A 112287-nucleotide genomic window follows, 5' to 3' on the forward strand; every position below is an offset into this window, starting at 1 on the left:
GGGCCCGGCGATGAGCAACTACAACGTGGCCAAGGCCGGTGTGGTGGCGCTGTCCGAGAGCCTGCTGATCGAGCTCAAGCCCGAGGGCGTGGCGGTGCATGTGGTCTGCCCGTCGTTCTTCCAGACCAACCTGCTGGACTCTTTCCGCGGCCCCACCCCGGAGATGAAGCAGCAGGTCGGCAAGCTGCTGGAAGGCAGCCCGATCAGCGCTGCGGATATCGCGGGCTACATCTACGACGAGGTGGCCAAGGGCGAATTCATGATCCTGCCGCACGAGCAGGGCCGCATGGCCTGGGCGATCAAGCGGCAGAACCCGCAGATCATCTACGACGAGATGACCGTCATGTGCGAGAAGATGCGTGCCAAGCTGGGCGTGAGCTGATTCGCGCGGGTATGAAAAAGGGCAGCCGAGGCTGCCCTTTTTGTTGCTGGCTGAAGTAGGGCGGGTAAAACCCGCGCCTCTGTCTCAGCCCGCCACCAGCACGCGGATCGCCTCCAGGCGCAGGGCCGCCTTGTCGAGGAAGGCCAGGCCGCTTTCGCGCTGCCTGCGCAGGGCCTCGATCTCGGCCGGGCGCACGCTCGGGTTGACCGCCTGCAATGCGCTCATGCGGGCGATTTCCTCGTCCAGGGTGGCGGTGAAGCGCTGCCGCGCCTCTTCCACGCGGCTGCTGTGGCGCGGCGCGATCTTCGCCTCGGCGGCGTTGATCTGCTTGGCCAGTACGTCACGCTGGGCCTGCACGAACTTGTTGGCGCTGGCGCGTGGCACGGTTTCCAACTGGTCGTTGAGGGTGTCGAAGGCGACCTTGCTGGCCAGGTCGTTGCCGTTCGGGTCGAGCAGGCTGCGCAGTGCCACCGGTGGCAGGAAACGGCCCAGCTGCAGCGCCTTGGGCGCCACCACCTCGCTGACATAGAGCAGTTCCAGCAGTACGGTGCCAGGCTTGAGCGCCTTGTTCTTGATCAGCGCCACCGCGGTGTTGCCCATCGAGCCGGACAGCACCAGGTCCATGCCGCCCTGCACCATGGGGTGTTCCCAGGTGAGGAACTGCATGTCCTCGCGGGCCAGGGCCTGGTTGCGGTCGTAGGTGACGGTGACTGCCTCGTCGTCGCCGAGCGGGAAGCTGGCGTCCAGCATCTTCTCGCTGGGGCGCAGCACCAGGGCGTTTTCCGAGTGGTCCTCGCTGTCGATACCGAAGGCGTCGAACAGCTCTTCCATGTAGATCGGCAGGGCGAACTGATCGTCCTGTTCGAGGATTTCCTCGACCAGCCGCTCGCCCTCGCCGGCGCCGCCGGAGTTGAGCTCCAGCAGACGGTCGCGGCCGCTGTGCAGCTCGCCCTCGAGGCGCTCGCGTTCGGCCTTGGCCTCGCTGAGCAGGGCGTTCCAGGCACCTTCGGCGTGGTCTTCCAGCAGTGGCAGCAGGCGCGGACCGAACTGGTGCTGCAGAGCGTTACCGGTCGGGCAGGTGTTGAGGAAGGCGTTCAGCGCCTGGTGGTACCACTGGAACAGGCGCTCCTGCGGGCTGTCCTCCAGGTAGGGCACGTGCAGCTGGATGGTGTGCTTCTGGCCGATCCGGTCGAGACGACCGATGCGCTGTTCCAGCAGGTCCGGGTGGGCCGGCAGATCGAACAGCACCAGATGATGGCTGAACTGGAAGTTGCGGCCTTCGGAGCCGATCTCGGAGCAGATCAGCACCTGGGCGCCGAATTCCTCGTCGGCGAAGTAAGCCGCGGCGCGGTCGCGCTCAAGGATGCTCATGCCCTCGTGGAATACCGTGGCCGGGATGCCGGAGCGCACACGCAGGGCGTCTTCCAGGTCAAGCGCAGTCTCGGCATGGGCGCAGATCACCAGCACCTTGAACTTCTTGAGCATCTTCAGGGTGTCGATCAGCCAGTCGACGCGCGGATCGAAACGCCACCAGGCCTCGTCATCAGCCTGCGACTGGTAGCGTACCTCGGGGTACAGCTCGGCGTGCTCGCCGGGTTCCAGCTCGGCGTACTGCTCGGGGTTGGGCAGCGGGTAGGGGTGCAGCTGGCGCTCCGGGAAGCCTTGCACGGCGGCGCGGGTGTTACGCAGCAGCACGCGGCCGGTGCCGTGGCGATCGAGCAGCTCGCGGATCAGCCGGGCGGCGGCCTCGCTGTCGCCGTCGCTGACGGCGCCCAGCAGGGCCTCACCCTCGGCGCCGAGGAAGCGCGCAATGGTGGCGTGGGCTTTATCGGACAGGCGGCCCTCGTCGAGCAGCTCCTGTACCGCTTCGGCCACCGGGCGGTAGTTGGCGCTCTCGGCGCGGAAGGCGTCGAGGTCGTGGAAACGGTCCGGGTCGAGCAGACGCAGGCGTGCGAAATGGCTTTCCAGACCCAGCTGCTCGGGGGTGGCAGTGAGCAGCAAAACGCCGGGGATGACGTTGGCCAGTTGCTCAACCAGACGATATTCGTCGCTGGCCTTCTCCGGGTGCCAGACCAGGTGGTGCGCCTCGTCGACCACCAGCAGGTCCCAGCTGGCAGCGAAGGCGGCGTCCTGAGCCTTGTCGCTGTCCTTCAGCCACTCCAGGGAGACCAGCGCCAGCTGGGTGTCCTCGAAGGGGTTGTCGGCATCGCTTTCGGCGAAGCGTTCGGCATCGAACAGCGCCACCTGCAGGTTGAAGCGCCGGCGCATCTCTACCAGCCACTGGTGCTGCAGGTTCTCCGGGACCAGGATCAATACGCGGCTGGCACGGCCGGAGAGCAGTTGGCGGTGGATCACCAGACCGGCCTCGATGGTCTTGCCCAGGCCCACTTCGTCGGCCAGCAGCACGCGCGGGGCGATGCGGTCGGCGACCATGCGCGCGATGTGCAGCTGGTGGGCGATCGGCTGGGCGCGGGCGCCGCCCAGGCCCCACAGGCTGGACTGCAGGAGGCGGCTCTGGTGCTCCAGGGTGTGGTAGCGCAGGGCGAACCAGTTCAGCGGGTCGATCTGCCCGGCGAACAGGCGGTCGCTGGCCAGGCGGAACTGGATGAAGTTGGACAGCTGGGTTTCCGGCATGCTGACCGGGCGGTGTTCGGCGTCGAAGCCGTGATAGACCAGCAGACCGTCGATGTCCTCGACTTCCTGCACGGTCAGCTTCCAGCCCTCGAAGTGGGTGATCTCGTCGCCCGGGGCGAAGCGCACGCGCGTCAGCGGAGCGTTGCGCAGCGAGTACTGGCGGGTCTCGCCAGTGGCCGGGTAGAGCACGGTGAGCAGGCGGCCGTCGGAAGTGAGGATGGTGCCCAGGCCGAGTTCCGCCTCGCTGTCGCTGATCCAGCGTTGCCCCGGTTGGTACTGCACAGTGCCACTACTTGCCATGAAATGCCCCAGCTGCGAAAAAAGCCGCGTATGTTAGCGGAACGCTGCGTCGAGGGCGACGGTCTACGGAATCAACGCAGGCGTCCCGAGTCGAAAGTGTAGCCGGTTCAAGTTGGGTACTGTCCGGCCGACAGCTGGGTTAACCACGGAGAAAAGTCGATGCTGCCGCCCATTCCACAGAGTTTGGTCCCGGTCACCTCCCAGCAGGACGTACCCAAGCCACGTCCCGATATTCCTCCGGTGACGCCGTCCAGTGAAAGCGCCAAGGAAAGCGCCATCGAGCTGGACCGGCGCCACCCGCAGGAGACCGAGATGCTCCTGCGCGAGGAGCAGCGCCGGCGCCAGCGGCGTGGCTACAGTGCCGAGGAGCTGGCCGAAGGTGAGGTCGAGGAGGGCGACGAGAAGCTGCTGGAAGAGTTGCCACGCCAGGGCCTGTGGGTGGATGTGGAGGTCTGATCGTCGGACAATGCACGCTCACTCTCGTATTTCGACCGCCGTGGACCTGTTCTCCGCTTCCCCCATCGACCTGCCCGGTGCCGAGCTGGACTTGCGGCCACATTGGCTGGATGCCGCCACCGCCGCCGCCTGGTTCACCGAGCTGGCCCACGATACGCCCTGGGAGCAGCCGCAGCTGTTCATCCATGGCCGCCATCTCGCCGTGCCGCGCCTGGTGGCCTGGTATGGCGACCCCGAGGCCAGGTACCGCTATTCCGGCCTGGAGCACCGGCCGTTGCCCTGGACGCCGCGGCTGGCGGAGATTCGCACACGGGTGCAGGAAGCCTGCGGGCGGCCATTCAATGCCGTGCTGCTCAACTATTACCGCAACGGCAACGACTCCATGGGCTGGCACAGTGACGACGAGCCGGAGCTGGGCCGCGACCCGCTGATCGCCTCGCTGAACCTCGGGGGTACCCGGCGTTTCGACCTGCGCCGCAAGGGCACCACGCGCATCGGGCATTCGCTGGAACTGGGCGACGGATCGCTGCTGGTCATGGGCGGGCAGACGCAGCATCATTGGCAGCATCAGGTGGCCAAGACCCGCAAGCCGGTGGCGCCACGCATCAACCTCACCTTTCGTCTGATCCGGGGCCGAGCATGAGCGACGACAAGCTGATCGACTTCACTGCCGAGCGCGGCAAGCGCATCCATGACCTGCACGACAAGAAGCTCGACGAGATGCGCCAGGCCTTCGCGCAAGCCCTGCCGCTGCCCAAGGGCAAGAGCAAGTCCAAGCCCAAGAAGAAGCGCTGAGCCTGCCTGCGGCGCCCTGTCGCGGCGCCCACCTCACCGGACATTGATCCGGATCAATTCCCGCCGCCGTGCCTCCTCTACTCTGAAGCCATGCAAGACAAGGCTCAGCTCAAGGAGGCAGCCATGTTCATCGACACAGTAGTTCTCGCCGGTATCGGTACGGTCGCGCTGATGGTCGCCTTCTTCGGCGGCGTCGGTCTCTTCATCTGGAAGGACTCGCACAAGAAGGCCAAGGTGACCACCAAGGCCGAGTGATCTTTCCGCAACAGTGCACGCAAGGCATTTAGGGCGACTTCGGTCGCCCGTTTTTTTGCCGCCGTTTTTACCTCTCAGTCGTGGGCGCCGGCGCGCTTGAGCAGCTGCTTGCAGCGCTCGGAGAGGTGCACCACGCGCAGCTGCTTGCCGGCGCGGGTGTAGCGCTCGCGCAGGGTCTTCAGCGCGGCGATGGCCGAGTAGTCGACGAAACTCAGGTGACGGCAGTCTAGGGTCACCTGCTGCGGGTCGTCGGTCACCTCGAACAGGTTGAGGAAAGGCGTGGTGCTGGCGAAAAACAGCGTGCCGTGGACGCGGTACAGCTTGCCGCCATCGGCCAGGGTGTCGCAGTCGGCGTACAGCTCGCGGGCATGGTGCCAGGCGAAGTTCAGCGCGGCGATGACGATGCCGCAGAGCACGGCGGTGGCCAGGTCGGTGAACACGGTGATGATGGTCACCGCAGCGATCACCAGCACATCGTTGGCCGGCACCTTGCCAAGCACGCGCAGCGAACCCCAGGCGAAGGTCTGCTGCGATACCACGAACATCACGCCGACCAGCGCGGCCAGCGGGATCAGCTCGATCACTGGGGCCAGGAACAGTACGAACAGCAGGATCATCACTCCGCTGACCACGCCGGACAGGCGGCCGCGGCCACCGGAGCTGAGGTTGATCACGGTCTGCCCGATCATCGCGCAGCCGCCCATGCCGCCGAACGCGCCGGACACCACGTTGGCGGCGCCGAGGGCCACGCATTCGCGGTTGGTGTGGCCGCGGCTCTGGGTGATCTCGTCGGTGAGGTTCAGCGTGAGCAGGGTTTCCAGCAGGCCGACCAGGGCCATCAGCGCCGCATAGGGGGCGATGATGCGCAGGGTCTCCAGGTTCCATGGAATGTCCGGCAGGGCGAACTGCGGCAGGCCGCCGGCGATCTGCGCCATGTCGCCGAGGGTGCGCGTGGGCAGGTCGAGCAGGTACACCAGCAGGCCGACGCCGAGGATCGCCACCAGCGCCGGCGGCACCGCACGGGTCAGTTTCGGCAGCAGGTAGACCACCGCCATGGTCAGGGCTACCAGGCCAAGCATCCAGTACAGCTGCGTGCCCCTGAGCCAGCCACCGTCTGCGTGGAAGTGCTCCAGCTGCGACAGGGCAATGACGATGGCCAGGCCGTTGACGAAGCCGAGCATCACCGGGTGCGGCACCATGCGCACCAGCTTGCCCAGGCGCAGCACACCGAACAGGATCATCAGCAGGCCGCCGAGCAGCACGGTGGCCAGCAGGTACTGCACGCCGTGCTGTACCACCAGGGCGACGATGACCACCGCCATCGAGCCGGCGGCACCGGAAATCATCCCCGGGCGGCCGCCGAACAGGGCTGTGATCGTGCAGATGATGAAGGCGCCGTACAGGCCCATCAGCGGGTTGAGCTGGGCGACCAGGGCGAAGGCGATGCACTCGGGCACCAGCGCGAAGGACGAGGTGAGGCCGGCCAGGATGTCGGCGCGCAGACGGGCGATTTTCATGGGTATACCCAGGTCAGCCGGCGGGCGCCGGCCAGGTGAGGCGGATGCGCAGGGGGCTGAATGTTACGCAATCGACAGTGCCCCGGCCAGTCTGCGGGCTCCGTGCAGCGCATCATGCCCGTCGCCAGCATCGTTTCAACCACTGCTCAGGCGGCCTGCGGCCAGTGGTGCAGTCACTGCAATCGGTAGCGTCTCAGCTCGTCCGTGCTGAGCACCTTCATCCGTTGTGGCTCGATGGCCTGCATGTCAACGGCCAGGCTGGGGGCCACACCCATGTCACGGAAGTAGCCAGCGCTGTTGTAGGGCATGCCTGCGCGGCTGGATTGGGCGGATTCGCCAGCAGGGAAGTAGGGGCGATGCAGGCCGACGTGGCCACGCACGGTCTTCTTGCGGCCGGCGGCCAGCAGGTAGATGCAGCTGCCCTGGCATACGCCCTTGGCGGGCACCAGGGTTTCGAAACCGGTCTCGCGCAGCAGGCGGCCCATGCGCATGGCTTCGGCGGCGCTGCCGCCGATGCTGTCGAGCAGGAGGATTTTGCGCGCGAACTTGCCGGGGTGGGCGCGCAGGGCCTTGAGCATGGCGTCGTAGTCACCCGGAGCGATTTCCTCGGATACCTTGAGGATCAGGATGCGGCCGAGGTTGTTCTGCTGGGCGGATTCGACCTCTACCTTGGCAAGGGCAACATTGGTGGCGAGTGCTGCGAGGCACAGCAGGGCGATGCGAAGGGTACGGCTCATGGTGTTGCGATTCAGGCTGATACGACAGGGCGCAGAAGATACCCGGAGCGGCGTCTGCATGCACCTGCCGATGCTCAGGGCGTGACGCCCGGAGCGGCTTCCGGGCAGCTGGCTTCGGCGCGGATGAGTGCGCGCGTGGCCCAGTTTTCGGCACGCACATACCAGGGTTCGGCGTGGTCATCGAGCTGGGCGGTGGCATCCGGGTGCCCGCTGGCGGCGGCTTTTTCCAGCCACAGACGGTTCTGGTCCTGATCCAGCGGCACTATGTGGCCGAAGCTGTAAGCTTCGGCCAGGGCATACTGGGCCTGTGGCAGCCCGCCCTGGGCGGCCTTGCACAGCCACTGCGCGGCCTTGGCGTTATCGCGGGCGTAGTGAAGGGCGAGATCGTCGCCACTGACAGCATCCAGATCGCTTTCCTCGACCAGGTCGCTGCGGTACTGCTCGCTGAGTAGGTACTGGGCCTCCAGGTGGCCCTGTTTGGCGGCTGTTTCGAGCCAGAACATGGCGCCGATTCTGTCCTGGCTACTCGACTTCCAGGCCAGCAGGTAGCGGCCCAGTTCGGCCTGCACTTCGACCAGGCCGCGCTCGGCCGCGTCGGCCAGCCACTTTTCGTAGAGTGCCTGTTGCACGAGGTTCTCGGACTGCCGGTAGAGCTCCAGCAGGCGCTGGTCGGAGCTGGTGTCGCCCTGGCTGGCGGCCAGCAGATAGTAGAAACGTGCGGTCATGTAGCGCTGGCCGCTGTCGGCATAGCGCGCCACAGCCAGGCTGGAGCAGAGATCGCCTTGCCTGGCGCGTGCCGCCAGGGCGTCGAGTTCCGCCTGGTCGATATCGGGGTTGGCGACGCAACTGTCGGTGGCCGCCTGGGCGGTCAGGCCGTGGAGCAGGGCGAGGGTGCAGGCGAGAACGCGGGCGTGGCGCATGAGGATTCCTTCCATGGAACGGGCGCCGGGCTGTGCTTTTCGCGCGGCATGCGGGCGACCTTAGCTAAGCCGGAGGCGCCCGACAAGCCTTGGCCAGTGGCCGTCAGCCTCGCGCCGGAATATTCAGGCCACGCTGCACGGCCGGGCGCGCGAGGAAGGCGTCGAGCACGCGGCGCACATTGGCGAAGCGCTCGAACTGCACCAGTTCGCCGGCCTCGTAGAATCCGACCAGGTTGCGTACCCAGGGGAATAGGGCGATATCGGCGATGCTGTAGCCGTGGCCCATCATCCAGTCGCGGTCCTGCAGATGCTGGTCGAGTACGCCGAGCAGGCGGGCGGACTCGGTTGCGTAGCGATCACGCGGGCGCTTGTCCTCGTACTCGCGGCCGGCGAATTTATGGAAGAAACCAAGTTGGCCGAACATCGGCCCGATGCCCCCCATCTGGAACATCAGCCATTGCAGGGTCTGATAGCGCTGGGCGGGGGCCTGCGGCAGCAGCTGACCGGTCTTCTCCGCCAGATAGACGAGAATGGCGCCGGACTCGAACAGCGCTAGTGGTTCGCCGCCGGGTCCGTTGGGGTCGAGGATGGCGGGGATCTTGTTGTTCGGGTTGAGCGAGAGGAACTCCGGGCTGAACTGATCGTTGCTGTCGAAGCTGACCAGGTGCGGCTCGTAGGCCAGGCCGGTTTCCTCCAGCATGATCGACACCTTGACCCCGTTAGGCGTGGGCAGCGAGTACAGCTGCAGAAGGTCGGGATGCCGGGCGGGCCATTTGCGGGTGATGGCGAAGGCGGACAGGTCGGTCATGGAATTCCCTGCGAAGGCTTGAATGGTGCCGCCATCAGAGCATCCGCTGCGGAGGCAGTGAAATCGAACCTTGTGCTAGTGGTCATCGATCCGGCTGATTCGGACCCGGTTCCCTGCGCGTGGCGGAGCCGGTATGGTGCGGGCTTTCCTCAACCGGGTCACGGAGCCTTCAGCATGAGCCTGCACGGTCAATACGATGAGCAGAACATCTTCGCCAAGATCATTCGCGGTGAGGCGCCCTGCTACAAGCTGTACGAGGACGAGGACGTGCTCGCCTTCCTCGACTTGTTCCCGCAGTCCTACGGTCACTGCCTGGTGATTCCGAAGAACGCGCCGGCGCGCAACATTCTGGAGATCGATGACGCCAACCTGGCCAAGGTGATGGCGGTGGTGCGCAAGCTGACCCGGGCGGTGGTGGACGAGCTGGAACCGGCCGGTGTGCAGGTGGCGCAGTTCAACGGCGCCCCGGCCGGGCAGACGGTGTTCCATATCCATGTGCACATCGTGCCGCGCTACGAGGGCGACACGCTGGGCATGCATGCCAGCCAGCAGGCCGACGCGGGTCAGCTGCAGGCCTTGCAGGCACGGCTGGTAAAACGCCTCCAGGGCTGACATCCGGCTTAGTCATGTGCCCCGGCAACACCGGCATCTATACTCGCCAAACATGATGGCAGTCGGAGCTGTCGATGTTTCGCATCCTGATCCTGAGCCTGCTTCTCGGCGTGCCACTGAGTGTCGCGCATGCCGAAGAGCACCTGACCCTGTGCCACGAAGACCGCGATTCCTACCCCTGGGTGTTGCGCGACGGCGGCGGGCTTAACCCGGAGTTGCTGGCGCAGGTGGCCGAGGCGCTGCACTTGCGCCTGAAACTGGTTGCCGTGCCCTGGAAGCGTTGTCTCGCCGGTCTCCAGAATGGCCAGTACGATGGCGCCTTCGCGGCCAGCTTCAAGCTAGAGCGGCAGGCGATGGGGCGCTACCCGACCACTGCGGAGGGCGATGTGGACGCGCGCAAGCGCATGCACATGTCGCTGTATGCACTGTACCGGCGTCGTGGCGATGGTCTCGACTGGGATGGACAGCGTCTGCTCGGGCTGCAGGACCGCATCGGCTCGCTGAGCGGATTCTCCATTGTCGATTTTCTCCAGCAGCAGGGCGCCGAGGTCGATGAAACCAGCCGCGATCCGCTGGAGCTACTGCACATGCTGCGTGTCGGCCGGGTGCAGGGCGTTGCGTTGCAGGCGCCGCGGGCTGACCAGTTGCTCAGCCAGCACGCCGACCTGGCGGCGGCTGTGGAAAAGATTGCCTTGCCGCTGGAGCAGAAGCCTTATTTCCTCATGCTGTCACATGCGTTGGTCACCGAGCGGCCTTTGCTGGCGGCGGCACTCTGGTCGGAAATCGAGCGTCAGCGCGATTCCGCGCGCTACCAGATGCGTGAGATGGAGTTCTTCCGACAGCGTTGAAAGCCCTGTTTGCCATGGCTGTTGCTCGGCACTTGAGTGTGGGCGCGCGCGCGGTCAATACTGCGCCGACACAACGCTCGCCCAAGGAGGGCATCCATGCGCCGTATTCTCGCCGTTCTACCTCTGGTTCTGCTGGCCGGCTGTTCGTCGTTCCGCCCCGACGCCGAGAACATCACGCCGGTGCCAGGTGATCGCCTGCTGGCTTATCAGGAGGCGTTCCAGAACGGCGGACGCCTGGTGATCAACCGTGACATGGGCCTGATGGGTGGCGGTTGCTACGTGGCCATCGAGGTTGACCGCAAACTGGCGGCACGCATCGGCATGGCCGAGGTGGCCAGCTTCGAGGTGCCGGCCGGTACCCGCGTGCTGGGGCTGACAATCGACCCTCTGGATGACACCCTCTGCGGCATGGGCCGTCTGCACAAGGAGCTGGCGGTCAAGGTGGCGCCGGGGAGTACCCAGTACTTCCATATCGTCAGCGAGAATCGGGGCGGCTTTGATCTGCGGCCGGACGCCAACCCGCCGCGGCCCTGATCGCGCCAGCCCTGCGAGGACACCCGCATGCGGTCTCTCCCGTGTATCGCCGTGATCGTGTTGCTGCTCGGCGGCCCGTCGGCGCTGGCAGCCGAATGGCCGCCGGGAGTTCGCGACAGCTTTCTCAACGGTTGCGTGGAAAGCGCCGGGGAGCCACTGGGGCAGGAGCGCGCCACACGCTACTGCGCCTGCACGGTGGCCCGTATCGACCGGGATTTCAGCGCTCGCGAGGTGGCCGCGCTGGAGCGCGCCGAACTCCCCGAGCCGCTGATCCGGCGTCTGCAGCAGGTGTCTCAGCAGTGCCTGCAGATGCTTGGCGGCTAGTCAATATTCGCGCTTCAGGCTGTATTGCGGCCGCTCCCGCCAATGACACAGCTCCGTCCCCGGCTGGTTCAAGGCTCGCAGGCTGAGGGTTTCGCCACGCCAGTTCAGGCGTGCCAGCAGGTAGGCACGCCGTTCGATCCGGAAAATGCTCACATTCCGTTTGTCCGAGTCACTCAATGGCCCCCAGCTGCGCTCCAGCAGCTCTGCGTTTAGCCCGTCGCGAGGTAGGACCTGATTTTCTTTGTCCACTAGCAACAGATGCTGGCTACTACTGCCGCAACCGGCCCCCGAATCGAAGTCATAGCGAGCGAGCAGTTCCTCGTTGCCATCGCCATCGAGATCCAGGGCCAGGATGGGATGAGGATTCGATTCTAGGTAGAGCAGCTGGCTTTGCTGCTGTGGGTCAGCAAGCAGCTGTGGCTCGCCCCAAGGCAACGCCTCGGCCATGCCGTCACGCACCACCTGGCAGAGTTCCGGTCGAGTTCCTCGGGGGGCTTCGCTCTGGGTGTGGGGCAGCCGTTCGAGCAGGCAAAGAGGCTTTTTGGCACCGTCTTCCCCCAGGCGCGAGACCAGCGTGGCCTGGCTGTGCTCGGCATCCAGTCGTCCGCTGATTATCAGCAGCTCGCCGCCTAGCTTCAGCAGGTAGTCGCGCGTGCCCCAGGTAGACCAGCGCAGTTCGTCGTCGTCGCTTTCCGGATAGCTTTCCGGGTTGTGCCGGCCGATCACTTCGATCTGCTCATCGACGCAACTGCCACCTCCCATCACCTCGCCAAGCTGTATTGCATGGCCATGCAGCGAGACGCGCAGACTGCCGCGCAGTTCATAAAGCGCGGCTCGTTCGGGATTAAGCCGTCGCCAATGTTCACGCTCGGCATCGCTGGGCTGTTCGTTCAAGGGTTGCAGGCGACTGGGGAGGCCACCCTCGTTAAGCCAGCCGAGCACCTGGCTGCAAATGGGCGAGGCGTCGCTCGCAATAGCCATTGCGGGAGTGGCGAGCAGGCAGGCAAGGGGCAGTAAAGTGATTTTCATCGAGCGCGATTCCATTCGGCAATGCTCTTAGGCTAGGGGCTGCCGCTGGTCCTGACCAGTCAGCGGTAACGCTCGAGGATGGCGTCGAACTCGCCGTCCTGCTTCATGCGCACCATGGCGCGCAGCAGTGCCATGGTGGGCACATCCGGCTCATTGCGCACCATGCAGGCAACCGGGTCTGCGGAGACTTCACTGATCGGTTGCAAGCGCCGCCCGGCTGGTTGATGGCGGTTGAACCAGTCCAATGTCAGTTGATTGCTGACCGCGAAGCGGTAGCGCCCGGCTTCCAGCTTCTCCAAGGCCAGTTCCTGGGTCCGAGCATCGTCGCGGCGGAGTTGGCCGCTGGCGAACATCGCTTCCAGCTGGGGATAGGAGAACCCCAGTACGGTTCCGACACGTTCCCCGCCGCGTTGCCCTGGTCGAGCGGTTTCGCCGGGGCGGCCGACCAGTAGGTCGCGCTGCACCATGAAGGGCACGCTCCAGATGTATTGATGATGCGACTCCGTCAGCCAGTCAGGGCTGACGTAGCAGCGCACGTCTATTTCACCGCGCACCAGCATCTGTTGAACGCGCAGGCGCGGGAGCACCAGCATTTCGGCGCGACGGCCGACCTTCTGCGCCAGGCGTTTCTGCAAGTCGAAGATAATGCCGCCGGCAGCCTGGCCATTGTCGTCGTAGCGCATCATGGGCATGGCCCAGCTCTCCGTTACCGAGAAGCGAATCGGTCGCTCCTCGGCAAGAGCCGCAGCGGGGTACAGCAGCAACAGGGCGAGCAGAATGCGCATCAAGTGTCGGGCCTGAGGTGTCTGTCAGTGGGACAGCTTAACGGCAAACTGGCCGGCTGCGCCCCCCCTTGACGGCCGTTGCTCGCAGGTTTCGCCGCGGGCGTCCTGCCGGCCCTGCTGCGAGTTCTGGTCTGTGCGCCTCGGTCGAGGTGTCGTGCACGGGCAAAACCGGGGCGCTCGCCTTTGGCTTTAGGCTCACCGGCTCAGCGGCAGGGCCAGCCCCATGACGGCGAACAGGCCGCCGCAGCAGCGGTTGAAACCGCTCCCGGCCCGCTCCAGCCAGGGGCGGGTGCGCTGGGCGGTGCGCGCCAGCAGGTATTCGACGATGCCTTCGACGATGGCGAAGGTGCCCGCCATCACGGCGAACTGCAGCCACAGGCTGCGCGTCGGGTCGAGGAACTGTGGCAGGAAGGCGCCGAAGAACAGGATCACCTTGGGGTTGGACAGCGCCGACAGCAGGCCCTGACGGAATAGCTGTACGCCAGGGCGCGGCGCGGTCGACTGCAGTGGCGTGAGGTGCAGCGCCGGCGCTCGCCACAGCTGGATGCCGAGCCAGATCAGGTAGGCGGCGCCCAGCCACTTGAGTACCAGCAGGGCATGCGCGGAGGCTTTGAGCAGCGCGGCCAGGCCGAACATCGACAGCGCCATCAACAGGACGAAGCCGAGCATGCCGCCGCTGATCGTCCAGAGGGCGCGGCGGTGGCCGTAGAGCGCGCCGTGGGTGAGGGCCAGCAGGCCGTTGGGGCCTGGCGTCAGCGACAGGCCGAAGACGGCGGTGAGGTAGATCAGCCAGGTATGCAGGGCCATGTGTGGTTCAGCCCCTGTCGGCCAGCGCCAGCTTTACCCCCAGCAGGGCGAATAGCCCGCCGGTACCGCGCTGCAGCCACAGGCCGAGGCGCTGGCCGATGCGCAGACGTTGTTGGGCAAAGGCGGTACTCAGGGCCAGGAAATGGCACCAGAGCATGCCGTTTATGTTGAAGATGGCGCCCAGGAGGAGGAAGGCCAGCGCCTTGTGCTCGGCGTCCGGGCTGATGAATTGCGGCACGAAGGCGAGAAAGAACAGCGCGACCTTGGGGTTGAGCACATTGGTCAGGAAGCCCTGGGCGAAGATGCGGCCATAGGGCAGCGCCGGCAGCTCGGCGGCAGGTGCCTGAGGCTCCTGGCGGCGGGCCAGCAGCATGCTGATGCCGATGTACAGCAGATAGGCGGCGCCGATCAGCTTGACCACCATGAAGGCCGTGGCGGAGGTGGCGAGCAGGGCGGACATGCCCAGCGCGGCAGCGAGGATGTGCACGCAGGTGCCGGCGCCGATACCCAGTGCCGCCGCCGAGCCGGCACGCCAGCCCTGGGTGGCGCTGCGCGCCATGATCAGCAATGAGTCGGGGCCGGGCGCCATGTTCAGGAGCAGGCCGGAGACGACGAACAAGGCGAGGTCATGAGTGCCGAGCATGGCGGGCTCCTTGGGTAGCGAAAAGCGATTCTGCGCCTTTCCTGAGACAGCGGTCAAAACACTAGAGCCGGTCGAGAGTGACTCGATAGCGACGTTTTTGCCGACAATCACCTTATATCCACTGTGTCTTTCCAGCTCGATCGTGCATCTCTCTTTCATCGAGCGGCGTGCCGCCAGTCGGTGCCGCTTCGCCGCGGCAGCGCCGCAGGGCCCGGCTATGGCACACTCCGCGTTTTGCAGCGCTACGTGCCACTGCCTGGTTCGGGCCATCGCTGCAACCGAATTCGCGCCATCGGCCGTTGCCGTGGTGCCGCCGACAAGCCAGCCGCTCCGGGCGGCCACAGAAGAAGAGGAATGTCCCGTGCACAAAGCCGTAATCAGTGGCACTGGCCTGTATACCCCTGCCAACAGCATCTCCAACGACGAGCTGGTGGCTTCCTTCAATGCCTATGTTCAGCAGTTCAATGCCGACAATGCCGCCGCCATCGAGCGCGGTGAAGTCGAGGCGCTGAGTGAATCGAGCAGCGCCTTCATCGAAAAGGCTTCCGGCATCAAGAGCCGCTTCGTCATCGACAAGGACGGCATCCTCGACCCGCAGCGCATGGTGCCGCGCATCCCCGAACGTTCCAATGAAGAGTGGGGCATTCTCTGCGAAATGGCCGTGGGCGCCGCCAGGGAAGCCCTCGAGCGCGCCGGCCGCAGCGTGGCCGACATCGATGGCGTGATCGTCGCCTGCTCCAACCTGCAGCGCGCCTACCCGGCGGTCGCCATCGAAGTGCAGGCCGCCCTCGGCATCAACGGCTGGGGCTATGACATGAATGTGGCCTGTTCCTCCGCCACCTTCGGCATCCAGGCCGCCACCAATGCCATTGCTACCGGCCAGGCCCGCGCCGTGCTGATGGTCAACCCGGAAATCTGCACCGGCCACCTGAACTTCCGCGACCGCGACAGCCATTTCATCTTCGGTGACGCCGCCACCGCGGTGATCATCGAGCGTGCCGACCAGGCCACCTCGAAGCATCAGTGGGACATCCTCGGCACCAAGCTGCTGACTCAGTTCTCCAACAACATCCGCAACAACTTCGGCTTCCTCAACCGCGCGGCGGAAGAGGGCATTGGTGCCAAGGACAAGCTGTTCGTCCAGGAAGGCCGCAAGGTGTTCAAGGACGTCTGCCCGATGGTGGCCGAGCTGATCGGCGCCCACCTGGCGGAGAACCAGCTCAACGTCGGCGACGTGAAGCGTTTCTGGCTGCACCAGGCCAACCTCAACATGAACCTGCTGATTGCGCGCAAGCTGCTCGGTCGTGACGCCGAAGCCCACGAGGCGCCGGTGATCCTCGACACCTATGCCAACACCAGCTCCGCCGGCTCGGTGATCGCCTTCCACAAGCATCACGACGATCTGCCGGTCGGTAGTCTGGGGGTGCTCAGCTCCTTCGGCGCCGGTTACTCCATCGGTAGCGTGATTCTGCGCAAGAAGGGCTGATCACTCCGGTATGTCGGGGACCGATGCCGAACTGCTCGCCCGCTTGTTGGCCGGTGAGCAGCGGGCCTTCCGTGAACTGGTCTCGACTTACCAGGGCGCGATGCGCGCGGTGGCCTATGCCATCGCCGGCAGTCGCAACGCCGACGAGGTGGTGCAGGATGCCTGGCTGGCGGTGGTGCGCAATCTGGACGGCTTCCAGCAGCGCGCCAGCCTGAAGACCTGGCTGCTGACCATTACCGCCAACACCGCCAAGAGCCGTCTCAAGCAGCAGCGCCGCGAGCCGCTGCTCGATGACCTGCCGGCGCCGCATGGCAGCGTAGGCACCGAGCGCTTCGCCGAGGATGGCCATTGGCAGACGCCACCCAGTCAGTGGGAGCTGGACACGCCTGAGGCCCTGCTGGCGGAAGCCGAGCTGCGCGAGTGCCTGGACAAGACCATCGCCAGCCTGTCCGAAATGCAGTCCAGTGTCCTGCTGCTGCGCGAGCGACAGGGCCTGGAGCCCGAGGAGATCTGTAATCTTCTCGATCTCTCGCTCTCCAATGTGCGTGTTTTGTTGCACCGTGCCCGGCTCAAGGTGTTCGCCACGCTTGAGCATTTCGAGGAGACCGGCCAATGCTGAGTTGCAAGGACCTGGTGGAGCGCTCCAGCGATTATCTCGACGGCCAGTTGCGCCTGCGCGAGCGCCTCGGCGTGCGTGTGCACCTGGCGATGTGCGTACATTGCCGGCGCTTCATCCGGCAGCTGAAGCTGAGCCAGGCCGTGCTGCGCCAGCTGCCGGAAAAGCCCGTTGCCGAACTGGACTCGCTGGCGGAAAAGCTCGCTCGGCAACGCCGCGAACCCTGATTCAGAGCGGGTCACTACCGTTCGGCGGGCTTCATCAAATTGTCATCGAACTGTGGCAGCGCGCGTCGATGATCATCCGCAGACTCGCGTTCTACTGGGGTTCTGCGTTCCGGATGTTGCCATGCGAGTTCTACTTTTTCTTGCCGCGCTCGCGTGCGGCCTGCCTGCCTTTGCTGCCAACCGTTGCGACACCGCCGTGCTGACCGGTCAGGTCGATGTCGGTGACGTGCGCCTGGCCTACCAGAGTGTCGGTCGCGACAGCGATCCGGCCTTGCTGCTGGTCATGGGGCTGGGTGGGCAACTGATCCACTGGCCTGACGACGTGGTCGAGCGCCTGTGTCGGCAGGGTTTTCGGGTCATCCGTTTCGATAACCGCGATGTCGGCCTGTCCACCTGGGCGCGGCCGGCACCGGAGGCCAGCCTGGGCTTTGCCGCGCTGCGTTATCGCCTGGGTTTTTCGGTGCAGGCGCCCTACACGCTGCGGGACATGGCCGGGGATTCGTTGCGGCTGATGGATGCCCTCGGCATTCAGCGCTTCCATCTGCTGGGGGCAAGCATGGGCGGGATGATTGCCCAGCACATGGCCGACCTGGCGCCGCAGCGGGTCGAGAGCCTGACCCTGCTGATGACCAGCTCCGGTGCGCCCGGTCTGCCGGCACCCAGCCCGCAGCTGCTGGAGCAACTGGCCCGGCGCGAGGCGCCGGATCGGGCCGCGGCCATCGCACAGCAGGCCGATCTGCTGGCGGCGCTGGGCAGCCCGCAATTGCCTAGCGATCGCGCACAGCTGCTGCGCGAGGCCGAGCGCAGCTACGACCGTGCCTTCAATCCGCAGGGGGTAGAGCGACAGATCCTGGCGATTCTTGCCGAGCCGAGCCGGGTGGCGCTGCTCGAGCGCCTGCGCGTGCCGACGCTGGTGGTGCATGGCACCGCCGACCCGCTGCTGCCGGTGATGCACGGCGTCCATGTGGCCGCGCATATCCGGGGTAGCGAGCTGAAACTGATTCCCGGCCTGGCCCATCGCTTCCAGGCGGCCTTCCGCGAGCCCCTGCTGGCCGCCGTGCTGCCCTACCTGCGCGAGCGCCGGATGGAAGAGGTACAGCTGGCGCAGAGCGCGGAGCAGTCGTCCACGCGCTCGCCGTTGTGATCGTCGCTCAGAGTCCCTGGGCGCGCGGCAGGGCCTGGCGGCTCAGCAGGTAGTCCTGCAGACGGGCCTGCTGGCCCGGCGTCATGAACAGGCCCAGCTTGGTCCGGCGCCAGAGGATATCCTCGGTCTGCATCGCCCATTCTTCGCGGCACAGGTACTCCACTTCGCGGGTGTACAGGCCGGCGCCCAGGTGCTCGCCGAGTTCGCTCTGGCGTTGCACGCCATCCAGCAGGCGCCAGGTGCGGCTGCCATAGGTGCTCACCCAGCGCTCTGCCAGTTCGCGGTCGAGCCAGCCGAAGCGGGCGATCAGCTGCTCGGCCAGCTTCTCGCGGCTGTCCATGTTTTCGCCGCCGGGCAGCGGCGCCTTGGCGGTCCAGGCTGGGCACAGGTGCGGGAAGTTCGGCGCCAGCAGCTCCATGGCCGACTCGGCGAGTTTGCGGTAGGTGGTCAGCTTGCCGCCGAACACCGACAGCAGCGGCGCCTCGCCCGGGGCACCGGCCAGCGACAGGGTGTAGTCGCGGGTGATCGCCGAGGGCTGGTCGGACTCGTCGTCACACAGCGGGCGTACGCCGGAGTAGCTGTGCAGGATGTCGCCAGGCGTCAGCTGCTTGCGGAAGTGGGCATTGACCACCTTGAGCAGGTAAGCGGTTTCCTCTTCGCTGATGCGCACCTTGGCCGGATCGCCCTGGTATTCGCGGTCGGTGGTGCCGATCAGGCTGAAGCGCTCCAGCCAGGGAATGACGAAGACGATGCGCTGGTCCTCGTTCTGCAGGATATAGGCCTGCTCCTGGTCATGCAGGCGCGGCACCACGATATGGCTGCCCTGGATCAGGCGGATGCCGTAGGGCGACTTCTGCTTGAGGTCGTCCTGCAGGAACTTCGCGACCCAGGGCCCGGCGGCATTGGCCAAGGCGCGGGCGCGGGTGGAAAACAGGCTGCCATCGGCACGTTCCAGGTGCAGGTGCCACAGGCCCTTGCTACGCCGCGCGCTGACGCAGCGGGTGCGGGTGTGGATGTGCGCATGGCGCTCGCGGGCGGCCATGGCGTTGAGCAGCACCAGGCGGGCATCGTCCACCCAGCAGTCGGAGTATTCGAAGCCGCGCAGCATCTCTGCCCGCAGCGGGCTGCCGGCGCCAAAACGCACGCCGTGCGAGCCCGGCAGCTTCTCTCGCTTGCCCAGGTGGTCATAGAGGAACAGCCCGGCGCGGATCATCCAGGCCGGACGCAGGTGGGGACGGTGCGGAAGGATGAAACGCATCGGCTTGACGATGTGCGGCGCCTTGGCCAGCAATACCTCGCGCTCGGCCAGCGCTTCGCGCACCAGGCGGAACTCGTAGTGTTCGAGATAACGCAGGCCGCCATGGATCAGTTTGCTACTGGCCGAGGAGGTGTGCTGGGCCAGGTCGTCGCGTTCGCACAGGAATACCGACAGCCCGCGCCCGGCCGCATCGGCGGCGATGCCGACACCATTGATGCCGCCACCGATCACGGCGAGATCGTAGATTTCAGCGATAGGGGGTGTCGGCATGGCAAGGCACTCGGAGTTGTAATGTGAACGTAATAATGTTCGATAATGAAAATATGCTAGCGAAGCGTGTGCGCTTTCGCTAGTCCGAAAGCACGCCGGGTATCGGAAGGGTGACGGGTGTCCGGGCCTGCTCGGGCTCAGACGAGGTGCAGCTGAATCTTCTGCTCGTGCAGCAGGCGGCTTAGGCTGGCGGTGGGAGGGGCGTCGGTGTAGAGGTGGTCGATCAGGGCGATCGAGCCCAGGCGCACCACCGCGTTGCGCCCGAACTTGCTGGAGTCGGCGGCCAGCAGGACCTGGCGGGCGTTGTCGATGATGGCCTGCGAGACCCGTACCTCCTGGTAGTCGAAGTCGAGCAGGCTGCCGTCCTCGTCGATACCGCTGATGCCGACGACGGCGAAGTCGACCTTGAACTGCTGAATGAAATCCGCCGCCGCCTGGCCCACCACGCCGCCGTCGCTGCGCACGCTGCCACCGGCCACCAGCACTTCGAAATCAGCCTTGTCGGCCAGGGTGGCGGCCACGTGCAGGTTGTTGGTGATCACCTTGAGGTGGCGGTGGCCGAGCAGGGCGCGGGCCACCGCCTCGGTGGTGGTGCCGATGCTGATGAACAGCGAGGCATGATCGGGGATGCTCGCCGCGATGGCCTCGGCAATGCGCTGCTTCTCGTCGCGCATCTGCCCTGCGCGCATGGCGTAGGCGGTGTTCTGGATGCTCGATGCCTCGCTCGCCGCGCCACCGTGGGTGCGCCGCAGCAGGCCCTGCTCGGCCAGCTGGTTGATGTCGCGGCGGATGGTCTGCGGGGTCACCGCAAAGGCCTGGGCCAGCTCGTCGATGCTGACATAGCCGCGCTCGCGGGCACGTTCGAGGATGCTTTGCTGGCGGGGAGGGAGGCTCATGGGCTTTCCTTTTTTATCGGCCGGCGGATTATAACGAGGCGTGGCGGTTGTGCGACGCTGGGGGTAGGCCCCGCTGTGATGCGCGGAACTGCTTCCCGCTGTTTTTTCCGTTAATGTACGCGCCTTCGTCGGAAATTTTCGAATTCGAACATGACTCCCGCCATCGATCTGTTGAAGAAAGCCAAGGCTGAACACCGGGTACATAGCTACCAGCACGACCCCAAGGCGCCGTCCTATGGTCTGGAAGCGGCCGAGAAACTGGGCCTGGACCCGGCCCGGGTGTTCAAGACGCTGCTCGCGGCGACCGAGAAGGGCGAGTTGCTGGTGGCCGTGGTGCCGGTGGCCGGTACCCTCGACCTCAAGGCCCTCGCGCATGCCGCGGGGGCCAAGAAAGCCGACATGGCCGACCCGCAGCTGGCGCAACGCAGCACCGGCTACCTGGTGGGCGGCATCAGCCCGCTGGGGCAGAAGAAGCGCCTGCGCACTTTCATCGACGAGAGTGCCCGGCAGCACCCGACCATCCACGTCAGCGCCGGGCGGCGCGGACTGGAGGTCGAGCTGGCGGCCGAGGTGCTGGCGCAGCATACCCAGGGTAGTTTCGCTGCTATCGGGCGGGAGTGATCGGCTCCCTCACCCTCTGGCCCCTCTTCGGGTGGAAGAGGGGTGTGTATGAATAACAACAAGGAAACCCGCATGTCCCACTACCTGCTGGCCATCGACCAGGGTACCACCAGTTCCCGCGCCATTGTCTTCAGTGCCCAGGGTCTGCCCCTGGCCAGTGCCCAGCGCGAGTTCAAGCAGTACTTCCCCAAGGATGGCTGGGTCGAGCACGACGCCGAAGAGATCTGGCTGAGCACCCTCCAGGTCTGTCGCGAGGTGCTGGCCAGCAAGGGGCTCAGGGCCGAGGAGGTGCTGGCCATCGGCATCACCAACCAGCGCGAGACCACCATTGTCTGGGATGCCGCGACCGGCACGCCGATCCATCCGGCCATCGTCTGGCAGGACCGCCGCACCGCCGACTACTGTGCCGGGCTGAAAGCCGCCGGTCACGAAGCGCGGGTGGCGGAGAAGACCGGCCTGCTGATCGACCCCTACTTTTCCGCCACCAAGCTGCGCTGGATTCTCGACAGCGTGCCCGGCGCCCGCGAGCGCGCCGAGCGCGGCGAACTGCGCTTCGGCACCGTCGACTGCTTCCTGCTCTGGCGTCTGAGCGGCGGCAAGTCACATCGCACCGACGCCAGCAACGCCTCGCGCACCCTGTTGTTCAACATCCACAGCCAGCAGTGGGACGAGGAGCTGCTGGCGCTGTTTGACATCCCGCGCAGCCTGCTGCCGGAGGTGCTCGACTGCGCCGCCGACTTCGGCAGTACCCAGCCCGAATTGCTTGGCGCCGCCATCCCGGTGCTGGGCATGGCCGGCGACCAGCAGGCCGCGCTGATCGGCCAGGCCTGCTTCCAGCCCGGCATGGTCAAGAGCACCTATGGCACCGGTTGCTTCATGATCCAGAACACCGGCGCCACCCCGGTGGTGTCGCAGAACCGCCTGCTCACCACGGTCGGCTATCGCCTGAATGGCCAGGTCAGCTATGCGGTGGAGGGCAGCATCTTCGTCGCCGGTGCGGCGGTGCAGTGGCTGCGCGACGGCATCAAGCTGATCGGTCATGCGCGCGACACCGAGGCCCTGGCCGAGCAGACCGGCGATGCCTGTGGTGTTTACCTGGTGCCGGCCTTCACCGGCCTGGGCGCCCCCTATTGGGACCCCAAGGCGCGCGGTGCCATTTTCGGCCTGACCCGCGACACCGGGATCAAGGAGATTGTCACCGCCGGCCTGCAGTCGGTCTGCTACCAGACCCGCGACCTGCTGGAAGCCATGCACCGCGACGGCGCCGCCGAGCCCAGCGCCCTGCGCGTGGATGGCGGCATGGTGGTGAACAACTGGGTCATGCAGTTCCTCGCCGACATCCTTGGCGTACCGGTGGAGCGCCCGGAGGTGACCGAGACCACGGCCCTTGGCGTGGCTTACCTGGCCGGCCTGCAGGCTGGGCTATACCGTGACCTGGAGGAGATCGCCAGCCACTGGCACCGCCAGCAGCGCTTCGCCCCGCGCATGGCCGGCGAACACCGCGACAAGCTGTATGCCGGCTGGCTGGATGCGGTGAAGCGGGTGCGCAGCGAGGCGTGAAGGTGGTACAAGGAAATCATTGCCCCTCTTGAGGTCGCCGCATGCAGCTGCGTCATCGCCTGCCGATCCTTTCGCTGCTCGCCTGCCTGTCGCTGAGTGCGGCGGGCGTGGCGCGTGGCGAGACGCTGGTGATTGCCGCTGATCTCTGGTGCCCGATCAACTGTGCGGCGGATTCGCCCAGGCCTGGCATCTTCGTCGAGCTGGCGCGCGACATCTTCGCCGAGGCCGGTATCCAGGTGCGCTATGAGACGCGCAACTGGGCGCGGGTGTTGCAGGAGGTGCGCCGCGGCGACATCAACGCGGCGATCGGCGCCGGCTATGACGATGCGCCCGACTTTCTGTTCGGCGAGACGCCGGTGGCGCTGTCGCGGAACTGCTTCTACACGCTGCAGGATTCGAGTTGGCGTTATGTCGGTGTCGAGTCGCTGCCGGCCGTGCGCATCGGCGTGATCAACGATTACAGCTATGGCGAGCCAATCAACGGCTACATCGCCGGGCCTCACGCCCAGGGCGACCGGGTCCAGGTGGCTGCCGGCAACAAGGCCCTCGATCTCAACCTGACCAAACTGAGGCACGGCCGGCTGGATGCCGTACTGGAGAACAGCTGGGTGATCCAGTCGCGGCTGGCCGAGCTCGGTCGTAGCGGCGAGCTGCGCGAGGCCGGCTGCCGCGAGCCGGATATGCCGATCTTCCTGGCCTTTTCGCCGGCGCGCGCGGACAGCGGCCGCTATGTCGATCTGTTCGAGCAGGGGCTGCGGCGCTACCGGGCTGACGGTCGCCTGCAGGCGCTGCTCGGCCGGTACGGCGTCAGCGAGCGCTAGGCGTCAGGATCTTTCCTGCATCACCGCTGCATAGGCGCTGGTCAGCTCGTTCATCTGCCAAAGCAGGGTCTCGGTGGTGGTGGTGATCACCGTGGGAACATAACGTGCGTCGGCGGAGAGTTGAAAACCGGCGCGGGCGAAGCGCCACTGGGCCTCGACTTTCTTCAGTGCCGCGGCGATCTGCGGCGTGTTCTGCTCGGCCCCCAGCAACTCCTGCTGGGCGGCTTCGAATTCGCTGGTGGCCTGCTGCAGTTGCTGCTCCAGGCCCTCGACCGGCAGTTGCCAGCTGAGTGCCAGATAGAGCTTGGCGATACGCTGGCTGAGCATGCGCTGGCGCCCGCTGCGGTTGACCAGGCGCGCCCCGGCGCCGCCGGTGTGGGCTTCGATCAGCTGCACCAGCGCCTCGCTCTGCACCAGCAGCTGGTCGCTGAGTTGCAGGAGCCGCGGCGCCTGCTCGCGTGTCGGGCGCGACAGGGCCAGCTCACGGTAGCGTTGCCAGCTCTCTCCGACCTGCTCCAGGGCGGCGCGAATCCCCGCGCTGGGCGCGTACTCGGCCAGCGCCTGATAGTTGTTTTCGAAGCGCGCCACGCTCTGGTCCAGCTGTTGCAGCGCCTGGTCGCTGCGCACTTCGGCGCCGATCATCAGGTAACTCTTGGCGATGCGCTGGCTGAGCATGCGCTGCATGCCGGACAGGTTCATCGCCTCGGCATCATCGATTGCCGCCCACGCCGGTGGGCAGAGCAGCGTCCAGGCCAGGCCGAGCAGCAGAACAACACGACTCATCATGGAAACCTCCAGAGGCACGTGGTCGTGCCACGTGCCGCAGACGAGAGATGGCCGCACGGCTCACGCCGTACGGCCGGTTCGTTGGGGATCAGTAGGTGTACTGCAGCTGCAGCCAGACCTTGTCGGTATCCACGGTGCGCGCCTTGTCGTCGGAGTCGTAGGTGGCGTACTTGACCAGACCCACCAGGCCCTTCACCCCGGGAATCGGGTGGGCGTAGGACAGGTCGATTTCGTTGCCATAATCGTCACTGCCCTGCTCGGTGGAGAAGTCGTGGTACCAGGCCTGCAGGGTGCCGCCCAGCAGCGGGGCGGTGACGCCGACATAGGCGTCCTCGATGCCGTCGGCCGGGGTGGTGAGGAACTGGTCGGCCCAGCCCTGGAAGGCATGCTTGGTTGCCAGCGGGGTCTGGAAGGCGCGGTTGCCGCTGCCGTTGTCGCCGCCGAGCACTTCGTAGCCGGCCTTCAGCTGCACGCCCTTGATGGTGTAACCCAGCTCGGCGAGGTAGTACTCGCTGTCCAGCTCCAGCGGGTTGTCTCCATAGTCCTTCTGCTGGGCGTATTCGAGGGCATAGCTGACCCCGGCGACAACCCCGTTCAGGCGCAGACCGCTGGTCTGGCTGGACAGCGTGCCCTCTGCGGCGGTGAGGGCCACGGCGATGTTGTCCAGGTCCAGCAGGTAGCTGTAGGCGGTGGCGGTCAGCTCCGGCATGAGCACGTACTGGGCATTGATCAGGTGGCTGTGGCCGTCAATGTTGGCCGGGTTGGTGACATTGTCGTAGCGGCCGTTGTCCGGGCCGAACACGGTGTTGACCTGGTCAAGGTAGGCGTAGCTCAGGGTCAGGCCATCGAGCGGCTTGAGCTGGGTGAGGGCGCCGTCGAAGGTCTGCTCGTTCTGGCGCCAGGCCACGCTGCCGATGAAGCGCTGGTTGTCCAGGTTGATGCGCTGGCGGCCGAGCACGGCGCTGCCGAGTTTGTGGTCGTAGCGCAGCAGGGCCTGGTTGACCTCGGTGCCGTCAGGGTCGGCGACCACCGCGTATTCCTTCTGGCCGTTGCGCGTGCTGTTGTAGGCGTCGTCGCCGATGCGGCTGACATTATCGACCTCGAGCAGGCCGGACAGGCCATACCACTTGCCGCTCTGGAAGCCGGCGCGGGTGCGCAGGGTCTGGGCGTTGGCGTCGCGCAGATCATTGTTCTGGTCGACGTTCTCGAAGCGGTAGCGAGCGTCGAGGATCGGCTTGCCCTGGGTGAACAGGTTGCTCAGTTCCTCGGCGGCGAAGGCGCCCTGAGCAGCGGCGGCGGAGGCGATGGCGAGCGACAGCAGGGTCGGTTTCATGCACATAGGTGGTCTTTCCTGTTGGCCAAAAAACGCAAAAAAAAACGCCACAGCGCCGCGCTCCCGAATCGGGAAGGGCTCCTGTGACGTCGTTGTCGGTTGAGTGGCAGACACGCCGTTGTGCTGACCGGGGTCGGCCATAGCAGACGGCGTGCCAGGATTGCCAAGTGACTGATTTATGATGGTTTAATGACTTTCTAGAACCTTTCGCGATTAATCGCTTGCACCGCACTTGTTCGCAGTGCCTCCGGACAGTGCAGCTGTAGTGGCGCAATCGGGCGCGACTGTACCGGACTGGCGGCTACGCCCTGCGGCATGCTGGCGGGCCACCACCGACTGTCAGGGAGCTCGGCATGCAACTCGAATTTCATCAGATCGACGCCTTCACCGATCGGCCGTTTCGTGGCAACCCGGCCGTGGTCTACCGGCTCGATGCCTGGCTGGAAGATGAGCTGATGCAGCGCATCGCCGCCGAGCACAACCAGGCTGAAACGGCCTTCACCGTGCGCGAGGGTGAGGGTTGGCGCATCCGCTGGTTTACTCCGTCCTGCGAGGTGCCGCTGTGCGGTCACGCCACTCTGGCCACCGCCCACGCGCTATTCGAACTGTATGGCGAGACCGCCGAGCGCCTGCAGTTCAGCTGCCTGTCCGGTGACTTGTCGGTGGGGCGTGAGGCGGGTCGCCTGGTGCTGGATTTCCCGGCCATGGGGCTGCAGCCGGCCGACATGGCCGCCGAGGTTGCCGTCATCCTCGGTCAGCCGGTGCAGGCCGTCCAGGTCGGCAAGGAGCTGCTGGCGGTGCTCGAATCGGAACAGGCGGTGCGCGACTGCCAGCCGGATCTGGCCGCGCTGGCGAAGCTGCCGGGCCTTGGGGTGATCATCACGGCGGCGGGGCGCGAGCATGACTTCGTCTCGCGCTACTTCGCGCCGGGCATCGGCATCGATGAGGATCCGGTCACCGGTTCGACCCATTGCATCCTGGCGCCCTACTGGGCAGAACGTCTCGGCAAGGCTGAGCTGAGCGCCTACCAGTGTTCGGCGCGCGGCGGCGAGTTGCACTGCCGGCTGCAGGGCGAGCGGGTGAAGATCGCCGGCCAGGCCGTGCTGGTGGCTAGCGGCAAACTGTTCATCTGATCTGCCCGAGCGGCGGGCGCGGGATCAGCTGCTGCTGTAGCGGCGCACGCCGGACTCCGGCAGGTTGACCTGTGCAGCCACGCTGCCGGGGGCCGGGAATACCACCAGGTGGTCGGCGGCAACGCGTATCCCCACCTGCTGACCGGGCTGGTGGTCGGCATGGCTGGGGAAGATCGCTTCCAGCTGGCTGCCGGTGGGCAGCTGCAGGCGGTACAGGGTGGCGGCGCCGAGGAAGGTCTTGCCGACGATCTGCGCCTGCAGGGCGCTGTCGGCGTCGGGGACGATGTCGTCCGGGCGCAGCAGCACGTCCACCGAACTGCCCGGCGCCATGGTATAGGCGCGGTTGCCATGGATGACGCCCAGTTCGGTCTGCACCGTATCCGGGCTCAGCAGCTGGCCGCGGATGAAATAGCCCTGGCCGACGAAGCTGGCGACGAAGGGCGAGGCCGGCTCGTGATAGAGGTTGAAGGGGGTGTCCCACTGCTCCAGGCGGCCCTGGTTGAACACGCCGACCTGGTCGCTGACGGCGAACGCTTCTTCCTGGTCGTGGGTGACCAGGATGGCGCTGGTGCCACGGGCCTTGAGGATATCGCGGACCTCGTGGCTGAGACGCCGGCGCAGCTCGCCGTCGAGGTTGGAGAAGGGTTCGTCGAGCAGCAGCAATTGCGGTTCGGGGGCCAGCGCGCGGGCCAATGCCACGCGTTGCTGCTGGCCGCCGGACAGCTCATGGGGAAAGCGTTTTCCCAGTGGGCCGAGCTTGACCAGCTCCAGCAGTTCGGCGGTGATACGTGCGCATTCGGGATGCTTGCGAATGCCGAAGGCCACGTTGTCCGCCACCGAGAGGTGGGGGAACAGGGCGTAGTCCTGGAACACCATGCCGATGCGGCGCTTCTCCGGTGCCAGGGTGAAGCCGGGGCGAGAAATCACCGCGCCACCCAGCTCGATCTCACCTTCCTGTACCGACTCGAAACCGGCGATGGCGCGCAGGGTAGTGGTCTTGCCGCAGCCGGAGGGGCCGAGCAGGCAGCCGATGTCGCCGGCGTTCAGGTGCAGTTCGAGCGACTGCACGATGCGGTGCCCCTGATAGCCGCAGGCCAGGCCGCGCAGGGACAGCAGCAGCTGGCTCATGCGCGCTGCAGGCCCGGTGCCACCAGCAGCTCCAGCAGCGCCTTTTGCGCGTGCAGGCGGTTTTCCGCCTGCTGCCAGGCCAGTGAGCGCGGGTCGTCCAGCAGATCGCTGCTGATTTCCTCGCCGCGGTGGGCGGGCAGGCAGTGCAGGAAGATCACCTGCGGGTCGGCTGCATCCAGCAGGGCGCGGTTGACCTGGTAGGGCGCGAACAGCTTGAGGCGCTTGGCGCTTTCCTCTTCCTGGCCCATCGAGGTCCACACGTCGGTACTGACCAGATGGGCACCGGCCACCGCTTCGCGCGGGTCGCGAAAGATGCGCGCACGGTCGCCGGCCAGGGCGAGGAACTCGGCCTTCGGCTCGTAGCCTTCGGGGCAGGCGATGCGCAGCTGGAAGTCGAACTGCACGGCCGCTTCCAGGTAGCTGTTGCACATGTTGTTGCCGTCGCCGATCCAGGCCACGGTCTTGCCGGCAATGCTGCCGCGCGCCTCCTGGAAGGTCTGCATGTCGGCCAGCAGCTGGCAGGGGTGCAGGTCGTCGGACAGGCCGTTGATCACCGGCACGGTGCTGTGCGCCGCGAACTCGGTGAGGTTGCTGTGGGCGAAGGTACGGATCATCACCGCGTCGAGCATGCTCGACATGACGATGGCGGTATCGCCGATCGGCTCGCCGCGGCCCAGCTGGGTATCGCGCGGGGAGAGGAAGATGGCCTGGCCGCCGAGCTGGATCATGCCGGCCTCGAAGGACAGGCGGGTGCGGGTGGAGGCCTTCTCGAAGATCATCCCCAGCACCCGGCCCTGCAGCGGCTCATGGGCGATGCTTCGCTTGCGCAGGTCCTTCAGCTCGATGGCTCGACGGATCAGCCCTCCCAGTTCCTGGGGGCTGTAATCCATCAACGAGAGAAAGTGCCTGGCGCTCATCTTCTTCACTACCTTAATTCGACAGCTGTCGCGGCCCGTTTTTTCCGGGAAAAAGCAGCCCACACGGCGGCTGGAGCCGCTTGGGGGCGACAAATGGGGGAGGCGCGATCTTATAAGGAAATGTCGCAGCGTGCCAACCGGGCATCAGATTGTCCTGGTTGCCAGGGATGGAAGCCTGGCGACGCGGGTTTCAGGGCAAGTACTTCATCATGTTGGACTGTTGTCGGCATTGGCCAGGAGGATGGCGACCAGCGTGCCGCCCAGACAGAGTGCGATGCCTACGGCGAGGGCTGACATGTCAGTGACTCCAGGGAAATGGCAGCTGGCGATCCTCCCTGCCCAGCGACCTTCGATCTCGGGAATGGCGCCTGTCCGATCGCCATTTATTGAGATAAATTATCATTTGAGAGTTATTTTGTATATCGCCAGCTACCCGACCGGCTGCCCTCCCGGAGTGAATCCAGCTGCGTCCCCATGCTTGCATCGGCGGCCCTGATAGCCGCCGATTCACGCGGTAAAGGCCGCTGGCCAACCCCGCATGCAGCCGCCATAGTCCTGTTTTCACGACCCGACCGGTCGTCTCGAACAGAACAATGAGGCTAGGCCATGACCAAGACCCTCCATCACCGTGCCTGTCACCTGTGTGAAGCCATCTGCGGCCTGACCATCGAAACCGAGGACCGCGACGACGGCCGCCATATCCTGTCGATCAAGGGCGATGCCCAGGACACCTTCAGCCGTGGCCATATCTGCCCGAAAGCGGTGGCCCTGCAGGACATCCAGAACGACCCGGACCGCGTGCGCCAGCCGCTGCGCAAGGTTGATGGGCAGTGGCAGCCGATCGCCTGGGACGAGGCCTTCGCGCTGGTCGCCGAGCGCCTGAGTGCGATCCAGGCCGAGCACGGCCGGAACGCCGTGGCCGTGTACCAGGGCAACCCCAGCGTGCACAACTACGGGCTGATGACCCACAGCAACTACTTTCTCGGCCAGCTGAAGACGCGCAACCGCTTCTCCGCCACCTCGGTGGACCAGCTGCCGCACCATCTGACCAGCTACCTGATGTACGGCCACGGCCTGCTGCTGCCGATTCCGGACATCGACCACACCCAGTTCATGCTGATCCTCGGCGGCAACCCGCTGGCCTCCAACGGCAGCATCATGACCGTGCCGGACGTGGAGAAGCGCCTCAAGGCACTCAAGGCGCGTGGTGGCAGGCTGGTGGTGGTCGATCCGCGGCGCAGCGAGACGGCGGCCATGGCCGACCAGCATATCTTCGTGCGCCCGGGCAACGACGCCGCGCTGCTGCTCGGCCTGCTCAATACCCTGTTCGACGAGGACCTGACCCGCGCCAGCCACCTGCCGGTCAACGGCCTGGAGCAGGTGCGCGAGGCCATCGCGCCGTTCACCGCCGAGGCCATGAGCGCACGCTGCGGCGTGCCGGCGCAGGACCTTCGCCAGCTGGCCCGCGACTTCGCCGCGGCCGATTCGGCGGTGTGCTACGGGCGCATGGGGGTATCCACCCAGGCCTACGGCAGCCTGTGCCACTGGCTGATCCAGCTGATCAACCTGGTCACCGGCAATCTTGACCGCGTCGGCGGCGCCCTGTGCACCAGCCCGGCCCTCGATCTGGTGGCGAGCACCTCGGGCGGCCACTTCAACGTCTGGCAGAGCCGCGTCTCCGGCCTGCCGGAATACGGCGGCGAGCTGCCGGTGGCGGCCCTGGCCGAGGAGATGCTCACCCCCGGCGAGGGGCAGATCCGCGCGCTGATCACGGTGGCCGGCAACCCGGTGCTGTCCACCCCCAACGGCCGTCAGCTGGAGCAGGCCCTGGACGGGCTGGACTTCATGGTCTCGGTGGACCTCTACATCAACGAGACCACCCGCCACGCCGACCTGATCCTGCCGCCCACCGCGCCGCTGGAGCACGACCACTACGACACCACCTTCAATATGTTCGCCGTGCGCAACGTCACCCGCTTCAACGAGCCGGTGCTGGCCAAGCCTGAAGGTGCGCTGGACGACTGGGAGATCTTCGTCGGCCTGGCCCAGGCCTTCGCCGCGAAGAACGGCACCGAGCTGAAGCCGACCATGCCGCCGCAGCAGATGATCGACATGGGCCTGCGCTTCGGCCCCTACGGCGACAAGTCCGAGCACAAGCTGAGCCTGGCGGCGCTGCGCGACGCGCCTCACGGCATCGACCTGGGTCCGCTCAAGCCGAACCTGGCGGCGCGGCTGAAGACCGAGTCGAAGGCCATCGAGGCGGCCCCGCCGCTGCTGGTGGCGGACCTCGCGCGCTTCGCCGCCGAGCCGCAACCGGCGGCCGGCGAGCTGCTGCTGATCGGCCGGCGCCACGTGCGCAGCAACAACTCCTGGATGCACAACTACCAGCGCCTGGTGAAGGGCAAGCCGCGCCACCAGCTGCTGATGCACCCCGACGATATGGCCGGCAGAGGCCTGAGTGACGGCCAGCGCGTGCGCGTGCAGTCGCGGGTCGGGGTGATCGAGGTGGAGGCCCTGGCCAGCGACGAGATGATGCCCGGCGTGGTCAGCCTGCCGCACGGCTGGGGCCATGCCCGGCCAGGGGTGCAGATGGCGATTGCCAGCGCCCAGCCCGGCGCCAGTGCCAACGACCTGACCGACGAGCGCCAGCTCGACGCGGTGTCCGGCAACGCGGCGCTCAATGGCGTTCCGGTGCGCGTCGAGGCGGCGTGACACGGCGGCTGCCCGGGCTTGAGGGAGGTGTGCTCAAGCCCGAGCCCGCCGCTGGGTCTTTCGTGTACAATCGCGCCACCGCGCCCGGCACAGGTCCGGGAAAGTTCAGACGAGGTGAGTCGTGGATATTATCGATACCATCAAAGAGCAGATCGCCAACAACACCATCCTGCTGTACATGAAAGGCTCGCCGAACGCGCCGCAGTGCGGCTTTTCCGCCCGCGCCGCGCAGGTGGTGATGGCCTGCGGCGAGAAGTTCGCCTACGTGGACATCCTGCAGAACCCGGAAATCCGCGCCAACCTGCCCAAGTACGCCAACTGGCCGACCTTCCCGCAGCTGTGGGTGGCCGGCGAGCTGGTCGGCGGTAGCGACATCATGACCGAGATGTTCGAGAAGGGTGAGCTGCAGACCCTGATCAAGGACGCCGCCGAGAAGGCCAAGGCCGAGTAAGCCTGCGCGCTTCTTCCGAAAGCCGATGCCTGTGCATCGGCTTTTTTGTGCCTGCAATTCCCGCTTGTTGCGCTTAGCGCAGGCGTGCCCGTGCGGCTGGGGGCAGCAGGCTGCATCCGGTCAAGCTGGCTGGCGTCAGGTGTGGGGTCAGGATCGGTGCCATGCCCTTGAGCACCTGCACCGGCAGCGCCGAGGTGAAGCGGAACTTCTCGGCTGCCTGGCCAGGGACGAAGGCCGTGAGGGTGCCGAAGTGACGCGGCCCCAGGTAGAAGACGAAAGTGGCGGTGCGGTTCATTGCCCGTGAACTCAGCACGTGGCCACCGCGGGTGGTGCTTTCGATGCGGTTGTCGCCGGTGCCGGTCTTGCCGCCGAGCGCCAGCGGCGTGCCGTCGGCCAGCTGGAAGCTGCCGTGCAGGCGCCGCGCGGTGCCCGCCTCGACCACCTGCGAGAGCGCGCCGCGCAGGGCCGCCGCCACCTCCGAGGGCATGACCCTCTCGCCGCGCTGGCCGTCCAGGGTCAGCCGCGTCTCATAAGGCGTTGCGGTCGCGAAGTGCAGTGTGTCGATACGCACGCTGGGCTGGCGGATGCCGTCGTTCTGGATGATGCCCATCAGTTCGGCCAGCGCCGCCGGGCGGTCGCCGGAGCTGCCAATGGCGGTGGCCAGCGACGGCACCAGGTGCTCGAAGGGGTAGCCCAGGCGCTTCCAGCGCTGGTGGATGTCGAGGAACGCCTCAACCTCCAGCAGGGTGCGGATACGGCTGTCGCGGGCGCTCTTGTGGCGGGTCTTGAACAGCCAGCCGTAGACCTCCTGGCGTTCCTCGGCGCTGGCCGCCACGGCGTCGTTGAAGGTCGCCTGCGGATTTTCGATCAGGTAGCCCAGCAGCCACAGTTCCAGCGGGTGCACGCGGGCGATGTAGCCCTGGTCCGGCAGGCTCCAGGCGCCGGGGCCGTAGTCCAGGTAGAGGGCCTGGAGTTTCTTGTCGGTGAGTTTCTCGGCCTTGTCGTTGGCGTGGGCGCGGATGAAGGCGGCAAAGGTCGCCTGGTCCACCTCCGGCATCAGGTAGCGGTGCACGGCGGCCAGGCGTGTGGCGGTGGGGCGCAGGCCTTCGAGGAAGGTGTTCAGGCGCTGCTGGGCACTCTGCCCCTGGTACTTGCGCCAGAAACGCAGGAGGAAGGTGGTGCCCTCGCGGTCGGCGAAGCGCTTGAGGTAGCCCTCGCGCAGTGGATGACGGTCGTCCTGCAGCAGCGCCGCGCTGTTGCTGGCGCCGTGGTAGGTGCTGTAGCGCACCAGGTCGCGCAGCAGGCGGATGAAGGGCAGGTTGATCGACTCCTGCAGGGCCACGCGCAGGGTGGGGATGCGCGCGTTGTCCTCGCGCTTGAAGTTGCTGAAGGTATGGGCGCCGCCGCCGGTGAAGAAGGTCTCATAGGGGCTGGCCGAGTACTGGCGCTCCAGCGCCGCCTCCAGGGTGGTGCGCAGGTCCTGTGCGGGGCTGGCGATCAGCTGGTCGAGCACCCAGCGGCTCAGGTGGTCCTGCGCCGCTACCTCGACCTGGCCCAGCGCCTCGGGGCTCTGCCCGGCGTAGCGACCGTGCAGCTCGGCAATCACCTCCAGGTAGGTGGTCAGCACCCGCAGCTTGGCCGTTGAGCCCAGCTCCAGCTTGCTGCCCTCGTTGAGGTCGAACGGCTGGTCGGTGCTGTCGGTTTGCACCCGTACCCGCGCGCCGTCGGGGCTGCGCTCGAACAGGGTGAAGCTGTAGCGCACCTCGGCGGTCTTCTCAGGAGACAGCAGGCGCTCGCCATACAGCCCGACCTGGCCGGCGAACTCGGGGTTCGCCAGCTGGCGCAGGTAGGCACTGATCTGCTGCTGCAACTCACTGTTGAGGGTGCTGGTGGCGGCCAGGTCAAGGCGGTCGAGGTCGTACAGCGGCAGGTTGAGCAGGCTGGACAGACGCGAACGGGCCACGCTGATGCCCTTGTTGCCCTGCACGGGCTGGATCGCCGGATGCTGCTGCAGGTCACGAAACTTCAGGCGCTGCGCCAGCGCCGCGTCGCGCAGGGCCCAGTCGATCACCCCGCCGCCGGCCAGCACGCGGATATGGCTGTCGGTCAGCGCCTCCAGCTCCCTGCGCCCCTGAGCCAGGTAATAGGAAGGGCGGCGCTGGGCGATCATCAGCGCCAGCACCTGGCGCAGCGCCAGGCCGCGCTCGGCGCGGTTGGCCAGCGGCGTGCGGCTGGGGTCGAGCAGGGCGTTGACCCGCGCGAAGTCGGCGCCGAACCACACCCGCAGGCCATCGGCCAGGCCGTGTACTTCGCCATGCCCCGGCGCGGCGGAGAGCGGCACGCTGTTGAGGTAGTCACGCACGATGCGTTGCCGCGCCGCCAGGGTTTGCTGTCCCTGCTGGTAGGCGCGCACGCTGGCGGAGACCATCTGCCGCAGCTTCTCCATGGCCGACAGGGTCAGGCCGTCCGGCGAGTGACGGTATTTCTCCAGCTGGGTGGCCAGGGTGCTGCCGCCGGCCGACTGTTCCTGCAACTCGAAACTCCTGCCCACCTGCGACAGCGCCGCCTTGGCGAAGCGCGGCCAGTCCACCGCCGGGTTGGCCAGCGGCTGGCTCTCATCGAGCAGGCGGCGGTTCTCGATGAACAGCAGGCTGTTCACGACCAGTGGCGGAATGTCGGTGAACTGCGGGTAGAGCTGCTGCGGGTAGCGGAACAGATAGAGCGGCTCGCCACGGCAGTCGGCGATGCTCAGGCCGGCCTGCGGCTTCTCGGCGAAGGGCGGGAAGAAACCATGGGTGCCGTAGGTGAGCAGGGCAGGGGACTGGCGCGCCTGGGCGGTGATCAGGAAATGCCGCTCGCGCAGACGTTCCAGCAACAGCGGCAGGTGGGCGTAACCCAGGCGCTTGTCGAAGGGGCCGTCGCTGGGAAACAGGATGGCGTTGCTGGGGCCGGGCTCCACCCGGTAGCTCAGGGTGGCGGCGTAGCGACTGAACTCGCGGGCCTGCAGGCGCGCGCTGGTCATTTCCCGGTAGGCGGCGATGCCGAGGGCGATCAGCCCGAGTATCAGCAGCGGCCAGAACAGGCGACGCCAGCGCCGGGGCGGCTTTTCCGGCGATAAAGCCGGCTCCGGATCGCTCACAGGGAGCGCAGTCTGGTGTGCTTCAGCGTGCCATGGAACGCCCATGATCGACTGGCCTGGCTGCTGGAAAAGCCTGCTCTACCTGCAAGCTTAGCCCGTGCCAGGCTGGTGATGGGGCTCTGTGGTCAGCCGCGTGCCGCGCTGACGCCTTCGAGGGTGGCGAACGAGGTGTCTTTGGCGGTCAGCAGGAAGTCGCGCATGAACGGCGCGTCGAGCATGTCGGCGCGGATGGCGGCGAACAGGGTGCAGTACAGGCCCTTGTCGCCCAGACGCTTGGCGGTGACGTAGCCGCGCGAGCTGTATTCGTGCAGTGCCCAGTTGGGCAGGCAGCACACGCCGCGGCCGCTGGCCACCAGCTGCATCATCATCACGGTCAGCTCCGAGGTGCGCACCTGCGCCGGTTCGATGTCGGCTGGCTCGAGGAAGCGGGTAAAGATGTCCAGGCGGTCGCGGTCGACCGGGTAGGTGATCAGCGTCTCGCGCTCCAGGTCCTCGGGCTGCACGTAGGGGCGGCTGGCCAGGGCGTGCTGGTTGGCCACGGCCAGCAGCGCCTCGTAGGTGAACAGCGGCACATAAGTGATGCCGCTCATTTCCACCGGGTCGGAGGTCACCACCAGGTCCAGGTCGCCGCGCGACAGCGCCGGCAGCGGGGCGAAGGAGAAGCCCGAGGCCAGGTCCAGCTCCACCTCCGGCCAGGCATCGCGGAACTGGTCGATGGTCGGCATCAGCCACTGGAAGCAGCTGTGGCACTCGATGGCCATGTGCAGGCGGCCGGCGGTCCCTCCCGCCAGCCGGGCCAGGTCACGCTCGGCGGCACGCAGCTGCGGCAGCAGGCTGTCGGCCAGCTGCAGCAGGCGCAGGCCGGCGCTGGTGAAGCGCACCGGCTTGGTCTTGCGCACGAACAGCTGCATGCCCAGGCGCTCCTCCAGCTCCTTGAACTGGTGGGACAGCGCGGACTGGGTCAGGTGCAGGCGCTCGGCGGCCTCCACCAGACTGTCGGTTTCGCGCAGGGCGTGCAGGGTCTTGAGGTGGCGCAATTCCAACATGAGCGAATCTCAATGAATGAAACTTGTGATCATCACGAATAGGTTGAGTTTGTCTCATGATGCGGCCGGTGTCGAGAATGTGCGCCATTCACGAACACAGGAGATAGACAGATGGCACTGGCACACAACCTCGGCTTCCCGCGCATCGGCCGCGACCGCGAACTGAAGAAGGCCCTTGAGGCCTACTGGAAGGGCGAGCTGGACGAGGCCGGCCTGCGCACCGTCGGCCGCGAGCTGCGCGCCGCGCACTGGCAGCTGCAGAAGGATGCCGGCATCGAGCTGCTGCCGGTCGGCGATTTCGCCTGGTACGACCAGGTGCTGACTCACTCGCTGATGTTCGGCGTGATTCCCGAGCGCTTTCACGCCCACGGCGGCCAGCCGACCCTGGATACCCTGTTCGGCATGGCGCGGGGCGTGAGCAAGAACACCTGCTGCGGTGGCGCGCATGCACAAGAGCTAACCAAGTGGTTCGACACCAACTACCACTACCTGGTACCCGAGTTCACCGCCGACCAGCAGTTCGCCCTGAGCTGGGAACAGCTGTTCGAGGAAGTGGAGGAGGGCAAGGCGCTCGGTCACCCTCTCAAGCCGGTGCTGATCGGCCCGCTGACCTACCTGTGGCTGGGCAAGTGCAAGGGCCAGGCGTTCGACAAGCTCGACCTGCTCGAACGCCTGCTGCCGGTCTATGGCGAGATCCTCCAGCGCCTGGCCGCCCAGGGCATCGACTGGGTACAGATCGACGAGCCGATCCTCGCCCTCGACCTGCCGCAGGCCTGGAAGAACGCCTTTGAGCGCGGCTATAACCTGCTGCAGAAGGAGCCGGGCAAGAAGCTGATCGCCACCTACTTCGCCGGCCTGGAGGACAACCTCGGTCTGGCCGCCGGCCTGCCGGTGGACGGCTTGCACATCGACCTGGTGCGCGCGCCGGAACAGTTCCCGGCCATCCTTGATCGCCTGCCGGCCTACAAGGTGCTTTCGCTCGGCGTGGTCAACGGCCGCAATGTTTGGCGTACCGACCTGGACCAGGCCCTGGCCGTGCTGCGTGAGGCGCAGGAGCGGCTGGGCTCGCGCCTGTGGGTCGCGCCCAGTTGCTCGCTGCTGCACAGCCCGGTGGACCTGAGCCGCGAAGACAAGCTGGATGCCGAGCTGAAAAGCTGGCTGGCCTTTGCCGTGCAGAAGTGCGCCGAAGTCGCCCTGCTGGCCCGCGTACTGAACCAGCCGGATGCCCCCGAGGTCTCCCAGGCCCTGGCGCACAGCCGAGCCGTGCAAGCCAGCCGGACCGCCTCCTCGCGCATTCACAAGCCGGCCGTGCAGGCGCGCCTGGCGGCGATCACGGCGGCCGATAGCCAGCGCCAGTCGCCGTTCGCCGAGCGCATCGAGCAGCAGCGGGCGCGGCTGAACCTGCCGTTGTTCCCCACCACCACCATCGGCTCCTTCCCGCAGACTTCGGCCATCCGTCTGGCGCGCCAGTCCTTCAAGGCCGGCAAGCTGACGGCGGCCGAGTACACCGAGGCCATGCACGCCGAGATCCGCCATGCGGTGACCGTGCAGGAACAGCTGGGCCTGGACGTGCTGGTGCATGGCGAGGCGGAGCGCAACGACATGGTCGAGTACTTCGCCGAACAGCTGGACGGCTATGCCTTTACCCGCTTCGGCTGGGTGCAGAGCTACGGCTCGCGCTGCGTCAAGCCGGCGATCATCTACGGCGATCTGTCCCGTCCGCAGGCGATGACGGTGTCCTGGATCGAGTACGCGCAGCGCTGCACCGACAAGCTGATGAAGGGCATGCTGACCGGCCCGGTGACCATGCTGATGTGGTCCTTCCCGCGTGACGACATCCCGCGCGAGCAGCAGGCGCGCCAGTTGGCCCTGGCCATCCGCGATGAGGTGGTGGACCTGGAGGCGGCCGGCATCCGCATCATCCAGATCGACGAGGCGGCGTTCCGCGAGGGCCTGCCGCTGCGCAAGGCGGGCTGGCAGCACTACCTGGATTGGGCTACCGAGGCCTTCCGCTTGTGTGCCTCGGGCGTGCGCGACGAGACGCAGATCCACACCCACATGTGCTACAGCGAGTTCAACGACGTGATCGAATCCATCGCCGCCATGGACGCCGACGTGATCACCATCGAGACCTCGCGCTCGGACATGGAGTTGCTGGAGGCCTTCGAGCGCTTCGACTACCCCAACGAGATCGGCCCAGGCGTGTACGACATCCACTCGCCGCGCGTGCCGGACAGCAGCGAGATGGTGCGCCTGCTGAAAAAGGCCGCCCAGCGGGTGCCGGCCGAGCGCCTGTGGGTCAACCCGGACTGCGGCCTGAAGACCCGTGGCTGGGCGGAGACCGAAGCGGCGCTGGTCAACATGGTGGCCGCGGCACGGCAGCTGCGGGCGGAGCTGGCCTGACCTGATTGCCACCATCCCGGATTTTATCCGGGCTACGGTTGGCCTGACGGCTGCGCCAATCTTCCCCTCTCCCTCTGGGAGAGGGGCGGGGGTGAGGGTTTCCCAGGCGACTCGTGGTTCCTCCCTCTCCCCAGCCCTCTCCCGTAAACGGGAGAGAGGGCGCTGGCGTAGCCCGGATGCAATCCGGGAGCGTGGCTCGGTTGTGCTGCCATCCCGGATTTCATCCGGGCCACGGTTGGGCTGAAGGCTGCGCCGATCTTCCCCTCTCCCTCTGGGAGAGGGGCGGGGGTGAGGGTTTCCTGGGCGACTCGCGGTATTTCCCTCACCCCAACCCCAACCCCTCTCCCGAGGGGAGAGGTGCTATACCGCCACCACGCTCAGCAGATAGCCGTCGAATTCCACGCAGCGGCCGTCCAGCTCGCTGCCGCGCGGCCAGTCGGCGTGCAGGTCGAGCAGCAGGCGCAGGCGGGCCTGTTCACCCTGCACCTCCAGCAGTTCCGCGTCGTGGAAGTAGAAGCGGGTCAGCACCAGCGGGTAGAGCGCCTTGAACAGGCTCTCCTTGAGCGAGAAGGTCAGGGTCACCCGTCGGGCGAAGGCCTCCGGGTCCAGCCCGGTGGCGCGTTGCAGTTCGGCCGGGGTGAGGATTTCGCCGGCCAGCCTGGCGGCGCGCTCGGTGCTCAGGTGCTTCTCCAGGTCGATGCCCAGGCCGCGCCAGTCGCGCGCCAGGGCGACCATGGCGGCGGCCCGGCCGGCGCCGTGGGTGATGGAGCCGACGGTGCCGGCGGGCCACAGCGGCACGCCGTCCTCGTCACGCCCCGGCACCAACGCCTGGCCACACAGCTGGTGCAGGGCTTCGCGGGCGCACAGGCGGCCGGCCAGGTATTCGGCCTGGCGCTTGGCCACGCCGCGCACCGGTGGGATGCCGCTATCGGGGAAGTCCTCGGGCCTGAGCTGCGCCGCGTCGAAACGCGCGCTCACCAGCCGGATGGCGGGCAGCGGCAACGGCGCGGGGGAGGGCAGCAGTTGGCAAAAAGGCGGGGTAGGCAGGCTCATGCCCGGCATTCTGCCGTGGCTGGGGTGTGCAGGCCAGGCGTTTACATTTCTTTGCACAGCGACAACGAAGCACTACAGAGCAAACGCTTGTTTCTGGTCAGAATGGGACACGCGTTCCAAGTGAACGCTGGTGAGGTTGTAGCCGGAGCGGCGAATCGCCCATCCGGTTTTACTCTGCTGATACGAGTGCGGGAGTCCCCAGGGACTCCCGTTTTTTTGCCCGCGATTCCGAGTGCCCTGTCTGGGAAATACGCTCAAGAACGGGTGAGCGTTTTTTCTGCCAGCCAAGGCGCCGCGACGCCAGCAGAATCGAACAGATACTTCTCGGGACAGGGCACTAGAACACCTCCTTGAACAGCGCCTGCATGTCGGCCCAGGAACGCTCGTCGGCTTCCTTCTGGTAGCCCAGGTCCAGGCCGTGGCCCTTGTGCGCATCGGCATCCGGGTTGCTGAAGCCGTGCTTGGCGCCGGGCAGCTCGACGAAGCGGTAGTCGGCGCCGGCCTGGTCCATCTCGGCCTTGAACGCGGCGATCTGCTCCGGGGTGATGAAGCTGTCGGCGGCGCCATGCTCGACCAGCACCCTGGCCTTGACGCTGCCGGGCGTGGCCGGCGTGGCGGTCACCAGGGCACCGTGGAAGCTCACCACGGCTGCCAGCGGCAGGCCCTGGCGGGCCATGTCCAGCACCACCTTGCCACCGAAGCAATAGCCGATGGCGGCCAGCCTGGCCGGGTCGGTCTGCGGCTGCGCCTTGAGCAGGTCAAGGCCGGCCTGGAAGCGTGCCTTGGGGATGGCGGGGTCGGCCAGGGCGGCATTCATGAAGGCCTTGGCGTCGTCCGGGTGCTGGGTGTTGCGGCCATCGCCGTACATGTCCACGGCCAGGGCGCTGTAGCCGAGGGCGGCGAGGTCGCGGGCGCGGCGTTTGGCGTAATCGTTCAGGCCCCACCACTCATGCACCACGATCACGCCGGGGCGTGGGCCGCTGATGGCGTCGTCCCAGGCGTGATAGCCGACCAGGCGGGTGCCGTCGGCGGCGGTGTAGGGAATCTCACGGGTCTGGATCTGCGCCTGGGCGGTGCCGGCAAGGCATAGCAGGGCGAGCAGCAGGTGACGCATGGCAGGTCTCCTCGGGGCGGGCATCGGAACGGACAGAATAGCGTGAGGCGCCCGCTAGCGCGGGTTACCGGGCGGCGTGATGCCCATCGACACGTAGATGCTGGTGAACCTGTCCATGCCCATTTCCGCCGGTTTGACCCATTCCACCGGCACATAGAGCAAGCCGCCACCCACCGGTACCGGCGCGGTGGGTACCAGGATGGCGTGGTAGGCGCGGCCGTCGATCTCGATTGGCTCGGGGTTGGGCAGCAGCGCCAGCACGGCGGTGCCGTCGCCGCCGAAGAAGCACCATACCGGGCGCATGGCGGCCAGGTCGGCGTTGTCTTTCTGGTCGAGCAGACCAACGAAGCGGTCGGCCAGGCCGTACAGGTTGCCGAGCAGCGGGATGCGCCGCAGGGTGCGGTCGAACAGCCGGCGCAGCGGCCCCTTGAGACCCAGCTGCACGGCCAGGCCGAGCGGATAGAGCGCCACCACCAGGGCCAGAGTGCCGAGCAGCCAGGCCAGCTCCGGGCTGCTGACGAAAGGCTGGCCGAGCCCGGCGAACAGCTTGCCGATGAAGCTGGTCGGGCCGATCAACTGGTTCAGCAGGCTCACCAGCCAGCCCAGCAGGGCCAGCGACAGCGCCAGTGGCAGCAGGGCGATCAGGCCGGCCAGCCAGGTGGCGAGCAGGGAGTGGAAGCTGCGTTTGAACATGGGCGTAAAAGTCCTTGTGCGGGAGGCGTGCCAAGGCTAGAGCAAAAGCCCGGCGCGGCCATGCATTTTCGTTCAGCGTTGGTTCAGCAAGGGTTCAGGGGCGGTTCAGGGCCGCGTTGGCAACATGGTTCCCGAGTTCAGCCACTGTCCCAACGCGGAGAAAACATCATGAAAACCACCCTGAACAAACTCGCCCTGGCCACCACCCTGACCTGCGCCGCCGTCGGCGCCAATGCCGCCGATAACTTCGTCGGCCTGACCTGGGGCCAGACCGACAACAACATCCAGAAGTCCCATGCACTCAACCAGAGCCTGGACAACCCCAAGCTGGATAAAGTCATCAACGGCAGCGGTACCTGGGGCGTGCGCGCCGGCCAGGTGGACCAGTACAGCCGCTATTACATGACCTACGAGAACGTCTCCGACAGCTACCAGGGCTACAAGCACCGCCAGCAGAACCTGCTAGGCAGCTACGACGTCTTCGTGCCGCTGGGCGACAACGGCACCAAGCTGTTCGGCGGCGCCACCCTCGGCCTGGTCAAGCTGGAGCAGGAATCCAGCGGCTTCAAGCGCGACAGCGACATCGGCTACGCGGCCGGCCTGCAGGCGGGTATTCTGCAGGATCTGAATCAGAACGCGTCGATCGAAGCCGGTTACCGCTACCTGCGCACCAACGCCAGCACCGAGATGGCCCCGCACGGCGGCGACAAGGTCGGCTCGCTGGACCTGCACAGCAGCGGCCAGCTGTACCTCGGCGCCAGCTACAAGTTTTGACCTGCCAGGGAAAAGGCCGGGCGCACAGCCCGGCCTGTCGTGAGGGAGAGCCAACATGAAGATTCTTGTGGTCGAGGACGAGGCGCTGCTGCGCCACCACCTGCACACCCGCCTGGGTGAGCGCGCATTCGTGGTCGATGCCGTCGCCGACGCCGAGGAGGCGCTGTACCGCGCCCAGGAATTCAACCACGACATCGCCATCGTCGACCTTGGCCTGCCCGGCATGAGCGGTCTGGACCTGATCCGCCAGCTGCGCGGCCAGGGCCGCAGTCTGCCGATCCTGATCCTCACCGCCCGCGGCAACTGGCAGGACAAGGTCGAGGGTCTGGCCGCCGGCGCCGACGATTACCTGGTCAAGCCGTTCCAGTTCGAGGAGCTGGAAGCGCGCCTGCATGCGTTGCTGCGCCGTTCGGTCGGCCTGGTGCAGTCCAGCGTCGAGGCCGGCCCGCTCAAGCTCGACCTCAACCGCAAACAGGCGCTGGTAGCGGAGCAGCCGCTGGCGCTCACTGCCTTCGAGTACCGCATCCTCGAATACCTCATGCTGCACCCGCAGCAGGTGGTCTCCAAGGACCGCCTGATGGAACAGCTGTACGAGGGCGACGACGAGCGCGACCCGAACGTCATCGAGGTGCTGGTCGGGCGCCTGCGCCGCAAGCTGGAAGGCGCCTGTGCGCTCAAGCCGATCGACACCGTTCGCGGCCAGGGCTACCTGTTTACCGAGCGCTGCCGATGATCCGCTCGCTGCGTGTGCGTCTGATGCTCGGTGCCGCCGCCCTGGCGGTGCTGTTCATGGCGGCCCTGCTGCCGCTGGTGCAGGGCGCGTTCCGCAACGCCCTGGAGAACGTCATCGAGCAGCGCCTGGCGGCCGATGCCGCCACCCTGATCTCATCTGCGCGCATCGACGGCGGTCGCCTGAGCATGCCGGCGCGCCTGCCGGATGAAGAATTCAACCTGCTCGAATCACGCCTGCTCGGCTTCATCTACGACCGCGAAGGCCGCGAGCTGTGGCGCTCGCCCTCCACGGCCGACGAGCAGATCGACTACCGCCCGCGCTACGACGGCGAGGGCCACGACTTCGTGCGCCAGCGCGATGCGCGCGGCGAGGAGTTCTTCGTCTACGACCTGGAAGTCGACCTGCTGCGCGGTGAAACCGCCGCCTACAGCATCGTCACCATGCAGCCGGCCAGCGAATACCAGGCCATGCTCGACAGCCTCGGCCGCCAGTTGCGCCTGTGGCTGGGCGGCGCGCTGCTGGTGCTGCTCGGCCTGCTCTGGCTGGGCCTGACCTGGGGCTTCGGCACCCTGCGTGGGCTGAGCCGCGAGCTGGACGAAGTGGAGGGCGGCAACCGCGAGCACCTGAGCCGCGAACACCCCAGCGAGCTGCTGCGCCTGACCGACTCGCTGAACCGCCTGCTCGACGGCGAGCGACGCCAGCGCGAACGCTACCGCGACTCGCTCGGCGACCTCGCGCACAGCCTGAAAACCCCGCTGGCGGTGCTGCAGGGCGTGGCCGAAGGGCTGCGCGAGCGCGAGCCGGCGCAGGTGCTGCAGACCCAGGTGGAGCGCATGAGCCAGCAGGTGGACTACCAGCTGCAGCGCGCCAGCCTGCGCAAGAGCGGCCTGGTGCGCCACCGCGAACCGCTCGCGCAGGTGCTCGATACCCTGTGCGGCGCGCTGGACAAGGTCTACCGCGACAAGCGCGTGCAGGTGCAGCGTGATTTCCCCACCGAGCTGCGCATACCGATGGAGCGCGGCGCGCTGTTCGAGCTGCTCGGCAACCTGCTGGAGAACGCCTACCGCCTGTGTCTGGGGCAGATTCGCGTCAGTGCGCGGATCGGCGTTGACGGCTGCGAGCTGGTGGTCGAAGACGATGGTCCCGGCATACCCGCCGACCAGCGTGCGCGCATCCTTAAGCGTGGCGAGCGCCTGGATAGCCAGCACCCGGGGCAGGGTATCGGTACCGCCGTGGTGGTGGACATCCTAGACAGCTACGACGGCCAGCTGCAGCTGGAAGACTCCAGCCTGGGCGGCGCCTGCTTCAGGATGCGCCTGCCGGGCTGAGCTGTAGCGCGTCAGCCAGGGGCGAGCCTCGCGCCTCGGTTGCCAGAGCCGCGCGCAGCTCCTCAGCCGCTGACCGGGCGTTCCAACCGTTCGAAGCCTTGGCGGATGGCGTCCCGGCTTGCGGCGGATAGCTGCTTGCCCGAGGCTTCGATCTGCTCCTGGCAGTTGCGCAGGATGACAAGTTAGCGATCCCGACGATGAAATATCCAATTCACAACAATGCACTCAGGAGGGCCACTGTGAACATCAGTGAACTGCGCATGAAATCTCCTGGTGTCTGACGGTTAAACACCTGGGCGAACCAAAGCGCAGCTTTTGGGTGCCCAGCCTAAGCAGTGAGCGGAGGCGAAGGTTACTCCTGTATGGAGAAGTGTTTCTTAGCGAGTTCCTTGGCTAGCTGCAAACCTTCGTCTGTCAAATAAACGGACTCTGATCTGCTTCTGGGATTGGTGATATAGCCTTTGTCAAACAGGTCATTCATGACGCTGAAATCAATCCTCGGGATCGTTTGAACGCTTGGCCCCCGCTGCGCGAACTACAGAATGGCCCGGGCATCTGCCCACGCAAGGCCGGATATGCGATTGCAACCGCGCTGACGACAGGATCGAAAAAAGCTTTCCTCACTGCTTGTGGGAAGAGTCCATATGCCATTTGTTAGCATTACTGAGCACGATTTACGCCCGTGACTATAAACCCAAAAAATGATTCTTTAGTGTGTATTTTTACTTGGAAATTTTCTTTTGGGCTGTGCTCATAAAATACTGAGTTAGTGCAAGCTTTAAAAAGAAAGCTTTCTGTCATGCGGAGTCTTATTGAGAAATCACAGGCCTTGCGCCTGCCAAGGTTTTTCTGCGCTCTGGCAGAGTCTAACTTAAAACTGTATTCTCCCGTAAAACTGGTTATGGCTCTTGGGGCTAGGTAGTAAAGGTTCAGCCATGTGGAAAAGAATAAAGACAGTGGTAGTGCTAGGTATGTAGTGGCTTTTTTAATAGGGCCATAGTTTGAGAACCCCTTTGCAGGAATCCATGTCTTATTTTTCAGGCCCTTTGCCATAAAGGCACCCAAGAAAAGAGAGACGCCTAGGCTGATGATTAGTGATGGCCAGAATATGAGTTTACTTGGCACGAAATCGTGATATGCAAAAACATAGACCCCGGCCGACAGAAAAAAATACAGGACAAGGGTGCCAACTATTTTTTGGCCTAGATGACTACCTTTTGACTGTTGTAGAGGCATAGAGCTTTATGAGTAATGCTAACGTTTGGTTAAGGGGCCGGCTTTGCCGGTCCCAGCGAGCGGAGCGAGCGATTTGAACCAATTGTTAGGTTCTACCACTCGCCGGATGCAGGTGATTGGATACGGGTTTTTAAGAACTCAAAGTACTTAGGTGATTCGGAAGCAAATATCTCTTTGCCTTGAAGCATGTATGCACTGCAGAGATTTTCTGTTGCTGCAGCGTACTCGTTTTTTTCAAATTGACACTGACCTAGACGCAAGAAGATAAATGGATTATCTGCACCTCCAGGGCACGTGAGACTGTACTGTAGCGCCTCTATCCCTGATGTGTAGTAGCCAGAAAAGAAACAGGCGTCACCTATTGCAGCCAAAAGCCAGGTACTTGCCTCCCATTCGTTCTTGGGGTCAGGCAACAGGCTCCAAGCCTCATTATATTTTTCGATGGCTTTCTCGTAGGTTGTAGATTCAGCAAGAGAATCACCCTCCGCCGAAAGCGCCTGAATACGGTTGTGCAATTCGTCTGGGAGTACAAGCTGCATAGTGGAACCTAACGATTAAGCTAACGGGCGCCAAAAAGCGTAGCTTTTGGGCGTCCAGCGAACGAAGTGAGCGATAGTTGAGCGCATTGTTAGGCTACTGGGCCTCGGTGTTTGATACGTGATTTCAAGAGCAAAGTAGCGCGAGCAATGAGCCAGTAAATTATTACTAACGCAAGCCCAGGTATCCAGCCAAATAGTGCTGCGAATGCGTTCTTCGCGCCATCTCCATTGTATATTTCTTGCAGCATTTCGGGAGAGTTTGCAAGCATTACATCGACTTTTACTACGATGATTCGGATGGCGATTACCCATGCCCATGTTAAACCTACCGCTGTTAGTGCTCTGATTGCTGTCTGCAGTCTAGACTCGAATTTGTTTCCTGCGACCAAAACTATGAGTGGAATAGCCAGCATTACTAGAAAGAGGCCGAGCTTATAGTGGTGATACATGGTTAGCCTAACGTTTGGCTAAGGGGCGGCCGGAAGCACAGCTTACGGACGTCCCGAGTGAGCGAAGCGAACGACTTGAGCCAATTGTTAGACAGCCCAGCCGCGCGCCGGAAATGATGCCAGCGCCGAGCTTAACCGGCGGAGTGCACGGCGTGTCGGTTCTGGCCCGGAAGGTTATTTGTGACGTGCGCATTGTGTGAAAGCAACTCCTTTGCTGAGCACAAATAACGGCCTTTACTGTCAGGCGACCATTCGATTCAGGAGCACCGCGACGATGCGGTGATTGTGTTTCATGGCTCGGTACTGAATCCACTATTTCTCTTGCGTCTAACGATTAAGCTAAGGGGCCGGCTTCGCCGGTCCCAGCGAACGAAGTGAGCGCTTTGAGCGACTTGTTAGAGGTCACAGCTCGTACTCCGGGTTGTAAACAACGAAGTGTGGCGAGTTTTCAAAGCTCTTGTCTTGGTCGGATAAGTGCTCATGAGTCCAAGACTTTCCGCGCTCCTCGATTCCGCTCGCACAATTTTCAAGAAACTTAGCAATGCGCCGTAGCTCATTAGGAGATGCAACTAGCGTGATTTCTGCTAGTTCGGCCGGAATTAGATCCTCTGCATCCTGCTCTTCCTTGGAATATCCGTGAATTTCCACTGCGACCTCTAACGATTAAGCTAACGGGCGGCCAAAAGCGTAGCTTTTGGGCGTCCAGCGAACGAAGTGAGCGAAGTTGAGCGCATTGTTATATGCCGCTCACGGAACATGACAATGGTTAAATTTGCTGCACCAGAAGACAGCGTTTTCATATCGCACACGGGTTATGACTCCGCGCTCACCTGACCAAGCGGCTAAAGGTGCATAAATGGCACTGTTGACGTTATATGCGGCGTTGGTTAACCAAAACCATCTCAAGCTAACCCCACCTAGACTCACTGGCACCCAAAGGAAAAAGCCCAGAGTATATAGAAATGAAAGGTACATCAGCAGCTTTATGGGTTTGGTCATTTCGAGCATATAACGTTTGGTTAAGGGGCGGGCTTTAGCCCGTCCCAGTGAGCGAAGCGAACGGTTTGAACCACTAGTTAGGCTCGCTGCAGAGTTTATTTTTGACCACTAAGTTTTAGCTCTTCCGGATACATTGCTGCGAGCCAAATAGTGCGCCCATTACTACCAGAGCACTCAACCTCAAATGCCGGCTCTGGATTTGAGTACACCTCAATAATTGTTCCAACGTCCCCGATGCAAGGGTTGCGTTCGTAATCTGCACTTGACTTTGAAAAGCGCTCGTCTCGAAGTGCAATAACTTGGACAACATCGTATTGCTTCATTTCGGGGCCTAACGTTTGGCTAAGGGGCGGCCGGAAGCGCAGCTTACGGACGTCCCGAGTGAGCGAAGCGAACGACTTGAGCCAATTGTTAGACAGCCCAGCCGGACGCCGGAAATGATGCCAGCGCCGAGCATGACCGGCGGAGCGCACGGCGTGTCGGTTTTGGCCCCGAAGGTTATTTGTGACGTGCACATTGTGTGAAAGCAACTCCTTTGCTGAGCACAAATAACGGCCTCTACTGTCAGGCGACCATTCGATTCAGGAAAACCGCGCAGATACGGTGATTCTGTTTCCTGGCTCGGTGCTGAAACCTTATATTGCCCTTGCGCCTAACGTTTGGTTAAGGGGCCGGCTTTAGCCGGTCCCGAGTGAGCGAAGCGAGCGACTTGAACCATTTGTTAGAGGGCATGACGCCGCGACCTCAGTAGGTGGATGCAAATTAGCATTGGAATGACTACGCCAATAGCGGTGTTGACGCTCATTATGCCGATTGCGCCTGCAATACTTGTGGTGATGGGCTGCCCGACTACTCCGATGTATAGGTAGTACCACAAGCTTGTTATTGGGTATGCCGTGACACACATAGCGCCAGCCGCTGGGGCAAAGCAAAGCCAAATGAGCTTGTTCCCGAGTTTATAGTTTGTAACTGCGAGTGCAAAATACAGTGTTGTCACTGCCAGTGCTATTAGTGCTCTGCTTATATATCCTTGATAAAGCCAGCTACCTGACGCCAGTAACAATGCCGCACACCAGAAGGCCTGATGGTAAAGCGCGGTCTTTGCTCTTTTTGTGCGGACATCCGATGTCAAGAGAATGACCTCTAACGTTTGGTTAAGGGGCCGGCTTTAGCCGGTCCCGAGTGAGCGAAGCGAACGACTTGAACCAGTAGTTAGGCGGCTGACAGCACATATGTAGCCTTTACCTGACCCTCGTACAAGATTACGACTTGGAGACTGCTCTGTTCGCGAGAGATATGAAGTTCGATTGGTGGTTCCATGCCTATGAGCTTTAGTTGATTCTCTGACGTCTTGTCGCCTACTAACCGAATTACGTTCGGAAGCCCAATTTGAGCAAAGCATTCGACCTCTTGGCGGAGTGCTCCCGCAACCGCACAAAGGACAGATTTACCTTTGACAGTTAGATCCATTGCGATGCCATATCCACAAGCCCATACACGCAACTTAACTACATTAGTTGAGTCTTCGTACAGGCCGCATATTTTACGCAGGAATTCAAGTGCCGGAATGCAGGAGATCATTCAGTTGCCTAACGTTTGGCTAAGGGGCCGGCTATGCCGGTCCCGAGTGAGCGAAGCGAACGACTTGAGCCAATTGTTAGCATTTGCTCGCTCGCTGAATAGTGTCTTTTATTAATCTAACGAGGAAGGTGGCTGCCATAGGCCAGCTTAATACAAAGATTATTGAGTAGGCATAGTGAAAGAAGCTATTTGCAAAGACTCCTAATAAGTTATCCCCATAGCTTATATGCCTTGAGATTCCTGCAGGAAAAATCGCGACTGCGCTAGTTATGAAATAAAATTTCATAAGTTGAGATTTGGTTTTTGAGAAAATTGCAATAGGCAGGAGTGCGATCAATGCTAGATATGCACCTGCGTAAATTTTATATGGAACAGAATCTGCCCAGGCTGGGACGTGGATGGTTTTGCTGAAAAGGAAAAGCTGGGGGTAAGTAAAGACAGCTATGCATAGCAATATGCAAGATGCAATTAGAGCCCGCGATTCGTTTGATTTGGTGATGTTCATGGTTGCTAACGTTTGGCTAAGGGGCGGCCGGAAGCACAGCTTACGGACGTCCCGAGTGAGCGAAGCGAACGACTTGAGCCAATTGTTAGACAGCCCAGCCGCGCGCCGGAAATGATGCCAGCGCCGAGCTTAACCGGCGGAGTGCACGGCGTGTCGGTTCTGGCCCGGAAGGTTATTTGTGACGTGCGCATTGTGTGAAAGCAACTCCTTTGCTGAGCACAAATAACGGCCTTTACTGTCAGGCGACCATTCGATTCAGGAGCACCGCGACGATGCGGTGATTGTGTTTCATGGCTCGGTACTGAATCCACTATTTCTCTTGCGTCTAACGTTGTGCTAACAGGCGAGTAAAAGCGCAGCTTTTACGAGTCCAGTGAGCGTAGCGAACGGTGTTGAGCACATTGTTAGAGCCGTTACTCGCCGCTTAGTGTTTTGTAGCCAACATGAAGAGATACACCATTTATGAGTGTTCTGGCAAAAGACTCTGCGTGCTCAAAAATAGGTAGCGTTTTGGCGCCGGTAACAATGTATTCAAGCTGCTTCGTGGAATAGAGTTGGTTCAGTAACTCCATTGCTACTTCCTCTTCTGGCTTAAGTTTTGCGTGCGATAGCAAGTCTAACTCTTTAGCTTTTCTAAGACATGCATGCAGGTCGTGGCCATATTTTTTTGAGCGAAGCTCGCGAAGCTGTAAGCCTTTATTGAGTAGATATGATTTAAGACCTAGCTCAATAGAGTGGCCTATCAAATATAGGCTTGGGATAGACGGGATTATTTTTTTGGGGTTTTCAGTTGCCGATTGCGCTTCAACTACTTTTGCTGCGCCATAAAATTCATGAGCATAGCGAGCAAGACCAATCGGTGTTGTTCTCTCAGGGTTCTCATGCATGGATAGTAGGCTCTAACTATAAGTAGACGACACAAATGGCGTAATTTTTTCCGCCACTTGTGTCGCATAACATTCCTTGTCGTCCAGCAAGCCCTTGTTTTTCCTTACAGGTGATTCGGCAAAAGCGACTCTTCTGCGATCGGTAAAAGGACAGGCGGATCGGGCAAGACCGGTGGTGCATGTTCCTGCGACGCTACTGGTTGGTTTTTCGGCTGTCCACTGCCGCTTCGTTCAGCATCGGCGTGGGGTCGAGGTAGAACATTTTCTTCCAGCCCTGAGTGCTGGTGTCCCAGCGCCAGGGATAGGGCAACAGGGTGACGATCGAGTAGTGCAGGTGAGGCGGTTTGCCCTGGGCGTTGCCGGTGCTGCCTACCGTGCCGAGTGGGGCGCCGGGAAGTACGGGTTGGCCGGCCAGGGCGCTGTAGCTGTCGAGGTGGGCGAAGTAGTGTAGGCGCCATTTGGGGCCGAGCATTAGCAGCACCTTGCCGCCCATGTCCAGTTCGCCGCGAAACACCACGATGCCGTAGCTGGGGGCGAGCACCGGGGTGCCCTGGCGGGCGAAGATGTCGATGCCCTTGTGCGTACCGGAGCGCCCCCAGGGTTCGTACCAGAAACTTTGCGGATGCCAGTCCCGGTTGCTGGCGCCCTGCACGGGCACGCGCAGCCATTGCGGTGCGAGCAGCCCGAGCAGCAGGAGGGCGAGCAGTAGGTGGCGTGGACGCGGGCGTTTCATGGCACACCGGCGCTGCGCAGGCGACGGATCAGCCGGCTCAGGCCGTCGGCGTGCAGGCAGAGGAACAGGCCGATGCACAGTTCGACCAGCGTGATCAGCTCCTGGATGACGTAGGCCGCCAGGTTCTGCTGGTCGGCCGGCGTGCCGCGCAGCATGTAGATGATCCAGGTGGCGTTGAACAGCAGGTCCGCCAGGCCGCGCGCCAGCAGGTAGACCCCGAGCACGCAGAAGGCCACCGACTGCAGTTCCGCCGCGCTGATGCCGCTGCTCGCTTCGGCGGCAGGCGCCGGGGCCAGGCGGCGGGCAAGGGTCAGGGGGAACTTCAGCAGGAGAGTGGCGGCCAGCAGCAGGCCACCGACCTGGATGATGCCCAGCACCAGCAGCGCGCCGATGTCGTCGCTGGCGCCGGTGTGGGCGGCCTGGTGGATGTACTGGTAGTGCTGGATGCCCATGACGAAGGCGCTGTACAGCAGAAACAGCGCAAACAGGCGCAGGGCGATGGCAAGCAGGTCCGTGGTGTTCATGTTCTTCCTTGAGAGTATTGAGTGTGGCTGCGCTAGCTCTCCTGCGCGCGGTAGGCGCCGGGGGTGAGCCCGGTCCATTTCTTGAAGGCGCGGTGGAAGGCCGAGGGCTCGGAGAAGCCCAGCTGCTCGGCCAGCGCGTTGATGGTCAGCTCGTCACGGCCCAGGTGGTAGATGGCCAGGTCGCGGCGCAGGTGGTCCTTGATTTCCTGGAAGCTGGTGTCTTCCTCGCGCAGGTGGCGGCGCAGGGTCTGTGGGCTGACATGCAGTTGCTCGGCCACGCTTTCCAGGTCCGGCCAGTGCGCGCAGTCGCGGCCGAGCAGGCGGCGGATGCGGCTGGTCAGGCTGTCGCCGCCGTCCGGGCGGGCCAGCAGGTCGGCGGGGGAGTGTTTGAGGAACTGCTTGAGCGTGCGTTCGTCCTGCAGCAGCGGCATGCCCAGGTAGCGGGTGCTGAACAGCAGGCTGGTGCTCTCCGCGTCGAAGCGCCGCGGGCAGGGGAAGAGCAGGTCGTACTCGCCGCTGTGCGCCGGTTCGGGGTAGGCGAAGCTGGCTTCCTCGAGGCGGATGCGCTGGCCGATCAGCCAGCTGCCGAGGCGGTGCCAGATCACCAGCAGGCTTTCGGTGAGGAAGTGGTCGGGGTCCCAAAGGGCCGAGCTGTCCAGGCTCAGGCGCACCCGCTCGCCTTCACGCTGCAGGGCCACGCGCGGCGCTTCGGGGAACAGGCCGTAGAACAGCATGCCGCGCACCAGCGCCTTTTCCAGGCTGTGGCAGTGGATGATGGCGTGGCACATCATGGCGAAGGTGCCGCGGCGGCTGGGAATGGCGCCGAAGCCCATGTATTCGTCGTCGAGCAGCTGCCACAGGCCCTGCACCAGGCGCGCGAACTGCTCGGGGTCGAGGCGCGCGCGCGGTTCGTCGAGCAGTGCCGGTTGGATGCCGACCTCGCGCAGCAGGCCGCTGACGTCGCACTGCTGACGCTCGGCGCCACGCAGGGCGGCGCGGATGAAGTGGCTGGCGATGGTGCGTTCGCGCATGGGCGGGCTCGTGACAAGGCTGGGCGGATGTTAGGCGCTGGGCTTCATCGCCGACAAGCCGCGCGCTCAGCCGAGCAGCGCCACCGCCTTGATCTGCGCCCAGAGCATCTGCCCCGGTTGCACGCCGAGCTGGTCGCACGAATAGCGGGTGATGCGCGCCAGCAGCGGCTGGCCGGCCAGGTCCAGGCGTACCAGCACCTGGGCGGCGTGCCCGGCGTCGGCCAGCTCCAGCACCCTTACCGGCAGGCGGTTGATGATGCTGCTCGGGCCCGGCGGCTCCAGGCTCAGGCTGACGTCGCGTGCCTGCACCTTGACCCGCAGCCTCTGGTTGAGCGGCAGTGCCGCGTGGGGCAGGCGCAGGGTCTGCGGCGTATCGGGCAGCGCCAGCGTGAGCAGCTGGTAACGCTCATCGTGGCCGCAGACCTGGGCCTGCAGCACCACGCCGGCATCGTCGTTCTGGGCCAGCGGCAGATCGAGGCGTGGCAGCAGTTCGCCGAGTGGGCCGCAGGCCAGGGCGCGGCCGCTGTCCAGCAGCACCAGGTGATCGGCCAGGCGTGCCACTTCATCGGCTGCATGGCTGACGTAGAGCATGGGGATGTCCAGCTCGTCGTGCAGGCGTTCCAGGTAGGGCAGGATCTCCTGCTTGCGCTTGCCATCGAGGGCCGCCAGCGGTTCGTCGAGCAGCAGCAGCTGCGGGCTGGTGAGCAGCGCCCGGGCGATGCCCACGCGCTGGCGTTCGCCGCCGGACAGGGTGGCAGGCGGCCGCTCCAGCAGGTGGCCGATGCCCAGTAGCTGCACGGCCTGGTCCAGCGCGATGCGCCGTGCAGCGGGGGCGATGCGCTTCTGTCCGTAGTCCAGGTTGCCGCGCACCGACAGGTGCGGGAACAGGCTGGCCTCCTGGAACACATAGCCCAGCGCGCGTTTGTGCGGGGCGAGGAAGTGCCGGCGCGTGCTGTCCTGCCAGCACTCGCCGTTGATGGTGATCTGCCCGCGCGGAGCCCGCTCCAGGCCCGCCACGCAGCGCAGCAGGCTGGTCTTGCCCGAGCCGGAGGGGCCGAACAGGGCGGTGATGCCGCGCCCCGGCAGCTGCAGGTCGACTTGCAGGCGGAAGTCGGCGAACGGCAGATCAAGGGAGATATCCAGGCTCATGGCTCAGGCACTCCTCAGGGTCGGGCGGCCCTTGAGGTGCAGCACCAGCAGGATCAGGAAGGCGAACAGCAGCATGCCACCGGCCAGCCAGTGCGCCTTGGCGTACTCCATGGCCTCCACGTGGTTGAAGATCTGTACCGAGACCACGCGGGTCTTGTCCGGGATGTTGCCGCCGATCATCAGCACCACGCCGAACTCGCCGAGGGTATGGGCGAAGCCCAGCACGCTGGCGGTGAGAAAGCCCGGCCTGGCCAGCGGCAGCACCACGCTAAAGAAGCAGTCCCAGGGGCTGGCGCGCAGGGTGGCGGCGACTTCCAGCGGGCGCCGGCCGATGGCCTCGAAGGCGTTCTGGATGGGTTGCACGACGAAGGGCAGCGAGTAGAACAGCGAGCCGACCAGCAGCCCAGCAAAGCTGAAGGGCAGGGTGCCCAGGCCCAGGCTCTGGGTCAGCTGGCCGACCGGACCTTGCGGCCCCATGGCCACCAGCAGGTAAAAGCCGATCACGGTGGGCGGTAGCACCAGTGGTAGTGCGACCAGTGCGCCTACCGGTGCCTTCAGCCAGGAACGGGTATGTGCCAGCCACCAGGCGATGGGGGTGCCGATCAGCAGCAGCAGAACGGTGGTCAGCGAGGCCAGTTGCAGGGTCAGCCAGATCGCGGCGAAATCGGCGCTGGTAAGGGGCATCGCTGGCAGCGTCCTCTTCGTGTGCAGTGGATGGGCGCAGCGCCCTGCGGAGTGAGCAGGCTGCACCCTACAAGAAGATGGCTAGCGCTGGTAGCCGTAAGCCCGGATCAGCGTTGCCGCCTGCTCGCCGCGCAGGTACTCCAGCAGCGCCCTGGCCGCTGGATTGTCCTGGCCCTTGGTGAGCAGCACGGCGTCCTGGCGGATCGGCTCATGCAGCTGCGCTGGGACCTGCCAGGCCGAGCCTCGGGTGATCTGCCCGTCCTTGTACACCTGCGAGAGGGCGACGAAGCCGAGTTCGGCATTGCCGCTGGCGACGAACTGGTAGGCCTGGGCGATGTTCTGGCCCTCGACCAGCCTGGGCTCGATGGCCTCGGTGAGACCGAGCTGGTCCAGCACCTGGGTGGCGGCCAGGCCGTAGGGTGCGGTCTGCGGGTTGGCGATGGCCAGGTGGCGGAACGTGTCGCTCTTGAGCACGGCGCCGGCGTCATCGACATAGCCGGGCCGTGCCGACCACAGCGCCAGGGCGCCGACCGCATAGGTAAAACGCGAGCCGGGTACGCCAGCGCCTTCGTTTTCCAGTTTGGCCGGGGTGCTGTCGTCGGCGGCCAGCAGCACCTCGAAGGGCGCGCCGTGGTTGATCTGCGCGTAGAACTGGCCGGTGGCGCCATAGGCAGCGACGACCCGGTGTCCGCTGCTCTGCCCGAAGGCGCGGGCGATGGCCTGCATCGGCGCGCTGAAGTTGGCGGCCACGGCCACCTGCACTTCGCCTGCCAGGGTCTGGCCGCTAAGGGCCAGTGCGGCAAGCAGGCCGCAGATGAGCCGAGAAGAATGAGGTGCCATGTGTCGCTCCTGGGACGAGATTCTCGTTCGTCTTTATATAGCGATCGGCACAAAAAAGCCTGGCCCCGCGTGCAAGGCTGTTCACCTGGTGAGCGCTCGATTAGCTCCCCTCTCCCATTCATGGGAGAGGGGCAGGGGGAGAGGGCCGGAAGCACAGCGAAGCGGCTGCTCCTTCCTCTCCCCGCTGATGAGAGGGGACTGGAGCGCGCAGGCCACGGCTTAGGTGAACAGCATTGCGGCCCCGGCTGGCTGAGGCGGTTTCAGCTCAGGGCGACTTCGACCTGCTCGCCGTTGAGTCGCACCGGCCAAACCGGCAGGTTCAGCTCGGGGTACTCCAGGCAGCCGCCATCGCGCAGGCGGTAGTGCTGTTTGTACAGCGGCGAGGCAATCACCAGTTCACCCTGCAGGTGGCCGACGATACCGCGGCCGATGACGTTGGCCCCGGACTTGGGGTCGCAGTTGCCGATGGCGAATACCTGTTGCTCGGTCTCCGGCAGGTAGAACAGCGCCACCTGTTGGTCTCCCAGCAGGGCGACCACGCCAGAGTTGGCGACCAGATCGGCGGTGGCACACAGCGCTTGCCAGGTGTTCTCGCTATGGGTGACGGTGCTCATCAGACGACCTCCTCGGTGACGGGGATCAGGTGCAGTTCATCGGCGCGCGCCGGGCGGCGCTGGCCGCGTTCGCGGACAAAATGGATGGCCGGGTCGCCGCCGTGCTCGTTGACGAAGGTGCGGAAGCGCTTGAGCTTCTCCTCGTCCTGCAGGGCGTTGGCCCATTCGCATTCGTAGCGGTCGACCACCAGCTGCATCTGTGCTTCCAGTTCGGCGGCCAGGCCCAGGCTGTCGTCGATCACCACGGCCTTGAGGTAGTCCAGCCCGCCTTCCAGCGACTCGCGCCACACCGAGGTGCGCTGCAGCTTGTCGGCGGTGCGGATGTAGAACATCAGCAGGCGGTCGATGTAGCGGATCAGGGTGGCGTCATCCAGGTCGGTGGCGAACAGCTCGGCGTGGCGCGGGCGCATGCCGCCGTTGCCGCACACGTAGAGGTTCCAGCCGTTCTCGGTGGCAATCACGCCGATGTCCTTGCTCTGCGCCTCGGCGCACTCGCGGGTGCAGCCGCTGACCGCGAACTTGAGCTTGTGCGGCGCGCGCAGGCCCTTGTAGCGGTGCTCGATGTCCAGGGCCATCTTCACGCTGTCCTGCACGCCGTAGCGGCACCAGGTGCTGCCGACGCAGCTCTTCACGGTACGGGTGGACTTGCCGTAGGCGTGGCCGGTCTCGAAGCCAGCGGCGATCAGCTCGGCCCAGATGTCCGGCAGCTCGTGCAGCTGGGCGCCGAACAGGTCGATGCGCTGGCCGCCGGTGATCTTGGTGTAGAGGTCGTATTTTTTCGCCACCGCGCCGATGGCGATCAGCCCGTCCGGAGTGATTTCGCCGCCGGGGATGCGCGGCACCACCGAGTAGGTACCGTTCTTCTGCATGTTGGCCATGAAGGTGTCGTTGGTGTCCTGCAGCGGCACCAGGCTCGGGTTCATGATCGGCTGGTTCCAGCAGGAGGCGAGGATCGAGCCCACCGCCGGCTTGCAGATGTCGCAGCCGACGTGGCCCTTGCCGTGCCTGGCCAGCAGTTCCTCGAAGCTCTCGATGCCTTCGACGCGGACGAAGTGGTAGAGCTCCTGGCGGGTGTAGGCGAAGTGTTCGCACAGGCTCTTGTCCACTTCCACGCCGCGGGCAGTGAGTTCGTGCTCGACTACCTGCTTGAGCAGCGCGGCGCAGCCACCGCAACCGGTGGCCGCCTTGGTGCAGGCCTTGACCCCGGCAATGTCGCTGCAGCCGCCGTCGATGGCTGCGCAGATCGCACCCTTGCTGACGTTGTGGCAGGAGCAGATGGTGGCGCTGTCCGGCAGTGCGTCGGCGCCGAGGGCCGGGGCGCCTTCACCGGCGGGCATGATCAGGCTGGCCGGATCTTCCGGCAGCTGGATGCCGTTCTGTGCGTATTGCAGCAGGGTGTCGTAGTAGCTGTTGTCGCCGACCAGCACGGCGCCGAGCACCTGCTTGCCGTCGGCGGACACGACCAGGCGGCGGTAGCTGGCCGTGGCTTCGTCGATGTAGCGGTAGCTCTTGGCGCCTGGCATGACGCCGTGGGCGTCGCCGATGGAGCCGACATCGACACCGAGCAGCTTGAGCTTGGTTGACATGTCCGCGCCGAGGAAGGGCTGGCCTTCCTGGCCGCACAGCTGGGCGGCGACCAGGCGCGCCATCTGGTAGCCAGGGGCGACCAGGCCGAAGATGCTGCCGTTCCATGCCGCGCACTCGCCGATGGCGAAGATGTGCGTGTCGCTGGTCAGGCACTGGTCGTTGATGGCGATGCCGCCGCGCTGGCCCAGCTCCAGGCCGCAGGCGCGGGCCAGGGCGTCCTGCGGACGGATGCCGGCGGAGAACACGATCAGGTCGGTTTCCAGGAAGTCATCACCGGCGAAGTTCATCCGGTAGCGGTATGCGCTGCCGGCGCTGATGCTCTGGGTGGCTTTGGACAGGTGCACGCCGACGCCCAGGTCCTCGATGCGCTGCTTCAGCGCCGCGCCGCCGAAGTCGTCCAGCTGCACCGGCATCAGGCGTGGGGCGAATTCCACCACGTGGGCTTCCAGGCCCAGCGACTTCAGGGCGTTGGCCGCTTCCAGGCCGAGCAGGCCGCCGCCGACCACCACGCCGCGGCGCTTGCCCTGGGCGGCGGCGCGGATGCCGTCGAGGTCATCGAGGGTGCGGTAGACCAGGCGCGATTCGCCCTCGGCACCTTCGATCGGTGGTACGAAGGGGTAGGAGCCGGTGGCCAGCACCAGCTTGTCGTAGCCGAAGCGGCCGTTGGCGGTGACCACCTCGCGCGCCTCGCGGTCGATGCCCAGCACCGGGCAGGCCAGGTGTAGGGTCAGGCCCTCGGCCTCATAGAGGGACGCGGCGCTCATGGCCAGGGACTCGGCGTCGCGGCCACCGAAGTATTCGGACAGGTGAACACGGTCGTAGGCGCGCTGCGCCTCCTCGCCGAACACTTCGATGCGGTAGTGCGCCAGGGCACCGCCCGCGAGCAGTTGCTCGACGCAGTGGTGGCCGACCATGCCGTTGCCGACGACGATCAGTCGTTGCTTGTCAGTGGAGGCGTCTGTGCTGTTCATAGCGTTTCCCGGCCAAAGCTCATCAGGTTTTTCCGCGGCAAATAAAAAGGCGCCTGAAACCTTGCGGTCTCAGGCGCCTTTGCCTGTTCTGTGCGGTGCCTACGTGGGCGCCTCGTGTCCATCGCCTTGATCGCCATTGATCGGCGGGACGGCCCATGTGGGTTGGGCTTGCTGTGGGTTATGCAGCGCCTGTGCCAGTTTTCTCGGAGAGGGCTGGGTCCCTTGTGTTGCGCGGATTTCAGGCGATTTGGCGGGCTCGGATGAGCGTGGCTGATGGACCCAAAAGGAGGCGCCTGTCTCTTGCCTTGCGCCATTGTGGTCCGTGTTGGTGCATTGGCGACGGCGTCCCGCGATGCCCAGGCGCGGGCGAAATCCCGCCATGTGCCTGGCGAAAATCCGCCAATTTCATCGCCGTCGGATGCCTGATATTTTCGTAAGTGTATGTATTTTAAGGATATTTATTTATAAAAGGCTCTGGCACAGCGCTTGCCATAGGTGCTACAGCCCCGCAGTCGGGGGCTCCCAACAACAAATCCCTCCAGAGCAGGAGGGTTAGCACTTTGAGCAGTCGCACGGTCATCCAGGGAGGGCGGTCGGGCGGCGGCGAGCGAGGAACTGCCATGACCCGCAAACCCTTCTACAAGAGCCTGTACGTTCAGGTGCTGGTGGCCATCGCCATCGGTATCCTGCTCGGCCACTTCTACCCCGAGACCGGCGTGGCGCTCAAGCCGCTGGGCGACGGCTTCGTCAAGCTGATCAAGATGGCCATCGCGCCCATCATCTTCTGCACCGTGGTCAGCGGCATTGCCGGCATGCAGGACATGAAGGCCGTGGGCAAGACCGGCGGCTACGCGCTGCTGTACTTCGAGATTGTCTCCACCCTGGCCCTGGTCATCGGCCTGGTGGTGGTCAACATCGCGCAGCCGGGCGTCGGCATGCATGTCGATCCAGCCACGCTGGATACCAAGGGTATCGCCGCCTTCGCCGCTGCCGGCGAGCAGCAGAGCACCGTGGCCTTCCTGCTCAATGTGATCCCCTCGACCATCGTCGGCGCCTTCGCCAGCGGCGATATTCTGCAGGTGCTGTTCTTCTCGGTGATCTTCGCCTTCGCCCTGCAGCGCATGGGTGACTATGGCAAGCCGGTGCTGGAGTTCATCGACCGCATCGCCCACGTCATGTTCGGCATCATCAACATGATCATGAAGGTCGCTCCCATCGGTGCCTTCGGCGCCATGGCCTTCACCATCGGCCAGTATGGGGTCGGCTCGCTGGTGCAGCTGGGCCAGCTGATGCTGTGCTTCTACATCACGTGCCTGTTCTTCATCCTCGTGGTGCTCGGCGGTATCGCGCGCGCCCACGGTTTCAGCATCCTCAAGTTCATCAAGTACATCCGCGAGGAACTGCTGATCGTGCTCGGCACTTCGTCTTCGGAGTCCGCGCTGCCGCGCATGCTGAACAAGATGGAGAAGCTCGGTGCCAACAAGTCGGTGGTCGGCCTGGTCATTCCAACCGGCTATTCGTTCAACCTCGATGGCACCTCGATCTACCTGACCATGGCCGCCGTGTTCATCGCCCAGGCGACCGACACCACCATGGACATCACCCACCAGCTGACCCTGCTGGCCGTGCTGCTGATTGCTTCCAAAGGTGCCGCTGGCGTCACCGGCTCGGGCTTCATCGTGCTGGCCGCGACCCTGTCCGCCGTGGGCCATCTGCCGGTGGCCGGCCTGGCGCTGATCCTCGGCATCGACCGCTTCATGTCCGAAGCGCGTGCCCTGACCAACCTGATCGGCAATGGCGTGGCCACCCTGGTGGTCGCCAAGTGGTGCAAGCAACTCGACGAGAGCACCCTGCAGCGTGAGCTGGCCGAGGGCGGCAGTTCGACCTCGCTGGAGGGCGTGCGCGAAGCGGCCTGAATCTGATTCTGCGCCGCCCTTACAGCGGGGCGGCACCCTCCTGGCCCGTCCTTTGTGACGGGCTTTTTTTATCCGTCGCAACGTGACCGGCGAGACCGCGTCTTTTCCTCGGCGCCGGCTCTGGCTAAGCTCGCGTTTCCGCCCATGTAGCAGAGGCTCTTCCATGTCGCAGCAACGCCCGGCCGCCGATATCGCCCGCACGATTCTCGAAGGTTTCGACGACTATCGCGCGCACTTCCGCGAGATCACTAACGGTGCCCGTGCCCGCTTCGAGCAGGCCCTGTGGCAGGAGGCGCAGCGGGCCTCGGCGGCGCGGATCAACCTGTACGAGGAAAAGGTTGGCGAGGTGGTCGAGCGCCTGCGCCAGGCATTCAGCAGCGAGCAGCTGCTGGATATCGACCTGTGGCCGGTGGTGAAGAGCGCCTACATCCGGCTGATCGACCTGCGCAACGACGATGAGCTGGCCGAGACCTGGTACAACTCGATCTTCTGCGGGCTGTTCAGCCACGACAAGATCAGCGATGGCTGCATGTTCATCCACACCACCCGGCCTTCGCTGCGCTCGCATGAGCGCACGCCGCAGACCCGCAGCTACCAGCCGCGCGGCGATCTCAACCAGGCGCTGCGGCAGATCTTCACCGACTACAGCTACAGCGCGCCCTTCGAAGACCTGGAGCGCGACCTGGCCAAGCTGGAGCACCAACTGCGTGCCAACCTGCCGGACTGGGTGTGCAAGGACCAGGCGCTGACCATCGAGCTGTTCTCCTCGACCCTGTACCGCAACAAGGGCGCCTACCTGGTCGGTCGCATCTTCACCCCGGATGAGCAATGGCCGCTGGTGCTGCCACTGCTGCATCAGGAGGGCAAAGGCATCCAGATCGATACGCTGATCACCGATGAGGCGGAGGTCTCGATCATCTTCTCCTTCACCCGTTCCTATTTCATGGTGCGGGTGGACATCCCGGCGGAGTTCATCGGCTTTCTCAAGCGCATCCTGCCGGGCAAGCACATCGCCGAGCTGTACACCTCGATCGGCTTCTACAAGCACGGCAAGTCGGAGTTCTACCGCGCGCTGATCAACCACCTGGCCAGCACCGACGACAAGTTCGTCATGGCCCCCGGCGTGCGTGGCATGGTGATGAGCGTATTCACCCTGCCGGGCTTCAACACCGTGTTCAAGATCATCAAGGACCGCTTCTCGCCGTCCAAGACCATCGACCATGCCACGGTGATCGACCGCTATCGACTGGTCAAAAGCGTCGACCGGGTCGGGCGCATGGCTGACACCCAGGAGTTCTCGGACTTCCGTTTCCCGCTGGCCAAGTTCGACCCCGAGTGCCTGGCCGAACTGCTGGAGGTGGCGCCTTCGACGGTGCAGATCGAGAACGGCGATACCGTGCTGATCCGCCACTGCTGGACCGAGCGGCGGATGATCCCGCTGAACATCTACCTGGAGCATGCCAACGAGGTGCAGGTGAGGGAGGCGCTGGAGGACTACGGCCTGGCCATCAAGCAGCTGGCCGCCGCCAACATCTTCCCCGGTGACATGCTGCTGAAGAACTTCGGCGTCACCCGTCACGGCCGCGTGGTGTTCTATGACTACGACGAGATCAGCTACCTCACCGAGGTGAACTTCCGGCGCATCCCGCCGCCCCGTTACCCGGAAGACGAGATGGCCAGCGAACCCTGGTATTCGGTGGGGCCGAACGACGTGTTCCCCGAGGAGTTCCCGCGCTTCCTGTTCGGCGATGTCGCCCAGCGCCGCCTGTTCAACCAGCTGCACGGCGATCTCTACGACGCCGACTACTGGAAAGGGCTGCAGGAGGCGATCCGCGCGGGCAAGGTGATCGATGTATTTCCCTACCGGCGTAAGGCCGACCTGATCGTCTAAGGCGCTCTGACCGCCTGTCGGGTGGGTTGAGTGGTGGTGATGGCCTTGTGCTGTTTTGGCACGGATGTGCTAGACAGAATAAGTGTAAGGCCTGGAAGTCATAACCACCTTTCAACCTCCCCAAGGACGGTCTGTCTATGCGTCAGAACCTGCCCGTTACACAGCGTGAGCGCACTTTTACCGATGCCGAACGCCTGATTTCCACTACCGACCTCAACAGCACCATCACCTATGCCAACGATGCGTTCGTGGCCATCAGCGGCTTCTCGCGTGAAGAGCTAATTGGCCAACCGCATAACATCGTGCGCCATCCGGACATGCCTCCCGGTGTGTTTGCGCACATGTGGGAGACGGTCAAGCAGGGCAAGCCGTGGATGGGGATCGTCAAGAACCGTTGCAAGAATGGTGATCACTATTGGGTCAGCGCCTATGTCACGCCCATCTATGAGAATGGCAGGCTGGTGGGCTACGAGTCGGTGCGCTCGGTGCCGAGCGAGGCACAGAAGCGCCGTGCCGAGGCACTCTATGCGCGCTTGCGCGCAGGCAAGCCGCCGGTGCCGATGATCGAGTACTGGACCCATGACATCCTCGGTTCATGGCCGCTGATACTGGCTGGCCTGGTCATCCTTGCCGGGCATTGGGTGCTGAGCGGGCCGTGGCTGCTGGCATTCATCTTTGCCGTGTTGTTCGCGCTGGGCTCCTATCAGCTGTACAGCAAGCGTCAGCTCATCCGGCGTACGCTGGCGGAGCATCCCAAGGCTTTTACCAGCGCGCTGGTGGCCCTGACCTACAGCGACAACCGCGGTGCTCAGGCGCTGCTGGACATGGCCATGATCAGCGAAGAAGCGCGCCTGCAGACCGCATTGACGCGTCTCGAGGACGCCGGCGAGAACGTGCGCCAGCGCGCTGCCCAGTCTGCCGAGCTGTCGCGCTCCGGTGCGGAGTTGCTGGAGCAGCAGCGCAACGAAACGGACCAGTCGGCCACCGCCATCAACCAGATGGCGGCGACCATTCAGGAGGTGGCGCACAACGTGCAGAACACTTCCCATGCGGCCGAGGAGGCGGATCGCCTCGCCCTGCAGGGGCGTGACCTGGCCGGTGGCAGTCTGAACGCCATGCAGCAGATGGCCGATGCGGTGCATGAGATTGGCCAGGCGGTGAACGAGCTGGCGGTTTCGACCCAGTCCATCGGCAGTGTCGCCGATGTGATCACCTCCATCGCCGAGCAGACCAACCTGCTGGCGCTCAACGCCGCCATCGAGGCAGCGCGTGCCGGCGAGCAGGGCAGGGGGTTCGCCGTGGTGGCCGATGAGGTGCGGGCCCTGGCTGGGCGCACCCGTGAATCCACGGAGCAGATTCATCAGATCATCTCCTCGCTGCGCAGCGGTGCGGACAAGGCCGTGCTTACAGCCAGCCGTGGCGAGGATATCTCCAGGGACAGCGTGGGCAGTGTCGAGGCGGTGCGTGAGGCTCTGGACGGTATCAGTCAGGCGGTCAGTCGCATCACCGGCATGAGCCAGCAGATGGCCGCGGCGTCCGAGCAACAGGCGCATGTCGCCGAGGACATCAGTCGGCAGATCACCCGCATCGCCCAGCTCTCCGACCACAGTGCCATGCAGGCGCAGCAGGGGGTGGGTATCAGCCAGGAACTGGAACAGATGGCGGAGTACCTGCACAGCCTGGCGGAGCGCTTCAACCGCTGAACCGGGCGCTGTGGCACACTGCGCGCCCGGAGGAATGCCGTCATGTCCCGAGCGCGCTGCGAGCGCTGCGCCCGCCCGCTAAGCCACTGTCTTTGTCATCTGATTCCATGCCTGCCCAGCCGCACCCGGGTGCTGATCCTGCAGCACCCGGATGAGGTGGGGCACGCGCTGAACACTGCGCGCCTGGCGGCGCTGGGTCTGATTAATGCCGAATTGCGGACGGGTGAAGTGTTCGCCGATCTGTCGTTCGATCCCGCCTACCGTGCCTGCCTGCTATTTCCGGGCGAGGCGGCACAACCCCTGCCGCTGATACAACCGCCGGATGATGAGCGCCCCTTGCTGCTGGTGGTGCCTGATGGCACCTGGCGCAAGGCGCGCAAGCTGTTGCACCTCAACCCTGTGCTGGCGTCTTTGCCGCGAGTCTGCCTGCCTTCGGGCCTCCGCTCGCGCTACCGCCTGCGCAAGGCTCCCGCCGAGGGTGCGCTGGCGACCATCGAGGCCATAGCCGTGGCGCTGGAGCTGCAGGAAGGGAGGTGCTTTGCCGAGCTGTTACGCCCCTTCGAGGCACTGATCGAAGGGCAGATAGCGGCGATGGGGGCGGAGATCTACCAGCGCAATCATGGTGACTAGCGTTCGCGCATGGCCTCGGAGCGGGCCTTGAGTACTGGCTTGAGCAGGTAGTCGAGCACGCTCTTCTCGCCGGTGACGATATCCACCGTAGCGACCATGCCCGGGATGATCAGCAGTGGATGCTCGTCACTGCCCAGGTGGCTTTTGTCCGTGCGCACCTGGATCAGATAGAAGCTGTTGCCTTCCTCGTCGGTGATGGTGTCGGCGCTGATTACCTCCAGCTTGGCCTTGAGTCCGCCGTAGATGGTGTAGTCGTAGGCGGTGAACTTGACCATGGCTTTCTGGCCGGGGTGCAGGAAGGCCACGTCCTGTGGGCGGATGCGGGCCTCGATCAGCAGGTTGTCTTCCAGCGGGACCACCTCGACCATGGGGTCGCCGGGCTGGACCACACCGCCGATGGTGTTGACCTTCAGCAGCTTGATCACGCCATACACCGGCGAGCTGATCGTGGTGCGGCTGACCCGGTCCTCGATGGCGACGCTGGTGGAGGTGATTTTGGTCAGCTCGGTACGAACTTCGTTGAGCTCCTTCAGCGCCTCGGTGCGGAAGATCAGATTCGACTCGTTGAGCTTGCTTTCGATCTCCTGCATGGCCGACTCGGCCCTTGGGATGGCCAGATTGGTGGCCTCCAGCGAGCCGCGCATTTCTACCGCGCTGCGGCGCAGGCGCAGGATTTCCACCTCGGAAATGGCGCCGGAGCCCACCAGCGGCTGCGACATGTTCAGTTCCTGCTGGATCAGCCCCAGGCTGGAGCGGTACTGCTGGGCCTTGGCACGGAACTCGGCGAGCTCCTGGGTTTTCTGCCGCAACTGCTCCTTGAGGGTGTTCTGCTCACTGTCGAGCCGCTGCTGGCGTGAGCGGTACAGAGCCATCTCGTCTTCGGCCAGCTGTGGTGCCTGCTTCACCAGGTCATCCGGCAGGGCCAGGGGGCGGCCTTCGGCCTCGGCGCTCAGGCGTTCGACGCGGGCCAGCAGGGCTAGACGATCGGCTTCGGTCTCGCCCTTGTTGGAGATGAAGCGGGTCGCATCCAGGCGCAGCAGTACATCGCCCTTGTTCACCACCTGTCCCTCGCGCACGAAGATCTCGGTGACGATGCCGCCTTCCAGGTTCTGGATGACCTGTATCTTGCTGGAGGGAATCGCCTTGCCCTCGCCGGTGGTGACCTCCTCCAGCACGGCGAACTTGGCCCAGACCAACGCGGCAATGAGGCAGGCGCTGACCGACCATACGGTGGCGCGGGCCAGCCAGGGTGAATCTTCGAGGATGGCGCCGTCCACCTCGGGCATGAACTCGGTGTCCTGCTTCTCGCGCTTCAGGCTGCTGAAGTAGTCACGCAGGGATTGGGCTAGCTCCATGAGGCACCTCCGCTACACGGCCGCCGGGCCGACACGCCCGCGCCGCAGGGCGTCGATCACCGCTTCCTTGGGGCCATCGGCGACCACATGGCCGTAGTCCAGTACGATCAGGCGGTCGACCAGGCTGAGCATCGAGGAGCGATGGGTGATCAGCAGCAGGGTCTTGCCCTGGGACCAGCTCTGCAGGCGGTTGCGCAGGATGTCCTCGCTGGTGTTGTCCATGGCGCTGGTGGGCTCGTCCAGCAGCAGGATGGGCGGGTCGAGCAGCAGTGCGCGGGCCAGCAGAACCGCCTGCCGCTGGCCGCCAGAGAGCAGCTGGCCGCGCTCGCCGACGGGGCGATCGAAGCCCTGCGGGTGTTGGCGGGCGAGGTCGGTCACGCCGGTCAGCTCGGCCACTTCCAGCATGCGCGAGTCGCTGACATAGCGCGCGCCTAGCGTGAGGTTGTCGCGCAGGCTGCCGGACAGCAGGGGCAGGTCGTGGGCGACGTAACCGATCTGGTGGCGCAGATCGGCAACGTCCAGTTGGCGCAGATCGAGGTTGTCGAGCAGGATCTGGCCCTCGCTCGGCGTGTAGAAGTTCATCAGCAGGCGGGCCAGGGTGCTCTTGCCCGAACCGCTGCGGCCGATGATCCCGACCCGCTCGCCAGCAGCCAGGCGCAGGTTGACCTTGTTCAGCGCCGGAGCGCTTTGGCCTGGGTAGCTGAAGCTGACCTGGCGAATATCCAGCGCGCCTTTCAGATGCGTGCGCTCCAGCGGCCGCTGATTGGCCTGGCGCTCCTGTGGCAATGCCATCAGAGCGTCGGTACTGGTCATGGTCAGTTGTGCCTGCTGGTAGCGGGTGATGAGCCCGGCGATCTGCCCCAGCGGCGCCAGCACCCGGCTACCAAGCATGTAGCAGGCCACCAGGGCGCCAACGCTGAGGTGACCGGCGATGATGATGTAGACCCCCGAGACGATGGTGGCCATGCCGGCGAACTGCTGCAGGAACATGGTGCCGTTGGTGGCCAGGGCGGCGAGGAAGCGTGCATGGCTGTCCAGGCGGGTGAGGGCGCCGTGGGTCTTTTCCCAGCGATGCTGGCGCTCGCTTTCGGCGCTGCACGCCTTGAGCGTCTCCAGGCCGCCGAGCGTTTCGATCAGCAGGGCCTGGCGTTCGGCACCAAGCGCCAGGCTTTTCTGCACCGTATCGCGCAGGCGTGCCTGGATGATCAGGGCGAAGATGGCGGTGATGGGGAAGGCCAGCAGCGGAATGATCACCAGCCAGCCGCCGAGCAGCCCGATGACCACGATCATCAGCAAGGAGAAGGGCAGGTCGATCAGGCTGGTCAGGGTCACTGCGGTGAGAAACTCGCGTAGCCCCTGGAAGTCGTGGATGCTCTGCGCGAAGCCGCCGATGGTGGCCGGGCGAGAGGACATCGCCATGCCGGTGATGCGCTCGAATAGGGTGGCCGACAGCACCACGTCGGTCTTCTTGCCGGCAACATCCAGCAGGTAGGCGCGGAGCACGCGCAGCAGCAGCTCGAAGGCGGTACCGATGAACAGCCCGATGGCCAGCACCCAGAGCGTGGCGGTGGCCTGGTTGGGCACCACCCGATCGTAGGTCTGCATCACGAATAGCGGCACCATCAGGCCCAGCAGGTTGATCAGCAGGCTGGCCAGCACCGCATCGGTATACAGCCAGCGCGACAGCTTGAGGGTGTCGCGGAACCAGGCCTCGACCCTGGGCACCAGCGGCGTGCGGGCCTCTTCGAGTTCATGCTGCGGCTTGGCGAAGAAGGCCTGGCCGCTGTACTCGATATCGAGGTGCTCGCGATTGACCCACTGTTCGCCGCCATCGGCCTCGCACGGCAGGATCAGCAGCTGGTTCTTCGGTCCGATCTTGCGCAGCACTGCGCTGCGGCCGTCCTTGAGCAGGAGCAGCACGGGCAGGTTGAGCGGCGAGATGGCTTCCAGTGTGCGCCGCAGGACGCGACCTTGCAGGCCTGCCCTGGCAGCGGCGCGTGGCAACAGGTCTGCACTCAGTCGCTGCTCGGGCAGTGGCAGCCCTGCCGTCAGGCTGGCGCGGCTGGCGGAGCAATCGTGCAGGTTGCAAAGAATGAGCAGTCCGTCCAGCAGCGGGTCGTCGTGACTCTGCCGCTGGTCGTCGGAAGGTCTCCGTTCCATGGTGGTCAAGGGTCACTACTCCTGAGAGTTGCCCGGCCAGGCCGGGCAACGTCTTCGCCGGTACTACCTCATTTCCGGCAGGCGAGCCTCGCTCTTCACTTCGGTGAGGGCTACAGCTTCGGCCGGTACTACGACGTTCTGTTTCCTCAACAGCTCGCCCATGGCGGAGATGACGCGATACATGGAGAACTCTTCGGTGTAGCGCACTTCGGTGTAGCGGCGGTTGGCGGTGAAGAGTTCGTTTTCGCTGTCCAGCAGGTCCAGCAGGGTGCGCTGGCCGAGGCTGAACTGCTGTTGGTAGGCCTCACGCGAGCGCGCGGTGTAGTCGGCGTAGTCGCGCGCCTTGGGTGTCTGCATGCGCGCGTTTTCCATCGCGTTCCAGGCCAGCGCGAGGTTCTCGTTGAGGACTCGCAGGGCGTTGTTACGGATGTCCATCGACTGGTTGATCTTGTGCGCGGCGCCCTGCAGGCGGGCCTTGTCGCGCATGCCGTTGAACAGGTTGTAGTTCATCACCACGGCGGCGCGCCAGGTGTTGTAGTGGCCCTCATCGCCTTGCACGTTATTGTCGGCGCTGGTGGCCAGTTCGAGGTCGAAGCGCGGATAGAAGGGGGCCTTGGCCACTTCATACTGCTTCTCGGCGGCATACACATCGGCCTGGGCGGACTTCAGATAGGGGTTGTTATCCATCACCGTCTGCCGGGCCAGTTCGATGTTTTCGGGCACTTCGCCCTTTACCGATGCCGGCTGTTCCAGTTCGTCCGGCAGGCGCCCGGTGGCACTGAAGAAGTTGGCCTCGGCATCGGCCAGGTTGACCTCTTCGGTGTACAGGTTGTTGGCTGCCAGGGCCAGGCGGGCTTCGGATTGGTCGAGGTCGGCTGTGCTGCCAACACCGCGCTCGCTACGCAGCTTGATCTGGTCGTTGACGCGCTCGTGGGCCTGCAGGTTGTTCCTGGCCAGGGCCACCATTTCGCGCCGCTTGAGTACTTCCAGGTAAACCTCGACGGTACGCAGAGCGAGGCTCTCAGCAGTGCCTTGGATGTAGTAAGCGCGTGAGTTCACGGTGGCCTCGGTGCGGGCCACCTCGTTAGGGGTATTGAAGCCATCGAACAGCATCTGCCGCAGCCGCAGTTCGGCGTCGCTGTAGTTGAGGGTTTCCTTGTTGTGGTCGCCCAGTGCGCGGGTGCTTGGGCTGTCGGTCTGCTCGCGGCCATAGCCGGCAATCAGATCGACGGTGGGCAGGTAGCCACCTTTAGCCACTTTCACATCCTCGTCCGCCGAAAGACGGTCGTTCACGCTGGCATGCAGTTCGGGATGGTTGTCGACGGTGCTTTGGATGGCCTCGGACAGTGTCATTGCCTGCGCCTGGGAGCAGGCGACAGCTAGCACAATGGCGCTGTAGAGCGGTTTGAGAACGCGCATGAGGTTTTCTCCTTATTTGTATGCTCGGTTCCTGTCGCCAATTTTTTGTCGATTTTTGCCTGGTCAGGCGTTTCAGGCCTTTACCATCACAGCTAAGAACATCCTTCAGCGTAGCTAAGAAAAAATCGGCACAAGATTTATGAGAAAAAAGTCTTATGCACTCTGTGAGATCGGGCACATTGTTTCCTCCGTAAGCCGCGAAAAACGGGGCTTCTAGGCGTTTTTGCAGATAAGACGGTCGGTCAATCGCAGTTTTGAGAATAAGGGGCGGGGATGTTTCTGATGGAGTAGGTCGGTGCGGTCAGGGCGACATTTTTTTGTCGCGGTACGAGTTTTGCGCATGTGCACCGTTCGTTTCACCAGTTCTTTCTTCGCATGAAATCCCGGATTCGAAAGGTGAGTTGGCCCTTTTGAAACGTGTCGGCGGTGGTCGGCAGCTGTAGTGCGGAGGAAGGAATCATGGCTACTTTGATTGGTGTCGTCAGTCAGGTTGTCGGCGAGGTCTTTGCGGTAGCTGGCGATGGAACGCGTCGACCGCTAGTCGAAGGCGATCGTGTCTATGCCGGTGAGCAACTGGTCACTGGTGCGGGAGGCGCGGTCGCGGTAACCCTCAGCAACGGCGAGGTCCTCACCCTCGGGCGTGACAGTAACCTGAGCCTCAATGAGCAGATGCTGGCGGGGGCGGATGGGCAGCCTGTCCAGGATCAGGCCGAGGACCAACAGACTGCACCCACTGACGGTGATCTGACCGACGTCGAGCAACTGCAGGCGGCAATCGAGGCGGGTGTCGACCCGACTGTTGAAGGTGAAGCGACCGCCGCGGGCCCCGGAGCTGGAGGGGCTGGCGGCGCCGGTGGTGCCGGCGGCGTGGGGGGCGGGCACAGCTTCGTGCTGCTCAGTGAGGTGGGCGGCGCGCTGGACCCGATTATTGGGTTCCCCACCGAAGGCCTGAATACCGGGCCGGAATTCCCTGACCCGGAACCGATTGTCACCGACGACCCGGTAGCGGACTTCACTCCTGAAATCGAGGTCGAGTACGAAGACGCCAGCGGCGCCATCATCACCGGCCCGGCCGTGGTCGACGAGGAAGGCCTGACCGATGGGACCAACCCCGGCAGCAATGCCGAGCAGGCCTCCGGCGCTCTGATCATTAGCTCCCCCGATGGCGTGTCCGCCATCCAGATCCAGGACGTCAACGGCAACTGGATCGACGTCACCAGCGGGGGCGTGGTGCAGGGCCAGTACGGCGTTCTCGTGGTGAATGCCGCGGGTAACTGGACCTACACCCTGACCGACAACACCCTGAATCACGGCAATCCCAACGCCACAGGTGCTGCCGACCAGGTAGGCGAGAGCTTCGGCGTACGCATGTTCGATCTGGACGGCGATGTTTCGCCGACCGTGCAGCTGAATGTGCTGGTGAACGATGACGGCCCCATCCTGACGGAGGGCGAGGGTTCTCAGGTATCTGCCGCCGTCGACGAAGACGAAACTTCCGATGGCATCACCGACGGAGACTTCGTCACCAATGTCGCCAGCGGCGCTCCCGGTGCGCTGGGGGCGCTGGTCAACTTTGGCGCCGATGGCATTGGCAGCTTCGGTTTGTCAGGCAGCCCGGTGGCGATTGCCAGCCTGGAGGCCCAGGGGCTGACCTCTGGCGGCACAGCGCTGAGCTACAGCGTGGCGGGTAACGTGCTCACCGCATCGGCGGGCGGCGAAACCATTTTCACCCTGCAGGTGGGCGGCGACGGCAGCTTCACCTTTACTCTGGTTGGGCAGCTGGATCACCCGACTCCGGATGGCAACGATGATGAGTTTCTTGAGTTGCCGATCGACTTCTCCGGTGTCCTGACTGCAGTCGACGGTGATGGCGACTCGGTCGGCACCTTTAACGGCGGCAGCTTCGTTATCGATGTCGAGGATGATGTGCCGCAATGGGCGGGTAGTCGTGACGAAGGCGAATTTGCGCGGCAGGATTTCCCGCAAGTCACGGGCATCGTCCACGAGGATGCGCTCAGCAGTGGCGATGGTGCGCCCCATGATGGCAATCCGGAGGGTGGTCAGACTACAACGGCCACCGGACTGGCGGGCTCGCTTTCAGCCTTGGTCAACTTCGGTGCCGATGGTCCTGGCGACTTTGGGTTGTCTACGGATGTCAGCTCCCTCGACTTGCAAGGGCTCACCTCCAGCGGCGATCCGCTGACCTACGAGGTGGTTGGCAATGTACTGACTGCCAGCGCCGGCGGCGAAACCATCTTCACCCTGACCGTCAACGGCGACGGTAGTTGGGAGTTTGTACTGCAGGGTCCGATAGACCATCCGATTGCCGATGGCGGCTTTGACTCGGAAGACCTGCCCGGTCTGGGTATCGATTTCTCGGGCATCCTCACTGCGACCGACGGTGATGGAGACCCATTGGTAGGCGGCTTCCCCTCCGGTAGCTTTACCGTCGACATCGAGGATGACGTGCCGGTGCTGGCGGGAGGCGAAGAGGGTAGCTCCGTCTCCGGTGTGGTTCATGAGGATGCGTTGAGCGTGGGCAGCGGTGCTCCCTACCAGGGGAACCCGGAGGGCAGTCAGACCACGACCGTGGGCAGTGCTACCACGGGTTCGCTCAGTGGCTTGGTCAGTTTCGGTGCCGATGGGCCCGGCGAATTCGGGCTGTCTATTGATGTCAGCTCCCTGGAGGCCCAAGACCTCAAGTCCGGCGGTGATCCGCTGACCTACGAGGTGGTTGGCAATGTGCTGACGGCTACAGCTGGCGGCGAAACCATCTTCACCCTTACGGTGAATACCGATGGCAGCTGGGAGTTCGTGCTCGAAGGCCCTCTGGATCATCCGGTTCCCGATGGCAGTTTTGACAGTGAACTGCTGCCGGCATTGGGCGTCGACTTCTCCGGCGTGCTGACCGTTACGGATGGCGATGGCGACCCGCTGGCCGGTGGCTTCCCGGCCGGCAGTTTCACCGTCAATGTCGAGGACGATGTGCCACGTCCGGATGGTGGCGAGAAGACGGTCATTCATCAGGAGGTTCAGGAAGACGCTCTGACCCTGCTCGACGGTGCCCCCTACGAGGGCAACGAGGAGGGTGGCCAGACCACCATTGCCGCCGGTGATCCGGGCGACCTGTTTGCGCTGATCGACTTCGGTGCCGACGGTCCCGGCAGCGTAGGGCTCTCCAGCGACACCAGTTCGCTGGATGCGCAGGACCTCAAGTCCGAGGGCACCGAGCTGACCTACAGCGTGGTCGGCAACGTGCTGACCGCGATTGCCAACGGCAATACCATTTTCACCCTCACCGTGGATGCCAATGGCAGCTACGAGTTCGTGCTGAGCGGCCCGCTCGATCACCCGATCGCGGACAGCGCGCTGGATGGTGAGACGCTGGCCGGTCTGGGCATCGACTTCTCGCAGATGATCACTGCCACCGATGGCGACGGTGACCCGATGGCCGTGAATCTGCCGAACGGCAGCTTCGCCATTGATGTCGAGGATGATGTTCCGGTAGCCCGCGAGATCGGTCAGCGCCCATGGGTCAGCAACCAGGTCGATGAGGATGAGTTGCCCGGCGGTATCACCGATGGCGACACCACCGGAACGGTGGCTACAGGCGCCGAGGGTGCGCTGTTTGCGGCCATCAACTTCGGGGCCGATGGCCCTGGCACGGTTGGCCTGACTGGCAGCCCAGCTGCGATCGGCGCTCTGCAGGCGCAAGGCCTGACCTCCGGAGGTGTGGCGCTGAGCTTCACCGTGGTCGGCAATCTGCTGACTGCCACCGCTGGCGGCAATACCATCTTCACCCTGCAGGTGGAGGGTGACGGCAGTTACACCTTCACCCTGTCCGGTCCGCTGGATCATCCGGTGGCTGACGGCACGCCGGCCGGCGACAGCGAGCTGTTGGCGTCGGGCATCGACTTCTCGTCGGTGATCACCGCCACCGACGGCGACGGCGACCCGCTGAGTGGCCTGAATCCGGGCAGCTTCGTGATTCGTGTGGAAGATGATATTCCGGTGGCTGTCGAGCTGAAGTATGACAGCGAGCAGAACCCCATCCCGGTGGTCACGGCCAATGTCGACGAGGACGAACTGGCGGGTGGCATCGGTGATGGCGATGGTGACGGTACCTCGGTATCCGGTCCTATCGGTTCACTCAATGCACTGGTCAACTTCGGCGCTGATGGTGCGGGTGATTTCGGCCTGAGTGACGATCCGCTCGATATTGCGACCCTGGAGGCACAGGGCCTGACCTCGGATTCCATTGCGCTGAGTTATTCGGTGGTTGGCAATGTGCTGACTGCCACTGCCGGTGGCAATCCGGTCTTCACCCTCACGGTCAATCCCGACGGCAGCTACAGCTTCGAGCTGCAGGGGCCGCTGGATCATCCGCTGCCTGGCAGCACCGATGATGACCAGTTGCTCGGGCTGCCGATCGACTTCTCCGGTGTGCTGACCGCCACCGATGGTGACGGTGACCCGGTCGATGGTTTTGCCGATGGCAGCTTCGTGATCAATGTCGAGGACGATGTGCCGGAGGCCCAGGACGATCAGGCCACCGTACTGGCCGGCCAGACCCAGGATGTCAATCTGGTGTTCGTGCTGGATTTCAGCGGCAGCATCAGCGGCACTGAGCTGAATCAGATGCTTGATGCCGTGCGCACGGCTGGTCAGCAGCTGTTCAATACGGCCACTGGAGCCGTGCAGGTTCAACTGGTGGTGTTCTCGGAGAGTGCTCTGTCGTTCGGGCCTTTTGACAGCGCTGCCGCTTTCACTGCGCAGGTCAACGCCCTCAATCCGTCCGAGCCGGGAGGCGTGCGTCCCAATACCATCGGCAATGGCACCGATTTCACCGATGCCATTGAAGAGACCATGGATACGTTCACGCCGCTGCCGGGCTGGAACAACCAGGTGGTGTTCATCAGCGACGGCAACCCCAACCAGCAGACCGGCACCGGTGGTAATTCGCTGGCCGACAGCACGGCGGCCGCCTGGAACACCTTCGTCGACAGCAATGGCGTCACCGTGACCACCATCGGCATCGGTAACGGCATTATCGATGAGCGTCTGGAGGACGTGGACCTGGACGCCGGTCCGAACAACGACCCGCTGCGGGTGGATGACTTCGACGATCTGGTCGATACCCTTGTCGATCAGGTCATCGGTGGCCTGGTCAGCGGCAATGTCCTGCAGGGCAACGACAATGCCGTAGGCGGTGGCGATGACGATGCCTACGGCGCAGATGGCCCCGGCCGCATCCTGTCCATCGAGATTAATGGTTTCAACTATACCTGGGACGGCGTGCTGGATGGCGATGAGCAACTGAGCAATGTGCTCACCGCCAACGGCGGCAAGCTGAGCTTCAATTTCAATACCGGCGCCTGGAGCTACCAGGCCCCGGCCGCGCCGAATGGCGACAAGACGGAGACCTTCGATTACGTCATCGTCGACAACGACGGTGATCCGTCCGAGGCGACCCTGACCATCCACGTCGAGGATCTGGCCCCGGTAGTGGGTTATGTCGACGAGGACAATCTGCCAACCGGCATTGACGATCTGGACTCGGTGAGTGACGTGGCCACCGGGAGTGTTGCCCCGCTGGTGGTGGGGCCCGACGCCGGAGCGCACTTCACGCTGTCGTCGGATACCAGTGGCATCACGGCTGCCACCTCCGGAGGTGTGGCGCTGGTCTACAGCGTACTGGGCAATACCCTTACCGCGACCGCTGGTCCTGCCGGCCCCGTGGTATTCACCCTGCAGGTGATGGATAACGGCGACTACACCTTCAATCTGGAGAAGGCGCTGGATCATCCTGCCGATGGCAGCAATGACAACCAGCTGCTGACGCTGGATTTCTCAAGCATCCTGCAGGCCAACGACGGCAGTGCGCCGTTGACCCTGGCTGGCAACTTCCTGATCCATGTCGAAGACGACATTCCGCTCGTCGACGCGGTGCTCAGCGGCCAGCAGCCCGTAGCCCTCAACACCCAGGATGCCGAAACGATCGGGGGCAATTTCGATTCGGCCAGCAGCAACTTCAGCGGTGCCTTCTCGGCCACCGCCAACCACGGTGCCGATGGTCCCGGCGCGGTGACCTGGAGCTATTCCATGGTCCTGCTGGTTGCCGAAGGGACGCTCTCCGGCCTCAGCAGCGATGGTGCCGCCATTCGCCTTTATCAGACACCGGGTGGCACCATCATCGGCTCCACGGCTGGTAGCGAGGGAGCCATCAGCGGCAGCAATACCATCTTCACCCTGTCGGTCAACGGCTCGGGCGTCGTCACCCTGAACCAGTATCAGGAGATCGACCATGAGCTGCCGGGTGCCAATGGCAACTACGACAGTCAGGAGGCCCTGCTGGGCGCGAATCTGGTTGGCTTGCAGGGCACGGCAACCATTCGCGATTACGACCAGGATACCCACTCCGACAGTGTGACCCTGGACCTCGGCGGCAAGGTTGCCTTCGATGACCATGGCCCCAGCATCAGCCTGGGCTTCGGCCAGCATTCGGAGGTGCTCAATACCCAGGATGCGCAGACGATTGGCGGTGCTTCAGACAGTGACTCCGGCTCCTTCTCCGGTGCGTTCACCATCACCAGTCAGAATTACGGTGCCGATGGTGCGGGAGGTGTCAGTTCCAGCTATGCATTGACCATGATCGCCGCGGAGGGCACTTCGTCTGGGCTCAGCAGCGACGGCGCTACCGTCTATCTCTACGAGAGCGGAGGAGTGATCTACGGATCGACCTCGGCCAGCGAGGCGGGCGTCGACCCGAGCAATACCATCTTCACCCTCTCGGTGAACTCGGCGACCGGCCAGGTCACCCTGACCCAGTTCGAGGAGATTGACCACAGCGCCCCGGGTGTCGGCAGCAATTACGGCAACCAGGAAGCCGTGCTGGGCAGCGGCCTCGTAGGCCTCAAGGGCACAGTGGTGATCACTGACGGTGACGGCGATACCGCCAGTGCCGACAAGACCCTCGACCTCGGTGGCAAGGTGGCTTTCGACGACGACGGCCCCCGCATCACGCTGGGCTTTGGAACCGCGCCGGTGCCGACCCTGAATACCCAGGATGCCCAGACCATAGGTGCCAGCTCCGATACCGATACCGGCAACTTCGGCGGAGCCTTGGTCGTCTCTTCATCCAGTCATGGCGCGGATGGTCCCGGCAACATTGTCCAGTCTTACAGCCTCAACCTGCTGTCTGGCGGCAATGGTCCACTGGCCTCTGGCATGAACAGCGCCGCAGGCCCCATCTACCTGTACAAGATCGGTGGTGAGATTGTTGGCTCCTCCTCGGCAACCCTTGTCGGGGTGGCGGCTGGCAACACCGTCTTCTCACTGGCGGTGAACTCGGGCACTGGCCAGGTCACCCTGACCCAGTTCCAGGAAATCTTCCACGATGCCCCCGGTTCCGCCAGTAACTACAGCAGCCAGGAGGAAGTGCTGCTCGCCGGCAAGATCGGCCTGACCCTGACGGCCACCATCACCGATGGTGACGGTGACTTCGCCACCGCCGACAAGACCCTGGATCTGGGTGGCAAGATCGCCTTTGACGATGACGGTCCCTCCACCAGTGCCAATGCTGTTGTGCAACTGGATGACGATGCCCTGGCAGGCGGTATAGCCGGTGGCCCTGCTGGTAGCGATGATGCCGACGCGCTGAATGTGAGCGGCACGCTGCAGCACAACTTCGGTGCTGATGGCGCGGGTGCGTTGAAGTGGCTGGAGTCCGGTGCGCCGGGTGGATTCACCTATCAGGCCAGCCCGGATGGCTCGCAGTTGCTGGTCAAGCAGGGTGGCACGACGGTGCTGACCTTGACGCTGAACAGCGCGACCGGTGCCTATACCATCACCCAGAATGCGCCCATCCAACATGCCAATGCCGATCTGGAGAACAACCAGCCGTTCACCCTGACCTATCAGGTCACCGATAAGGATGGTGACACCACCACCGGATCGCTGACCGTCAATGTCGACGACGACACACCGGTAGCCCAGGACGACGTGGCTTACGTCTCCACGGGGCAGACCGAGGACATCAACATGGTGTTCGTCCTCGACTTCAGCGGCAGCATCAGCACCAGCGAGCTGAACCTGATGCTGGACGCCGTGCGCACGGCCGGTCAGGAACTGTTCGCCAGCGCCGGTGGCGCCGTGCAGGTGCAGCTGGTGGTGTTCTCGGAAAGTGCACTGTCGTTCGGGCCGTTCGACAGTGCGGCCGCCTTCGCTGCCCAGGTCAACGCCCTCAATCCGTCCGAGCCGGGGGGCGTGCGGCCCAACACCATCGGCAATGGCACCGACTTCACCGATGCCATCGAAGAGACCATGGATACGTTCACGCCGCTGCCGGGCTGGAACAACCAGGTGGTGTTCATCAGCGACGGTAACCCCAACCAGCAGACCGGCACCGGCGGTAATTCGCTGGCCGACAGCACGGCGACTGCCTGGAACAACTTTATCGACAGCAACGGCATCACCGTGACCACCATCGGCATCGGTAACGGCATCGTCGACCAGCGTCTGGAGGATGTGGACCTGGATGCCGGCCCGAACAACGATCCGCTGCGGGTGGATGATTTCGACGATCTGGTCGACACCCTGCTCGACGATGTGGTGGGTGGTCTGGTCAACGGCAACGTGCTGCATGGCAGCGACGGCGTCAACAATGGCGGTAGCGGTGACGACGACGGCTATGGCGCCGACGGCCCGGGCCGGATTCTGTCCATCGAGATCAACGGCATCACCTACGTATGGAATGGCGCCGGGGTGATCGACCCGAGCAGCGGGCCGAATATCCTGGGTAATCAGCTGACCGACATTGCCACTGCGGGCGGCGGTGAGCTGGACTTCAACTTCGCCACCGGTGCCTGGACCTACCGTGCACCCAGCACCAGCAGCGGCGATAAGGTCGAGACCTTCGACTATGTCATCGTCGACAAGGATGGCGATCCTTCCGAGGCTACCCTCACGGTCTATGTCGAGGACATCAGCCCGGTCATCGCCAAGGTTGACGAGGATGAGCTGCCCGGCGGTATTACTGATAACGACACGGTGACTACTGTTGCAACCGGCAACCTCAGCGATCTGGCGGTTGGTCCCTCTGCCGGTGTGCAGTTTGGCCTTTCCACCAATACCGCGGGTCTTGCTCCAGCGACATCTGGTGGCGTGGCTCTCGTGTACAGCGTGTCTGGGGGTACGCTGACCGCCAAGGCTGGAGTCGCAGGCCCAACCGTGTTCACCCTGACGGTGGAGACGGATGGGGACTACACCTTCACCCTTAGCCGGCCGGTCGACCACCCGCTGGGCAATGGCGACGATAACGAGCTGCTGGTGATGAACTTTGCCAGCATCCTGCAGGCCAGTAATGGCGCGACCCCCGTGGCCCTGGCCGGTGATTTCCTGGTACAGATCGAGGATGACGTGCCGGCCATTGCGGCGGGCTCTGCTCCGGCAGATTCGCTGCAGGTGGACGAAACCAACCTGAGCGTGAATGCCAGTACCAACTTCGCCGGCGCCTTCACTGGCGGTTACGGTGGCGATGGCAGCGGAACCACCACCTACAACCTCAGCGTTAGTGCCCCCGGCGTGGACAGTGGTCTGGATGACTCTGCCACCGGCAGCAACATCCTGCTGTACAACGAGGCTGGAGTAATCGTGGGGCGGGTTGGTGGCGCGGGTGGGCAGATTGCTTTCACCGTTTCGGTGAATGGCTCGGGCGTCGTCTCGCTCGACCAACAGCGTGCGATCGTGCATACCCCCAATAGCGGAGCCGATCAGGAAAGCAGCCTGGGTGCTGCCAACCTGATTCGGTTGACTGCCACCATCACTGACAAGGATGGTGACAGTACTTCAGCCACGCTCAATCTGGGCGAGGCCATCAGCTTCCGCGATGATGGCCCGAGCATCAGTGCCGGTGTTGCGACGGCTGATAGCTTGCAGGTGGATGAAACCAGCCTCAGTACCAATGCCAGCACCAGCTTCGCGGGTGCCTTCACGGGTAGCTACGGTGCCGACGGTGCGGGCACCACCACATATGCGCTGGGCGTCAGTTCGGCCGGTGTGGACAGCGGTCTGGATGACTCCGCCACCGGCAGTAACATCCTGCTGTACAACGAAGCGGGTGTGATTGTCGGCCGGGTTGGTGGTGCGGGTGGGCAGATTGCTTTCACCGTCACGGTGAATGGCTCGGGTCTGGTCACGCTTGATCAACAACGCGCGATCATCCATACCCCCAATACCGGAGTTGATCAGGAAAGCAGCCTGGGTGCGGCCAATCTGGTCCAGCTGACCGCGACTATCACCGACAAGGATGGCGACAGTACTTCAGCCACGCTCAATCTGGGCGAGGCCATCAGCTTCCGTGACGATGGTCCGAGCATCAGTGCAGGCTTGGCCGGTATCGACACATTGCAGGTGGACGAAAGCAATCTGCTCGGGGATGCCAGCACCAACTTTGCTGGTGCGTTCAGCGGCAATTACGGTGCAGATGGCGCGGGCAGCACCACCTACAGCCTCAGTGTCAGCGCATCCGGAGTGGACAGCGGTCTGGATGACTCCGCCACCGGCAGCAATATCCTGCTGTACAACGAGGCTGGAGTGATAGTCGGCAGGGTTGGTGGTCTAGGTGGGCAGATTGCCTTCACGGTCACGGTAAACGGCTCCGGCCAGGTTACCCTGGATCAGCAGCGGGCGATCATCCACACCCCCAACTCCGGCGTCGACCAGGAATCGAGCCTGGGTGCGGCCAATATGGTTCAGCTCAGCGCCACCATCACCGACAAGGACGGCGACAGCAGCACGGCCACGCTCAATCTGGGCAATGCCATCAGCTTCCGCGACGACGGTCCGAGTATCTCCGCGGGTGCGGTGACCGCCGATAGCCTGCAGGTGGACGAAAGCGATCTGACGGTCAACGCCACGACCAACTTCGCCGGCGTGTTCACCAGCAGCTATGGTGCCGATGGCGCGGGTAGCATCACCTACGCCCTTGGCGTCAGCTCGGCCGGTGTAGACAGTGGTCTGGATGATTCCGTCACGGGTAGCAATATCCTGCTCTACAACGAGAGCGGCACCATCGTGGGCCGTGTTGGCGGTGTGGGTGGGCAGATTGCCTTCACCGTCACGGTCAACGGCTCCGGTCAGGTCACGCTGGATCAGCAGCGGGCGATCATTCACACCCCCAACTCCGGCGTCGATCAGGAGTCGAGCCTGGGGGCGGCCAACATGGTTCAGCTTAGCGCCACCATCACCGACAAGGATGGCGATAGCAACACAGCCACGGTGAATCTGGGCAATGCCATCAGCTTCCGTGATGACGGCCCCAGCATCAGCGCTGGCCCGGTGACCGCCGATAGTCTGCAGGTGGATGAGAGCAACCTGGCAACCAATGCCACGACCAGTTTCGCCGGCGTCTTCACCAGCAGCTATGGTGCCGATGGCGCGGGTAGCATCACCTATGCCCTTGGCGTCAGCTCGGCCGGCGTAGACAGTGGTTTGGATGACTCGGCCACGGGCAGCAATATCCTGCTCTACAACGAGAGCGGAACCATCGTGGGCCGGGTTGGCGGTGTGGGAGGGCAGGTTGCCTTTACGGTCACGGTCAATGGTTCTGGCCAGGTGACCCTGGATCAGCAGCGTGCAGTCGTGCACACACCCAATAGTGGGCCCGATCAGGAAACCAGCCTCGGTGCACCTAATCTGGTGCAGCTGACAGCGACCATCACCGACAAGGATGGTGATACGAGCACTGCCACCATCAACCTCGGCAATGCCATCAGCTTCCGCGATGATGCGCCGAGTGCAGCCAATCAGACCCAGTCCGGCCAGGCGGCGGTCAGTCTGAACAGCAACCTGCTGATCGTGCTGGATGTCTCCGGCAGCATGGATGATCCTTCAGGGGTTGGCAGCATGGACCGCCTGGAAGTGGCGAAGAATGCGCTGCTGGAATTGCTGGAGCAGTACGATGCGCTGGGCGATGTGCGGGTCAGTTTCGTGACCTTCTCTGATGGTGCCGATGTCGTCAGCACCTGGGTAACGGTCGCTGCCGCGAAGGCTGCCATTCTGGGTGTCAATCCGGGTGGCTATACCAACTACGACGAAGCGTTGATAGACGCCATCAACGTCTACGACGACGCGGGCAAGCTGGCCACCGGCAACGTGCAGAATGTTGCCTACTTCCTGTCGGACGGCTTCCCCAACAGACCCTCCGGTGACGCGGGTATCTCCAATACGCCGGGCTCCGCTGCGGGCTGGCCAACGCCGTTTTCCAACGGCGGCGTATCGGAGGAGCAGGCATGGATCAACTTCCTCACCGCCAATAATATCCGCGCCTATGCGTTGGGTATGGGAACGGATGTAGATGCTGCAGCACTCAATCCGATTGCCTACAACGGTACCGCTGGCGGTGGCAACACCAATGCCATTGAGGTCGATGACCTGAATGACCTCACGGCAACCCTGGTGGCTACCGCTCAGGCTTCACCGATTCCTGGCAACCTTACGAGCGGTGGCAGCTTTGGTGCTGATGGCGGTTTCGTGGGCAGCCTGGTGATTGCCGGCAAGACCTACACCTACGACAAACTCACCAACAACTTTGTTGCCTCTGGTCCCGGTGCCAACAATGGCAGCATGAGTGGCAACGTGCTGACGGTGACCATGGGCGGCGGCTCGAGCATCGCTGTGAACATGCTCACCGGGTCTTATACCTATACACCGCCGAGCGCCATCAACTCGATTGTGGTGGCGACCATCGCCTTCACGCTCATCGACAATGACGGCGATGCCGCATCGGCCAACCTCAATATCAACATCACCCCCGGCCAGGGCGCGATGGTCATCCGCGATGATCTGGTGTTGACCAACGTGAACGCTCAGTCGGGCGACGATGTCATCAACATCCCAACCTGGGCGCTCTTGGCCAATGACACAGGGTCGAGTAGTGGCCTGCTGTCGGTGTTCAATGTCTCGGGGGCAGTGGATGGTGACGCCAGTCTTGGGGCTGGTACCGTGGCCTTCACTGAGGACGGTAACAGTGCGACTGATGGTGGCCGTTTCAACTACGGGGCCTCCATCAATGGCAGCTCGGTGTTGGACAGTGGAGTCGTTGATATCACCCGCAGCGCCGGCTCCAACACGCTGAACGGCACCTTCCGCAATGAGATTCTGCTTGGTCGGGATGGCTCCGCAGATACGCTCAACGGTGGTGATGGCGACGATGTGCTGATCGGCCTGGGCGGCAACGATACCCTGGACGGAGGCACTGGTAACGACATCCTGGCGGGTGGGCTGGGTAACGACACGCTGATAGGCGGTGCTGGTGTCGATACTGCGACCTACATTGACATCGGTGCCAGCGTGGTCGTCAGTCTGAATACCGGGCTTCAGCAAAACACGGGCGGTGCGGGCTTCGATACCATCAGCGGAATCGAGAACCTGGTTGGCTCCAACTTTGGCGATACCCTTGCGGGTAACGGCAGTGCCAACGTGCTGTTCGGGGCAGGTGGCAATGACACCCTGGCTGGCCTGGCTGGCGATGACTTCCTGATCGGTGGGGTTGGGGGAGACACCATGTCGGGTGGCTCTGGCAAGGACACTTATGTCTGGCAGAAAGGCGGACTGGGTGGTGGTTTGGACCACATCACCGACTTCAATCTCGATGCCAGTGGCGTCAACTCCGACAAGTTGGATTTGTCGCAGCTGCTCTCAGGTGTTGGAAGCAACCCGACTGACCTGCAGAACTATCTGGACTTCGCCTTCGCGGGCTCGACGACCACTATCGATATCCGTACCGAAGCGGCAGGCCCGGTGGTTCAGCAGGTGATGTTGGACAACATCAATCTCTCTACCTTCTATGGAACCAGCAACGAGGCTACGATCATCACCAACCTGTTGGATGACAATGCGCTGAAGACCGCATAACTGTTGGAGGTCCCGTTCTCTGGAACGGGGCCAGGCAGGCCGACATGATTTGAGCGTCACTTTTATCATCGGCCCGCTACCCTTGTGGGGTAGCGGGCCTTTTCATGCCTGGAGGAAACCACATGGTGTACGTGCAAAGGGATGCCGAAGGGCGGTTGCTGCGGGTGGAGCATGATCCGTTCGAGGGGATGACGGAAACGCTGGCGGTCGAGAGCGACGAGCTGCACAACTGGCTGGCGGCCCGCGAGGAGGTCAAGGAACGTCTGGCCAGCCTGAAAGAGTCCGACCTGGAGCTGGTGCGGGTGCTGGAGGACGTGGTCGGCGTGCTGGTGGCGAAGGGCGTTATCCGCTACACCGATTTGCCGGAAGCCGCGCGGCGCAAGCTGGACAGGCGGGCGGTGACCCGTGCCGAGATCGAGGGGCTCAGCGGCCTCTTAGGTGATGATCACCAACTGATCTGACCGATACGCAAAGCCCGCCGTCATGGCGGGCTTTCTTTGCGCGGTGACGCAGCCCGGTCAGCCCTGCCAGGGGGAGGGGGCGCCGATCAGGCGGCCCATGGCGCCGTGGATGCCCAGCTCCTTGAGCACGTTGAGTTCGCCTTCGGTCTCCACCATCTCGGCGATCAGCGGCAGGTCGATGCTGTTGGTGGCGCGGAAGATCGCCTCGATGAATGCGCGCTTGTCGTTTTCCCGGTCGATGGCGCGGATGTAGCTGCCGTCGATCTTCAGGTAGGCCAGGCCCAGGTGGGTCAGGTTGCCGATCAGGCTGAAACGACCGCCGAAGTGCTGCAGGCCCAGGTGGTAGCCGGCTTCGCGCACCTGCTGGCTGAGTTTCTCCAGCTCTGCCGGCGGTGGCAGGTAGCGTTCATCCAGCTCCAGGGTCATCAGTTCGGCCTGTTGCGGGTTGGCTCTGAGCACATCGAGTAGCTGGTTCAGGCTGGCGGCATCACGCAGGGTGGCGGCGGAGAGGCTGAGCGCCAGCGGCTGCGGGTACTTGGCCAGGTGGGCCAGGCTGTGTTCGAGCATGGCCAGGTCAAAGCGCGCCGCCCAGCCCAGGCGTTCGATCCAGGGCAGGAAGCGGCCGGCGGCCACGGCTTCGCCCTGCGGATCGAGCAGGCGCGCCAGTACCTTCTGGTGCAACACGCGGCCGGTATCGGCACAGGTGGCCACCGGCTGGAAGTACAGCTGCAGCATGCCTTGATTGAGCGCATCGTCGATCCAGCGTCGCCAATCGTGCAGGCCCTGGCCAGCACTGGTATTGAAATCGTCCAGACGCTCCCAGGGCTTCTCGGGATGGCTCTGCGCCTGGGCCAGGGCCTGGTCGGCGCGACCGATGACATTGGCCATTTCCTCGCCCGGCCTGAAGGCGGCGATGCCCAGGTGGGCCACCGGTATGCAGTCGCTGGCGCCGGTCTGGCGCAGGCTCTCCAGACCTTCAACCAGTTCCTCGGCCAGGCGGTCGGCATCCTCGCCGACCAGCCCGGGGGCGAGCAGGGTGAATTCGCCGCCGCGGCTGCGCGAGGCCAGCCACTCCGGCGTACCGCGCTGTTCCAGCAGGCGCTTGAGTAGCTCGCCGATGCTGAAGATCAGTGCGTCGGTTTTTTGTCCGCCCATGCGCTGGTTGAGGCCGCCAAGGTCGTGCACGCGCAGGAACATCAGGTAGCCTGCGGCGTTCTGCTCGGTGACGGCGAGCTGGTTGGCCAGCTTGATTTCGAACAGGCGGCGGTTGGCCAGCCCGGTGAGGCTGTCCTGGTAGGCTTCCTCGCGCAGTTTCTCGCTGCGTGCGGCTTCTTCGGCAAATAGCTGCTTGAGCTTCTCGACCATCTGGTTCATCGCCAGTACCACGCGCTTGAGCTCGGGGGTGCGTGGCACGCGGGGCAGGGTGAGGAACTCGCGGCGGCTGATGGCCTGGGCCTGGTTGACCATGTTGTCCAGCGGGCGCAGCTGGGTGCGCAGCAGCCAGCCACCGAGAATGGCGCTGACCACCCCGCAGAACAGCAGCCACAGTGCGCTGCCGATGGCGCTGTCCCAAAGCTTGGCCAGGGCGAATTGCGGGTGGCTGAGCACCTCGACCCGGGCGGCCTGTTCCCAGCCACGCATGATCAGGGCGTCGCCACCTTCGGGCTCGAGGTCCACCAGGTCGACGAACCACTGCGGCACGCGGTCCGAGGTAGTGGTGGTGCGCCGTTCGACTATCACTTCATCACTGGGAATGCGCACCACGCGAATGGTGGCAAAGTAGCCGCTGTCGAAGATCGAGCTGACCATCAGCTCGATCATCGCCGGGTCGTCCACATGCGGCGTCATCGACAGCCCCAGCGCGGTGGCGGCGTCCTGGGCGTGGGAGCGCAGCTGGCTGAGCAGTTGCTCTCGCGAGGTTTCGACACTGGCGATGAAGCTGCCGGTGAACGCCACCACGAGGAACAGGCAGATGGCGAGAAACAGCTGTTTCAACAGGGACATAGGCCTCTCCTAACCTTCTCCGATGTCGAAGCCTTCGGCTCGCATCTTCTTCAACAGATCCTGCCAGCGCGACAGTTTCTTGGTATCGCTCTTCTTGCCGGTCTGCCCCGGCAGATAGAGGCCCTCGGCATTGAAGGCATAGACCGGCAGCAGATCCTTGCGCTGGGACGCCGGACGGATTTCGCCGATCAGGTTGTCCAGCACCAGAGGTTCCGCGCCGGGACTGGCGTAGTAGGTCAGCACCATGTGCGCCTGGTTATAGCGCAGCGCCTTGACGTAGGTGATGCGCAGCTTGTCGGAGGGCACGCCGAGGCGGCGCAGGGTGAAGTATTTGGCGATGGAGTAGTCCTCGCAGTCGCCGGCGCCCTTGACCAGTGCCTCGACGGGGGTGGCCCAGTAGTCGTTCTGACGCCAGTTGCGAATGTCGTCGGAGAAGCGGTATTGGCGGTTGAAGAAGCGATTGACCGCTGCCAGCTGCTCGCTCTCGGGCAGCCCCTCGCTGGCACGGATCAGTTCGTCCCAGGCCTCGATCCGGCCCTTGGCGACGCCCAGATTGCCGTAGCGCTGCTCGGCGTTCTGCAGGATCAGGCCGAAGTCCCAGCTGGCCTTCGCCGTCAGTGCCAGCAGCAGACCGAGCAGGGCGCCGAGCAGCAGCCGGCCTGCCGGCAGACTCCTGGCTCGTCCCTGAATATGCGGCCGCAACGGCATGAAGGTGCTCTCCACGGGAGGTGGAGAAAGTGTAGGCAGTCGCTGGGTTTTTTGCCGTCGCGCGCCGCGCTCAGTCGCGCGCCGGCAGGGTCTTCTGGCGCAGGATGTAGAGGGTCACCAGCACCGCACTGGTGAGCATGAACGCGCGCGCCCAGGGCATCGGTACCAGGTAGCAGGACAGGCCGATGCTCAGCCACATCAGGCCGATGGCGTAGACCTTGCCCTTGAGCGGTATGCCGTTGCCTTCCAGGTAGTCGCGAATCCATGGGCCCAGGTGCTTGTGGTGGACCAGCCATAGGTAGAAGCGCCGCGAGCTGCGCACGAAACAGGCGGCCGCCAGCAGCAGGAAGGGCGTGGTCGGCAGCACCGGGACGAAGATGCCGATCACCCCGAGCAGCACGCTCAGCCAGCCGATGGCCAGCAGCGCGTAGCGCACGCTGCGATGGCGGCTCTGCGGGATGTCGCTGTGCGCCATGGGCGCGGCTTAGTGGTGACGGGGCTTGAGCAGCGCGGGTTTCTCTTCCGGCGCCTGGCACAGCAGGAACAGGGCGGTGAGCAGTTCGGGAATCTGCTCGACCATGCTGTCCACCAGCTGGCGGTCACGGGCGATCTCGGCGAACTCGGGCTGCTCGTCGAACAGGCCGGAGGCGACCATGATCGGCAGCAGCAGTTCGCTGACTTCGTCTTCGGCGTCCTCGAACCACACGGCTTCGCGCAGGAACACGCCCTCCATGAAGCCGATGCACCAGCCACGCAGGTCGGAGTCGTCCGGCTCGTCGCCGAGGTCCAGCTCGCAGGGAATCTCCGGCTCGTCGTCGCTAGCCAGCTGGCGGGCGATGTGGGCCTTGAGCAGCTGCAGGGTGATCTCCACTTCCTCGCGCTCGATGTCGCTGCGGTAATGCGGCGGCTCGGCGAACAGGGCGTCGATCCATTCGCGCTCCGGCACCTGGTCGGGGCAGATGCACAGGGCGGTCAGGTAGCCATGGGCGGCCACGTAGTCCAGCGCTTCCTCATGCAGGTCATCGGCATCGAGGAAGGCTTGCAGGCGGGACAATTGCTCGGCGAAGGACATCGTGGAACTACCTTGAGTGAGTAATCCTCGGGATTCTAGCCGCCTGTGCCGGCAAAAGCACGGCCGACAGGCGATGGCCTGCCGCTAGCCTGGCTCGCGTATACTGCGCGGCCGTTTCTTCACTCTCCGGATGATCCCGTCGCCCATGTCCGCCGCGCTGCGCATTCTCAAAGATGTCTTCGGTTACGACGCCTTCCGGGGCAACCAGGCGGCGATCATCGACCGCGTGGCGGGTGGTGGCGATGCCCTGGTACTGATGCCCACCGGCGGCGGCAAGTCGCTGTGCTATCAGGTGCCCGGCCTGCTGCGCGAGGGTCTGGCGGTGATCGTCTCGCCGCTGATCGCGCTGATGGACGACCAGGTCGCCACCCTCGACGAACTCGGCGTGGCCGCGGTGGCGCTCAACTCCACCCTGAGCGCCGAGGAGCAGCGCGGCATTGCCGAGCGCATTCGCCGTGGCGAGATCAAGTTCCTCTACCTGGCGCCCGAACGCCTGGTACAGCCGCGCATGCTGGATTTCCTCCAGCGCCTGCCGCAGCTGGCGCTGTTCGCCATCGACGAGGCGCACTGCGTGTCGCAATGGGGCCATGACTTCCGCCCTGAATATCTGCAGCTGGGCCAGCTCGCCGAGCTGTTCCCCGGCGTGCCGCGCATCGCCCTGACCGCCACGGCAGACATGCGCACCCGCGAGGAAATCGCCCAGCGCCTGCACCTGCAGCAAGCCGAGCGCTTCCTCTCCAGCTTCGACCGGCCGAACATCTTCTACCGCATCCAGCCCAAGGATCAGCCGCGCAAGCAGCTGCTGGCCTTCCTCGCCGCGCGCAAGGGCGATGCCGGCATCGTCTACTGTCTGTCGCGCAAGAAGGTCGAGGAGGTGGCCGAGTTCCTCAGTGCCCAGGGCTTCCCCGCACTGCCATACCACGCCGGCCTGCCCAACGAACTGCGCGCCTATAACCAGAAGCGCTTCCTCAACGAGGAAGGGCTGATCATGGTGGCGACCATCGCCTTCGGCATGGGCATCGACAAGCCCAACGTGCGCTTCGTCTGTCACATGGACCTGCCCAAGAGCCTGGAAGCCTATTACCAGGAAACCGGCCGTGCCGGGCGCGACGGCCTGCCGGCGGATGCCTGGATGGCCTACGGCCTGCAGGACGTGGTGTTCCTCAAGCAGATGCTGGCCAACTCCGAGGGCGACGAACGGCACAAGCGCATCGAACAGCACAAGCTCGACGCCATGCTGGCGCTGTGCGAGGAAACGCGCTGCCGCCGCCAGGCGCTGCTGGCCTACTTCGACGAAGTGCTGGAAAAACCCTGCGGCCATTGCGACACCTGCGTCGACAACGTGCAGACCTGGGACGCCACCGAACCGGCGCGCCAGGCCCTGTCGGCCATCTACCGCAGCGGCCAGCGCTATGGCGTCGGCCACCTGGTGGACATCCTGCTGGGGCGCGAGAACGACAAGATCCGCGCCTCCGGCCACCAGCACCTGCCGGTGTTCGGTATCGGCAAGGCACTGGCTGAAGGCGACTGGCGCACCCTGTTCCGCCAACTGGTGGCGCGTGGCCTGGCTGATGTCGACCTGGAGGGCTACGGCGGCCTGCGCCTGACCGATGCCTGCCGGCCGCTGCTGCGCGGTGAAGTCACCCTGGAACTGCGCCGCGATCTCAAGCCTCAGCAGGCGGCCAAGGCCAGCGGCAGCAGTGCCAGCCAGCTGGTGCGTGGCGAGGAACGCGAACAGTGGGAAGCGCTGCGCGCCCTGCGCCGCAAACTGGCCGAAGAGCACAGCGTGCCGCCCTACGTCATCTTCCCCGATTCCACCTTGCTGGAAATGCTGCGCAGCCAGCCGCGCAGCCTCAGCGAAATGGCCCAGGTCAGTGGCGTCGGTGCGCGCAAGCTGGAGCGCTACGGCGAGGCCTTCCTCGACGTTCTCAATGGCGGCGCGTCCGCCGAGGCGCCCAGGGCGGTCACTGACCTGCGTCACGAGCTGGTCAGCCTGGCCCGTGCCGGGATGACACCGGCGCAGATCGCCGGCCAGCTCAATTGCGGCGAAAAGAGCGTGTACAACCTGCTGGCCGAAGCCATCGCCAGCCAGCAGCTGTCGCTGGAGCAGGCGCTGGACCTGCCCGAGGAGCTGCTCGGCGAGATCCAGGATGCCTTCCTCGATGGCGAGGGTGAGCTGCCGCCGGTGGCTGCGGTGGCCGCACAGTTCGCCGGGCAGGTGCCGGAGGGGGTGCTGCACTGCGTGCGTGCGGCCCTGCAGGCCGAGTTCGAGGCCTGATGCCACGGCCACCCCTCCTGCTGTTCCGGAGGGCGGGCTGGCCAGCGCTGGCGTGTGGCACCCGGATGATGTGCATTCCCGCCGTCCGCGTGACAGAGACCTGCGACGGTGGTTGACCTGAAGCGCCACAGACGCTGGCGCCAACGGTCCCTCACCGGCGCGGCGGCGGCTGCTAGCATCGGGACTTTCCACAGCCGACGCTTCTCATGGAACGACTGATCCAGACCAATGGCCAACCGCACTACGGCATCTTCCCGGCTGCGCCGGGCGAGGTGAACTGGCGTGACTTCGATTTCCGCTCGCCCATGGGCCGGCGCCTGGGCGCGCTGGCCAAATGGCGGCGTTTCCACCAGTTCCAGTACTTCGGCCTGGTCAGCGACGAACTGATCGGCGGCTGCGCGCTGGCCGACGTCAGCCTGCTCACTGCCGGTTTCGTCTACCTGTTCCACCCGGCCAGCGGGCGCATGATCGAGCGCGAATTCAAGCGACCGCTGGGCCATGCCACGCGCTTTTCGCAGCGACCCAACAGCGGACTGTGCGAGTTGCGCAGCGGTGCCAATCTGCTGCGCCTGGACAACCGCGGCAGCGACAAGCACCTGCTGGTCGAGCTGGATGACGGCACGCGCATCGAGGCGAGTTTCAGCGAGCAGCAGTTCCAGCCCATGTGCATCTGCACGCCAACGGCGGTCAATGGCTGGGTCTATGCGCAGAAAGTGGCCGGCGTGCGCTGTCGCGGCAGCGTGAGCAGCGCACTCGGGGACTTCGACCTGACGGCGCTGAATGCCTTCGCCCACCATGACTGGTCGGCCGGCTACATGCGCCCGGAAACCTTCTGGAACTGGGCCTGCCTGTCAGGCGAGGTGAAAGGCATGCGGGTCGGCCTGAACCTGTCCTGCGGGGTCAACGAGACCAGCTTCAGCGAGAACTGCTACTGGCTGGATGGCGAACTGCTGCAGGTCGGCGGCGTGCATTTCCAGTTCAACCGCGACGAGCCCCTGCAACCGTGGCGCATCGTTTCCGGCGATGGCCAGGTGGAGCTGACATTCCGTGGCCATGGCCTGCACCGCGAACAGCTGAACCTGGGCTTGCTGGCCAGCAACTTCAAGCAGGTGTTCGGCTGCTTTCAGGGCATTCTGCGTCCGCCGGGGCGCGCGCCGGTGCTGATCGACAACCTCTGGGGCTTCGTCGAAGACCAGTATGTCAAATGGTAACGGCGGGCTTGGCGGCGGGCTTTTCTGGAGTTATGGTTAGTTGACTAATAATTAGGTTTTTCTGCTGTCCGTTCGAAACAGGGGATGCGGGCAGCGGCGAGGACCAGCGAGAGTCAACTATGCAGAACTTTGCGCAACACAGTTTTGGTATGCAACTCGCCCAGCTTTCCCGCGCCTGGCGCGCCGAGCTGGATCGTCGTCTGTCCGGCCTGGGCCTGTCTCAGGCGCGCTGGCTGGTATTGCTGCACCTGGCACTGCTCAAGGAGGCGCCGACCCAGCGCGAGCTGGCGCAGACGGTCGGCGTCGAGGGCCCGACCCTGGCCCGCCTGCTCGACGGCCTAGAGGCGCAGGAGCTGGTACGCCGCATCGCCGTGCCGGAAGACCGCCGCGCCAAGAAGGTGGTGCTCAGCCCCAAGGCGCGCCCGCTGATCGAGCGCATCGAGAGCATCGCCGTGCAGCTGCGCAAGGAGCTGTTCGCCGGCGTCAGCGAGGAAGAACAGCGCCTGTGCCAGGACATCCACGCCCGCATCCTGGCTAATCTGGAGAAAGGCTGATCCGGCGGCGCTATCATGGCGCCTCCTTTAGTCGCGGAGTGCGCCATGTCCAGCAAACCCGAGGTCGTCATCACCTACTGCACCCAGTGCCAGTGGCTCCTGCGTGCGGCGTGGCTGGCCCAGGAGCTGCTCAGCACCTTCGCCGACGAGTTGGGCATGGTCAGCCTGCAGCCGGGCACCGGCGGGGTTTTTCGCATCGTCTGCGACGGCGTGCAGCTGTGGGAACGCAAGGCCGACGGTGGTTTCCCCGAGGCCAAGGAACTCAAGCAGCGCCTGCGCGACCTGATCGACCCCGAGCGCAATCTGGGGCATATCGACCGTTAAGCCTTAGCCGATGTCCTTCACGTCGGCCGCATGCCGGCTCAGGCGTGCCGAGACCAGCGTGGCCAGCAGGATCAGCGCGCCGCCGAAGAGCATGCGCAGGGTGGGCTGCTCGCTGAACAGCCACCAGGCGAAGAGGATGCCGTAGACCGGCTCCAGGGCGAACACCACCGAGGCGCTGCGCGCGTTGAGCACGCGCAGGCTGGCGACGAACAGGCTGTGCGCCAGTGCGGTGCAGAGCAGGCCAAGCAGAGCGATCCACAGCCAATCCAGCGCGCGTACTGTGGGCAATGCCGACCAGGCCAGAGGGAGGCAGGCCAGCAGTATCGCCAGGTTCTGCCAGAGCGCGGCTTGCGCGGGCTTGACCCCGGCGGTGGTAGCGCGGTTGGTCACCGAGACCATGGCGAACAGCAGCCCGGAGAACACCGCCCAGGCCAGGCCGAGGGTGGCATCGCTGCCCAGGTCGAAGTTCGGCGTGACCAGTACCAGGCCCAGGCTGACCAGGGCCACCACGCCCCACTCGGCGCGGCGCACCTTCTCGCGGAACAGCAACCCTTCGAGCAGTACGGTGAAGGCCGGAAAGCTGGCGAAGCCGAGAGTGGCGACCGCCACGCCGGAGACCTTCACCGCGATGAAGAACGCCCACCAGTGCCCACCCAGCAGCAGGCCGGCGCCGGCCAGGGCCAGGCGCCGCCGCCAGCTCAGCGGCGCCCGTGGTTCGCCGATGCGGGCGAATACCGCCAGGGCGCCGACGGCGAACAGCGCGCGGCCGAACACGATGACCAGCGGCGCGGCCAGCGCCAGCTTGCCGAAGATGCCGGAGAGGCCGAAGAACAGCGCGCCCAGGTGCAGGGCGAAGAGGGCAGTACGGTGCTGCATGAGGATTCCAGATCGAGAGAGCGTGAGGGCGGCGCAGATTCAGGCCAGGCGGGCGCCATTGGGCAGGGGACGGTCGAAGCTGGCCAGCACCACCTTGCCATCCTGGTCGTAGACACCGGTCACCAGCACTTCCGAGCGCACCCCGGCCACCCGCTTGGGCGCGAAGTTGCACACGCACAGCACCTGGCGGCCGACCAGTTCGGCGGCGCTGTAGTGCGCGGTGAGCTGGGCGCTAGAAGTCTTCACCCCGAGTTCACCGAGGTCCACTTCCAGCACATAGGCCGGCTTGATCGCCTTGTCGTTGGGGCGGGCGCTGAGCAGGGTGCCGACGCGCAGCTCGACGCGTTCGAAGTCCTGCCATTCGATGGTCTGCATACGCTGACTCCTGATTGATCGGCACAGTCTAGGCGGCCGTGGCCGGCAAATCTGTCGCGCGGCTCGCGGGCTTTGTTGCGCGTCTCGCGTCAGGCGCCTGCGCGCAGCTGGCGTGGGGTGAGGCCGAACTCGCGGGCCAGGGCGGCGGTGAAGGCGCTCTGCGAGCCATAACCGACCCGCGCGGCCACCTCGCCAACCGCCAGGCGGCTGGACAGCAGCAGCTCGCGGCCCAGCTGCAGACGTCGCAGGCGCACGTGTTCCATCGGCGTGCGCCCGGTCTCGGCGAGGAAACGGGCGTGGAAGCGCGCACTGGAAAGCCCGCACAGGCGCGCCAGGTCGGCTACCTGCAGCGGGTGCGCACAATGCCGGTCGATATGCGCATCAATGCTCGCCAGTGGCAGCCCCGGCGCCGCCAGCGGCTGCGCGCCGGCATTGCCGAGGCTGGCCAGGAGTAGGGCGGCGCCCTGCTGGGCGATCACTTCGTCGTTGATCGGACTGGCCGCCAGCCAGTTGACCAGCTGGCTCTGGGCCTGTGTCAGCTGCACCCGGCCCGGGCGATCGAGCAGGCGCCGGCTGCAGTCGGCATGGTGGCCGAGGCGCTGCTGCAGCCAGCCGTCGAACGGCACGTCGAGCACCAGGCAGCGGCTACCCAGGGGGCTGGCGCAGGCATGGTGGGTAGCCGGTGGGACCACCGCGAAGCTCATGCTCGACACCTGGCAACCGTGCCCGGCCACCTCGAAATCGAGCAGCCCGGACAGACCGAACACCAGCTGGGCGTGTTCGTGGCTGTGGGCGATCTGTTCGTGGTGGTAGTGGCGCAGGGAGAGCAGCTGGGACATGGCGAACTCCTGATCGAGCGGTCAGTGTACATGGCGCGGCAGCCCGATTGGGCGTCATGCAATCGTCACGAGGTCGTCATGGACGCTTCATTGCACCGGCGCACGCTTGGCCAAACCCAGCCGGAGGCCGCCCATGAGCATCGCCGAGCGCAGCAAGCCCAGCCGCAAGCAGCACGTCCGCACCCTGTGGATTTCCGATGTCCACCTGGGAACCCGCGATTGCCAGGCCGAGCGCCTGGCCGCCTTCCTCAAACGCTACCAGGCCGACCGCGTGTACCTGGTCGGCGATATCATCGACGGCTGGAAACTGCGCGGCGGCATCTACTGGCCGCAGGCCCACACCAACGTGATCCGCCGCCTGCTGACCATGAGCAAGCGCGGTACCGAGGTGATCTACGTGACCGGCAACCACGACGAGTTCCTGCGCCGTTACTCGACGCTGATCCTCGGCAATATCCAGCTGGTCGACGAGGCGGTGCACACCACCGCCGACGGTCGCCAGCTGCTGGTGATCCACGGCGACCAGTTCGACGTGATCACCCGTTACCACCGCTGGCTGGCCTTCCTCGGCGACTCCGCCTACGAGTTCACCCTGACCCTCAACCGCTGGCTCAACCACTGGCGCGAGCGCTGGGGCTACGGTTACTGGTCGCTGTCGGCCTACCTCAAGCACAAGGTCAAGACGGCGGTGAACTTCATCAGCGACTTCGAGGAGGCCATCGCCCACGAATGCGTGCGGCGCGGCCTGGATGGCGTGGTCTGCGGTCACATTCATCACGCCGAGATTCGCCCGGTGGGCGGCGTGGAGTACATGAACTGTGGCGACTGGGTGGAGTCCTGCTCGGCGCTGATCGAACATCTGGACGGCAGCATCCAGCTCTACCGGCTGGCCGAGGACCAGACGCAGGCCGCCGAAGTGGCGGTGATCGGGCAGGCCGCATGAGGATTCTCATCGTCAGCGATGCCTGGGCGCCGCAGGTCAACGGCGTGGTCACCAGCCTGCAGGCACTGGTGAGCGAACTGCGGGCCATGGGGCACCTGGTCAAGCTGCTGTCGCCGCAGGACTTCAGGTACCTGCCATGCCCGAGCTACCCGGAAATTCCGCTGGCGTGGGACCTGTGGCGTGTCGGTCCGGCCATTCGCGACTTCCGCCCGGACTGTGTGCACCTGGCCACCGAGGGCCCGCTGGGCTGGGCCGCGCGGCGCTGGCTGAAGCGTCGCGGCCTGGCCTTTTCCAGCGCGATCCACACGCGTTTCCCCGAATATGTGCATACCCGCTGGCCGCGCATTCCGCTGCGCTGGGGCTATGCCTACCTGCGTCGCTTCCACCGGCCGAGCCAGGCGGTGCTGGTGAGCACCGAGCGCCTGCGCGAGGAGTTCGCCAGTCATGGCCTACGCCACCTGCGCCTGTGGCACAAAGGGGTGGATACTGGGTTGTTCCGCGCGCGTCCGCGCGAGGCCGGCGAGCCGGTATTTCTCTATGTGGGCCGGCTGGCGGCGGAGAAGAATCTGCGGGCCTTTCTCGAGCTGGAGCTGCCCGGACGCAAACGCCTGGTCGGTGACGGTCCGCAGCGCGCCGAGCTGCAGCGCGACTACCCGCAGGCGCAGTTTCTCGGTTACCTGAGTGGCGAAGCCCTGGCGGCGCAGTTCGCTGCGGCCAGCGTGCTGGTGTTTCCTTCGCGTACCGACACCCTGGGCCTGGTGATGCTCGAGGCCCTGGCCTGCGGCACGCCGGTGGCGGCCTTCCCGGTCGCCGGGCCGCTGGATGTGCTGCAGGCGGGCGTGACCGGAGTGATGGACGAGGACCTGGCACAGGCGTGCCGGGCGGCGCTGCAGCTGGATCGCGCAACCTGCGCCGAGCAGGCTGCTCGGCAGTCCTGGCGGGCCTCGGCCCTGGCGTTCCTGGCCAGCCAGGCGTTGCTCGATGGCGAGCCACTGGCGCAGGAAGACTGGCTGCCGGCGCAGGCCTGAGCCTGACAGCGCGTATGAAAAAGCCGCCCGGGGGCGGCTTTGGCGTTACAGGATGACCTTGTCGCGCAGCTTCTCGGCAGCCTGGCTGAGCGCCTGGATGACCTTCTCCTTGTCGTAGTTCTGGATGCCGTTGGTATCCAGGTACATGGAGAAGCCGGGCAGCTCGTGTTCGACATAGCTGGAACGGGCGCCGAGGTCGCGACGGTGGTCGACCACCTGGTAGATCTGCACCGGCCGGCTGAAGCCCTTGACCGTGATCTGGCCCTTGTCGCGGCACATGATCAGGTCCTTGATCAGCGAGTAGGTCTCGTGGGAAATCAGGATCTCACCGGCTTCCGAGGAGCTTTCCAGGCGGCTGGCCAGGTTCACCTCGCGGCCGATGATGGTGTAGTCCATGCGCGTGTCGGCGCCGAAGTTGCCCACCGTGCAGTAGCCGGTGTTAAGCCCCATGCGGATCTCCAGCGGCTTGGTGATGCCCTGGGCGCGCCACTGCTGGCGCAGCACCTTCATGTGCTTGCGCATGGCGATGGCCATCGACACGGCGTTGTGCGCGTCCTTCTTGGCGCCCTGGCTGGTCGGGTCGCCGAAGAACACCAGCACGCTGTCGCCGACGAACTTGTCGATGGTGCCGCCGTACTTGAGGGCGATCTTCGACATTTCGTTGAGGTAGGTGTTGAGCAGGTCGGTAAGCTGTTCGGCTTCCAGTTCCTCGGACAGCTCGGTGAAGCCCTTGATGTCGGAGAAGAACACGGTGAGCTTCTTGCGCTGGGTTTCCAGGCGCACGTGCTTCTTGCCGCTGAAGATCATTTCCCAGACCTGCGGCGAGAGGTATTTGGCGAGGTTACGCGCCAGCCGCGCGGCCTTCTCCTGCTCGCGCTTGATCTCGCTGCGCGCCAGGGTCAGGCGCATGCCCTGCTCGTGGACGAAGTAGGCAGCGATGCAGATGTACAGGGTGGTCAGCAGGATGCTGGTGAGGGCCACCAGGCTGGGCGTGGCGACGCGTAGTTCCGGCTGGATCAGGGCAAAGCTCAAGGCCATGCTGCCGGTCGCCACCAGCAGCGCCAGGCCCATCCGGCGCAAGCCGCCGGCAATCAGCGAGCTGAAGGCCAGGGTCAGCAGGAACATCAGCGTGGGGACTACCGAGAAGCCCATCAGCACCGCGGCAGCGCCGGCATGCAGGGCGTCGATGAACGTCAGCACCAGAGTGGTTTGCTGCGGGTAGTCGCGTTTGAAACGGTTACCCAGGTGATAGGCCAGGTGCGGATAGAGCAGCGCATAGGGCACCAGCCACAGGATGTCGTAACCGAAATGGTTGACATAGGTTCCGGCGGCCACGGCTGCGGCCGGGGCGATGTAAGCCAGGACCCGCGAGTAGTATTCACGGAGCAAGGGGGCAGGCTGCGCCCGGGGCACGGCATTTTTATTCAATTGCGACTATCCCTGCTGAAATTCTGACGCCTCTTTCGGGCGCTTGGCGGCTCTGCAAGAGGCGAGCCAGGCGGGGATCATAACGGCGCGCCGATCACAGGACCAGCGTCGGGTGCCGAATGGCGCGGGCCGGACGACGGACGCCATCCGGCTCGTCACTCAGAAGCGGATGCGCCCGGTGAAGGCATCCTTGAGCATCACCCAGTCGCCCATGAAGCTGTACAGGGGATATTTGAAGGTCGCAGGTTTGTTCTTCTCGAACACGAAGTGGCCGACCCAGGCGAAGCCGTAACCGGCAAAGGGCAGGGCCAGCAGCCACAGCCATTGCTGGGTGAACAGCGCGTAGCCGAGGATGCTGAGTACCAGCAGGCTGCCGACATAGTGCAGGCGGCGGCACACGTCGTTGCTGTGCTCTTGCAGGTAGTAGGGGTAGAACTCGGCAAAGCTGGTGAAGCGTGCGGTGGTTTCAGCGCTCATGGCGTACCTCCTGTCATTGTTGACCGGCAGTCTAGGCGAGCTGTCTTCTGTGGCCAGTGACATACAGTGCCAGTTTAGTATCCTCTCGGCGCCAGACCGTGCATCAGCCACTACAAGAAGAATCATGAGCGAACGTACCACTTCCTCCAGCTGGGCTTCCGGCATCGTCCAGGCATTGGAGTTGGGCGGCGTCGACTGCCGCCAGCTGTTCGCCCGCCTGGGCCTGGATTACGCCGCCCTGAGCGATCCGGACGCGCGTTTTCCGCAGGATGGCATGACCCGCCTCTGGCACCTGGCGGTGGAAACCTCCGGCAACCCGGCGATCGGCCTGAACATGGCCAGCGTGGTGCGCCCCTCGTCCTTCCATGTGGTGGGCTATGCGCTGATGTCCAGCCGCAACCTGCTGGAGGGGTTCAACCGCCTGGTGCGTTACCAGCGGATCATCGCCGAAGGCTCTGACCTCAGCCTGCGCGCGCTGCCGGAGGGCTTCGAGCTGATCCAGGCGATCCACGGTGATCGCCTGCCGCCGGCCCGGCAAAGCTCCGAGGCGTCGCTGGCCTACTCGCTGGCCTTCTGCCGCTGGCTCACCGGCAAGCCAATCACCCCGTTGCGGGTCAGCTTCCAGGGGCCGCCGCCAGCCAATGTCGAACTGTACCGACAGGTGTTCCAGGCGCCGCTGCAATTCAATGCCGAGCACTATTCACTGCTCTACGCCCGCGCCGACCTGGAGGCGCCGCTGCCCAGTGCCAACGAGGCGCTGGCGCAGTTGCACGACCGCTTTGCCGGTGAGTACCTGGCGCGCTTCTCGGAGAGCCGGGTGACCCATCAGGTGCGCCAGGTGCTGTGCCGTCTGTTGCCCCAGGGCGAGCCCAAGCGCGAGGCAGTGGCCCAGGCGCTGCTGTTGTCCGAGCGCACCCTGCAGCGGCGTCTGCAGGAGGAGGGCACCAGCTACCAGCAACTGCTCGACGACACCCGCCGCGAGCTGGCCGAGCAGTATCTGGCGCAGCCCAACCTGCCGCTGCTGGAGATCGCCTACCTGCTTGGCTTCGCCGATCCCAGCAACTTCTTCCGCGCTTTTCGCCGCTGGTTCGATGCGACGCCGGGCGAGTACCGCGCGCGGCTGTGAGTGTCGCCATAGCCCGGATGCCATCCGGGACAGCGGCCTTCCCGGATTGCATCCGGGCTACATGGCTGCGTATTCGAGGGAGCTTCAGGCTGGCCGAAAAATCCGGTCCGACCGTCGCGAGCGCGCCTCAGCCGTGGGCGGCCAGCGCGCAGCAAGCGCAATGGACTGCATGTCCATGAGCATTGCGAGCACTGCCCGCACGCGGATCAGGCGGGCGCAGCAGGCTCGGGTGGATTTTTCTCAGTGGCGCCAGAAGGCGGGGAACAGCAGGACCAGTACGGTGAGGATCTCCAGGCGCCCCAGCAGCATGCCGATGGTCAGCAGCCACTTGGCCAGGTCCGGCAGGCTGGCGTAGTTGCCCGCCGGGCCGACTACCTCGCCCATGCCTGGGCCTACGCCGGAAACCATGGCCGCCGCGCCGGTCAGGGCGGTGATCCAGTCGACCCCGCACATGGCCACCGCCAGCGCCAGGCTGGCGATGGTGATGGTATAGAAGAAGGCGAAGGCGAGGATCGAGCGGACGATATCCTCGTCCAGGCGGTGGCGGTTGTACTGTTGCTTGATCACCGCGCGCGGATGCACCAGTTGTTTCAGGTTGGCTTTGAGCAGTATGTAGGCGACCTGGAAACGGAAGATCTTCAGGCCTCCTGCCGTGGAGCCGGAACAGCCACCGACGAAGCCCAGGTAGAAGAAGATCATGCTGGCGAAGGGGCCCCACAGGTGGTAGTCGCCGACGGCGAAGCCGGTGGTGGTCATCACCGAGGTGATGTTCACCGCCACCAGGCGCAGCGTATCCAGCCAGTGCAGTTCGCTGGTGCTCCACTTCCAGCAGGCCAGCATCAGCCAGCTGGCCAGCAGCAGCATGAAGAAGCCACGCACCTGCTGGTCGCGCAGCAGGGCCCTGTAGTTGCCGCGCAGGGTGGCGACGTAGAGCACGAAGGGCAGGCTGCCGAGGATCATCACCAGCACCGCGACCCAGTGCACCGCCGGCTGGTCCCAGTGACCGAGGGAAGCGTCGGAGGTGGAGAAGCCGCCGGTGGCGATGGCCGACATGGCATGGTTGATGGCATCGAATAGGTTCATGCCGGCCAGCCAGAAGGCCAGCACGGCCAGGGCGCTGAGGCCGACATAGGCCAGCACCATGTATTTGGCGACCATGTGCGAGCGGGGCATGACCTTGTCCGAGCGGTCCGAGGACTCGGTCTGGAACAGGCGCATGCCGCCGATGCGCAGCATCGGCAGGATCGCCACGGCCATGGCGATAAAGCCGATACCGCCCAGCCAGTGCAGCAGCGAGCGCCAGATCAGGGTGCCCGGCGACATGCTGTCCAGGCCGCTGAATACGGTGGCGCCAGTGGCGGTGATGCCGGACATGCTCTCGAAGTAGGCATCGGTGATGCTGGCGCGCTCCGCGAAAATGAACGGCAATGCCGCAAAGATCGACACCATCACCCAGCTCGACACGGTCAGCATGTACATGTCGCGTGGGCGCAGTTGGCCTTCCTGCGGGCGTCCTTGGGCGACCAGCACGATGCCGGCGACGAAGGTAATCAGGCTGGACCAGAGGAAGGCATTGATGCCGTGGGGCTGCTCGAACATCAGCAACGTGCCCACCGGCACCAGCATGCTCACCGCCAGGGTGATCAGGAAGATGCCGTTGATAAAGGCGAGGATGCGCAGGCTGGACAGGGACATCGGCTTAGTGCTTCCAGAAGCTGCGGGTGACCAGCACCAGCACGGTGAGGATTTCCAGGCGACCGAGCAGCATGCCGATGGTCAGCAGCCATTTCGCGGCATCCGGCAGGCTGGCGAAGTTGCCCGCCGGACCGATGATCGGCCCCAGGCCCGGGCCAACGTTGCATACCGCCGTGGCGGCGCCGGTCAGCGCGGTCACCCAGTCCAGCCCGACCAGGGTCAGGGCCAGGGCGAGCACGCCGATGGTGATGGTGAAGAAGAAGGAGAAGGTGATCAGCGAGCGGACGATGTCCTCGTCCAGGTTGTGGTTGTTGTACTGCTGCTTGATCACCGCGCGCGGGTGCACCAGCTGCATCAGGTTGGCTTTGAGCAGCACATAGGCGACCTGGAAACGGAAGATCTTCAGGCCGCCGGCGGTGGAACCGGAGCAGCCGCCGATAAAGGTCAGGTAGAAGAACAGCAGTACGGCGAAGCTGCCCCACAGGGTGTAGTCGCCCAGGGCCACGCCGGTGGTGGTGACCACCGAGGTGACGTTGAGCGCGACGATGCGGAAGGCGTCCAGCCAGGCGTGTTCCGAGTTGGCCCACAGCCAGGTGCCGAATACCAGCCAGGTGAGCACCAGGAAACCGAGGAATCCTCGCACCTGATGATCCCGAAGCAGTGCCTTGCGGTGGCCGCGCAGGCTGGCGACATAAAGGGTGAAGGGCAGGCTGCCGAGGATCATCACCACCACCGCCACCCAGTGCACCGCTGGCTGCTGCCAGTTGGCCATGGAGGCATCGGAGGTGGAGAAGCCACCTGTGGAAATCAGCGACATGGCGTGGTTGATCGCCTCGAATGGCGTCATGCCGGCCCACCAGAAAGCCAGGAAGCCCAGGCCTGTGAGACCTACGTAGACCAGCAGGATGTACTTGGCGGCCATGTGCGAGCGCGGCATGACTTTCTCGCCCCAGTCCGAGGATTCGGTCTGGAACAGGCGCATGCCGCCGACTCGCAGCAACGGCAGAATGGCCACCGCCATGCCGATGAAGCCGATGCCGCCCAGCCAGTGCAGCATCGAACGCCAGATCAGGATCCCTGGCGACATCCTGTCCAGGCCTACCAGCACGGTGGAGCCGGTAGTGGTGACGCCGGACATGGTTTCGAAGAAGGCATCGGTATAGCTGATGTGGGCGATGATCACCATCGGCAGGGCGGCGAAGCAGCACACCACCACCCAGCTGGCGGTGGTCAGCAGGTACATGTCGCGCGGGCGCAGCTGGACGTGCTTGGGCTTGCCGGGCAGCACCAGGGCCATGCCGGCGCCGAAGGTGATCAGGCTGGACCAGAGGAAGGCCGTGAGGTCGTCGGTGCGCTCATAGGCCAGCAGAGTCAGCATGGGGATGACCATGCTGGCAGCCAGGGTAATGAGGAAGATGCCGATGATGAAACCGATGATACGGAGAGTCGGCAGGGCCATTGGGCGCGCTCTGACGGGAACGAGGGCGCCATTCTACCCGCGCCGGCTGGGCTGTAAATCCGTCGGCGGGGGCTTCACAGCGTCCTGCCGATTCATAGAATAGCGCCTCGGTTGCCGGCCTTCCCCGGCTCTTTCAGTCGCCCGTCCATGTCCGAAAGCCATCCTTGCCTCCGTTGTGGTGCCTGCTGCGCCTATTTTCGCGTGTCCTTCTATTGGGGCGAATGCCAGTCCGCCGGTGGCACCGTGCCCGATCAGCTGGTGGAGCAGATCGCTCCCCACCATGTGGCCATGCGCGGTACCACGGGTAAGCCGACACGTTGCATCGCGCTGCAAGGTGAAGTCGGTTGTGGTACGCGCTGCAGCATGTATGAGCAGCGCTCCAGTACCTGCCGCGAGTTCACTGCCAGCTGGGAAGATGGCCAGCACAACCCGCATTGTGATGCGGCACGCGCTGCCCACGGGTTGCCGCCGCTGACGCCGCAGCACTTCGGCTAGAATGCCGGTCTGCATTCTCTGGAGGTGGTCATGCAAGCCGTCGATCTGCTGCTCAACCGTGTATCCGTTGGCCGCCTGCTGGAGCCGGCGCCCGATGCTGCCCAGCGTGAGCTGATGTTCCGTGCCGCCCTGCGCGCGCCGGACCATGGCCAGCTGCGGCCCTGGCGCTTCATCACGGTGGAAGGCGAGGCGCGCGCGCGCCTGGGTGAGCTGTTCGCCGAGGCCCAGGCACAGGACCCGACCAGCAAGCCGGAAGCCCTGGACAAGGCGCGCGCCATGCCACTGCGCGCGCCGCTGCTGATCGTGGTGGTCGCGCGTATCGCCGAGCATCCCAAGGTGCCCCAGGAGGAGCAGGTGCTGTCGGCCGGTTGCGCCGCTCACAGCCTGTTACTGGCCACCCAGGCACTGGGCTTCGGCGCCATCTGGCGTACCGGCGCGCTGGCGCAGCATCCGCATGTGCTGGCCGGGCTCGGCCTGGAGGCCGGGGAAAAGATCGTCGGTTTCCTCTATGTCGGCAGCTTCGAGGGCGAGCGGCGCAGTCCGCCGGCCCTGCAGCCGCTCGACTTCGTCAGCGCCTGGCAGGGCTGACACGCGTCATCCCGCCAACGGCAACTCCAGGGTAGCGATGAAGCCGCCTTGCGGGTGATTGGCCAGCAGCAGCCGGCCGCCGTGCCGTTCCGCCGCGCGCCGGGCGATGGCCAGGCCCAGGCCGTGCCCTGCTGCCTGCTGGTGTGGGGCGCGGAAGAAGGGTTCGCCAAGCCGCTGGAGAAGTTCCTCGGGCGCGCCGGGCCCGTGATCGCGAACCGCGATGTGCAGCTTGCCGGTCTGGCGAGTGACCGTCACCTCGATCGGTTTTCCCTCCGGGTTGAAGCGCAGCGCGTTGCGTAGCAGATTGTCCAGCGCGCGCGCCAGCATGTCCGGCCAGCCCTGCAGGGGGGGCGGGCCATCGTCCATGTGCAGCTCCACCCGCTGTTCCGGTGCCGCCAGCGCCGCATCGGCGAGCAGGCCGTCGAGCAGCGGGCGCAGCTCGATGCTGTGGGCGCTGCCGGGGTCGGCGTCCAGGCGGGCGAGGGCGAGAATCTCGCCGATCAGTGCCTCCAGGCGGTCGCACTCCTGGGTCAGGCGTCCCCACAACTGCTCACGTTCCGCCGGCCCGGCCCGTTCGGCCAGGGCCAGCGCCACGCGTAGGCGCGCCAGCGGCGAACGCAGTTCGTGGGAAACGTCGCGCAGTAGCTGGCGCTGGCTGCCGATCAAACCCTGCAGGCGCGCGCCCATGCGGTTGAAGTCGCGGGCCAGCACGCCGAGTTCGTCGCGCCGTGCGGCCAGACGGGCCAGGCTGTGCTGCTGATAGGCGGTCTGCCCGAGGTCATGCACGGCGCCGCGCAGGCGGCCGAGCGGACGAGTAATGGAGAGGGTCAGTAGCAGGCTGAGCAGGGTCAGCACGATCAGGGCAATGGCCAGGGCGCTGAGCGGCCAGAACAGGCTCTGGCGATGCCAGTCCATCAGCTCCGGGTGGGGAATGCGGTAGATGAACAGGTAGGTCTGGCCACTGCTGGGGCTGACGTATTCCTCGGTCAGGCGGCGCCAGGGTAGCCGTTTCGGGTTGTCCTGGCGTGCCTCGAAGGCGGCGGCGCGTGGCGGGAAGGTGCCGTACACCAGGGACCGGCCGCTGTCGTCCAGTACCTGGGTGTCCACCCGGTAGCGTTTCTTGCGCTTCTCCAGGAAGTTCTGCGCGGTCTGCGGCCCCTCTTGCTCGTAGAGCTGGGTCCAGAGCTCCGCCAGGTCACTGACGGCCGGGTGATGGCCGATGACCCAGGCATCCTGATTGAGCGCGCGTCCCAGCAGCATGGACAGCCCGGCGACCAGGGCGATGGCCAGCCAGAAACTGGCGAAGATGCGCCAGAACAGTGAGCGCATGGGGGCTCCTCAAAACAGGAAGCCCGGCTGGGTGAGCCGGGCGGGAGTGGGGGGCTGGTGGTTACTGCGCCTGCTGGTCCTTCTCGGCCTTCCAGGCCTCGAATTCGGCGCGCTCGGCGCGACGCTTGTCCATTTCGGCCTTGCGGCTGTCGAAGGTCTTCTGCTGCTCGGCGGTGAGAATGCCACGGATGGCCTTGTCATGCTCCAGGCGGGCGGTTTCCAGCTCCTTCTTCAAGGCGTCCTGTTCGGCCTGAGGCAGCTTGCCCAGGTACTTCTGGGTGATCTCGCGCGGGTCGTCCTTGCGCTCGCGCATCAGCTTGCCCAGCTGTTCGCGTTGTTCGGCGCTGAGGTCGAGGTCCTTGAGCGGGCCGCCGCCACGGTGTTCACCGTGCATCGACTTGTGGCAGGGGGCGGGGCCGTCTTGCTGCGTGGCCAGGGCGAGGGTCGGCAGGCTGGCGGCCAGGATCAGGGCGGTGAGGGTCTTGCGCATGCTGTATCTCCTTGTCTCTGAACCGGTGGGTTACCGGATGAGCCCAGTCTAGGGCGGGCAAGGTCAAGCGCAGTCAGGCCTGGGTAAAGGCTGGGTAAAGCCGAACCTGCCCAGAGGCCCGCTGCGCGTCGGGCCTGCTGCGTTAAAACTGTGCTCAGAAGGCCGCTTGCGGCCAACGCACGCCAGTGCGGCCCCATGGGGTGAGCGCAGCGAGTCATGCTCATTTACTCTCGTAAATTGCGCTTCTTCACCCAGCTTTGCCTGGCATGCCTCTAGCTCGCGGTGCTTCTGAGCAGTTTCTCAGGGCGCGTAGTAATAGCCGCGGCTGCGCAGGGCGACGATGCGCGGACGCCCATCGGGGTGCGGGCCGAGCTTCTTGCGCAGGTTGCTGACGTGCATGTCCAGGCTGCGGTCGTAGAGGGTCAGCTTGCGGCCCAGCGCCAGCTGCGCCAGGGCCTGCTTGTCCAGCGGCTCGCCGGGTTGCTGCAGCAGGGCTTCGAGGATGCGTCCCTCGGAGAGGGTCAGGGGGATATCCTGTTCGCCCAGGCTGGCCACGCCTCGCTGCGGGCTGTAACTGATGTCGCCGAGCTCCAGGCGCGACGGCGTGGCCGGCGGCTGGCTGCGGCGCAGCACGGCGCGCAGGCGGGCGGTCAGCTCGCGCGGGTCGCAGGGCTTGGCCAGGTAGTCGTCGGCGCCCAGCTCCAGGCCGAGGATGCGGTCCAGCGGCTCGCCGCGTGCCGAAAGCATCAGCACTGGCAGTTCGGCATGCTCGCTACGCAGCTGCTTGAGCAGTTCCAGGCCGCTGCCGTCCGGCAGCATCACATCGAGGATCACCGCCGCCGGTGCCGGTTCGGCCAGGGCGGTGCGGGCGCTGGCGCCGTCATGGCAGGCGCGTACGCTGAAGCCTTCCTGCTGCAGCCAGCTGGCCAGCAGCTCGCACAGTTCGCGGTCGTCGTCGATCAGCAGCAGGTCGGTCATGGTGATGGTGTCTGGTTGGGGCGCGGGTCAGACCCACTCGCTGCGGCGTTTGTTCCGTCTACCGGCACTCAGGCGGCCGATGATGAAGGCAATTAGCGCGGTGCCGGCACCGATGGCGTACCACAACTGCTGTTCGCTGAGCAGACGCGGTGGTTGCTCGGCCTGGGCCTGCTTGAGTTGCAGCTTGAGGCGCTGGTTGTCCTGGCGCAGGCGGCTGATCTGCGCGGTCTCGCGTTCGCCGGATTGCAACTCACCAAGCTGGCGCTGGCTTTCGGCCAGTTGCTGCTGCAGGGCGGCGATCTGGCTGGCGCTGTCGGTGGCCGGAGCCGGCGTGGCGGTTTGGGCTGCCGGCACCGGGTTCAGCGCCAGTGGCTGCGACTCTTCGGCATGCACCGCGGGGGTGACGCAGAGCATGGTGAGCAACAGGTAGAGCGGGCCTTGGCGCATGGGGAACTCCAGTTTCCTAGTTATTGTTATGGGCCTGCGTCGTGGATCAGATCAGGGCAGCACCTGCTTGAACGGCTTGACCAGCACGCTGGCATAGACGCCGGCGGCCCGGTAGGGATCGGCGTCGGCCCACTGCTGGGCGGCGGCCAGGGATTCGAACTCGGCGACGATCAGGCTGCCGGAGAAGCCCGCAGGGCCCGGGTCATTGCTGTCGATGGCCGGGTGCGGGCCGGCCAGTACCAGGCGGCCCTCGTTCTTCAGCTGTTCCAGGCGAGCCAGGTGGGCCGGGCGGGTGGCCAGGCGCTTGTCCAGGGACTCGGGGGCATCGCTGGCGATGATGGCGTAGAGCATGTCAGTCCTTGCTTTGCTGGGGGGCGTCGTCTTGGATATGGCGCGCTAGGTAGACGCCCTGGGCGACCAGGAACAGCACCGTCATGCCGAGGCTACCGAAGACTTTGAAGTCGACCCAGATGTCGTGGAAGGTGAAGGCGACGAACAGGTTGGCGCAGCCGCTGAAGACGAAAAAAGCGATCCAGGCCAGGTTCAGGCGAACCCAGACCGGCTGTGGCAACTGGATGGCGTGGCCCATGACGCGCTGGATCAGCACCTTGTCGCCGATGAAGTGGCTGCCGGCGAAGCCCAGGGCGAACAGCCAGTTCACCACCGGCGCCTTCCACTTGAGGAAGGTCTCGCTGTGGAAGGCCAGGGTCATGCCGCCGAATACCAGGCAGGCCAGCAGGGTCAGCCACTGGCCTTTCTCCAGCTTGCGCTGAACCAGGAACAAGGTGCCGTAGACCAGGATGGAGCTGAGGATCAGCACCGCGGTGGCGCTGAAGATCCCCCCAAGCTCGAAGGCTTGCCCGGCCAGTTCGACATTACGGGGATCGAGCTTGTAGACGATGAAGAACAGGATAAGCGGGATGAAATCGATGAATTGTTTCACGGCGGCAGCCAGAAGCGGGATGTGGCGGCATAATAACAAACAACCTTATTAACGAAAGACGCACCATGAAGGTCGATCTGCACTGCCACAGCACCGCATCCGACGGCGTGCTCGCACCCGCCGAGGTGGTCGCGCGCGCCCACGGGCGCGGCGTCGAGCTGCTGGCCCTGACCGATCACGACACCCTGGAGGGGCTGGACGAGGCACGCCACGCCGCAGACGGGCTGGGGCTGCGCCTGGTCAACGGCGTGGAGCTGTCCTGCACCTGGGGCGGGGCGACCATCCATGTACTCGGCTATGCCTTTGCCTCCGATGCACCGGCGTTGCGCCAGGCCATTGCCGAGCTGCATCAGGGGCGCTGGCTGCGCGCCGAGGAGATCGATCGGCGCCTGGCGGCCAAGGGCATGCCCGGTGCGCTGGAGGGGGCCCGCGAAGTGCAACAGGGCCTGGGCGACAGCGGTAATGCACCGGCGCGGCCGCACTTCGCCGAGTTCCTGGTGCGGGCCGGGCATGTGCGCGACCATGCCGAGGCGTTCCGCAAATGGCTGGGTTCGGGCAAGCTCGGTGACGTCAAACAGCACTGGCCGACGCTGGAGCAGGCCGTCGGCACCTTGAAGTCGGCTGGCGCCTGGATCAGCCTGGCGCACCCCTGGCAATACGATTTCACCCGCAGCAAGCGGCGGCGCCTGGTGGCCGACTTCATCGCTGCCGGTGGTCACGCGCTGGAGGTTGTCAACGGTCTGCAGCCGGCCGAGCAGGTCGGTGGCCTTGCCATCCTGGCCCGCGAGTTCGGCATGCTGGCCAGTGTGGGCAGTGATTTTCATGCCCCGGGAGACTGGTCGGAGCTGGGCATGTACCGTCCGTTGCCGGAAGATCTGTCTCCTCTATGGGAGCGCTTCGACCATGCACGCGCTCCTACCGCCTGAGCAGGGAGAGTTCATGAGCCAGTTCTTCCAGATTCATCCGGAAAATCCGCAGCCGCGCCTGATCAAGCAGGCCGTGGAAATCCTCCGCAGCGGTGGGGTGATCGTTTATCCGACCGATTCTTCCTACGCCATCGGTTGCCTGATCGGCGACAAGGGTGCGGTGGAGCGTATCCGCCGCCTGCGCCAGCTGGATGACAAGCACAACTTCACCCTGGTGTGCAGCGATCTGTCGCAGATCGGCCTGTTCGCCAAGGTTGATACCGGCGCCTTCCGTCTGCTCAAGGCACACACGCCTGGGCCCTACACCTTCATTCTCAGCGCTACCCGTGAAGTGCCGCGCATGTTGCTGCACCCCAAGCGCCGGACCATCGGCCTGCGCGTGCCGGCGCACCCGATTGCCCTGGCTCTGGCCGAGCAGTTGGGCGAGCCGCTGATGAGTGTGAGCCTGATCCTGCCCGGTGATGACCTGCCGATGAGCGACCCTTACGAGATGCGCCAGATCCTCGAGCATCAGGTCGACCTGATCATCGATGGTGGTTACGGCGGCCTGGAGGCTTCCACGGTGATCAACCTGGCCGAGGGTGAGCCGGAGGTGATCCGCGTGGGCTGTGGTGACCCGACGCCCTTCCAGGAGCAAGAGGCGTGAGCGAGCAGGTCGACAGCCAGGCCGGCGCGCAGCAGGAACTGCCGTTCGCACTCGTCTACGGCCAGGCGGTCACCGAGCTGCCGATCGATCTCTATATCCCGCCGGATGCTCTGGAGGTCTTCCTCGAAGCCTTCGAGGGGCCGCTCGACCTGCTGCTGTACCTGATCCGCAAGCAGAACATCGACATCCTCGACATCCCGGTGGCCGAGATCACCAAGCAGTACATGGGCTACGTCGAGCTGATGAAGTCGGTGCGCCTGGAGCTGGCCGCCGAGTACCTGGTGATGGCCGCCATGCTGGCTGAGATCAAGTCGCGCATGCTGCTGCCGCGCTCCGCCGAGGCGGAGGAAGAGGAAGACGACCCGCGCGCCGAGCTGATCCGCCGACTGCAGGAATACGAGCGCTACAAGGCCGCCGCCGAGGGCCTGGACGAACTGCCGCGGGTCGGCCGCGACCTCAGCGTACCGCGTCTGGAGGCCCCCGAGGCGCGGGCGCGCAAGTTGCTGCCGGATGTCAGCCTGGAGGAAGTGCTGTTGTCCATGGCCGAGGTGCTGCGCCGCGCCGACATGTTCGAGAGCCACCAGGTGACGCGCGAGGCACTGTCCACCCGCGAGCGCATGAGCGAGGTGCTGGAGCGCCTCAAGGGCAATGGTTTCGTGCCTTTTGTCACGCTGTTTACCGTGGATGAGGGGCGCCTGGGGGTAGTCGTCACCTTCATGGCGGTGCTCGAACTGATCAAGGAACAACTGGTGGAACTGGTGCAGAATGAGCCCTTCGCGCCTATCCACGTCCGTGCCCGAGCCGAATAGATGAACCTGAACGACCCCAAGGAACTCGCCTCCCTGCTCGAAGCCTGGCTGCTGGCCCTGGGCCGGCCGCTGTCGCTGGAGCGCCTGGGCGAGCTGTTCGAGGAAGGTGAGCGGCCGGAGCCGGCGCAGATTCGCGAGGCACTGGAGGTGTTGCGCCAATCCTGCGAAGGGCGCGCCTTCGAGCTCAAGGAAGTGGCCAGCGGTTACCGCCTGCAGGTACGCGAGCAGTTCGCCCCCTGGGTCGGTCGCCTCTGGGAGGAACGCCCACAGCGTTACTCGCGCGCCATGCTGGAGACCCTGGCGCTGATCGCCTACCGCCAGCCGATCACCCGCGGCGAGATCGAGGACATCCGCGGCGTGGCGGTCAACAGCCAGATCATCAAGACCCTGCAGGAGCGCGACTGGATTCGCGTGGTCGGCTACCGCGACGTCCCCGGTCGGCCGGCCATGCTGGCCACCACCAAGGCGTTTCTCGACTACTTCAACCTCAAGAGCCTGGAAGAGCTGCCGCCCCTGGCCGCCCTGCGCGAACTGGAGCCGGAACCGATGCTGGCGCTGGACGACGACCTGCCGGTGCCGCCTGGCTTGCAGGCGCGGGTGGATGCCGAACAGGGCGAGGAGGTGCCGGCCGAGCCGCGCGAGGAAACCAGCTTCCGCAGCCTGCTGGTCGAGCTGGACCAGATGGAGCAGGGCCTGAAGACCGATTTCAGCGACTTGCCGCCGTCTGCCGACGACGCGGAAGAAGAGCAGGGCGAAACGCTGGATAGCGGCGAATCCCTGCATTGAGGGCATTGAGACTTTCAATCCCGAGCTGAGGCCTTCTCGGCCTAAGCTGGCGGCGCCTTCCCTGAGTGGTTGCCCTCATGAGCAAGAACCCCTGCATCAAAGTCTGTGAGTTCGACGCCGACATCTGCCTCGGTTGCGGCCGCAGCAAGCGCGAGATCAAGGCCTGGAAGAAGCTCGGCAAGGCCGAGCGCGCGGGCGTGCTGGCCGAAGCCGCCATGCGCCTGCTGGCCCGGCAGGCGACCGGTCGGCGCAAGCGCCGCTGAGCGGGCTATAGTCAGTCAGCCGTGCGTGCTGTCGGCGATCCGCGTATGATGCGCGACCTTTTTCATCCTCAGTTACACCGGGAGGTGCCCAGATGAGCGAATCCGAATTCGAACCCCGTCCCAGCGGCGAGAAGCTGCAGAAAGTCCTGGCCCGTGCCGGCCTCGGCTCGCGCCGTGACATCGAGCAGTGGATCACTGACGGCCGGGTCAAGGTCAACGGCGTGGTCGCCAGCCTCGGTGCCCGTGTCGAGCCGCGCGATGCCATCAGTGTCGATGGCCAGCTGCTCAAGCGCGAAGACATGCAGCAGACCGTGCGCCGCGTGCTGATCTACAACAAGCCGGAAGGCGAGATCTGCACCCGCGACGACCCGGAAGGCCGCCCGACCGTGTTCGACCGCCTGCCGCGGCCGAAAGAGGGGCGCTGGATCAACATCGGTCGTCTGGACATCAACACCACCGGCCTGCTGCTGTTCACCACCGATGGCGAGCTGGCCAACCGCCTGATGCACCCCTCCTACGAAATGGACCGCGAGTACGCCGTGCGCGTGCGAGGCGAGGTCACCGAGGAGATGATCGAGCAGCTCAAGGCCGGCGTGATGCTGGAAGACGGCCCGGCCAAGTTCACCGACATCAAGGAAGCGCCGGGTGGTGAAGGCTTCAACCGCTGGTTCCATTGCGTGGTGATGGAAGGCCGCAACCGCGAGGTGCGTCGCCTGTGGGAGTCCCAGGGCGTGGTGGTCAGCCGCCTCAAGCGCGTGCGTTTCGGGCCGGTGTTCATGACCTCCGACCTGCCCATGGGCCGCTGGCGCGAGATGGGTCAGCGCGAGCTGGACATCCTCAGCGAGGAGGTCGGCCTCAAGCCGATGGTGCTGCCGGCGATGAACGAGAAAATGCGCGACAAGCTCGATCGCCTGCAGCGCAAGGCGGCCAGGCCGCTGGCGCGGGGCGAACGCCCCAAGCGCGTATTGCGCCCGGCGAGCGAAGCTGGCGAGGCGCGGGTGACGCGCGACGACACCGCGCGTGGCGAACGTGCCCCGCGTGGGCCGCGCAAGGACAGTGAGCAGCGCGCGCCGCGAGCTCCGCGTCAGGAGTCCGGCGGTCGTCGCGAGAGTGGGCGGGGTACGCCGGTGGCCGAGCGTCCTTCCGAAGTGAACAAGAAGCGCACGCCGCGCCCGGCGAGCGAGACGAGCGAACGTCCGGCCCGCAAGCCGCGCCCGGCGGCGCCCAGCAAGCGCCCGCCGGCCGGCGATGGCCAGCGACCGGGGTTCGGCCGCAAGCGCTGATCGCCAGCCAATGAAAAAGGGGCTCCTTGGAGCCCCTTTTTGTTGGCGGGTGTTTCTCAGCCAGCCATCGACAGGCGGTTGCGGCCCTCGCGCTTGGACAC

97 protein-coding genes and 2 pseudogenes (2 of these 99 running past the window's edge) are annotated in these 112287 nt (G+C 64.7%); 45 read left to right on the forward strand and 54 right to left on the reverse strand.

Going from position 1 to position 112287, the window contains the following annotated elements; genetic code table 11:
* Nucleotides 1-382 carry the end of an SDR family oxidoreductase gene (locus ACOAPY_RS07325; RefSeq protein ID WP_465155915.1) on the forward strand. Its footprint begins 428 nt before the window's first position, so 382 of the gene's 810 nt are visible here — the last part of the coding sequence; the start codon falls outside the window, past its left edge; the stop codon is at nucleotides 380-382.
* A gap of 84 nt (nucleotides 383-466) precedes the next feature.
* Here the strand turns inward: ACOAPY_RS07325 and rapA are convergent, their stop codons facing one another.
* Nucleotides 467-3316: an RNA polymerase-associated protein RapA gene (rapA, locus tag ACOAPY_RS07330; protein WP_465155916.1), complete on the reverse strand. Its 2850-nt coding sequence runs from the start codon at nucleotides 3314-3316 to the stop codon at nucleotides 467-469.
* Nucleotides 3317-3475: 159 nt separating this feature from the next.
* Between rapA and ACOAPY_RS07335 the strand changes: the two genes are divergently transcribed.
* The 4 genes from ACOAPY_RS07335 (at nucleotide 3476) to ccoM (ending at nucleotide 4822) form a co-directional block, all read left to right on the forward strand.
* Nucleotides 3476-3772: an aspartate-semialdehyde dehydrogenase gene (locus ACOAPY_RS07335; RefSeq protein ID WP_076584407.1), complete on the forward strand. Its 297-nt coding sequence runs from the start codon at nucleotides 3476-3478 to the stop codon at nucleotides 3770-3772.
* A 40-nt stretch (nucleotides 3773-3812) separates the two neighbouring features.
* Complete coding sequence (locus tag ACOAPY_RS07340) at nucleotides 3813-4415, forward strand: alpha-ketoglutarate-dependent dioxygenase AlkB family protein (protein WP_465156736.1); 603 nt, start codon at nucleotides 3813-3815, stop codon at nucleotides 4413-4415.
* Nucleotides 4412-4567, forward strand: coding sequence for a hypothetical protein (locus ACOAPY_RS07345; RefSeq protein ID WP_179085236.1), 156 nt, complete (start codon nucleotides 4412-4414; stop codon nucleotides 4565-4567). Before ACOAPY_RS07340 ends, ACOAPY_RS07345 begins: the two co-directional genes overlap by 4 nt.
* 123 nt (nucleotides 4568-4690) lie before the next feature.
* Nucleotides 4691-4822 carry a cytochrome c oxidase subunit CcoM gene (gene ccoM, locus ACOAPY_RS07350; RefSeq protein ID WP_256720252.1) on the forward strand — a complete coding sequence of 44 codons (132 nt, stop codon included), beginning with the start codon at nucleotides 4691-4693 and terminating at the stop codon, nucleotides 4820-4822.
* 74 nt (nucleotides 4823-4896) lie between these two features.
* Here ccoM and ACOAPY_RS07355 read toward each other — a convergent pair whose 3' ends face one another.
* From ACOAPY_RS07355 to ACOAPY_RS07370, 4 genes are all read right to left on the reverse strand, one after another.
* A complete protein-coding gene (locus tag ACOAPY_RS07355) occupies nucleotides 4897-6339 on the reverse strand; it encodes a SulP family inorganic anion transporter (RefSeq protein WP_237044241.1) in 1443 nt (480 codons plus the stop codon).
* A gap of 173 nt (nucleotides 6340-6512) precedes the next feature.
* Entirely contained in the window at nucleotides 6513-7076 is a 564-nt protein-coding gene (locus ACOAPY_RS07360) for a COG3904 family protein (RefSeq protein WP_237044242.1), read from the reverse strand.
* A gap of 74 nt (nucleotides 7077-7150) precedes the next feature.
* Nucleotides 7151-7996: a tetratricopeptide repeat protein gene (locus ACOAPY_RS07365; RefSeq protein WP_465155918.1), complete on the reverse strand. Its 846-nt coding sequence runs from the start codon at nucleotides 7994-7996 to the stop codon at nucleotides 7151-7153.
* 103 nt (nucleotides 7997-8099) lie between these two features.
* Complete coding sequence (locus ACOAPY_RS07370) at nucleotides 8100-8804, reverse strand: glutathione S-transferase N-terminal domain-containing protein (protein WP_465155919.1); 705 nt, start codon at nucleotides 8802-8804, stop codon at nucleotides 8100-8102.
* A 174-nt stretch (nucleotides 8805-8978) separates the two neighbouring features.
* Here ACOAPY_RS07370 and ACOAPY_RS07375 point away from each other — a divergent pair, with 174 nt between their 5' ends.
* The 4 genes from ACOAPY_RS07375 (at nucleotide 8979) to ACOAPY_RS07390 (ending at nucleotide 11122) form a co-directional block, all read left to right on the forward strand.
* A complete protein-coding gene (locus ACOAPY_RS07375) occupies nucleotides 8979-9416 on the forward strand; it encodes an HIT family protein (protein WP_076584420.1) in 438 nt (145 codons plus the stop codon).
* Nucleotides 9417-9490: 74 nt separating this feature from the next.
* Nucleotides 9491-10264, forward strand: a complete 774-nt coding sequence (locus tag ACOAPY_RS07380) for a substrate-binding periplasmic protein (RefSeq protein WP_076584423.1) — start codon at nucleotides 9491-9493, stop codon at nucleotides 10262-10264.
* A 96-nt stretch (nucleotides 10265-10360) separates the two neighbouring features.
* Complete coding sequence (locus ACOAPY_RS07385) at nucleotides 10361-10798, forward strand: 3-isopropylmalate dehydratase (RefSeq protein WP_237044247.1); 438 nt, start codon at nucleotides 10361-10363, stop codon at nucleotides 10796-10798.
* Between the two features lie 27 nt (nucleotides 10799-10825).
* Nucleotides 10826-11122, forward strand: a complete 297-nt coding sequence (locus tag ACOAPY_RS07390) for a hypothetical protein (protein ID WP_465155920.1) — start codon at nucleotides 10826-10828, stop codon at nucleotides 11120-11122.
* Here ACOAPY_RS07390 and ACOAPY_RS07395 read toward each other — a convergent pair whose 3' ends face one another.
* The 4 genes from ACOAPY_RS07395 to ACOAPY_RS07410 all read right to left on the reverse strand — a co-directional run bounded on the left by ACOAPY_RS07395 (nucleotide 11123) and on the right by ACOAPY_RS07410 (nucleotide 14386).
* Nucleotides 11123-12166 carry a hypothetical protein gene (locus ACOAPY_RS07395; RefSeq protein WP_237044249.1) on the reverse strand — a complete coding sequence of 348 codons (1044 nt, stop codon included), beginning with the start codon at nucleotides 12164-12166 and terminating at the stop codon, nucleotides 11123-11125.
* 44 nt (nucleotides 12167-12210) lie between these two features.
* Nucleotides 12211-12936: a substrate-binding periplasmic protein gene (locus tag ACOAPY_RS07400; protein ID WP_465155922.1), complete on the reverse strand. Its 726-nt coding sequence runs from the start codon at nucleotides 12934-12936 to the stop codon at nucleotides 12211-12213.
* Between the two features lie 195 nt (nucleotides 12937-13131).
* Complete coding sequence (locus tag ACOAPY_RS07405) at nucleotides 13132-13743, reverse strand: LysE family translocator (RefSeq protein ID WP_465155923.1); 612 nt, start codon at nucleotides 13741-13743, stop codon at nucleotides 13132-13134.
* A 7-nt stretch (nucleotides 13744-13750) separates the two neighbouring features.
* Nucleotides 13751-14386 carry a LysE family translocator gene (locus tag ACOAPY_RS07410; protein ID WP_465155924.1) on the reverse strand — a complete coding sequence of 212 codons (636 nt, stop codon included), beginning with the start codon at nucleotides 14384-14386 and terminating at the stop codon, nucleotides 13751-13753.
* Between the two features lie 361 nt (nucleotides 14387-14747).
* On the opposite strand from ACOAPY_RS07410, the gene ACOAPY_RS07415 reads away from it, so the two are divergent.
* From ACOAPY_RS07415 to ACOAPY_RS07430, 4 genes are all read left to right on the forward strand, one after another.
* Nucleotides 14748-15872 carry a beta-ketoacyl-ACP synthase III gene (locus ACOAPY_RS07415; protein WP_076584439.1) on the forward strand — a complete coding sequence of 375 codons (1125 nt, stop codon included), beginning with the start codon at nucleotides 14748-14750 and terminating at the stop codon, nucleotides 15870-15872.
* Nucleotides 15873-15882: 10 nt separating this feature from the next.
* The gene (locus tag ACOAPY_RS07420; protein WP_465155926.1) at nucleotides 15883-16491 is read left to right on the forward strand and encodes an RNA polymerase sigma factor; all 609 of its coding nucleotides are present in this window, start codon (nucleotides 15883-15885) and stop codon (nucleotides 16489-16491) included.
* The gene (locus ACOAPY_RS07425) at nucleotides 16485-16715 is read left to right on the forward strand and encodes an anti-sigma factor family protein (protein WP_076426224.1); all 231 of its coding nucleotides are present in this window, start codon (nucleotides 16485-16487) and stop codon (nucleotides 16713-16715) included. The genes ACOAPY_RS07420 and ACOAPY_RS07425 overlap by 7 nt, the downstream gene beginning before the upstream one ends.
* 121 nt (nucleotides 16716-16836) lie before the next feature.
* The gene (locus ACOAPY_RS07430; protein ID WP_465155927.1) at nucleotides 16837-17859 is read left to right on the forward strand and encodes an alpha/beta fold hydrolase; all 1023 of its coding nucleotides are present in this window, start codon (nucleotides 16837-16839) and stop codon (nucleotides 17857-17859) included.
* A 7-nt stretch (nucleotides 17860-17866) separates the two neighbouring features.
* On the opposite strand, the gene glpD is transcribed toward ACOAPY_RS07430, so the two are convergent.
* Nucleotides 17867-19387 carry a glycerol-3-phosphate dehydrogenase gene (gene glpD, locus ACOAPY_RS07435; protein ID WP_465155928.1) on the reverse strand — a complete coding sequence of 507 codons (1521 nt, stop codon included), beginning with the start codon at nucleotides 19385-19387 and terminating at the stop codon, nucleotides 17867-17869.
* Nucleotides 19388-19524: 137 nt separating this feature from the next.
* Nucleotides 19525-20283 (reverse strand): DeoR/GlpR family DNA-binding transcription regulator, encoded by a 759-nt coding sequence (locus ACOAPY_RS07440; RefSeq protein WP_465155930.1) that lies wholly within the window; start codon nucleotides 20281-20283, stop codon nucleotides 19525-19527.
* Between the two features lie 150 nt (nucleotides 20284-20433).
* Between ACOAPY_RS07440 and ybaK the strand changes: the two genes are divergently transcribed.
* The 3 genes from ybaK to ACOAPY_RS07455 all read left to right on the forward strand — a co-directional run bounded on the left by ybaK (nucleotide 20434) and on the right by ACOAPY_RS07455 (nucleotide 23285).
* Complete coding sequence (ybaK, locus tag ACOAPY_RS07445) at nucleotides 20434-20904, forward strand: Cys-tRNA(Pro) deacylase (protein ID WP_021701899.1); 471 nt, start codon at nucleotides 20434-20436, stop codon at nucleotides 20902-20904.
* A 72-nt stretch (nucleotides 20905-20976) separates the two neighbouring features.
* Nucleotides 20977-22464 (forward strand): glycerol kinase GlpK, encoded by a 1488-nt coding sequence (gene glpK / locus ACOAPY_RS07450; RefSeq protein ID WP_142136967.1) that lies wholly within the window; start codon nucleotides 20977-20979, stop codon nucleotides 22462-22464.
* A 41-nt stretch (nucleotides 22465-22505) separates the two neighbouring features.
* Complete coding sequence (locus ACOAPY_RS07455) at nucleotides 22506-23285, forward strand: substrate-binding periplasmic protein (protein ID WP_465155931.1); 780 nt, start codon at nucleotides 22506-22508, stop codon at nucleotides 23283-23285.
* Between the two features lie 3 nt (nucleotides 23286-23288).
* Here the strand turns inward: ACOAPY_RS07455 and ACOAPY_RS07460 are convergent, their stop codons facing one another.
* Together ACOAPY_RS07460 and ACOAPY_RS07465 are read right to left on the reverse strand one after the other, a co-directional pair.
* Nucleotides 23289-24068 (reverse strand): type IV pili methyl-accepting chemotaxis transducer N-terminal domain-containing protein, encoded by a 780-nt coding sequence (locus ACOAPY_RS07460; protein WP_465156738.1) that lies wholly within the window; start codon nucleotides 24066-24068, stop codon nucleotides 23289-23291.
* Nucleotides 24069-24159: 91 nt separating this feature from the next.
* On the reverse strand, nucleotides 24160-25404 hold the full coding sequence (locus ACOAPY_RS07465) for an alginate export family protein (protein WP_465155932.1): 1245 nt from the start codon (nucleotides 25402-25404) through the stop codon (nucleotides 24160-24162).
* Between the two features lie 353 nt (nucleotides 25405-25757).
* Here ACOAPY_RS07465 and ACOAPY_RS07470 point away from each other — a divergent pair, with 353 nt between their 5' ends.
* Nucleotides 25758-26537, forward strand: a complete 780-nt coding sequence (locus tag ACOAPY_RS07470) for a PhzF family phenazine biosynthesis protein (protein WP_465155934.1) — start codon at nucleotides 25758-25760, stop codon at nucleotides 26535-26537.
* Nucleotides 26538-26561: 24 nt separating this feature from the next.
* On the opposite strand, the gene ACOAPY_RS07475 is transcribed toward ACOAPY_RS07470, so the two are convergent.
* Both ACOAPY_RS07475 and argF read right to left on the reverse strand, forming a co-directional pair.
* Nucleotides 26562-27665, reverse strand: a complete 1104-nt coding sequence (locus ACOAPY_RS07475) for an ABC transporter ATP-binding protein (RefSeq protein WP_465155935.1) — start codon at nucleotides 27663-27665, stop codon at nucleotides 26562-26564.
* A complete protein-coding gene (argF, locus tag ACOAPY_RS07480; RefSeq protein ID WP_465155937.1) occupies nucleotides 27662-28582 on the reverse strand; it encodes an ornithine carbamoyltransferase in 921 nt (306 codons plus the stop codon). The genes ACOAPY_RS07475 and argF overlap by 4 nt, the downstream gene beginning before the upstream one ends.
* A 606-nt stretch (nucleotides 28583-29188) precedes the next feature.
* Between argF and ACOAPY_RS07485 the strand changes: the two genes are divergently transcribed.
* Both ACOAPY_RS07485 and grxD read left to right on the forward strand, forming a co-directional pair.
* Nucleotides 29189-31294 (forward strand): molybdopterin oxidoreductase family protein, encoded by a 2106-nt coding sequence (locus tag ACOAPY_RS07485; protein WP_465155938.1) that lies wholly within the window; start codon nucleotides 29189-29191, stop codon nucleotides 31292-31294.
* 121 nt (nucleotides 31295-31415) lie between these two features.
* Nucleotides 31416-31745, forward strand: a complete 330-nt coding sequence (gene grxD, locus ACOAPY_RS07490) for a Grx4 family monothiol glutaredoxin (protein ID WP_021702757.1) — start codon at nucleotides 31416-31418, stop codon at nucleotides 31743-31745.
* 73 nt (nucleotides 31746-31818) lie between these two features.
* Here the strand turns inward: grxD and ACOAPY_RS07495 are convergent, their stop codons facing one another.
* The gene (locus ACOAPY_RS07495) at nucleotides 31819-34929 is read right to left on the reverse strand and encodes a transglycosylase domain-containing protein (protein ID WP_465155939.1); all 3111 of its coding nucleotides are present in this window, start codon (nucleotides 34927-34929) and stop codon (nucleotides 31819-31821) included.
* 80 nt (nucleotides 34930-35009) lie between these two features.
* Nucleotides 35010-35930 (reverse strand): transcriptional regulator MetR, encoded by a 921-nt coding sequence (gene metR, locus ACOAPY_RS07500; RefSeq protein ID WP_278959777.1) that lies wholly within the window; start codon nucleotides 35928-35930, stop codon nucleotides 35010-35012.
* 111 nt (nucleotides 35931-36041) lie between these two features.
* Between metR and metE the strand changes: the two genes are divergently transcribed.
* Nucleotides 36042-38333 carry a 5-methyltetrahydropteroyltriglutamate--homocysteine S-methyltransferase gene (gene metE, locus ACOAPY_RS07505; protein WP_465155941.1) on the forward strand — a complete coding sequence of 764 codons (2292 nt, stop codon included), beginning with the start codon at nucleotides 36042-36044 and terminating at the stop codon, nucleotides 38331-38333.
* 360 nt (nucleotides 38334-38693) lie between these two features.
* Here the strand turns inward: metE and ACOAPY_RS07510 are convergent, their stop codons facing one another.
* From ACOAPY_RS07510 to ACOAPY_RS07520, 3 genes are all read right to left on the reverse strand, one after another.
* Complete coding sequence (locus ACOAPY_RS07510) at nucleotides 38694-39386, reverse strand: 4'-phosphopantetheinyl transferase family protein (RefSeq protein WP_465155942.1); 693 nt, start codon at nucleotides 39384-39386, stop codon at nucleotides 38694-38696.
* A 337-nt stretch (nucleotides 39387-39723) separates the two neighbouring features.
* Entirely contained in the window at nucleotides 39724-40500 is a 777-nt protein-coding gene (locus ACOAPY_RS07515; RefSeq protein ID WP_465155943.1) for a dienelactone hydrolase family protein, read from the reverse strand.
* Nucleotides 40501-40554: 54 nt separating this feature from the next.
* Nucleotides 40555-41193 (reverse strand): DUF502 domain-containing protein, encoded by a 639-nt coding sequence (locus ACOAPY_RS07520; RefSeq protein WP_465155944.1) that lies wholly within the window; start codon nucleotides 41191-41193, stop codon nucleotides 40555-40557.
* A 168-nt stretch (nucleotides 41194-41361) separates the two neighbouring features.
* Between ACOAPY_RS07520 and ACOAPY_RS07525 the strand changes: the two genes are divergently transcribed.
* From ACOAPY_RS07525 to ACOAPY_RS07535, 3 genes are read left to right on the forward strand one after another with little or no spacing between them, the layout of a single operon-like run.
* Nucleotides 41362-41967, forward strand: a complete 606-nt coding sequence (locus ACOAPY_RS07525) for a hypothetical protein (RefSeq protein ID WP_465155946.1) — start codon at nucleotides 41362-41364, stop codon at nucleotides 41965-41967.
* Nucleotides 41968-42022: 55 nt separating this feature from the next.
* Nucleotides 42023-42700, forward strand: coding sequence for a response regulator (locus tag ACOAPY_RS07530; protein WP_076426204.1), 678 nt, complete (start codon nucleotides 42023-42025; stop codon nucleotides 42698-42700).
* Nucleotides 42697-44028: an ATP-binding protein gene (locus ACOAPY_RS07535; RefSeq protein WP_465155948.1), complete on the forward strand. Its 1332-nt coding sequence runs from the start codon at nucleotides 42697-42699 to the stop codon at nucleotides 44026-44028. Before ACOAPY_RS07530 ends, ACOAPY_RS07535 begins: the two co-directional genes overlap by 4 nt.
* Before the next feature lie 352 nt (nucleotides 44029-44380).
* On the opposite strand, the gene ACOAPY_RS07540 is transcribed toward ACOAPY_RS07535, so the two are convergent.
* The 13 genes from ACOAPY_RS07540 to nirB form a co-directional block, all read right to left on the reverse strand.
* The gene (locus ACOAPY_RS07540; protein WP_465156740.1) at nucleotides 44381-44533 is read right to left on the reverse strand and encodes a DUF6429 family protein; all 153 of its coding nucleotides are present in this window, start codon (nucleotides 44531-44533) and stop codon (nucleotides 44381-44383) included.
* A gap of 823 nt (nucleotides 44534-45356) precedes the next feature.
* Entirely contained in the window at nucleotides 45357-45803 is a 447-nt protein-coding gene (locus ACOAPY_RS07545) for a tetratricopeptide repeat protein (RefSeq protein WP_465155949.1), read from the reverse strand.
* Nucleotides 45804-46654: 851 nt separating this feature from the next.
* Entirely contained in the window at nucleotides 46655-46900 is a 246-nt protein-coding gene (locus ACOAPY_RS07550; protein WP_289534733.1) for an Imm32 family immunity protein, read from the reverse strand.
* Nucleotides 46901-47346: 446 nt separating this feature from the next.
* Nucleotides 47347-47574, reverse strand: coding sequence for a DUF4926 domain-containing protein (locus ACOAPY_RS07555; RefSeq protein WP_160087681.1), 228 nt, complete (start codon nucleotides 47572-47574; stop codon nucleotides 47347-47349).
* Between the two features lie 2176 nt (nucleotides 47575-49750).
* Nucleotides 49751-50224 carry a hypothetical protein gene (locus ACOAPY_RS07560; protein ID WP_465155951.1) on the reverse strand — a complete coding sequence of 158 codons (474 nt, stop codon included), beginning with the start codon at nucleotides 50222-50224 and terminating at the stop codon, nucleotides 49751-49753.
* A gap of 193 nt (nucleotides 50225-50417) precedes the next feature.
* Entirely contained in the window at nucleotides 50418-50957 is a 540-nt protein-coding gene (locus ACOAPY_RS07565) for a M23 family metallopeptidase (protein ID WP_465155952.1), read from the reverse strand.
* Nucleotides 50954-51481 (reverse strand): hypothetical protein, encoded by a 528-nt coding sequence (locus ACOAPY_RS07570; protein ID WP_465155955.1) that lies wholly within the window; start codon nucleotides 51479-51481, stop codon nucleotides 50954-50956. Before ACOAPY_RS07570 ends, ACOAPY_RS07565 begins: the two co-directional genes overlap by 4 nt.
* Before the next feature lie 32 nt (nucleotides 51482-51513).
* On the reverse strand, nucleotides 51514-52512 hold the full coding sequence (locus tag ACOAPY_RS07575; RefSeq protein ID WP_465155956.1) for an AraC family transcriptional regulator: 999 nt from the start codon (nucleotides 52510-52512) through the stop codon (nucleotides 51514-51516).
* 66 nt (nucleotides 52513-52578) lie between these two features.
* Nucleotides 52579-53661 (reverse strand): molybdenum ABC transporter ATP-binding protein, encoded by a 1083-nt coding sequence (gene modC / locus ACOAPY_RS07580; protein ID WP_465155957.1) that lies wholly within the window; start codon nucleotides 53659-53661, stop codon nucleotides 52579-52581.
* Between the two features lie 3 nt (nucleotides 53662-53664).
* On the reverse strand, nucleotides 53665-54345 hold the full coding sequence (modB, locus tag ACOAPY_RS07585) for a molybdate ABC transporter permease subunit (RefSeq protein WP_076577694.1): 681 nt from the start codon (nucleotides 54343-54345) through the stop codon (nucleotides 53665-53667).
* Nucleotides 54346-54426: 81 nt separating this feature from the next.
* Entirely contained in the window at nucleotides 54427-55185 is a 759-nt protein-coding gene (modA, locus tag ACOAPY_RS07590; protein ID WP_465155958.1) for a molybdate ABC transporter substrate-binding protein, read from the reverse strand.
* A gap of 260 nt (nucleotides 55186-55445) precedes the next feature.
* Nucleotides 55446-55799 carry a nitrite reductase small subunit NirD gene (gene nirD / locus ACOAPY_RS07595; protein ID WP_465155960.1) on the reverse strand — a complete coding sequence of 118 codons (354 nt, stop codon included), beginning with the start codon at nucleotides 55797-55799 and terminating at the stop codon, nucleotides 55446-55448.
* Complete coding sequence (gene nirB / locus ACOAPY_RS07600) at nucleotides 55799-58357, reverse strand: nitrite reductase large subunit NirB (protein ID WP_465155961.1); 2559 nt, start codon at nucleotides 58355-58357, stop codon at nucleotides 55799-55801. Before nirB ends, nirD begins: the two co-directional genes overlap by 1 nt.
* Nucleotides 58358-58977: 620 nt before the next feature.
* Between nirB and ACOAPY_RS07605 the strand changes: the two genes are divergently transcribed.
* The 5 genes and pseudogenes from ACOAPY_RS07605 (at nucleotide 58978) to ACOAPY_RS07625 (ending at nucleotide 64497) form a co-directional block, all read left to right on the forward strand.
* Nucleotides 58978-60273: a dicarboxylate/amino acid:cation symporter gene (locus ACOAPY_RS07605; protein WP_076577698.1), complete on the forward strand. Its 1296-nt coding sequence runs from the start codon at nucleotides 58978-58980 to the stop codon at nucleotides 60271-60273.
* 163 nt (nucleotides 60274-60436) lie between these two features.
* A complete protein-coding gene (gene aceK / locus ACOAPY_RS07610) occupies nucleotides 60437-62164 on the forward strand; it encodes a bifunctional isocitrate dehydrogenase kinase/phosphatase (protein ID WP_465155962.1) in 1728 nt (575 codons plus the stop codon).
* A gap of 137 nt (nucleotides 62165-62301) precedes the next feature.
* A pseudogene (locus tag ACOAPY_RS07615) lies at nucleotides 62302-62583 on the forward strand (PAS domain-containing protein); the annotation flags it as partial.
* A gap of 309 nt (nucleotides 62584-62892) precedes the next feature.
* Nucleotides 62893-63867 (forward strand): annotated as a pseudogene (locus ACOAPY_RS07620) (methyl-accepting chemotaxis protein); the annotation flags it as partial.
* 42 nt (nucleotides 63868-63909) lie between these two features.
* On the forward strand, nucleotides 63910-64497 hold the full coding sequence (locus ACOAPY_RS07625; protein ID WP_465155964.1) for a tRNA-uridine aminocarboxypropyltransferase: 588 nt from the start codon (nucleotides 63910-63912) through the stop codon (nucleotides 64495-64497).
* On the opposite strand, the gene ACOAPY_RS07630 is transcribed toward ACOAPY_RS07625, so the two are convergent.
* From ACOAPY_RS07630 to ACOAPY_RS07640, 3 genes are all read right to left on the reverse strand, one after another.
* A complete protein-coding gene (locus ACOAPY_RS07630) occupies nucleotides 64494-65852 on the reverse strand; it encodes an HlyD family type I secretion periplasmic adaptor subunit (protein WP_465155965.1) in 1359 nt (452 codons plus the stop codon). The two genes, ACOAPY_RS07625 and ACOAPY_RS07630, sit on opposite strands and share 4 nt — an antisense overlap.
* A 12-nt stretch (nucleotides 65853-65864) precedes the next feature.
* Nucleotides 65865-68012: a type I secretion system permease/ATPase gene (locus ACOAPY_RS07635; protein ID WP_465156742.1), complete on the reverse strand. Its 2148-nt coding sequence runs from the start codon at nucleotides 68010-68012 to the stop codon at nucleotides 65865-65867.
* Between the two features lie 63 nt (nucleotides 68013-68075).
* The gene (locus tag ACOAPY_RS07640) at nucleotides 68076-69431 is read right to left on the reverse strand and encodes a TolC family outer membrane protein (protein WP_465155966.1); all 1356 of its coding nucleotides are present in this window, start codon (nucleotides 69429-69431) and stop codon (nucleotides 68076-68078) included.
* Between the two features lie 459 nt (nucleotides 69432-69890).
* On the opposite strand from ACOAPY_RS07640, the gene ACOAPY_RS07645 reads away from it, so the two are divergent.
* Nucleotides 69891-83345: a retention module-containing protein gene (locus ACOAPY_RS07645; protein WP_465155968.1), complete on the forward strand. Its 13455-nt coding sequence runs from the start codon at nucleotides 69891-69893 to the stop codon at nucleotides 83343-83345.
* Nucleotides 83346-83467: 122 nt separating this feature from the next.
* Entirely contained in the window at nucleotides 83468-83806 is a 339-nt protein-coding gene (locus ACOAPY_RS07650; protein WP_465155969.1) for a tryptophan synthase subunit beta, read from the forward strand.
* Nucleotides 83807-83863: 57 nt separating this feature from the next.
* Here the strand turns inward: ACOAPY_RS07650 and lapD are convergent, their stop codons facing one another.
* From lapD to ACOAPY_RS07670, 4 genes are all read right to left on the reverse strand, one after another.
* Entirely contained in the window at nucleotides 83864-85810 is a 1947-nt protein-coding gene (lapD, locus tag ACOAPY_RS07655) for a cyclic di-GMP receptor LapD (RefSeq protein ID WP_465155971.1), read from the reverse strand.
* 9 nt (nucleotides 85811-85819) lie between these two features.
* Nucleotides 85820-86518 (reverse strand): cysteine protease LapG, encoded by a 699-nt coding sequence (gene lapG / locus ACOAPY_RS07660; protein WP_237044305.1) that lies wholly within the window; start codon nucleotides 86516-86518, stop codon nucleotides 85820-85822.
* Between the two features lie 70 nt (nucleotides 86519-86588).
* Nucleotides 86589-86993, reverse strand: coding sequence for a YbaN family protein (locus ACOAPY_RS07665; RefSeq protein WP_076577709.1), 405 nt, complete (start codon nucleotides 86991-86993; stop codon nucleotides 86589-86591).
* Nucleotides 86994-87002: 9 nt separating this feature from the next.
* The gene (locus ACOAPY_RS07670) at nucleotides 87003-87590 is read right to left on the reverse strand and encodes a UPF0149 family protein (protein ID WP_076426180.1); all 588 of its coding nucleotides are present in this window, start codon (nucleotides 87588-87590) and stop codon (nucleotides 87003-87005) included.
* Between the two features lie 145 nt (nucleotides 87591-87735).
* On the opposite strand from ACOAPY_RS07670, the gene recQ reads away from it, so the two are divergent.
* The 4 genes from recQ (at nucleotide 87736) to ACOAPY_RS07690 (ending at nucleotide 91957) form a co-directional block, all read left to right on the forward strand.
* Nucleotides 87736-89868 carry a DNA helicase RecQ gene (gene recQ, locus ACOAPY_RS07675; protein ID WP_465155973.1) on the forward strand — a complete coding sequence of 711 codons (2133 nt, stop codon included), beginning with the start codon at nucleotides 87736-87738 and terminating at the stop codon, nucleotides 89866-89868.
* A gap of 206 nt (nucleotides 89869-90074) precedes the next feature.
* Nucleotides 90075-91079, forward strand: a complete 1005-nt coding sequence (locus ACOAPY_RS07680; RefSeq protein ID WP_465155974.1) for a DUF2804 domain-containing protein — start codon at nucleotides 90075-90077, stop codon at nucleotides 91077-91079.
* A gap of 119 nt (nucleotides 91080-91198) precedes the next feature.
* Nucleotides 91199-91633: a MarR family transcriptional regulator gene (locus ACOAPY_RS07685; protein WP_465155975.1), complete on the forward strand. Its 435-nt coding sequence runs from the start codon at nucleotides 91199-91201 to the stop codon at nucleotides 91631-91633.
* A gap of 45 nt (nucleotides 91634-91678) precedes the next feature.
* A complete protein-coding gene (locus ACOAPY_RS07690; RefSeq protein ID WP_061904859.1) occupies nucleotides 91679-91957 on the forward strand; it encodes an Rdx family protein in 279 nt (92 codons plus the stop codon).
* 3 nt (nucleotides 91958-91960) lie between these two features.
* On the opposite strand, the gene ACOAPY_RS07695 is transcribed toward ACOAPY_RS07690, so the two are convergent.
* The 3 genes from ACOAPY_RS07695 to ACOAPY_RS07705 form a co-directional block, all read right to left on the reverse strand.
* Nucleotides 91961-92833 (reverse strand): DMT family transporter, encoded by an 873-nt coding sequence (locus ACOAPY_RS07695; protein ID WP_061904858.1) that lies wholly within the window; start codon nucleotides 92831-92833, stop codon nucleotides 91961-91963.
* Between the two features lie 39 nt (nucleotides 92834-92872).
* On the reverse strand, nucleotides 92873-93208 hold the full coding sequence (locus tag ACOAPY_RS07700; protein WP_021702382.1) for a tRNA-binding protein: 336 nt from the start codon (nucleotides 93206-93208) through the stop codon (nucleotides 92873-92875).
* 89 nt (nucleotides 93209-93297) lie between these two features.
* The gene (locus tag ACOAPY_RS07705; RefSeq protein WP_465155977.1) at nucleotides 93298-94047 is read right to left on the reverse strand and encodes an AraC family transcriptional regulator; all 750 of its coding nucleotides are present in this window, start codon (nucleotides 94045-94047) and stop codon (nucleotides 93298-93300) included.
* 133 nt (nucleotides 94048-94180) lie between these two features.
* On the opposite strand from ACOAPY_RS07705, the gene ACOAPY_RS07710 reads away from it, so the two are divergent.
* The gene (locus tag ACOAPY_RS07710; protein WP_021702380.1) at nucleotides 94181-94990 is read left to right on the forward strand and encodes a UDP-2,3-diacylglucosamine diphosphatase; all 810 of its coding nucleotides are present in this window, start codon (nucleotides 94181-94183) and stop codon (nucleotides 94988-94990) included.
* Entirely contained in the window at nucleotides 94987-96018 is a 1032-nt protein-coding gene (locus ACOAPY_RS07715; protein ID WP_465155978.1) for a glycosyltransferase family 4 protein, read from the forward strand. Before ACOAPY_RS07710 ends, ACOAPY_RS07715 begins: the two co-directional genes overlap by 4 nt.
* Before the next feature lie 45 nt (nucleotides 96019-96063).
* Here the strand turns inward: ACOAPY_RS07715 and ACOAPY_RS07720 are convergent, their stop codons facing one another.
* A complete protein-coding gene (locus tag ACOAPY_RS07720; RefSeq protein ID WP_465155979.1) occupies nucleotides 96064-97446 on the reverse strand; it encodes an adenylate/guanylate cyclase domain-containing protein in 1383 nt (460 codons plus the stop codon).
* A gap of 159 nt (nucleotides 97447-97605) precedes the next feature.
* Nucleotides 97606-97923 (reverse strand): Mpo1-like protein, encoded by a 318-nt coding sequence (locus tag ACOAPY_RS07725; protein WP_021702377.1) that lies wholly within the window; start codon nucleotides 97921-97923, stop codon nucleotides 97606-97608.
* Nucleotides 97924-98047: 124 nt separating this feature from the next.
* On the opposite strand from ACOAPY_RS07725, the gene ACOAPY_RS07730 reads away from it, so the two are divergent.
* Complete coding sequence (locus ACOAPY_RS07730; protein WP_076426171.1) at nucleotides 98048-99049, forward strand: AraC family transcriptional regulator; 1002 nt, start codon at nucleotides 98048-98050, stop codon at nucleotides 99047-99049.
* Between the two features lie 240 nt (nucleotides 99050-99289).
* Here ACOAPY_RS07730 and ACOAPY_RS07735 read toward each other — a convergent pair whose 3' ends face one another.
* The gene (locus tag ACOAPY_RS07735; protein WP_465155981.1) at nucleotides 99290-100744 is read right to left on the reverse strand and encodes a TrkH family potassium uptake protein; all 1455 of its coding nucleotides are present in this window, start codon (nucleotides 100742-100744) and stop codon (nucleotides 99290-99292) included.
* A 4-nt stretch (nucleotides 100745-100748) separates the two neighbouring features.
* The gene (locus ACOAPY_RS07740; RefSeq protein ID WP_465155982.1) at nucleotides 100749-102203 is read right to left on the reverse strand and encodes a TrkH family potassium uptake protein; all 1455 of its coding nucleotides are present in this window, start codon (nucleotides 102201-102203) and stop codon (nucleotides 100749-100751) included.
* A gap of 147 nt (nucleotides 102204-102350) precedes the next feature.
* Here ACOAPY_RS07740 and ACOAPY_RS07745 point away from each other — a divergent pair, with 147 nt between their 5' ends.
* Complete coding sequence (locus ACOAPY_RS07745; protein WP_076577721.1) at nucleotides 102351-102698, forward strand: YkgJ family cysteine cluster protein; 348 nt, start codon at nucleotides 102351-102353, stop codon at nucleotides 102696-102698.
* Nucleotides 102699-102728: 30 nt separating this feature from the next.
* Nucleotides 102729-103286, forward strand: a complete 558-nt coding sequence (locus tag ACOAPY_RS07750; protein WP_076577722.1) for an NAD(P)H nitroreductase — start codon at nucleotides 102729-102731, stop codon at nucleotides 103284-103286.
* Between the two features lie 6 nt (nucleotides 103287-103292).
* On the opposite strand, the gene ACOAPY_RS07755 is transcribed toward ACOAPY_RS07750, so the two are convergent.
* From ACOAPY_RS07755 to ACOAPY_RS07780, 6 genes are all read right to left on the reverse strand, one after another.
* Nucleotides 103293-104615, reverse strand: coding sequence for a sensor histidine kinase (locus ACOAPY_RS07755; RefSeq protein ID WP_465155983.1), 1323 nt, complete (start codon nucleotides 104613-104615; stop codon nucleotides 103293-103295).
* Between the two features lie 61 nt (nucleotides 104616-104676).
* The gene (locus ACOAPY_RS07760; RefSeq protein WP_465155985.1) at nucleotides 104677-105105 is read right to left on the reverse strand and encodes a Spy/CpxP family protein refolding chaperone; all 429 of its coding nucleotides are present in this window, start codon (nucleotides 105103-105105) and stop codon (nucleotides 104677-104679) included.
* A gap of 300 nt (nucleotides 105106-105405) precedes the next feature.
* Nucleotides 105406-106083: a response regulator transcription factor gene (locus ACOAPY_RS07765; RefSeq protein WP_465155986.1), complete on the reverse strand. Its 678-nt coding sequence runs from the start codon at nucleotides 106081-106083 to the stop codon at nucleotides 105406-105408.
* A 27-nt stretch (nucleotides 106084-106110) separates the two neighbouring features.
* Nucleotides 106111-106530, reverse strand: coding sequence for an SH3 domain-containing protein (locus ACOAPY_RS07770; RefSeq protein ID WP_465155987.1), 420 nt, complete (start codon nucleotides 106528-106530; stop codon nucleotides 106111-106113).
* A 51-nt stretch (nucleotides 106531-106581) separates the two neighbouring features.
* The gene (locus ACOAPY_RS07775; RefSeq protein ID WP_076577727.1) at nucleotides 106582-106881 is read right to left on the reverse strand and encodes a YciI family protein; all 300 of its coding nucleotides are present in this window, start codon (nucleotides 106879-106881) and stop codon (nucleotides 106582-106584) included.
* 1 nt (nucleotide 106882) lies between these two features.
* Nucleotides 106883-107473, reverse strand: a complete 591-nt coding sequence (locus ACOAPY_RS07780) for a septation protein A (RefSeq protein WP_465155989.1) — start codon at nucleotides 107471-107473, stop codon at nucleotides 106883-106885.
* A gap of 65 nt (nucleotides 107474-107538) precedes the next feature.
* Here ACOAPY_RS07780 and ACOAPY_RS07785 point away from each other — a divergent pair, with 65 nt between their 5' ends.
* The 6 genes from ACOAPY_RS07785 (at nucleotide 107539) to rluB (ending at nucleotide 112186) form a co-directional block, all read left to right on the forward strand.
* A complete protein-coding gene (locus ACOAPY_RS07785; RefSeq protein ID WP_465155990.1) occupies nucleotides 107539-108399 on the forward strand; it encodes a PHP domain-containing protein in 861 nt (286 codons plus the stop codon).
* A gap of 13 nt (nucleotides 108400-108412) precedes the next feature.
* Nucleotides 108413-109045 (forward strand): L-threonylcarbamoyladenylate synthase, encoded by a 633-nt coding sequence (locus tag ACOAPY_RS07790; RefSeq protein WP_465155991.1) that lies wholly within the window; start codon nucleotides 108413-108415, stop codon nucleotides 109043-109045.
* A gap of 110 nt (nucleotides 109046-109155) precedes the next feature.
* Nucleotides 109156-109854 carry a segregation and condensation protein A gene (locus ACOAPY_RS07795; protein WP_465156744.1) on the forward strand — a complete coding sequence of 233 codons (699 nt, stop codon included), beginning with the start codon at nucleotides 109156-109158 and terminating at the stop codon, nucleotides 109852-109854.
* Nucleotides 109855-110640: an SMC-Scp complex subunit ScpB gene (gene scpB / locus ACOAPY_RS07800; protein ID WP_465155993.1), complete on the forward strand. Its 786-nt coding sequence runs from the start codon at nucleotides 109855-109857 to the stop codon at nucleotides 110638-110640.
* Between the two features lie 77 nt (nucleotides 110641-110717).
* Nucleotides 110718-110903: a DUF1289 domain-containing protein gene (locus ACOAPY_RS07805; RefSeq protein ID WP_465155994.1), complete on the forward strand. Its 186-nt coding sequence runs from the start codon at nucleotides 110718-110720 to the stop codon at nucleotides 110901-110903.
* 92 nt (nucleotides 110904-110995) lie between these two features.
* Nucleotides 110996-112186: a 23S rRNA pseudouridine(2605) synthase RluB gene (gene rluB, locus ACOAPY_RS07810; protein WP_465155996.1), complete on the forward strand. Its 1191-nt coding sequence runs from the start codon at nucleotides 110996-110998 to the stop codon at nucleotides 112184-112186.
* Between the two features lie 56 nt (nucleotides 112187-112242).
* Here rluB and ACOAPY_RS07815 read toward each other — a convergent pair whose 3' ends face one another.
* On the reverse strand, nucleotides 112243-112287 hold the end of the coding sequence (locus ACOAPY_RS07815) for a GGDEF domain-containing protein (RefSeq protein ID WP_076577735.1). 882 nt of this gene lie beyond the right edge of the window; 45 of the gene's 927 nt are visible here — the last part of the coding sequence; its start codon lies beyond the right edge, outside the window — the gene reads right to left on this strand; the stop codon is at nucleotides 112243-112245.

The sequence above is a fragment of the Pseudomonas stagnisoli genome (genome assembly GCF_048595745.1).
Classification (GTDB): Bacteria; Pseudomonadota; Gammaproteobacteria; order Pseudomonadales; family Pseudomonadaceae; genus Aquipseudomonas; species Aquipseudomonas alcaligenes_A.

What these genes read in the sequence shown, in the direction of transcription:
- rapA (WP_465155916.1), bottom strand. Translation starts at nt 3,316, where the DNA reads ATGGCAAGTAGTGGCACTGTGCAGTACCAACCGGGGCAACGCTGGATC.
- ACOAPY_RS07335 (WP_076584407.1), top strand. Translation starts at nt 3,476, where the DNA reads ATGCTGCCGCCCATTCCACAGAGTTTGGTCCCGGTCACCTCCCAGCAG.
- ACOAPY_RS07345 (WP_179085236.1), top strand. Translation starts at nt 4,412, where the DNA reads ATGAGCGACGACAAGCTGATCGACTTCACTGCCGAGCGCGGCAAGCGC.
- ccoM (WP_256720252.1), top strand. Translation starts at nt 4,691, where the DNA reads ATGTTCATCGACACAGTAGTTCTCGCCGGTATCGGTACGGTCGCGCTG.
- ACOAPY_RS07355 (WP_237044241.1), bottom strand. Translation starts at nt 6,339, where the DNA reads ATGAAAATCGCCCGTCTGCGCGCCGACATCCTGGCCGGCCTCACCTCG.
- ACOAPY_RS07360 (WP_237044242.1), bottom strand. Translation starts at nt 7,076, where the DNA reads ATGAGCCGTACCCTTCGCATCGCCCTGCTGTGCCTCGCAGCACTCGCC.
- ACOAPY_RS07365 (WP_465155918.1), bottom strand. Translation starts at nt 7,996, where the DNA reads ATGCGCCACGCCCGCGTTCTCGCCTGCACCCTCGCCCTGCTCCACGGC.
- ACOAPY_RS07370 (WP_465155919.1), bottom strand. Translation starts at nt 8,804, where the DNA reads ATGACCGACCTGTCCGCCTTCGCCATCACCCGCAAATGGCCCGCCCGG.
- ACOAPY_RS07375 (WP_076584420.1), top strand. Translation starts at nt 8,979, where the DNA reads ATGAGCCTGCACGGTCAATACGATGAGCAGAACATCTTCGCCAAGATC.
- ACOAPY_RS07380 (WP_076584423.1), top strand. Translation starts at nt 9,491, where the DNA reads ATGTTTCGCATCCTGATCCTGAGCCTGCTTCTCGGCGTGCCACTGAGT.
- ACOAPY_RS07385 (WP_237044247.1), top strand. Translation starts at nt 10,361, where the DNA reads ATGCGCCGTATTCTCGCCGTTCTACCTCTGGTTCTGCTGGCCGGCTGT.
- ACOAPY_RS07390 (WP_465155920.1), top strand. Translation starts at nt 10,826, where the DNA reads ATGCGGTCTCTCCCGTGTATCGCCGTGATCGTGTTGCTGCTCGGCGGC.
- ACOAPY_RS07395 (WP_237044249.1), bottom strand. Translation starts at nt 12,166, where the DNA reads ATGGAATCGCGCTCGATGAAAATCACTTTACTGCCCCTTGCCTGCCTG.
- ACOAPY_RS07400 (WP_465155922.1), bottom strand. Translation starts at nt 12,936, where the DNA reads ATGCGCATTCTGCTCGCCCTGTTGCTGCTGTACCCCGCTGCGGCTCTT.
- ACOAPY_RS07405 (WP_465155923.1), bottom strand. Translation starts at nt 13,743, where the DNA reads ATGGCCCTGCATACCTGGCTGATCTACCTCACCGCCGTCTTCGGCCTG.
- ACOAPY_RS07410 (WP_465155924.1), bottom strand. Translation starts at nt 14,386, where the DNA reads ATGCTCGGCACTCATGACCTCGCCTTGTTCGTCGTCTCCGGCCTGCTC.
- ACOAPY_RS07420 (WP_465155926.1), top strand. Translation starts at nt 15,883, where the DNA reads ATGTCGGGGACCGATGCCGAACTGCTCGCCCGCTTGTTGGCCGGTGAG.
- ACOAPY_RS07425 (WP_076426224.1), top strand. Translation starts at nt 16,485, where the DNA reads ATGCTGAGTTGCAAGGACCTGGTGGAGCGCTCCAGCGATTATCTCGAC.
- ACOAPY_RS07430 (WP_465155927.1), top strand. Translation starts at nt 16,837, where the DNA reads ATGCGAGTTCTACTTTTTCTTGCCGCGCTCGCGTGCGGCCTGCCTGCC.
- glpD (WP_465155928.1), bottom strand. Translation starts at nt 19,387, where the DNA reads ATGCCGACACCCCCTATCGCTGAAATCTACGATCTCGCCGTGATCGGT.
- ACOAPY_RS07440 (WP_465155930.1), bottom strand. Translation starts at nt 20,283, where the DNA reads ATGAGCCTCCCTCCCCGCCAGCAAAGCATCCTCGAACGTGCCCGCGAG.
- ybaK (WP_021701899.1), top strand. Translation starts at nt 20,434, where the DNA reads ATGACTCCCGCCATCGATCTGTTGAAGAAAGCCAAGGCTGAACACCGG.
- glpK (WP_142136967.1), top strand. Translation starts at nt 20,977, where the DNA reads ATGTCCCACTACCTGCTGGCCATCGACCAGGGTACCACCAGTTCCCGC.
- ACOAPY_RS07455 (WP_465155931.1), top strand. Translation starts at nt 22,506, where the DNA reads ATGCAGCTGCGTCATCGCCTGCCGATCCTTTCGCTGCTCGCCTGCCTG.
- ACOAPY_RS07460 (WP_465156738.1), bottom strand. Translation starts at nt 24,068, where the DNA reads ATGAGTCGTGTTGTTCTGCTGCTCGGCCTGGCCTGGACGCTGCTCTGC.
- ACOAPY_RS07465 (WP_465155932.1), bottom strand. Translation starts at nt 25,404, where the DNA reads ATGAAACCGACCCTGCTGTCGCTCGCCATCGCCTCCGCCGCCGCTGCT.
- ACOAPY_RS07470 (WP_465155934.1), top strand. Translation starts at nt 25,758, where the DNA reads ATGCAACTCGAATTTCATCAGATCGACGCCTTCACCGATCGGCCGTTT.
- ACOAPY_RS07475 (WP_465155935.1), bottom strand. Translation starts at nt 27,665, where the DNA reads ATGAGCCAGCTGCTGCTGTCCCTGCGCGGCCTGGCCTGCGGCTATCAG.
- argF (WP_465155937.1), bottom strand. Translation starts at nt 28,582, where the DNA reads ATGAGCGCCAGGCACTTTCTCTCGTTGATGGATTACAGCCCCCAGGAA.
- ACOAPY_RS07485 (WP_465155938.1), top strand. Translation starts at nt 29,189, where the DNA reads ATGACCAAGACCCTCCATCACCGTGCCTGTCACCTGTGTGAAGCCATC.
- ACOAPY_RS07495 (WP_465155939.1), bottom strand. Translation starts at nt 34,929, where the DNA reads ATGGGCGTTCCATGGCACGCTGAAGCACACCAGACTGCGCTCCCTGTG.
- metR (WP_278959777.1), bottom strand. Translation starts at nt 35,930, where the DNA reads ATGTTGGAATTGCGCCACCTCAAGACCCTGCACGCCCTGCGCGAAACC.
- metE (WP_465155941.1), top strand. Translation starts at nt 36,042, where the DNA reads ATGGCACTGGCACACAACCTCGGCTTCCCGCGCATCGGCCGCGACCGC.
- ACOAPY_RS07510 (WP_465155942.1), bottom strand. Translation starts at nt 39,386, where the DNA reads ATGAGCCTGCCTACCCCGCCTTTTTGCCAACTGCTGCCCTCCCCCGCG.
- ACOAPY_RS07515 (WP_465155943.1), bottom strand. Translation starts at nt 40,500, where the DNA reads ATGCGTCACCTGCTGCTCGCCCTGCTATGCCTTGCCGGCACCGCCCAG.
- ACOAPY_RS07520 (WP_465155944.1), bottom strand. Translation starts at nt 41,193, where the DNA reads ATGTTCAAACGCAGCTTCCACTCCCTGCTCGCCACCTGGCTGGCCGGC.
- ACOAPY_RS07525 (WP_465155946.1), top strand. Translation starts at nt 41,362, where the DNA reads ATGAAAACCACCCTGAACAAACTCGCCCTGGCCACCACCCTGACCTGC.
- ACOAPY_RS07530 (WP_076426204.1), top strand. Translation starts at nt 42,023, where the DNA reads ATGAAGATTCTTGTGGTCGAGGACGAGGCGCTGCTGCGCCACCACCTG.
- ACOAPY_RS07535 (WP_465155948.1), top strand. Translation starts at nt 42,697, where the DNA reads ATGATCCGCTCGCTGCGTGTGCGTCTGATGCTCGGTGCCGCCGCCCTG.
- ACOAPY_RS07545 (WP_465155949.1), bottom strand. Translation starts at nt 45,803, where the DNA reads ATGCAGCTTGTACTCCCAGACGAATTGCACAACCGTATTCAGGCGCTT.
- ACOAPY_RS07555 (WP_160087681.1), bottom strand. Translation starts at nt 47,574, where the DNA reads ATGAAGCAATACGATGTTGTCCAAGTTATTGCACTTCGAGACGAGCGC.
- ACOAPY_RS07560 (WP_465155951.1), bottom strand. Translation starts at nt 50,224, where the DNA reads ATGCATGAGAACCCTGAGAGAACAACACCGATTGGTCTTGCTCGCTAT.
- ACOAPY_RS07565 (WP_465155952.1), bottom strand. Translation starts at nt 50,957, where the DNA reads ATGAAACGCCCGCGTCCACGCCACCTACTGCTCGCCCTCCTGCTGCTC.
- ACOAPY_RS07570 (WP_465155955.1), bottom strand. Translation starts at nt 51,481, where the DNA reads ATGAACACCACGGACCTGCTTGCCATCGCCCTGCGCCTGTTTGCGCTG.
- ACOAPY_RS07575 (WP_465155956.1), bottom strand. Translation starts at nt 52,512, where the DNA reads ATGCGCGAACGCACCATCGCCAGCCACTTCATCCGCGCCGCCCTGCGT.
- modC (WP_465155957.1), bottom strand. Translation starts at nt 53,661, where the DNA reads ATGAGCCTGGATATCTCCCTTGATCTGCCGTTCGCCGACTTCCGCCTG.
- modB (WP_076577694.1), bottom strand. Translation starts at nt 54,345, where the DNA reads ATGCCCCTTACCAGCGCCGATTTCGCCGCGATCTGGCTGACCCTGCAA.
- modA (WP_465155958.1), bottom strand. Translation starts at nt 55,185, where the DNA reads ATGGCACCTCATTCTTCTCGGCTCATCTGCGGCCTGCTTGCCGCACTG.
- nirD (WP_465155960.1), bottom strand. Translation starts at nt 55,799, where the DNA reads ATGAGCACCGTCACCCATAGCGAGAACACCTGGCAAGCGCTGTGTGCC.
- nirB (WP_465155961.1), bottom strand. Translation starts at nt 58,357, where the DNA reads ATGAACAGCACAGACGCCTCCACTGACAAGCAACGACTGATCGTCGTC.
- ACOAPY_RS07605 (WP_076577698.1), top strand. Translation starts at nt 58,978, where the DNA reads ATGACCCGCAAACCCTTCTACAAGAGCCTGTACGTTCAGGTGCTGGTG.
- aceK (WP_465155962.1), top strand. Translation starts at nt 60,437, where the DNA reads ATGTCGCAGCAACGCCCGGCCGCCGATATCGCCCGCACGATTCTCGAA.
- ACOAPY_RS07625 (WP_465155964.1), top strand. Translation starts at nt 63,910, where the DNA reads ATGTCCCGAGCGCGCTGCGAGCGCTGCGCCCGCCCGCTAAGCCACTGT.
- ACOAPY_RS07630 (WP_465155965.1), bottom strand. Translation starts at nt 65,852, where the DNA reads ATGGAGCTAGCCCAATCCCTGCGTGACTACTTCAGCAGCCTGAAGCGC.
- ACOAPY_RS07635 (WP_465156742.1), bottom strand. Translation starts at nt 68,012, where the DNA reads ATGGAACGGAGACCTTCCGACGACCAGCGGCAGAGTCACGACGACCCG.
- ACOAPY_RS07640 (WP_465155966.1), bottom strand. Translation starts at nt 69,431, where the DNA reads ATGCGCGTTCTCAAACCGCTCTACAGCGCCATTGTGCTAGCTGTCGCC.
- ACOAPY_RS07645 (WP_465155968.1), top strand. Translation starts at nt 69,891, where the DNA reads ATGGCTACTTTGATTGGTGTCGTCAGTCAGGTTGTCGGCGAGGTCTTT.
- ACOAPY_RS07650 (WP_465155969.1), top strand. Translation starts at nt 83,468, where the DNA reads ATGGTGTACGTGCAAAGGGATGCCGAAGGGCGGTTGCTGCGGGTGGAG.
- lapD (WP_465155971.1), bottom strand. Translation starts at nt 85,810, where the DNA reads ATGTCCCTGTTGAAACAGCTGTTTCTCGCCATCTGCCTGTTCCTCGTG.
- lapG (WP_237044305.1), bottom strand. Translation starts at nt 86,518, where the DNA reads ATGCCGTTGCGGCCGCATATTCAGGGACGAGCCAGGAGTCTGCCGGCA.
- ACOAPY_RS07665 (WP_076577709.1), bottom strand. Translation starts at nt 86,993, where the DNA reads ATGGCGCACAGCGACATCCCGCAGAGCCGCCATCGCAGCGTGCGCTAC.
- ACOAPY_RS07670 (WP_076426180.1), bottom strand. Translation starts at nt 87,590, where the DNA reads ATGTCCTTCGCCGAGCAATTGTCCCGCCTGCAAGCCTTCCTCGATGCC.
- recQ (WP_465155973.1), top strand. Translation starts at nt 87,736, where the DNA reads ATGTCCGCCGCGCTGCGCATTCTCAAAGATGTCTTCGGTTACGACGCC.
- ACOAPY_RS07680 (WP_465155974.1), top strand. Translation starts at nt 90,075, where the DNA reads ATGGAACGACTGATCCAGACCAATGGCCAACCGCACTACGGCATCTTC.
- ACOAPY_RS07685 (WP_465155975.1), top strand. Translation starts at nt 91,199, where the DNA reads ATGCAGAACTTTGCGCAACACAGTTTTGGTATGCAACTCGCCCAGCTT.
- ACOAPY_RS07690 (WP_061904859.1), top strand. Translation starts at nt 91,679, where the DNA reads ATGTCCAGCAAACCCGAGGTCGTCATCACCTACTGCACCCAGTGCCAG.
- ACOAPY_RS07695 (WP_061904858.1), bottom strand. Translation starts at nt 92,833, where the DNA reads ATGCAGCACCGTACTGCCCTCTTCGCCCTGCACCTGGGCGCGCTGTTC.
- ACOAPY_RS07700 (WP_021702382.1), bottom strand. Translation starts at nt 93,208, where the DNA reads ATGCAGACCATCGAATGGCAGGACTTCGAACGCGTCGAGCTGCGCGTC.
- ACOAPY_RS07705 (WP_465155977.1), bottom strand. Translation starts at nt 94,047, where the DNA reads ATGTCCCAGCTGCTCTCCCTGCGCCACTACCACCACGAACAGATCGCC.
- ACOAPY_RS07710 (WP_021702380.1), top strand. Translation starts at nt 94,181, where the DNA reads ATGAGCATCGCCGAGCGCAGCAAGCCCAGCCGCAAGCAGCACGTCCGC.
- ACOAPY_RS07715 (WP_465155978.1), top strand. Translation starts at nt 94,987, where the DNA reads ATGAGGATTCTCATCGTCAGCGATGCCTGGGCGCCGCAGGTCAACGGC.
- ACOAPY_RS07725 (WP_021702377.1), bottom strand. Translation starts at nt 97,923, where the DNA reads ATGAGCGCTGAAACCACCGCACGCTTCACCAGCTTTGCCGAGTTCTAC.
- ACOAPY_RS07730 (WP_076426171.1), top strand. Translation starts at nt 98,048, where the DNA reads ATGAGCGAACGTACCACTTCCTCCAGCTGGGCTTCCGGCATCGTCCAG.
- ACOAPY_RS07735 (WP_465155981.1), bottom strand. Translation starts at nt 100,744, where the DNA reads ATGTCCCTGTCCAGCCTGCGCATCCTCGCCTTTATCAACGGCATCTTC.
- ACOAPY_RS07740 (WP_465155982.1), bottom strand. Translation starts at nt 102,203, where the DNA reads ATGGCCCTGCCGACTCTCCGTATCATCGGTTTCATCATCGGCATCTTC.
- ACOAPY_RS07745 (WP_076577721.1), top strand. Translation starts at nt 102,351, where the DNA reads ATGTCCGAAAGCCATCCTTGCCTCCGTTGTGGTGCCTGCTGCGCCTAT.
- ACOAPY_RS07750 (WP_076577722.1), top strand. Translation starts at nt 102,729, where the DNA reads ATGCAAGCCGTCGATCTGCTGCTCAACCGTGTATCCGTTGGCCGCCTG.
- ACOAPY_RS07755 (WP_465155983.1), bottom strand. Translation starts at nt 104,615, where the DNA reads ATGCGCTCACTGTTCTGGCGCATCTTCGCCAGTTTCTGGCTGGCCATC.
- ACOAPY_RS07760 (WP_465155985.1), bottom strand. Translation starts at nt 105,105, where the DNA reads ATGCGCAAGACCCTCACCGCCCTGATCCTGGCCGCCAGCCTGCCGACC.
- ACOAPY_RS07765 (WP_465155986.1), bottom strand. Translation starts at nt 106,083, where the DNA reads ATGACCGACCTGCTGCTGATCGACGACGACCGCGAACTGTGCGAGCTG.
- ACOAPY_RS07770 (WP_465155987.1), bottom strand. Translation starts at nt 106,530, where the DNA reads ATGCGCCAAGGCCCGCTCTACCTGTTGCTCACCATGCTCTGCGTCACC.
- ACOAPY_RS07775 (WP_076577727.1), bottom strand. Translation starts at nt 106,881, where the DNA reads ATGCTCTACGCCATCATCGCCAGCGATGCCCCCGAGTCCCTGGACAAG.
- ACOAPY_RS07785 (WP_465155990.1), top strand. Translation starts at nt 107,539, where the DNA reads ATGAAGGTCGATCTGCACTGCCACAGCACCGCATCCGACGGCGTGCTC.
- ACOAPY_RS07790 (WP_465155991.1), top strand. Translation starts at nt 108,413, where the DNA reads ATGAGCCAGTTCTTCCAGATTCATCCGGAAAATCCGCAGCCGCGCCTG.
- scpB (WP_465155993.1), top strand. Translation starts at nt 109,855, where the DNA reads ATGAACCTGAACGACCCCAAGGAACTCGCCTCCCTGCTCGAAGCCTGG.
- ACOAPY_RS07805 (WP_465155994.1), top strand. Translation starts at nt 110,718, where the DNA reads ATGAGCAAGAACCCCTGCATCAAAGTCTGTGAGTTCGACGCCGACATC.
- rluB (WP_465155996.1), top strand. Translation starts at nt 110,996, where the DNA reads ATGAGCGAATCCGAATTCGAACCCCGTCCCAGCGGCGAGAAGCTGCAG.